Annotated in this window: 100 protein-coding genes (2 of these 100 cut by a window edge); 39 read left to right on the plus strand and 61 right to left on the minus strand. The window is 66.8% G+C overall.

The features are described from left to right. From IB255_RS26580 to IB255_RS26595, 4 genes are all read right to left on the minus strand, one after another. Positions 1-296 carry the 5' portion of a group II truncated hemoglobin gene (locus IB255_RS26580; protein ID WP_081516890.1) on the minus strand. It extends 124 nt beyond the left edge of the window, so the window shows 296 of its 420 coding nt (coding positions 1-296); it begins with the start codon at positions 294-296; the stop codon falls past the left edge of the window. A 214-nt stretch (positions 297-510) separates the two neighbouring features. Further along, positions 511-1,338, minus strand: coding sequence for an SDR family NAD(P)-dependent oxidoreductase (locus IB255_RS26585; RefSeq protein WP_192211091.1), 828 nt, complete (start codon positions 1,336-1,338; stop codon positions 511-513). Continuing rightward, the gene (locus IB255_RS26590) at positions 1,325-2,251 is read right to left on the minus strand and encodes an alpha/beta fold hydrolase (protein WP_192211092.1); all 927 of its coding nucleotides are present in this window, start codon (positions 2,249-2,251) and stop codon (positions 1,325-1,327) included. Before IB255_RS26590 ends, IB255_RS26585 begins: the two co-directional genes overlap by 14 nt. Then, positions 2,248-3,741, minus strand: a complete 1,494-nt coding sequence (locus tag IB255_RS26595) for a flavin-containing monooxygenase (protein WP_192211093.1) — start codon at positions 3,739-3,741, stop codon at positions 2,248-2,250. The genes IB255_RS26590 and IB255_RS26595 overlap by 4 nt, the downstream gene beginning before the upstream one ends. 118 nt (positions 3,742-3,859) lie before the next feature. Here IB255_RS26595 and IB255_RS26600 point away from each other — a divergent pair, with 118 nt between their 5' ends. The 3 genes from IB255_RS26600 to IB255_RS26610 all read left to right on the plus strand — a co-directional run bounded on the left by IB255_RS26600 (position 3,860) and on the right by IB255_RS26610 (position 6,423). Then, positions 3,860-4,522: a TetR/AcrR family transcriptional regulator gene (locus tag IB255_RS26600; protein WP_081516894.1), complete on the plus strand. Its 663-nt coding sequence runs from the start codon at positions 3,860-3,862 to the stop codon at positions 4,520-4,522. A gap of 198 nt (positions 4,523-4,720) precedes the next feature. Continuing rightward, entirely contained in the window at positions 4,721-5,338 is a 618-nt protein-coding gene (locus tag IB255_RS26605) for a LysE family transporter (protein ID WP_081516895.1), read from the plus strand. Between the two features lie 140 nt (positions 5,339-5,478). Further along, entirely contained in the window at positions 5,479-6,423 is a 945-nt protein-coding gene (locus IB255_RS26610) for a Dyp-type peroxidase (protein ID WP_081516896.1), read from the plus strand. 4 nt (positions 6,424-6,427) lie between these two features. On the opposite strand, the gene IB255_RS26615 is transcribed toward IB255_RS26610, so the two are convergent. After that, a complete protein-coding gene (locus IB255_RS26615; RefSeq protein ID WP_081516897.1) occupies positions 6,428-7,333 on the minus strand; it encodes a LysR family transcriptional regulator in 906 nt (301 codons plus the stop codon). 174 nt (positions 7,334-7,507) lie between these two features. Between IB255_RS26615 and IB255_RS26620 the strand changes: the two genes are divergently transcribed. From IB255_RS26620 to IB255_RS26635, 4 genes are all read left to right on the plus strand, one after another. Further along, on the plus strand, positions 7,508-8,257 hold the full coding sequence (locus IB255_RS26620; RefSeq protein ID WP_081516898.1) for an SDR family NAD(P)-dependent oxidoreductase: 750 nt from the start codon (positions 7,508-7,510) through the stop codon (positions 8,255-8,257). A 120-nt stretch (positions 8,258-8,377) separates the two neighbouring features. Further along, entirely contained in the window at positions 8,378-8,869 is a 492-nt protein-coding gene (locus IB255_RS26625) for a MarR family winged helix-turn-helix transcriptional regulator (RefSeq protein WP_081516899.1), read from the plus strand. Beyond that, positions 8,862-9,620 (plus strand): class I SAM-dependent methyltransferase, encoded by a 759-nt coding sequence (locus IB255_RS26630; RefSeq protein ID WP_081516900.1) that lies wholly within the window; start codon positions 8,862-8,864, stop codon positions 9,618-9,620. Before IB255_RS26625 ends, IB255_RS26630 begins: the two co-directional genes overlap by 8 nt. Then, positions 9,617-10,045, plus strand: coding sequence for a thioesterase family protein (locus IB255_RS26635; RefSeq protein WP_081516901.1), 429 nt, complete (start codon positions 9,617-9,619; stop codon positions 10,043-10,045). Before IB255_RS26630 ends, IB255_RS26635 begins: the two co-directional genes overlap by 4 nt. Before the next feature lie 12 nt (positions 10,046-10,057). Here the strand turns inward: IB255_RS26635 and IB255_RS26640 are convergent, their stop codons facing one another. Continuing rightward, the gene (locus IB255_RS26640) at positions 10,058-10,738 is read right to left on the minus strand and encodes a phytanoyl-CoA dioxygenase family protein (protein WP_081516902.1); all 681 of its coding nucleotides are present in this window, start codon (positions 10,736-10,738) and stop codon (positions 10,058-10,060) included. Positions 10,739-10,913: 175 nt separating this feature from the next. Between IB255_RS26640 and IB255_RS26645 the strand changes: the two genes are divergently transcribed. The 5 genes from IB255_RS26645 to IB255_RS26665 are packed head-to-tail and all read left to right on the plus strand — an operon-like array spanning position 10,914 to position 16,904. Then, positions 10,914-11,693, plus strand: a complete 780-nt coding sequence (locus IB255_RS26645) for an efflux RND transporter periplasmic adaptor subunit (protein ID WP_192211094.1) — start codon at positions 10,914-10,916, stop codon at positions 11,691-11,693. Beyond that, positions 11,690-13,009 (plus strand): efflux RND transporter periplasmic adaptor subunit, encoded by a 1,320-nt coding sequence (locus IB255_RS26650; protein WP_081516904.1) that lies wholly within the window; start codon positions 11,690-11,692, stop codon positions 13,007-13,009. Before IB255_RS26645 ends, IB255_RS26650 begins: the two co-directional genes overlap by 4 nt. After that, a complete protein-coding gene (locus tag IB255_RS26655) occupies positions 13,006-15,102 on the plus strand; it encodes a biotin/lipoyl-binding protein (protein ID WP_177429476.1) in 2,097 nt (698 codons plus the stop codon). The genes IB255_RS26650 and IB255_RS26655 overlap by 4 nt, the downstream gene beginning before the upstream one ends. Before the next feature lie 33 nt (positions 15,103-15,135). Then, on the plus strand, positions 15,136-15,936 hold the full coding sequence (locus tag IB255_RS26660) for an aspartyl/asparaginyl beta-hydroxylase domain-containing protein (RefSeq protein ID WP_081516906.1): 801 nt from the start codon (positions 15,136-15,138) through the stop codon (positions 15,934-15,936). After that, on the plus strand, positions 15,924-16,904 hold the full coding sequence (locus IB255_RS26665; protein WP_151186806.1) for a sulfotransferase: 981 nt from the start codon (positions 15,924-15,926) through the stop codon (positions 16,902-16,904). Before IB255_RS26660 ends, IB255_RS26665 begins: the two co-directional genes overlap by 13 nt. Here IB255_RS26665 and IB255_RS26670 read toward each other — a convergent pair. After that, the gene (locus IB255_RS26670) at positions 16,892-17,383 is read right to left on the minus strand and encodes a GNAT family N-acetyltransferase (protein ID WP_081516908.1); all 492 of its coding nucleotides are present in this window, start codon (positions 17,381-17,383) and stop codon (positions 16,892-16,894) included. The two genes, IB255_RS26665 and IB255_RS26670, sit on opposite strands and share 13 nt — an antisense overlap. A gap of 110 nt (positions 17,384-17,493) precedes the next feature. Between IB255_RS26670 and IB255_RS26675 the strand changes: the two genes are divergently transcribed. Next, the gene (locus IB255_RS26675; protein ID WP_081516909.1) at positions 17,494-17,796 is read left to right on the plus strand and encodes a DUF6916 family protein; all 303 of its coding nucleotides are present in this window, start codon (positions 17,494-17,496) and stop codon (positions 17,794-17,796) included. A gap of 23 nt (positions 17,797-17,819) precedes the next feature. Here IB255_RS26675 and IB255_RS26680 read toward each other — a convergent pair whose 3' ends face one another. Together IB255_RS26680 and IB255_RS26685 are read right to left on the minus strand one after the other, a co-directional pair. Beyond that, the gene (locus IB255_RS26680; RefSeq protein WP_081516910.1) at positions 17,820-18,392 is read right to left on the minus strand and encodes a phage tail protein; all 573 of its coding nucleotides are present in this window, start codon (positions 18,390-18,392) and stop codon (positions 17,820-17,822) included. An 18-nt stretch (positions 18,393-18,410) separates the two neighbouring features. After that, a complete protein-coding gene (locus tag IB255_RS26685; RefSeq protein ID WP_081516911.1) occupies positions 18,411-18,998 on the minus strand; it encodes a phage tail protein in 588 nt (195 codons plus the stop codon). Between the two features lie 344 nt (positions 18,999-19,342). On the opposite strand from IB255_RS26685, the gene IB255_RS26690 reads away from it, so the two are divergent. Beyond that, positions 19,343-26,449, plus strand: coding sequence for a DUF4347 domain-containing protein (locus IB255_RS26690; protein WP_225595051.1), 7,107 nt, complete (start codon positions 19,343-19,345; stop codon positions 26,447-26,449). Positions 26,450-26,511: 62 nt separating this feature from the next. Next, positions 26,512-27,999, plus strand: coding sequence for a TolC family protein (locus IB255_RS26695; RefSeq protein WP_192211096.1), 1,488 nt, complete (start codon positions 26,512-26,514; stop codon positions 27,997-27,999). A gap of 90 nt (positions 28,000-28,089) precedes the next feature. Here the strand turns inward: IB255_RS26695 and IB255_RS26700 are convergent, their stop codons facing one another. After that, complete coding sequence (locus IB255_RS26700) at positions 28,090-29,061, minus strand: DMT family transporter (protein WP_192211097.1); 972 nt, start codon at positions 29,059-29,061, stop codon at positions 28,090-28,092. Between the two features lie 105 nt (positions 29,062-29,166). Here IB255_RS26700 and IB255_RS26705 point away from each other — a divergent pair, with 105 nt between their 5' ends. Then, positions 29,167-30,066 carry a LysR family transcriptional regulator gene (locus tag IB255_RS26705; protein WP_192211098.1) on the plus strand — a complete coding sequence of 300 codons (900 nt, stop codon included), beginning with the start codon at positions 29,167-29,169 and terminating at the stop codon, positions 30,064-30,066. A gap of 63 nt (positions 30,067-30,129) precedes the next feature. On the opposite strand, the gene IB255_RS26710 is transcribed toward IB255_RS26705, so the two are convergent. From IB255_RS26710 to IB255_RS26745, 8 genes are all read right to left on the minus strand, one after another. Continuing rightward, positions 30,130-30,609, minus strand: a complete 480-nt coding sequence (locus tag IB255_RS26710; RefSeq protein ID WP_081516916.1) for a hypothetical protein — start codon at positions 30,607-30,609, stop codon at positions 30,130-30,132. Positions 30,610-30,720: 111 nt separating this feature from the next. Then, positions 30,721-31,239, minus strand: coding sequence for a hypothetical protein (locus IB255_RS26715; protein ID WP_081516917.1), 519 nt, complete (start codon positions 31,237-31,239; stop codon positions 30,721-30,723). A 67-nt stretch (positions 31,240-31,306) separates the two neighbouring features. Next, on the minus strand, positions 31,307-31,627 hold the full coding sequence (locus IB255_RS26720) for a hypothetical protein (RefSeq protein WP_081516918.1): 321 nt from the start codon (positions 31,625-31,627) through the stop codon (positions 31,307-31,309). 31 nt (positions 31,628-31,658) lie between these two features. Beyond that, positions 31,659-32,054, minus strand: a complete 396-nt coding sequence (locus IB255_RS26725) for a hypothetical protein (protein WP_045214467.1) — start codon at positions 32,052-32,054, stop codon at positions 31,659-31,661. Beyond that, complete coding sequence (locus tag IB255_RS26730; protein ID WP_081516919.1) at positions 32,051-32,638, minus strand: hypothetical protein; 588 nt, start codon at positions 32,636-32,638, stop codon at positions 32,051-32,053. Before IB255_RS26730 ends, IB255_RS26725 begins: the two co-directional genes overlap by 4 nt. Positions 32,639-32,850: 212 nt before the next feature. After that, entirely contained in the window at positions 32,851-33,759 is a 909-nt protein-coding gene (locus IB255_RS26735; protein ID WP_081516920.1) for an alpha/beta fold hydrolase, read from the minus strand. A gap of 186 nt (positions 33,760-33,945) precedes the next feature. Further along, on the minus strand, positions 33,946-34,782 hold the full coding sequence (locus IB255_RS26740; protein WP_081516921.1) for a PhzF family phenazine biosynthesis protein: 837 nt from the start codon (positions 34,780-34,782) through the stop codon (positions 33,946-33,948). 186 nt (positions 34,783-34,968) lie between these two features. Then, positions 34,969-35,160 (minus strand): hypothetical protein, encoded by a 192-nt coding sequence (locus IB255_RS26745; RefSeq protein WP_081516922.1) that lies wholly within the window; start codon positions 35,158-35,160, stop codon positions 34,969-34,971. Positions 35,161-35,533: 373 nt separating this feature from the next. Here IB255_RS26745 and IB255_RS26750 point away from each other — a divergent pair, with 373 nt between their 5' ends. The 6 genes from IB255_RS26750 to IB255_RS30965 all read left to right on the plus strand — a co-directional run bounded on the left by IB255_RS26750 (position 35,534) and on the right by IB255_RS30965 (position 40,523). Continuing rightward, the gene (locus IB255_RS26750; RefSeq protein ID WP_081516923.1) at positions 35,534-35,974 is read left to right on the plus strand and encodes a hypothetical protein; all 441 of its coding nucleotides are present in this window, start codon (positions 35,534-35,536) and stop codon (positions 35,972-35,974) included. A 105-nt stretch (positions 35,975-36,079) separates the two neighbouring features. Next, the gene (locus tag IB255_RS26755) at positions 36,080-36,820 is read left to right on the plus strand and encodes an SDR family oxidoreductase (RefSeq protein WP_192211099.1); all 741 of its coding nucleotides are present in this window, start codon (positions 36,080-36,082) and stop codon (positions 36,818-36,820) included. 24 nt (positions 36,821-36,844) lie between these two features. Next, the gene (locus IB255_RS26760; protein ID WP_318652772.1) at positions 36,845-38,071 is read left to right on the plus strand and encodes an MFS transporter; all 1,227 of its coding nucleotides are present in this window, start codon (positions 36,845-36,847) and stop codon (positions 38,069-38,071) included. 170 nt (positions 38,072-38,241) lie between these two features. Beyond that, a complete protein-coding gene (locus IB255_RS26765; protein WP_230986109.1) occupies positions 38,242-39,264 on the plus strand; it encodes a GlxA family transcriptional regulator in 1,023 nt (340 codons plus the stop codon). Between the two features lie 109 nt (positions 39,265-39,373). Beyond that, the gene (locus IB255_RS26770; protein WP_081516926.1) at positions 39,374-40,297 is read left to right on the plus strand and encodes a 2-hydroxyacid dehydrogenase; all 924 of its coding nucleotides are present in this window, start codon (positions 39,374-39,376) and stop codon (positions 40,295-40,297) included. A gap of 100 nt (positions 40,298-40,397) precedes the next feature. Further along, the gene (locus IB255_RS30965) at positions 40,398-40,523 is read left to right on the plus strand and encodes a hypothetical protein (RefSeq protein WP_263866074.1); all 126 of its coding nucleotides are present in this window, start codon (positions 40,398-40,400) and stop codon (positions 40,521-40,523) included. Between the two features lie 3 nt (positions 40,524-40,526). On the opposite strand, the gene IB255_RS26775 is transcribed toward IB255_RS30965, so the two are convergent. Continuing rightward, positions 40,527-41,369 (minus strand): LysR family transcriptional regulator, encoded by an 843-nt coding sequence (locus IB255_RS26775; RefSeq protein WP_081516927.1) that lies wholly within the window; start codon positions 41,367-41,369, stop codon positions 40,527-40,529. Positions 41,370-41,485: 116 nt separating this feature from the next. On the opposite strand from IB255_RS26775, the gene IB255_RS26780 reads away from it, so the two are divergent. Then, positions 41,486-41,977 carry a DinB family protein gene (locus tag IB255_RS26780; RefSeq protein ID WP_081516928.1) on the plus strand — a complete coding sequence of 164 codons (492 nt, stop codon included), beginning with the start codon at positions 41,486-41,488 and terminating at the stop codon, positions 41,975-41,977. 4 nt (positions 41,978-41,981) lie between these two features. Here the strand turns inward: IB255_RS26780 and IB255_RS26785 are convergent, their stop codons facing one another. From IB255_RS26785 to IB255_RS26795, 3 genes are read right to left on the minus strand one after another with little or no spacing between them, the layout of a single operon-like run. Continuing rightward, a complete protein-coding gene (locus IB255_RS26785) occupies positions 41,982-42,761 on the minus strand; it encodes an ABC transporter ATP-binding protein (protein ID WP_192211100.1) in 780 nt (259 codons plus the stop codon). Further along, complete coding sequence (locus tag IB255_RS26790) at positions 42,758-43,822, minus strand: FecCD family ABC transporter permease (protein WP_081516930.1); 1,065 nt, start codon at positions 43,820-43,822, stop codon at positions 42,758-42,760. The genes IB255_RS26785 and IB255_RS26790 overlap by 4 nt, the downstream gene beginning before the upstream one ends. Continuing rightward, the gene (locus IB255_RS26795; RefSeq protein WP_081516931.1) at positions 43,819-44,964 is read right to left on the minus strand and encodes an ABC transporter substrate-binding protein; all 1,146 of its coding nucleotides are present in this window, start codon (positions 44,962-44,964) and stop codon (positions 43,819-43,821) included. The genes IB255_RS26790 and IB255_RS26795 overlap by 4 nt, the downstream gene beginning before the upstream one ends. Positions 44,965-45,152: 188 nt before the next feature. Here IB255_RS26795 and IB255_RS26800 point away from each other — a divergent pair, with 188 nt between their 5' ends. Continuing rightward, a complete protein-coding gene (locus IB255_RS26800) occupies positions 45,153-45,875 on the plus strand; it encodes a response regulator (protein ID WP_081516932.1) in 723 nt (240 codons plus the stop codon). After that, positions 45,875-47,251: an ATP-binding protein gene (locus IB255_RS26805; RefSeq protein ID WP_081516933.1), complete on the plus strand. Its 1,377-nt coding sequence runs from the start codon at positions 45,875-45,877 to the stop codon at positions 47,249-47,251. Before IB255_RS26800 ends, IB255_RS26805 begins: the two co-directional genes overlap by 1 nt. A 314-nt stretch (positions 47,252-47,565) precedes the next feature. Here the strand turns inward: IB255_RS26805 and IB255_RS26810 are convergent, their stop codons facing one another. Together IB255_RS26810 and IB255_RS26815 are read right to left on the minus strand one after the other, a co-directional pair. Further along, positions 47,566-49,836, minus strand: a complete 2,271-nt coding sequence (locus tag IB255_RS26810) for a TonB-dependent receptor (RefSeq protein ID WP_081516934.1) — start codon at positions 49,834-49,836, stop codon at positions 47,566-47,568. A 192-nt stretch (positions 49,837-50,028) separates the two neighbouring features. Continuing rightward, on the minus strand, positions 50,029-51,243 hold the full coding sequence (locus IB255_RS26815) for an MFS transporter (RefSeq protein ID WP_081516935.1): 1,215 nt from the start codon (positions 51,241-51,243) through the stop codon (positions 50,029-50,031). A gap of 214 nt (positions 51,244-51,457) precedes the next feature. Between IB255_RS26815 and IB255_RS26820 the strand changes: the two genes are divergently transcribed. Together IB255_RS26820 and IB255_RS26825 are read left to right on the plus strand one after the other, a co-directional pair. Then, the gene (locus IB255_RS26820; protein ID WP_081516936.1) at positions 51,458-51,850 is read left to right on the plus strand and encodes a GFA family protein; all 393 of its coding nucleotides are present in this window, start codon (positions 51,458-51,460) and stop codon (positions 51,848-51,850) included. 141 nt (positions 51,851-51,991) lie between these two features. Beyond that, complete coding sequence (locus IB255_RS26825) at positions 51,992-53,929, plus strand: tyrosine-protein phosphatase (protein ID WP_230986110.1); 1,938 nt, start codon at positions 51,992-51,994, stop codon at positions 53,927-53,929. Positions 53,930-54,215: 286 nt separating this feature from the next. Here IB255_RS26825 and IB255_RS26830 read toward each other — a convergent pair whose 3' ends face one another. Continuing rightward, on the minus strand, positions 54,216-55,217 hold the full coding sequence (locus tag IB255_RS26830; protein WP_081516937.1) for an AraC family transcriptional regulator: 1,002 nt from the start codon (positions 55,215-55,217) through the stop codon (positions 54,216-54,218). Between the two features lie 235 nt (positions 55,218-55,452). Then, the gene (locus tag IB255_RS26835) at positions 55,453-56,961 is read right to left on the minus strand and encodes a winged helix-turn-helix domain-containing tetratricopeptide repeat protein (protein ID WP_192211101.1); all 1,509 of its coding nucleotides are present in this window, start codon (positions 56,959-56,961) and stop codon (positions 55,453-55,455) included. 107 nt (positions 56,962-57,068) lie between these two features. Between IB255_RS26835 and IB255_RS26840 the strand changes: the two genes are divergently transcribed. Further along, on the plus strand, positions 57,069-57,284 hold the full coding sequence (locus tag IB255_RS26840) for a hypothetical protein (RefSeq protein ID WP_081516939.1): 216 nt from the start codon (positions 57,069-57,071) through the stop codon (positions 57,282-57,284). A gap of 3 nt (positions 57,285-57,287) precedes the next feature. On the opposite strand, the gene IB255_RS26845 is transcribed toward IB255_RS26840, so the two are convergent. Continuing rightward, entirely contained in the window at positions 57,288-57,773 is a 486-nt protein-coding gene (locus IB255_RS26845) for a GFA family protein (RefSeq protein ID WP_081516940.1), read from the minus strand. 143 nt (positions 57,774-57,916) lie between these two features. On the opposite strand from IB255_RS26845, the gene IB255_RS26850 reads away from it, so the two are divergent. Then, positions 57,917-58,819, plus strand: a complete 903-nt coding sequence (locus IB255_RS26850) for a LysR family transcriptional regulator (RefSeq protein WP_081516941.1) — start codon at positions 57,917-57,919, stop codon at positions 58,817-58,819. A gap of 3 nt (positions 58,820-58,822) precedes the next feature. Here IB255_RS26850 and IB255_RS26855 read toward each other — a convergent pair whose 3' ends face one another. From IB255_RS26855 to IB255_RS26880, 6 genes are all read right to left on the minus strand, one after another. Beyond that, entirely contained in the window at positions 58,823-60,004 is a 1,182-nt protein-coding gene (locus tag IB255_RS26855; protein ID WP_081516942.1) for an iron-containing alcohol dehydrogenase, read from the minus strand. Between the two features lie 116 nt (positions 60,005-60,120). Beyond that, positions 60,121-61,620 (minus strand): APC family permease, encoded by a 1,500-nt coding sequence (locus IB255_RS26860; protein ID WP_081516943.1) that lies wholly within the window; start codon positions 61,618-61,620, stop codon positions 60,121-60,123. Positions 61,621-61,993: 373 nt separating this feature from the next. Next, positions 61,994-62,209, minus strand: coding sequence for a hypothetical protein (locus tag IB255_RS26865; protein WP_081516944.1), 216 nt, complete (start codon positions 62,207-62,209; stop codon positions 61,994-61,996). A gap of 285 nt (positions 62,210-62,494) precedes the next feature. Then, positions 62,495-62,836, minus strand: a complete 342-nt coding sequence (locus IB255_RS26870; RefSeq protein ID WP_081516945.1) for a gamma-glutamylcyclotransferase family protein — start codon at positions 62,834-62,836, stop codon at positions 62,495-62,497. A gap of 15 nt (positions 62,837-62,851) precedes the next feature. Continuing rightward, complete coding sequence (locus IB255_RS26875) at positions 62,852-63,517, minus strand: M24 family metallopeptidase (RefSeq protein WP_081516946.1); 666 nt, start codon at positions 63,515-63,517, stop codon at positions 62,852-62,854. Positions 63,518-63,591: 74 nt separating this feature from the next. Beyond that, a complete protein-coding gene (locus IB255_RS26880; RefSeq protein ID WP_081516947.1) occupies positions 63,592-63,927 on the minus strand; it encodes a hypothetical protein in 336 nt (111 codons plus the stop codon). 159 nt (positions 63,928-64,086) lie between these two features. Here IB255_RS26880 and IB255_RS26885 point away from each other — a divergent pair, with 159 nt between their 5' ends. Next, positions 64,087-64,689 (plus strand): TetR/AcrR family transcriptional regulator, encoded by a 603-nt coding sequence (locus IB255_RS26885; RefSeq protein ID WP_225595053.1) that lies wholly within the window; start codon positions 64,087-64,089, stop codon positions 64,687-64,689. Between the two features lie 13 nt (positions 64,690-64,702). Here IB255_RS26885 and IB255_RS26890 read toward each other — a convergent pair whose 3' ends face one another. From IB255_RS26890 to IB255_RS26905, 4 genes are all read right to left on the minus strand, one after another. After that, on the minus strand, positions 64,703-65,017 hold the full coding sequence (locus tag IB255_RS26890) for an AzlD domain-containing protein (RefSeq protein WP_045214509.1): 315 nt from the start codon (positions 65,015-65,017) through the stop codon (positions 64,703-64,705). After that, positions 65,014-65,712, minus strand: a complete 699-nt coding sequence (locus IB255_RS26895; protein ID WP_081516949.1) for an AzlC family ABC transporter permease — start codon at positions 65,710-65,712, stop codon at positions 65,014-65,016. The genes IB255_RS26890 and IB255_RS26895 overlap by 4 nt, the downstream gene beginning before the upstream one ends. A gap of 109 nt (positions 65,713-65,821) precedes the next feature. Beyond that, complete coding sequence (locus IB255_RS26900; RefSeq protein ID WP_081516950.1) at positions 65,822-66,844, minus strand: DNA topoisomerase IB; 1,023 nt, start codon at positions 66,842-66,844, stop codon at positions 65,822-65,824. 77 nt (positions 66,845-66,921) lie between these two features. Further along, positions 66,922-68,154: an oxygenase MpaB family protein gene (locus IB255_RS26905; protein ID WP_168190478.1), complete on the minus strand. Its 1,233-nt coding sequence runs from the start codon at positions 68,152-68,154 to the stop codon at positions 66,922-66,924. A 103-nt stretch (positions 68,155-68,257) separates the two neighbouring features. On the opposite strand from IB255_RS26905, the gene IB255_RS26910 reads away from it, so the two are divergent. Then, positions 68,258-68,866, plus strand: a complete 609-nt coding sequence (locus IB255_RS26910) for a TetR/AcrR family transcriptional regulator (protein ID WP_167523177.1) — start codon at positions 68,258-68,260, stop codon at positions 68,864-68,866. Positions 68,867-69,032: 166 nt separating this feature from the next. Here the strand turns inward: IB255_RS26910 and IB255_RS26915 are convergent, their stop codons facing one another. After that, positions 69,033-70,235: an NAD(P)/FAD-dependent oxidoreductase gene (locus tag IB255_RS26915; protein WP_081516952.1), complete on the minus strand. Its 1,203-nt coding sequence runs from the start codon at positions 70,233-70,235 to the stop codon at positions 69,033-69,035. 323 nt (positions 70,236-70,558) lie between these two features. Between IB255_RS26915 and IB255_RS26920 the strand changes: the two genes are divergently transcribed. After that, on the plus strand, positions 70,559-71,080 hold the full coding sequence (locus IB255_RS26920) for an RrF2 family transcriptional regulator (protein ID WP_081516953.1): 522 nt from the start codon (positions 70,559-70,561) through the stop codon (positions 71,078-71,080). An 11-nt stretch (positions 71,081-71,091) separates the two neighbouring features. Here IB255_RS26920 and IB255_RS26925 read toward each other — a convergent pair whose 3' ends face one another. After that, on the minus strand, positions 71,092-71,712 hold the full coding sequence (locus IB255_RS26925; RefSeq protein ID WP_081516954.1) for a cell wall hydrolase: 621 nt from the start codon (positions 71,710-71,712) through the stop codon (positions 71,092-71,094). A 202-nt stretch (positions 71,713-71,914) separates the two neighbouring features. After that, positions 71,915-72,709, minus strand: a complete 795-nt coding sequence (locus IB255_RS26930) for an alpha/beta fold hydrolase (RefSeq protein ID WP_081516955.1) — start codon at positions 72,707-72,709, stop codon at positions 71,915-71,917. Between the two features lie 119 nt (positions 72,710-72,828). Here IB255_RS26930 and IB255_RS26935 point away from each other — a divergent pair, with 119 nt between their 5' ends. After that, positions 72,829-73,773 carry a GlxA family transcriptional regulator gene (locus IB255_RS26935; protein WP_230986117.1) on the plus strand — a complete coding sequence of 315 codons (945 nt, stop codon included), beginning with the start codon at positions 72,829-72,831 and terminating at the stop codon, positions 73,771-73,773. A gap of 356 nt (positions 73,774-74,129) precedes the next feature. Then, entirely contained in the window at positions 74,130-74,834 is a 705-nt protein-coding gene (locus IB255_RS26940) for an MgtC/SapB family protein (RefSeq protein ID WP_081516957.1), read from the plus strand. Positions 74,835-74,957: 123 nt separating this feature from the next. Here the strand turns inward: IB255_RS26940 and IB255_RS26945 are convergent, their stop codons facing one another. After that, positions 74,958-76,043: an MBL fold metallo-hydrolase gene (locus IB255_RS26945; protein WP_081516958.1), complete on the minus strand. Its 1,086-nt coding sequence runs from the start codon at positions 76,041-76,043 to the stop codon at positions 74,958-74,960. Between the two features lie 295 nt (positions 76,044-76,338). After that, a complete protein-coding gene (ampC, locus tag IB255_RS26950; RefSeq protein WP_081516959.1) occupies positions 76,339-77,481 on the minus strand; it encodes a class C beta-lactamase in 1,143 nt (380 codons plus the stop codon). A gap of 112 nt (positions 77,482-77,593) precedes the next feature. Here ampC and IB255_RS26955 point away from each other — a divergent pair, with 112 nt between their 5' ends. Then, positions 77,594-78,640, plus strand: coding sequence for an RNA methyltransferase (locus IB255_RS26955; protein ID WP_081516960.1), 1,047 nt, complete (start codon positions 77,594-77,596; stop codon positions 78,638-78,640). Positions 78,641-78,810: 170 nt separating this feature from the next. Next, the gene (locus tag IB255_RS26960) at positions 78,811-79,614 is read left to right on the plus strand and encodes a helix-turn-helix domain-containing protein (RefSeq protein ID WP_225595054.1); all 804 of its coding nucleotides are present in this window, start codon (positions 78,811-78,813) and stop codon (positions 79,612-79,614) included. A 189-nt stretch (positions 79,615-79,803) separates the two neighbouring features. On the opposite strand, the gene IB255_RS26965 is transcribed toward IB255_RS26960, so the two are convergent. From IB255_RS26965 to IB255_RS26980, 4 genes are all read right to left on the minus strand, one after another. After that, positions 79,804-81,099, minus strand: coding sequence for an NAD(P)/FAD-dependent oxidoreductase (locus IB255_RS26965; protein ID WP_081516962.1), 1,296 nt, complete (start codon positions 81,097-81,099; stop codon positions 79,804-79,806). 14 nt (positions 81,100-81,113) lie between these two features. Beyond that, on the minus strand, positions 81,114-82,199 hold the full coding sequence (locus IB255_RS26970) for a polyamine ABC transporter substrate-binding protein (RefSeq protein ID WP_081516963.1): 1,086 nt from the start codon (positions 82,197-82,199) through the stop codon (positions 81,114-81,116). Positions 82,200-82,240: 41 nt separating this feature from the next. Continuing rightward, positions 82,241-83,599, minus strand: a complete 1,359-nt coding sequence (locus IB255_RS26975; protein WP_081516964.1) for a glutamine synthetase family protein — start codon at positions 83,597-83,599, stop codon at positions 82,241-82,243. 226 nt (positions 83,600-83,825) lie between these two features. Then, on the minus strand, positions 83,826-84,920 hold the full coding sequence (locus IB255_RS26980; protein WP_081516965.1) for a polyamine ABC transporter substrate-binding protein: 1,095 nt from the start codon (positions 84,918-84,920) through the stop codon (positions 83,826-83,828). 222 nt (positions 84,921-85,142) lie between these two features. On the opposite strand from IB255_RS26980, the gene IB255_RS26985 reads away from it, so the two are divergent. Next, positions 85,143-85,916, plus strand: a complete 774-nt coding sequence (locus tag IB255_RS26985) for an AraC family transcriptional regulator (protein WP_192211102.1) — start codon at positions 85,143-85,145, stop codon at positions 85,914-85,916. 22 nt (positions 85,917-85,938) lie between these two features. Here the strand turns inward: IB255_RS26985 and IB255_RS26990 are convergent, their stop codons facing one another. The 4 genes from IB255_RS26990 to IB255_RS27005 all read right to left on the minus strand — a co-directional run bounded on the left by IB255_RS26990 (position 85,939) and on the right by IB255_RS27005 (position 89,488). Further along, positions 85,939-87,225, minus strand: a complete 1,287-nt coding sequence (locus IB255_RS26990; RefSeq protein WP_081516967.1) for an NAD(P)/FAD-dependent oxidoreductase — start codon at positions 87,223-87,225, stop codon at positions 85,939-85,941. Beyond that, positions 87,222-87,965 carry an amino acid ABC transporter ATP-binding protein gene (locus tag IB255_RS26995; protein WP_081516968.1) on the minus strand — a complete coding sequence of 248 codons (744 nt, stop codon included), beginning with the start codon at positions 87,963-87,965 and terminating at the stop codon, positions 87,222-87,224. Before IB255_RS26995 ends, IB255_RS26990 begins: the two co-directional genes overlap by 4 nt. Then, positions 87,962-88,618, minus strand: a complete 657-nt coding sequence (locus tag IB255_RS27000) for an amino acid ABC transporter permease (RefSeq protein WP_081516969.1) — start codon at positions 88,616-88,618, stop codon at positions 87,962-87,964. Before IB255_RS27000 ends, IB255_RS26995 begins: the two co-directional genes overlap by 4 nt. Positions 88,619-88,729: 111 nt before the next feature. Further along, the gene (locus IB255_RS27005; RefSeq protein ID WP_081516970.1) at positions 88,730-89,488 is read right to left on the minus strand and encodes an ABC transporter substrate-binding protein; all 759 of its coding nucleotides are present in this window, start codon (positions 89,486-89,488) and stop codon (positions 88,730-88,732) included. 177 nt (positions 89,489-89,665) lie between these two features. On the opposite strand from IB255_RS27005, the gene IB255_RS27010 reads away from it, so the two are divergent. Next, the gene (locus IB255_RS27010) at positions 89,666-90,442 is read left to right on the plus strand and encodes an IclR family transcriptional regulator (protein WP_081516971.1); all 777 of its coding nucleotides are present in this window, start codon (positions 89,666-89,668) and stop codon (positions 90,440-90,442) included. A 10-nt stretch (positions 90,443-90,452) separates the two neighbouring features. Here the strand turns inward: IB255_RS27010 and IB255_RS27015 are convergent, their stop codons facing one another. From IB255_RS27015 to IB255_RS27040, 6 genes are all read right to left on the minus strand, one after another. Further along, a complete protein-coding gene (locus IB255_RS27015) occupies positions 90,453-94,424 on the minus strand; it encodes a response regulator (RefSeq protein WP_081516972.1) in 3,972 nt (1,323 codons plus the stop codon). Between the two features lie 39 nt (positions 94,425-94,463). Further along, positions 94,464-95,600: a two-component system response regulator gene (locus IB255_RS27020; RefSeq protein WP_192211103.1), complete on the minus strand. Its 1,137-nt coding sequence runs from the start codon at positions 95,598-95,600 to the stop codon at positions 94,464-94,466. 118 nt (positions 95,601-95,718) lie between these two features. Then, positions 95,719-96,285 (minus strand): cysteine dioxygenase family protein, encoded by a 567-nt coding sequence (locus tag IB255_RS27025; protein ID WP_081516974.1) that lies wholly within the window; start codon positions 96,283-96,285, stop codon positions 95,719-95,721. Between the two features lie 88 nt (positions 96,286-96,373). Continuing rightward, positions 96,374-97,138 carry a precorrin-6A synthase (deacetylating) gene (gene cobF, locus IB255_RS27030; protein ID WP_081516975.1) on the minus strand — a complete coding sequence of 255 codons (765 nt, stop codon included), beginning with the start codon at positions 97,136-97,138 and terminating at the stop codon, positions 96,374-96,376. Between the two features lie 295 nt (positions 97,139-97,433). After that, entirely contained in the window at positions 97,434-99,731 is a 2,298-nt protein-coding gene (gene metE, locus IB255_RS27035; RefSeq protein WP_081516976.1) for a 5-methyltetrahydropteroyltriglutamate--homocysteine S-methyltransferase, read from the minus strand. Between the two features lie 428 nt (positions 99,732-100,159). After that, positions 100,160-100,954 carry an AraC family transcriptional regulator gene (locus tag IB255_RS27040; RefSeq protein WP_168190479.1) on the minus strand — a complete coding sequence of 265 codons (795 nt, stop codon included), beginning with the start codon at positions 100,952-100,954 and terminating at the stop codon, positions 100,160-100,162. A gap of 85 nt (positions 100,955-101,039) precedes the next feature. On the opposite strand from IB255_RS27040, the gene panB reads away from it, so the two are divergent. Then, entirely contained in the window at positions 101,040-101,864 is an 825-nt protein-coding gene (gene panB / locus IB255_RS27045) for a 3-methyl-2-oxobutanoate hydroxymethyltransferase (protein ID WP_081516977.1), read from the plus strand. 97 nt (positions 101,865-101,961) lie between these two features. Here panB and IB255_RS27050 read toward each other — a convergent pair whose 3' ends face one another. The 5 genes in view from IB255_RS27050 to IB255_RS27070 are tightly spaced (at most 38 nt apart) and all read right to left on the minus strand, a layout consistent with a single transcriptional unit that may run on beyond the window. Beyond that, complete coding sequence (locus tag IB255_RS27050) at positions 101,962-104,061, minus strand: HlyD family efflux transporter periplasmic adaptor subunit (protein WP_192211104.1); 2,100 nt, start codon at positions 104,059-104,061, stop codon at positions 101,962-101,964. 6 nt (positions 104,062-104,067) lie between these two features. After that, entirely contained in the window at positions 104,068-105,408 is a 1,341-nt protein-coding gene (locus IB255_RS27055; protein ID WP_081516979.1) for an efflux RND transporter periplasmic adaptor subunit, read from the minus strand. Next, positions 105,401-106,177 (minus strand): efflux RND transporter periplasmic adaptor subunit, encoded by a 777-nt coding sequence (locus IB255_RS27060; protein ID WP_081516980.1) that lies wholly within the window; start codon positions 106,175-106,177, stop codon positions 105,401-105,403. Before IB255_RS27060 ends, IB255_RS27055 begins: the two co-directional genes overlap by 8 nt. Next, the gene (locus tag IB255_RS27065; RefSeq protein ID WP_081516981.1) at positions 106,164-107,753 is read right to left on the minus strand and encodes a TolC family protein; all 1,590 of its coding nucleotides are present in this window, start codon (positions 107,751-107,753) and stop codon (positions 106,164-106,166) included. The genes IB255_RS27060 and IB255_RS27065 overlap by 14 nt, the downstream gene beginning before the upstream one ends. Positions 107,754-107,791: 38 nt before the next feature. Further along, a protein-coding gene (locus IB255_RS27070) for a VCBS domain-containing protein (protein WP_081516982.1) crosses the window boundary here: on the minus strand, positions 107,792-113,237 show its 3' portion. 5,123 nt of this gene lie beyond the right edge of the window; only the last 5,446 of its 10,569 coding nucleotides appear in the window; its start codon lies beyond the right edge, outside the window; the stop codon is at positions 107,792-107,794.

A 113,237-nucleotide genomic window follows, 5' to 3' on the forward strand; every position in this document is an offset into this window, starting at 1 on the left:
AGCCAGGCGGCGCTGAGAGCTTCGTCGACGGGCCACTGGGCGTGGAAGGACGGGATGGAGATCGAACCATATTTTTCACTGAACAGCCTTGGGCCGCCCAGCCAGCCACTGAGGAAGCAGGCCAGTTTGTCGCGGGACTGCTCCAGGCTTTGCGGGTGCATGCGGCGCAGGTTGGCCGCTTCCGGGAGTTCATCCATCAACCGGTAGAAGTCATCGACCAGGCGGCGCAGGCCGTCGATGCCGCCAGCGGCCTGGTAGGAGGCATCGCCTGTGCCGAAGGGAAGGGTGCTGCTCACGTTCGGGGGCTCGCTGAAGTTTGGGGAAACCCGATCATACCCGGCGCGCCGGCGGATCGCCGCAGGCTGGTGCCGGTTCAGGCTCGATGCTCCTGCTCTATTCGCCTCCCGGCTCCTCCCTGACCGGCGCAGCGAACGCCGCACGCGTCGGATTCGGTGCGGAGCAAAGAGGCCAGCAGGGCTGGCCTCGGGTTCTGCCTGCAGGGGATGGGTTCTACTTCGTCCTGCTGCGCTGGTTCATCAGCCGCTCGATGATGCCCCAGTAGTTCACCGGCACCAGCCGCTCGATGAGCGAGAGGATCAGCGCATCCATGCCGACGATGACCCGCGCGCGGTCCTTCTCGATGCCGTTGAGGATGATGCCGGCGGCCTTGGGCGGTGGCATGCGCAGCAGGCGGTTCATCTCCTTGCGCTGGCGCTCGACCTCGGCCGGGTCGATGTCCTTCGGCGCCTTGGCATTGGTGGCGATGGAGGTGGCGATGCCGCCCGGATGGACGACCATCATGTCCACGTTGCTGCCGCGCAGTTCGTGACGCAGGGAATTGCTGAAACCGCGCACGGCGAACTTGCTCGCACTGTAGGCGGCCTGGCCGGGCGGGGAGACCAGACCATAGAGGCTGGAGACATTGACGAACTTGCCGGGCGCGCCGTTGCGCTGAAGTACCGGGAGGAAGCCGCGGGTGATGTCGACGACGGCGTGGAAGTTGATCGCCATGAGCCAGTCGAAGTCTTCCTCGCTCACCCGGTCGAAGCTGCCGCCGACGGCTACACCGGCGTTGTTGATTACCAGGTGGACCGTCGGGTGTTCCTGCAGCACCTGCTCCGGGAGCTGTCGAACAGCATCCCGTTGCGCCAGGTCGAGCACATGCAGGCTGACGTGGCGGCCGGTGCGCGGGAGGCGGGCGAGGGTCTCGCGCAGGCCGGCTTCGTCGCGGTCGACCAGGGCCAGGTGGCAGCCTTTCGCGGCGAGTTGCTCGGCGAGTGCGCGACCGATGCCGCTGGCTGCCCCGGTGAGTACGGCAACCTGATTATCGAGCTTCATGAGAGTTGTCCTGAGTGCGCTGGATGTGGTCGGCGATCAGGCGCGAGAGCTGATGCGCCTGGAACGAGTCGATCTGGTGGCGCATGCCGCGGATTACCTGGTGAGTCGCGCGGGGAATCGCCCGGGCGGTGGCTTCGCCGCCGCTGGGGTGGACCATCCGGTCGAGGTCGCCGTGCAGCACCAAGCTGGGCGCGCTGATGGTTTTCAGCTGGGCCGTGCGGTCGCCGGAGCGCAGGATCGCGCCGATCTGCCGGAACAGCGCCCTGGCGTCGGCGCGTTCGCCGTTGCGCACCCAGGCCAGCGCGGAGTAGTCCTGCCACTGGGCCAGGGCATCCGGCGCGTTGGCATCGCCGATGTGGCTCATCATGGCGCTGTAGCTGGCTATGGCTTCGTCCCGCGACTTCGGCGCCTTGGCCCGCGACAGGCGCCAGAGCGTCGAGTACGCAGGCTGCCCGACGCGGCGGTTGCCCGTGGTCGAGAAGATCGACACCAGCGACTTCACCCGGCCGGGATGGCGGTAGGCGAGGGTCTGGGCAATCATCCCGCCCATGGACATGCCGACCAGGTGGGCGGCGCCGATATTCAGGTGCTCGAGCAACTGGGCGGTGTCGTCGGCCATCTGTTCCAGGCCGTAGCAGGCGTCCGGCGCCTTGCCGCGCAACTGCTGGAGCTGGCTCGGATGAGGCGTCGAGCTGCGGCCGGAGCGCCCGGCGTCACGGTTGTCGAAGCAGATCACCCGCAGCCCGCTCTCCACCAGTCGGTCGATCAGCGCGGCGGGCCAGTAGACCATCTGCAGGCCGAGCCCGGCGATCAGCACCAGCGCCGGCGCGGCTTCGCTGCCGTGTTCCGAGTAGCACAGGCGCAGGCCGTTGGGCAGTGTGGCGAAGCGTTCTTCGTGCAGGGCCAGGCTCATGCGCGGGCTCCTCCTGCCTTGGCGGAGACGAACTCCAGGGCCGGGTCGTCGATGCGGCCCTTGCGGAATACCTTCACGTCGGCGGCGTAGTTCCAGGACATGGACCAGGGCTGCGTGCTGCCCTGCCGGGGCAGCTTGTCGAGGGAGCGCTGGACGTAGCCGGCACCGAAGTTCAGCAGCGGCTCGGTCTTCATCGACGGGTCGGCCCTAGGGGTGCAGACCTCATACCCGCGCTTGTGCATGTAGCCGAGCAGCCGGGTGAAGTGCTCGCACAGCAGGCCGATCTTCAGTGTCCAGGACGAGGAGGTGTAGCCGATTGCGATGGCGAAGTTGGGGATGCCGCTGAGCAGCATGCCCTTGTAGGTGACGCACTGCGACAGCGGCACCGGCTGACCGTCGATCTTCGGCTGGATGCCGCCCAACGGCTGCAGGTTGAGGCCGGTGGCGGTGACGATCAGGTCAGCTTCGAGATGCTCACCGGAGCGAAGCTGGATGCCCGTCGCGGTGAAGCGCTCGATGTGGTCGGTGACGATGGACGCCTTGCCCGAGGAAATCACCCGGAACAGGTCGCCGCCGGGCACTGCGCACATGCGCTGATCCCAGGGGTTGTAGGGTGGGTTGAAGTGAACGTCCACCGGGTAGCCTTCGGGGAGCATCCGCGTGTTCAGCTTGTGGATGATCTCGCGCGCCTTGTTCGGGAAGCGCTGGCAGAAGGCGTAGACCCAGCGCTGCTTGGCGATGTTGAAACGGCGCGTCAGGGTGAACGCCAGGTCGACGCCCAGCCACGGGCGCAGCCGGCGTGCGATCGGGTCCTGTGCGGGCACCGGCAGCACGTAGGTCGGTGTGCGCTGCAGCATGGTGATGTGCGCGGCCTCGTCTGCCATCGAGGGAATCAGGGTCACCGCGGTGGCGCCGCTGCCGATGACGACCACGCGCTTGCCGCGGTAGTCGAGATTCTCCGGCCAGTGCTGGGGGTGCACAATCTGCCCCCGGAATTCGTCCTGGCCCTGGAAGTCGGGAGCGAAGCCCTGGTCGTAGCGGTAGTAGCCGGCGGCAGTGAAGATCCAGCGCGCCTCGATGACCTGTGTTTCCTGGGTGTCTTCGCGGCGGATCGTGACCTGCCAGCGCTGGCGTTCGCTCGACCAGTCGGTGTCGGTCACCCGGTGCTGGAAGCGGATGTTCCTGTCGATGCCGTTCTCCCTGGCGGTTTCGGCGATGTAGGCCTTGATCGAGGCACCGTCGGCGATAGCCTTGTTCTCCTTCCACGGTTTGAAGCCATAGCCGAAGGTGAAGAGGTCGGAGTCGGAGCGGATGCCCGGATAGCGGAACAGGTCCCAGGTACCGCCCAGGTCGGCGCGCGCCTCGACGATGGTGTAGGAGAGGGTCGGGCAGTCCTTCTGCAGGTGGTAGGCGGCGCCGATGCCGGAGATGCCGGCACCGATGATCAGAACGTCAACGGAAGCAAGACAGTGGTTTTTTGTTGTAGTCATCGAGTTGCACCCTGGTTGTGACAACGAATGGCCGTGACAACGAACGGTTGTGACAACGATTGTTGTCAATTAACTCTGGAGTGTGACAACGCTTGTTGTCAAGGAGTAAGATTTCGCCATGAGTGAATTACCTTCCCCCGCCGATGCGTCGGCGGAGCGCACCTATTCCGGTGTGGCAGTGGCCGAGCGAGCCGCCCAGCGGCGGCAGCGCTTCATCGAGGCCGGTATCGAGCTGTTCGGTACCGTGGGCTACCACGCCACCACCATGCGCACCCTCACGGCGGCGACGGGCCTGACCAACCGCTACTTCTATGAGTCCTTCGCGACCATGGAGGACCTGCTGGTGGCCTGCTACGAGCAGCTCATGGGCGATTACCGGGAGCGCCTGAGCCAGGTGCTGGACGCGGCGGAGGGCGGTGTCGAGCCACGCCTGCGTGCGGGCCTGACCTGCTTCTTCGAAGCCATGACCAATCCCCAGTTCGCCCAGGTGACCCACCGCGAAGTGCTGGGTGTCAGCCCGCGGGTCGACGAGCTGTACAGCCGTCACATGGGCGAGTTCGCCGAGCTGATGATGGAGTACCTCGAGCGCGCGGGCGTGCCGATCACTTCCCATGATCCGCGTGAGATGGCCCTGGTCGGGGCGGCCCTGGCCGGCTCCGCCATCCATGCCGCCGCGGCCTGGGTGCGCAGCCGCTACTCGGCGCCGATCGGTGTGGTGGTGGAGGCGACCCTGAAGATCTTCCTCGGTGCCGTAGGGCAATTGCAGGCGCCGAAAGGCTGAGCGGCCGGCCCCTGGCGTGCACGGAGCGCCGAAGCCTTTGCCTTGAGTGCGCTGTTGCGTCGACCTGCTGGGTCCGCAGCCGAAAGCTGCCATCGCCCTGCAGCAGCCGGGCGATGGTGCGAAGGGCGCCCCATGCAACCCTGGGTGATAGACTTGCACGCTTAAAGTCTCGCCTTGTCCTGCCCTGGAGCTTCCCCCATGTTCGGAGTGACCGATTACGGCGCCTTCCTGATTGCCTTCGTGGTGCTCCTGGCAATTCCCGGTCCGGGCAATTTCGCGTTGATCACCGCGACCGGCAAGGGCGGTGTGAAGGCAGGCCTCGCGGCGACCTGCGGGGTGATCCTCGGCGACCAGGTGTTGCTGTGGATGGCGGTGGCGGGCGTGGCGACGCTGCTCGCGACTTACCCGGCGGCCTTCCACGCGGTGCAATGGCTCGGCGCGGGGTACCTGGCCTGGCTGGGCCTGCGCATGCTGATGAGCAAGCCAAGTGATGCGCCGCGGCAGAGCCGCATGGACAACGGTCACTACCTGCGCCAGACGATGCTGATCACCTTGCTCAACCCCAAGGCCATCGTGTTCTACATGGCCTTCCTGCCACTGTTCGTCGATCCGGTGAAGCACCAGGGGCTGGTGACCTTCGCCTTCATGGCGGCGACCGTGGCGGTGGTGACCTTCCTCTATGGGCTGGTGGCTGTGCTGCTGACCCACAAGCTGGCCGAGCGCATGCGCGCCAACCCGCGGGTAGCCAATCTGCTGGAGCGCCTGGCCGGCGCCTGCCTGCTTGGTTTTGGCATCAAGCTGGCGGCGATGCGCTAGGGAGCGACGCTGCATCCGTTTGAACGAAGGGCCGGCCCGAAAGACCGGCCCTTTGTTTTTGCAACCCGCATTGTCAACGCTGCGAGCGGGCTGCTTTGATAATCTCATCCCCCTGATTCCACTGGCGGCGAATGGAAACCATGCTCAACGAATCCCCCGAACCCCAATCCGTCGATAGCCCGATCACCCGCAGCGCGATCTTCCTCGTCGCCACCCTGACGCCGGGCAAGGACTGGAGCCCGGTGCGCGCACTCTGCGAAGACGTTTCCGCGCTGGTGCGCTCGGTCGGCAAGCGTGTACCGACGGGCAACCTGTCCTGCGTGGTGGGCTTCGGTTCGGCGGCCTGGGATGCGCTGTTCGGCGCTCCACGCCCGGCGTCCCTGCATGCCTTCCGCGAGATCGGCAGCGGCGAGCGGGTCGCGGTGTCCACGCCGGGCGACCTGCTGCTGCACATCCGCGCCGAGCAGATGGACCTGTGCTTCGAGCTGGCGGCGCAACTCGTGGGGCGCCTGGGCGATGCGGTCACGGTGGTCGACGAGGTGCAGGGCTTCCGCTACTTCGACATGCGCAGCATCATCGGTTTCGTCGATGGCACCGAGAATCCGGAAGGCCGCGAGGTCGCGCATTTCACCCTGATCGGCGACGAGGACGCGGGCTTCGCCGGCGGCAGTTATGTGCTGGTGCAGAAGTACCTGCATGACATGACCGGCTGGAACCAGCTCTCCACCGAAGCCCAGGAACGCATCATCGGGCGCACCAAGCTGGCCGACATCGAGCTGGGCGACGATGTGAAGCCCAGCTGCTCGCACAGCTCGCTGACCACCCTGGAGAAGGACGGCCAGGAGGTGAAGATCCTGCGCGACAACATGCCGTTCGGCCGGCCCGGAGCCGGGGAGTTCGGTACCTACTTCATCGGTTACGCGCGCTCGCCGGCGCCGGTGGAGGAGATGCTGGAAAACATGTTCGTCGGCCGCCCGGCCGGCAACTACGACCGCCTGCTGGACTACAGCAAGGCGGTGACCGGCAGCCTGTTCTTCGTGCCTTCGGCCGAGCTGCTTGAGGCGCTAGCGGACAAGCAGCCCTGAGGACTCAGCCGGCGACCTTCGTCGGGAAGCACCCGACCAGCCAGTCGATGAACACCCGCAGGCGGTGCGTGACGTAGCGGTTGTGCGGGTAGACGACGTGGAAGGGGTAGGGCGCCGGGCGCCAGTCCGCAAGAATCTCCACCAGCGAGCCATCACGCAGGGCGGCGCCGGCGGCGTAGGAGAAGGTCTGGACGATACCCAGGCCGGCCACGCAGGCGGCCAGGTGCGCGTTGCTTTCGTTGACGCCTATGCGGTGTTCGAGCTTCAGCTCGCTGCGTTCGCCGTCGCGCTCGAAGCGGAAGGGCACCGCCCGGCCGTTCTGCGGCGACAGGTAGCTGACCAGCCGATGGCCGTTGCGCAGTTCCTCGGGGTAGGCGGGGATGCCGTTGTGGCGCAGGTATTCGGGTGAGGCGCAGGTGACCATGGTTGCCTGGCCGATACCGCGCGCCACCAGTGACGAGGCGTCCAGCGCGCCGCCGCGGATCACGCAATCGACGTTGTCGCCGATCAGGTCCACCGAGCGGTCGGACACGCCCAGGTCGATGCGGATGTCCGGATAGCGCGCGAGAAAGTCCGGCAGCAGCGGCACCAGCACGTCCCGCGCGGTGGAGCCGCCAACGTCGATGCGCAGGTGGCCGCGTGGCTTGCTGCGGGCGATGTTGAAGGTCGAGTCGATGTCTTCCAGGTCGCGCAGCACGCGGGTGGCCTTGGCGTAATAGTCCTGGCCTTCCGGCGTTACCGTGACGCGCCGCGTGGTTCGCTGCAGCAGGCGCACGCCCAGGTGCGCTTCCAGCTCCTGCACCAGCTTGCTCAGGGTGGCGTTGGGCATGTCCAGCGAGTCGGCGGCGCGGGTGAAGTTGCCGGCCTCCACGACGCGGGCGAAGGCGCGGATGGCCTGGAGCTGATCCATGGAAATTCCTCTGAAGGGATCATCTGATTATCCATGGATATGGATAGTCATTCCATTGTATGCGCTTTTTCCATCAATCGACGGGCCCTAGAGTAGCGCCATGCCTCACCGCAAAACCGCGACAGACGCAGGCTGCGAGGCAGAACCCTCAACCGCGAATCTCAGGAGCTCATCATGAACAAGTCCCTCACTGGAAAAGTTGCACTGGTCACCGGCGGCAGCACTGGCATCGGCCTCGGGGCCGCCCAGGAGCTTGCCGCGCAAGGCGCCCGGGTGTTCATCACCGGCCGCCGCCAGGCCGAACTGGACGCCGCCGTGGAAGCCATCGGCCCGGCCGCCACGGCCATCCGTGCCGACGCCTCGGTGCTCGCCGATCTCGATGCGGTGTATGCGCAGATCGCCAAGTCCGCCGGTCGCCTGGACATCCTCTTCGCCAACGCCGGCGGCGGCGACATGCTGCCGCTGGGGGCGATCACCGAGGAGCACTTCGACCGCATCTTCGGCACCAACGTGCGCGGCGTGCTGTTCACCGTGCAGAAGGCGCTGCCGCTGCTGACCGACGGTGCGTCGGTAATCCTTACCTCATCCACCACCTCGATCCAGGGCACCGCCAACTTCAGCGTCTACAGCGCCAGCAAGGCCGCCGTGCGCAACTTCGCCCGCTCCTGGGCACTTGACCTCAAGGACCGTGGCATCCGCGTCAACGTCGTCAGCCCCGGCCCGGTGCGCACTCCCGGCCTGGGCGACCTGGTGCCCGAGGAGGCACGCCAGGGCCTGTTCGACGCGCTGGCCAGCCAGGTGCCGCTGGGCCGCCTGGGCGAGCCGCGGGAGATCGGCAAGGCGGTGGCCTTCCTGGCTTCGGAGTCCGCCAGCTTCATCAACGGCATCGAACTGTTCGTCGACGGCGGCATGGCTCAGGTCTGACCGCGCAATGGACCGGGCAGGGCGCAAGCTCTGGCCGGTCCTGCCGCTTTCATCTGCGTACCGGCTTGCCATTTGCATTAGCGCTAATGTAATTTGAAGCCCTCGATGGAGAGGGCTGCGATGAACAGAAAGAACGAACCCGGCCTGGGTGAACTGCTGCGCTACGTCTCGGAACTGGTAGAGCTGGGCGCCGAGGAGCATTACCAGCAGATGGGTATGAACTACCGGGCCCGCTACACGCCGGTGCTGCGCGCCATCCGTTCCGGGGCGCAGACGGTCACCGAGATCACCGCGCGTACCCACCTGACCCAGGGCGCCATCAGCCAGACCGTCGGCCAGATGGAAACCGACGGTGTGATCACCCGCCAGCGCGCCGAAGACGGCCGCAAGAGCGTGCTGCAACTGACGCCGGTAGGGAAGAAGCTGGTGAGCAAGCTCAACACCCACTGGGCGGCGACCTTCGAAGCCATCGAGCAGCTGGAAACCGAGATCGGCCATCCGCTGCGTCGCGTGCTGGAAGACGCCGCACGCGCCCTGGAAGCACAGGGCTTCTCCGAGCGTCTGAGCCACGCCAAGCAAGCCCTGAAGACAGGAGCCACCAGCCATGAGTAACCCGTCGAGCGACCTGCGTAACTGGTTCGACCAGGGTGGGCAGGCCTACGCGCGCTTCCGTCCCGAATATCCCGTCGAGCTGGCCGCCCATCTGGCAGCGATGGCACCCGACCGGGTGCTCGCGGTCGATGTCGGTTGCGGCAGCGGCCAACTGACCCGGCAACTGGCCGAGCACTTCAATGCAGTGGTCGGCTTCGATCCCAGTGCGGACCAGATCGCCCATACCGCGCCGCAGGAGAACGTCAACTACGCCTGTGCCCCGGCCGAGGACCTGCCGCTGCTCAGCCGCAGCGCCAGCCTGATCACCGCCGCGCAGGCCGCGCACTGGTTCGATCTGCCGAGGTTCTACGCCGAAGTGCGGCGGGTCGCCGAGCCCAGCGCGATCCTGGCGCTGATCAGCTATGGCGTGCTCCGGCTGGAGGGGGCGCTGGGCGAGCGCTTCGAGCAGTTCTACTGGAAGGAGATCGGCCCCTACTGGCCGGCTGAACGCAAGCTGGTGGACAGCGGCTACGCCACCCTCGACTTCCCCTTCGCCGAGTTTCCCGGCCCGGAGATCGCCATTCGCCTGGAGTGGAACCTAGGGGAGTTCCTCGGTTACGTCTCCACCTGGTCGGCGGTGCGCAGCGCCCGCGAGGCCGGGCGCGAAGACCTGCTGCATGACTTCGCAGCCGACATGGCCGAGCGCTGGGGCGATCCCACTGCGCGGCACCGGGTCAGTTGGCCCATCAACATGAGGATCGGACGCGTATGAACCCGCCAGTGCTTGCCGTTGGACTGACTCACAATGAAACCCTGATCGTGGCGCAGCGGCACACGGTGCCCCAGGTGGCGACCGACTGGCCTGGCTTTGCCGACATGCCGCCGGTGTTCGCCACCGCCATGATGATCGGCTTCATCGAGCAGACCTGCATCGAAGGGCTGCGGCCCTTCCTCACACCTGAGCAGCGCACGGTGGGCACCCAGGTGGATGTCAGCCACATCGCTGCCACGCCGGTGGGGCTGAAGGTGACGGCGGCGGTGGAGCTCATTGCCATCGATGGAAAGTCGCTGGTGTTCCGGGTCGAGTGCCGCGACGAGGCGGGCGTCATCGGCGCCGGCACCCATCGTCGCGCGATCATCGATCTGCAGCGGTTCGTCCAGCGGCTGGGGGAGAAGTCCGCTGCGGTTGCCGGCTAGTCGGCGTAGCGCTCAGCACGACTGCGGCGGATCGAAACGCTCGGCGGTGTCCATTCGCACATTGCGCAGGCCCAAAGTCTCCAGGTGCGCTGCATAGAGAGGCTCGGCCCGGTAGCTGATCAGGAGCGTGCGGCGCCGCGCGCCGCTGCTGTTCAGACTGCCGGCGTGCACGAGGTCGACGTCGAACACCAGGATGTCGCCGGCCCGGCCGCTCAACTGCAGGGAGTGGGACTCGTCAAGGAAGTCGAAGGGTGGCTGGCCAGGGGCGTGCCGATGGCTGCCGGGGGCGAGGCGGGTGGCTCCGTTTTCTGGCGAGAAGTCATCGAGGAAGGCGAGGGCGCTGACCATGTCCCCCGGACGCCGGGCAGACAGATCGCGGTGCAGTTGCTGATGGCCGCCTCCGGGCAGGGGTTCACGTCCCTCTGCCTGGGCGAGGAAGAATCGCTCGCCGATCAACGCGCCGGCTGCTTCCAGCAGCGGCGGCAGTCGACAAGCCGCTTGGGCGCAGGGCTCCAGGTCGATCTGCGCGTGGCGCCAGTCCACGCCACGGGGCACGGGCCAGCGATCCGAGGGCAGGACGTTGGCATCGAAAGCCGCGCGCAGCTCCTCCAGCAGGGCGCGCGGGATCGCCTGGCGCAGCAGGGCGTAACCTTCGCTGTGGAGTCGCTGGTAATCGAGCTTGGCTGCATCCATTTGCCTGTCGTCCTTGAGGTCTGTCCGATGGGCCCGGCCTAGAGCGGTTGCCGCGTTGAGCCGGGTTTTCGCCGGCGCCGACCGGCAGCCAAGCCTACGGAGGAATTCTGCTGCGGCCAATATCCGCCGCTTGCGGAGTACCGTAGACTCCGCCGATCTGCAGGGAGAGCTGACAATGCATAAAGGGATCTGGCTGGGTTTTGGGGTGTCGCTGTGCGTGGCGGGAGCGGCCTATGCCGCGGACCCCGCTCAGGACGACCCCTTGCTGTCGAGCCCGCCGTCCTCCGCTGGTTCGGGCGATGTCCGCGGCATCCTGCGGGCGCGGGACCAGGCGATGCTGTCGAGCGAGCTGTCCGGGCGCATCCTGGAAATGCCGTTCGCCGATGGGCAGTCCTTCCGCAAGGGCGATGTGCTGGTGCGCTTCGACTGCTCGGCCTATCAGGCCCAGCTCAACGCCGCCCAGGCTGGCGCCAAGGCGGCCAGCGAACAGCTGGGTCACAACCGCCAGCTGGCGGCGCTCAACTCCGTGGGGCGCTTCGAGGTCGCACTGGCCGAAGCCAAGCTCTCCGAAGCCCAGGCGCAGGCTCAGGTCTACAAGGTCCAGGTCGGCCGCTGTGCGGTGGTTGCGCCCTTCGACGGCCAGGTCGTGCAGCGCAAGGCGCAGCCCTTCGAGAGCGTTTCCGGCGGCGCGCCGCTGCTGGAAATCGTCGACAACCGCAGCCTGGAAATCCGCCTGCTGGTGCCTTCGCGCTGGGTGTCCCGGTTGAAAGTGGGACAGTCCTTCACCTTCGTGCCCGATGAGACCGGCCAGCCGCTGCAGGTAGAAGTCAAACGCCTGGGCGCGCGGATCGACGAGGGCAGCCAGATGCTTCCGCTGATCGCTTCGCTGCCGGGGGACGCCAAGGGCTTGCTGGCTGGCATGAGTGGCACCGCGCGCTTCGCGGAGACGCCATGAACGCCCCGCAGGTCGGTCTGGCCGAGCGGGTCTTCGCGCAGTTTCTCGCTCTGGAGCGGCAGGCGCGGGCTTGCTCGACGGTGGAGCAGCTGGCGTATCACATGGTCAACGACGCCCAGGCGCTGTTCGGTTACCGCCATGCGGCGCTGCTGATCGCGGGCAAGGTCCGGGCACTCACCGGCATCAGCGTGGTGGAGCCCAACGCTCCCTTCGTGGCTTTCGTCGAGCAGGCTTGCGGCCAGTTGCACCAGCACGATGCGCTGGGCAAGGCGCAGCGCGTGGACTTCCAGCAGCTGGGCGCACAGCAGCAGATCGATTGGCAGGAACTCTCCGCCGGCGAGGTCTTCTGGTTGCCGCTGGCTGATCGTCAGGGCGCAGTCTTCGGTGGCCTCTGGCTGGCCCGCGAGCAGTCGTGGAGCGAGGCAGAGCAGGCGTTGCTGGTGCAGTTGGGCGATGCGTACGCGCATGCCTGGACGGCCCTGCAGCCGCGCAAGCCCTGGCGGCTGCGCTGGCCAAAGAAGAAGCTGCTGGCGATTGCCGCAGTGCTCTGCCTGCTGCTGCTTGTGCCCGTGCGCCAGTCAGTGCTGGCGCCGGCCGAAGTGGTGCCGCTGGATGGCCAGGTGATCGCTGCGCCGCTGGATGGCGTGATCCAGCAGGTGCTGGTCAAACCCAACCAGGCGGTGAAGTCCGGCGACCTGCTGGTGCGCTTCGACGCCACCACGTTGCAAGCCCAGGCCGATGTTGCCGAACGCTCCCTCGGCGTGGCCGAAGCCGAGCTGAAGGCCAACTCCCAACGTGCTTTCTCCGATGCCGAGTCCGGCGCCAAGGTCGATCTGCTGGCCGCACGGGTGGAGCAGAAACGCGCCGAGCGTGACTATGCCCGCGACCTGTTGGCCCGTGCCGAAGTGCGGGCGCCGCGTGACGGCATTGCGGTGTTTGCCGACGCTGAACGCTGGACCGGCAAGCCGGTGCAGACCGGCGAGCGCCTGATGGATCTGGCGGACCCGCACCAGGCGGAGCTGCGCATCGACCTGGCGGTGGGGGACGCCATCGTCCTCGAGCCAGGTTCGGAAGTCGTGCTGCTGCTCGATAGCGATCCGCTGCGCCGCCATGACGCTCGCCTGCAGCGCGCGGCCTACGAGGCCCAGACCACTGCCGCCGGGCAGCTGGCGTATCGACTCGACGCGGCGTTCGACGAGACGCCCCCGCGCATCGGCCTGCGTGGCACCGCCAAGCTGTATGGCGATCGCGCCCCGCTGGCTTATTACCTGTTGCGCCGGCCGCTGGCGGCTGCGCGTCAGAGCCTGGGCCTGTGATGCTGCCGGCGCTGCGACCGGACCTGCAGCTGTCGCCGGCCGCACCTGCGCTGGACGGGGCACCGCAATGGACGCTGGCCGATCCGTTGCGCGGGCGCTACTTCAAACTCGGTGGCGCTGCGGTGCGGCTGTTGCGCCACTGGGCGCTGGGCGACCCGCAGCGGGTGTTGGGGGCGGCCAATGGAGAAACCGGCGAGACCCTGGGGGCGCAGGAGCTGGAGGAGTTCCTGCGCTTCCTGCGCGGGCATGACCTGATCGCCGCCGTGGACGCCGAACAACGCGCCAGCTACGGGCAGAAGGCGCAGCTGCAAAAGCGCAGCCTGTGGCAGAAGGTGCTGCACCAGTACCTGTTCTTCCGGATTCCGCTGTGGCGCCCGGATGCCTTTCTCAATCGCGCCTGGCCGGTCCTGCAGCGCAACGGCGGGTGGATACTGCGCTGGGGCTTGCCGCTGGTGTTCGCCCTCGGGCTGTTCCTGGTGGCGCGGGACTGGCAGCGCTTCCTGGCGACCTTCCCGCATCTGTTCAGCCTGGGCGGGGCGCTGGCCTTCGGTGTTTCGCTGACCTTCGCCAAGCTCTGCCACGAGTTCGGCCATGCCTTCATGGCCAAGCGGGCCGGTTGCCGGGTGCAGAGCATGGGTGTGGCGTTCATGGTGATGCTGCCGATGTTCTACACCGACGTCAGCGACGCCTGGCGCGTCAGCGACCGACGCTCACGACTGTTGATCGGCGCCGGTGGCGTGCTGGCCGAACTGGTGCTGGCAGTGCTTGCGCTGCTGGCCTGGTCGCTGCTGCCGGACGGGCCGCTGCGTACTTCGGCCTTCATGCTGGCCAGCGCCACCTGGATCACCACGGTGCTGGTGAACCTCAATCCGTTCATGCGTTTTGACGGCTACTTCCTGCTCACCGATCTGCTCGGCGTGGAGAACCTCCAGGCGCGGGCTTTCGCCCTGTGTCGCTGGCGGTTGCGCGAGGCGCTGTTCGGCTACGGCGAACCCATGCCTGAACCCTGGCCCTTACCGTTGCGCCGGCGTCTGCTGATCTGGGGGTACGGCTCGTGGATCTGGCGCGCGGTGCTGTTCTTCGGTATCGCCCTGGCGGTCTACCACCTGTTCTTCAAGCTGCTGGGCATCTTCCTGATGCTGGTGGAGCTGGTCTGGTTCATCGGCCTGCCGATCTGGCGGGAGCTGCAGGAATGGTGGCAGCGCCGCGAGCAGGCTGCACCGCGCAAGGTCGTCGGGCTTGGCCTGGCGCTGCTGGCTCTGCTGGCGCTGCTGATCGTGCCCTGGCGCAGTGCCGTGGAAGTGCCGGCGCAGCTGGAGGCGACGCGTGCCGTGGCGCTGCATGCACCGGCGGCTGCCCGGGTCGGGCGACTGCTGGTGCGCGATGGCCAGACGGTGGAGCAGGGCGAGTTGCTGCTGGAACTGACTTCACCGGACCTCGATGCCAGACAGCTCATCGTGCGCCGCGAGATCGATCTGCTGCAGTTGCAGTTGCGCCGCCAGGCGGGCCGTAGCGAGACGGCTGCCGATGTCGGCATTCTCGAACAACGGCTGGCGGAGTCGGTGGCCCAGTACCGGGGCCTCGCTGCCCAACGCGAGCGCCTGCTACTGCGCGCACCGCAGGCCGGGGTCATCCGCGACCTGCTGCCCGACCTGAGCCCGGGCCGATGGTTGAAGCCTGCCGATGTGCTGGTGCGTGTGGTGGAGCCAGGCCTGCGCCTGCGCGGTTATCTGGCGGAGGCCGACCTGTGGCGTGTGCAGAGCGGTGCGCAGGGGCGTTTCATCGCCGACGACCCGGCCCGCCCGGCCGTGCCGGTGCAGCTCGATGAAGTGGACGCCAACGGCGCGGTCTTCGTCGAACTGGAGGCGTTGAGCTCCGATCATCATGGCCCGATTGCCGTGCGCCGCGATGCCCAGCAGCGCGCCGAACCGGTCCAGGCGCAGTACGGTGTGCGCCTGAGCCTGCGCGATGCCCCGTGGGCCCTGGCGCAGCCGCAGCGCGGCATGGTCGTACTGGACGGCAGTGGGCAGTCGATCCTGGGGCTCGCCTGGCGGCGGCTGGCGGCATTGGGTGTGAGGGAAAGCGGATTCTGAGGCGGCGGCTTTTCTCGGAGCAGGGAGAGTTCCATGAGCGCGACATCGTTACCCCGCTGCGCCCGGCTTGGGCTGGACATCCCGTTGCAGCCGTTGCTCGACGCATTGGCTGCCGTGGACCAGGCGGCGTGGCAAGGGCATTTCAACCGTGGCTTCTACGAAGGAGACTGGAGCGGCGTTGCGCTGATCACCCCCGACGACGCCCTGATGCCGCTGGCGCCGGGGCAGGGCGCACCGCTGGCCAGCGACCTGTTGCGGCGCAGCGCGGCCTGGCAGGCCGCACTGGGCGCCTTCCGCACGACTATCCGTAGCGCGCGCCTGCTGCGCCTGGGCTGCGGCTCGAGGATTCACGAGCACTGCGATCCTGATCTGGGGCTGCCCGACAGTGACCTGCGCCTGCACCTGCCGTTGCTGAGCCCTGAGGGCGTCGAGTTCCTGGTGGACGGGCTGCAGGTGCCGATGCGTCCGGGCGAGTGCTGGTTCATCGACCTCGCCCGCCCGCACCGGGTCGACAATCCGGGGCCCGGGGAGCGCATCCATCTGGTCCTCGACTGCCAGCGCAACGACTGGCTGCTGGCGTTGATCGAGCAGGGGCTGGCGGATACGCCGAGCCTGCGTCCTGGTCGAGCGGCCCTGGCATTCGAGCAGTTCCGCGTGCAGGTCGCGCAGGAGCCTGAGCTCGCCCAGGCGCTGCGCTCGATGACCGACAGCGCAGACTTCGTCGCGCGGGTGGTCGCTCTGGGGGCCGCCCGCGACCTGCACTTTTCCGCCGCTGAAGTTCGCGCCACGATGCGCCTGGCCCGCAGAGCCTGGAGTGACCAATGGAGAGCCTGAGCCCCGTGCTGGACCTCAGTGGCTGGCGGCCCATTCGTGCCTGGTGTGACGCACGGGACTGGCGCCTGGACTGGTGCTGGTTCGGCGAGCAGCGCCTGACCCGACCATTCTTCCATGACGACGTGGAGCAGGCCCTGCGCCTGCCTTTCAACCTGGCGTTCCGTCGCGAGACCGGCCTGACGGAGCTGCTCGATTGGCAGCGCGCGAGCCCCGGCTTGGCTCCGAGCCTGCTGGTCTTCCACGCCTCGCGCTGCGGCTCGACGCTGTTGGCACAGATGCTCGCCGGGCTCGACAGTCACCTGGTGCTGTCCGAGCCCGGTCCGCTGGATAGCCTGTTGCGCAGTCACTACCTCCACGAGTGGGAGGCAGGCCAGCAGGAGCGGGCCGTCATCGCGATGCTGTCAGCGCTGGCGCAGAACGCGGGGCCGCCGGCGCAGCATCTGGTGGTGAAGCTCGATGCGTGGAATCTATTCGAGTTGCCGCTGATTCGCCGTTGCTTCCCCGAAACGCCGTGGATATTTCTCTACCGCGACCCGCTGGAGATCGCTGCATCGCACCTGAAGATGCCGGGCATGCAGATGATCCCGGGCCAACTGAGTCCGTCGCCGTTGAACCTGGTCGATGAGCCGGTGGCACCCCGCGAGGAATACATCGCTCGTCGCCTGGGGCGGTTGCTGGCGCTGGCGGTGGAAGCGTGCCGCGGACAGGGCGGCCTGGCAGTGGCTTACGAGGAGTTGCCGCAGGTATTGGGCGGACGCCTGCGCGAGCGCCTGCGGCTGACGACTGGGCAGGTCGAGCAGGCCATGGCGGTGAGCCGGCAGAATGCCAAGCGTCCGGGCGAGGCTTTCGTGGCGGATTCCCGCGACAAGCGCGACTCCGCTTCGGCGCTACTGCGTGACAGTGTGGCTCGTTGGGCCGATGCGCCTTACCGGGAGCTGGAGGCGTTGCGCAGGGATCAGGCGGGTTGAACGGGCTCGCGGCGCATCTGCCATTGCGCCTCGTCCGGCGCTCCTCCCAGGCTCGCGAAGCCCAGGCGCTGGTACAGGCGCACCGCAGGATTGTGGCGCATCACCGCGAGCTCAAGCGCCTTGCCCTGATGGTCGGCGTGGGCGACGACCTCGCGCAGCAGCTGCTCACCCAAACCGCGTCCGCGCTGATGCTGTTCGAGACCGATTTCGAGGATGCGCAGGCTGTCCGGGCGGTCGTCCAGGGTCAGCACGCCGATTGCTTCGCCGTCGAGCAGGATCAGTTCGGTAAGGGCGCCTGGATAGTCACTGGCGAAGATGCGCTGCTGCAGTTGCCACTGCTGGTCGAGCAGGGCGGGGCAGGCTGCGATCAGCGCCGCGTCCAGGCCGCGCAGTTGCGCGAACAGGCGCTTCAGCCAGGGTTCGTCGGCGCTGTCGGCGGGGCGGCGAAGCAGGCTGGGGCGGGTCTTTATCTCGCTCATGGGCTGTTGTAGTTTTCCAGGCCTTGGTTTTCAGGGGCAGATTTTCAGGCTCAGGTTTTCCAGGCTTCGCGACGGCGGAGCCTGCCATTCAACGATCAGGGAGTGACCTCATGCTCATCGACCTCCAGGGCCTGACGGCCCAGGCATTCAGTTCTGAACTCGGCCAGGTGTTCACTGCGCACACCGTTCCCGATCCGGTCCAGCTGACTTTGCACAACGTGATCGAAGGGCGCGAGGTCGGCGGTGGTTTCCGCACGCCTTTCTCGCTGATCTTCACCACGCCGATGAATGTACTGCTGCTCGAGGCCCAGTATCGCCTGAGCAGCCCGAGCGGGCGCGATTACGAACTTTACCTGGCGCCGCTGGCGGCAACGCCCGGCGACCAGCGCCACTACCAGGCCCTGTTCAGCTAGGGCCTGGCAGCGGGCCGGGTCGATCAGTTGCGGCTGGGGAAGACCCCGAGGGCGCAGATGCACTGGGTCAGCGCCAGATAGGGCTGCAGGATCGAGACAGGCTGGCTGCCGCCGGCCGCCGCCAGTGTCACGTTCAGTTGCCCCTGTGCCGGCAGTTGCACCGAGCCCGGCGCGGGACCGTAGATCTGCACCGTGACGGCATCACGCCCGGCGGCCCCCAGCGACTGCGCCAGCGTATCGCTGGTCGTCGCCTGGCTGGCGCTGGCGGCGCTGCTGGACTCCGACAGCAGCACGGTGGCCTCCGCGGTGGCGCCGTGGGTATGGGTCGGCAGGTTGCTGGTGAGCAGGGTGGTGTGTTCCGTACCGGCCACGGCACCCAGCGGGTAGCTGGCGTTCTGGCCGAGGCCGGCGCGTCCGCCAAGATTGGGCAGGCAGAAAGTGTTGACGCCGTCGCCACCGTAGGTGGTGCCCAGCAGCGCGTAGAGCGTCTGGTTCTGCGAGATGCTCATTTGCTGGCCATTGCAGGTCATCCAGTTTCTCGGCGCGAAGCTGCCGGCAAAGGGCGCGACGACGCCGATATAGCTTTCGACATCCATGTGGTGCTCCTTGAGTCGTCAGTTGCGCGAGGGATACAGCCCGGAAACGCAGATGATGTAGTTGATGGCCTGGAACGGCTGCAGGATGGAGAACGGCTGGGAGCCGCCGGTCATCTGGACGTTGACCGTCGCCGAACTGGACAGCGGCAGGTTCACCGAGCCCGGTGCCGGCGCGTAGATCTTCACGTCGACGGCATCGCGGCCGTAGGCGCCATTGGCGGCTGCCAGCACCGAGGTGGCGCTGGGCGTGGCCGAGGTGGCGGCTGCCGTGCTGGTCGGCAACGAGGCGCTGAGGGTGCCGGTGGCGGCGTGGGTGTGCATCGGCATCTGCGCGGTGGTCAGGGTGGTGCTTTCCGTGCCCCCCACCTGGCCGAGCGCGTACATGGATGTACCCGGCGACTGGCCCACGCCGACGGGGACGCGGCCCTGCAGGTTGGGCAGGCCGAAGGTGGTCTGGCCGTTGCCGCCGAAGTTGGTGCCCAGCAGCGAGAACAGCGCGGAGTTCTGCTGGACGGCGAGGATCTGCCCGGCGCAGATCATCCAGCCGCGCGGTGCGAAGTTCGGGGCCCAGCCGCTGATCGAGCCGAGATAGGACTGTTCACTCATGATCATTTCCCTACTTTGAGTTGTTATCGCTTCATCACGGGACTGGCCCGCCGACCATTCCGCTGGCGATCGGGCCGAGAGGAAACATAGACGATATCCATGAGAGCGTCGGGCTCGCGGTTATTGAGCGAATTGCCGGCAAATGCCGGCAAATGCCGGCTATCGGGCCATTGACGTCAGCTTTCCATCAGGCATTATGGTGAGATCAATCCAATAACAATTTGCCAGCTTGCAGTCGTCGTACCGGAGCCGGTGCGGCTTTGCGTGTGTGCTCTCAGGGAGGAGGCCATATGTTCAGGCATTGGTTCGCGTCATCGGCCGTTCGCAAGCATCAGTCCGGCGCCATGCGCTCCCCACTGGCCCTGAGCCTCGAAGCCAGGATGATGTTCGACGGCGCGGTCGCCGCCACCGTCGCGGATACCGCCGCCAGCCAGGGCGCCGATCATCCCGCCGCCCAGGACAAGACACCTTCCGACTCGTCCTCCCACGACACCCTCGCCGCAGCCCCCACTGCTTCCTCCGACCAGCGCCATGAAGTGGTGTTCGTCGACAGCAAGGTCGCCAACTACCAGCAGCTGGTCGCCAGCCTGAAGCCGGGTACCGAAGTGGTGGTGCTCGACGGCAACAAGGACGGCCTGCAGCAGATCGCCCAGTACCTCAACGGCCGCACCGGCATCGACGCCATCCATATCCTCAGCCACGGCGAAGAGGGTGAGGTGCATCTGGGCAACACCGTGCTCAGCGCCGACAACCTGGCCAGCAAGGCCTCGCAACTGTCCGCCATCGGCGACAGCCTGGACGCCGACGGCGACATCCTTCTATACGGCTGCGACGTGGCAAAGGGCTCCGGCGAAGTGCTGCTTCAGCAGCTATCGGCGCTGACCCGCGCCGACGTGGCTGCCTCCACCGATCGCACCGGCGCCGCGGCCCTGGGCGGCAACTGGACGCTGGAAGCCCACACCGGCAGCATCGAGACGCAGCGCCCCTGGGCTTCCGACAGCGGCCCCGATTATGCCGACCTGCTGGCGCTACCCTCGGCAAACCAGTCGCTAGGCGACACCTACTGGACCAACAACACCGGTGGCAACACGGTGGATGGCTTCACCCTCAGTGAATCCACGGGGGCGGTGCGGATGAGCTCGCCGGACTCGATCTATTTCAGCACAAGCTCCGTGGCCGACGGGGACGGCAACCACTACTACCAGCTGACCTGGACCGCGGATAACGTCGATCTTGGCAAGTTCGACCTGGACGGCCTGGTGATCCAGTCCTTCGGCGGCAACTACCGGCTGGACGTCAGCGCGATTTCCGGGGGCGCGACGGTTACCCAGTCGTTCACCTTCTCGGGTGCACAGGGGCCGCTGACCGTCAACATCGACAGTTCACTGTTCAACGACATCAGCGGTTTCACCCTGCGCGTCACCAATCTCAACGGCTCCACATCGGTCGCCAACATGGACCTGCAGCAGGTCCTGCTCACCGACCTGAAGGGACCCAACGCCGACCCGGTGCTCGGCGGGCTCAATGGCAGGACCGCGAGCTTCACCGAGGACAGCGGGCCGACGCTGATCGATGCGGCGGGTCTGGCCACGGTGAGCGACAGCGACTCGGCGAACTTCGATGGCGGTCAGTTGCGCGTGGCGATCACCTCCGGCCAGCAGTCGCTGGAGGACGTTCTGGGCATTCGCAACCAGGGGACCGGCGCTGGCCAGATCAGCGTTTCGGGCGCCAATATCTCCTACGGCGGAGTGCTCATCGGCACTTACACGGGGGGCAGCGGCGGCAGCAACCTGGTGGTGACGTTCAACTCCGTGGCCACCGCGGCGGCAGCCCAGGCGCTGGTGCGCAACCTGACCTACGTGAACAGCAACGGGCTTGACCCCAACACCTCGGCACGCACCATCAGTGTGACCGTCTCCGATGGCGACGGCGGCACCAGTGCAGCATCGAACGTTACCCTCAGTGTGATCGCCACCAACGACGCCCCGATGCTCGCGCCGGCCAACAACGTCATCGGCTATACCGAGAACGCAGCCGCAGTGGCGCTGAGCCCCACGCTGACCCTGGTGGACGATGGCAGCAGCTTCCAGAAGGCGACAGTCACCATCAGCGATCTGCGCGTCGGCGATTCCCTCACCGTCGGCAGCCCGGGCGCTTTCGCCACCAGCTACAACAGCGCCACCGGCGTCCTGACGATCACCGGGGCCGGCAACGCCGCGGCGCTGCAGGCCGTCCTGCGCTCGGTGAGTTTCTCCTCCAGCTCGGATGATCCGACCTTCGGCGGTTCCGATACCACCCGGCAGATCAATTTCGTGGTCACCGACAGCGCTGGCGACGACTCCAACACCGCCGTCGTCCAGGTGGCGATCACCGCCATCAACGACGCGCCGACCCTGTCCGGCGGCCCTTACACCTGGGTGGGTACCAGCGAAGACACCAGCTCCCAGGCCGTCACGGTCAGCAGCCTGCTGGCCGGCGTTACCTACGCCGACGTCGATGGCCCCGCCAGCGGAATCGCCCTGACAGCCAGCACCGGCAGCAGCGTCTGGCAGTACTCGACCGATGGCGTGACCTGGACCGATGTCGGCGCGGTGTCCAATGGCAGCGCGCTGCTGCTGTCGGGCAGTACCCTGCTTCGCTATGTGCCCGATGGCAAAAACGGTGGGACGGCCACACTGACTTTCCGCGCCTGGGACCAGACCTTCGGCATCGCCTCCCTCAACGGCATTCGCTCCACCTCCGATACCAGCTCCAACGGCGGCAGCACGGCGTTCTCGACAGGCATCGCGCAGGCAACGATCAGCGTCAGCAGCGTCAACGATGCGCCCGTGTTGAGCCCCTCCAGCCCGGTGCTCAACACGCTGACCGACGGTGACGTGAATAACGTCGGACAGGCGGTTTCCAGCCTCATCACCGGTCATGTCAGCGACGTGGACACGGGCGCGGTGCAGGGCATTGCCATCACCGGCCTGAACTCCGGCGTCGGTGGCACCTGGCAGTTCAGCCTGGACAGCGGCGCCAGCTGGCAGGACGTCGGTACGGTTTCCACGGCTTCGGCGCTGCTGCTGCGCAGCAGCGATCGGGTGCGCTTCGTGCCCGACGGCGTCCATGGCACCACTGCCAGCTTCACCTTCAAGGCCTGGGACCAGAGCGGCATCACCGCCGGCCAGCAAGGGTTCAAGCTCGATGCTTCCAGCAGCGGCGGCACCACGCCGTTCTCCTTGGTCAGCGATACCGCCAGCGTTACAGTCGTCGCAGTCAATGATGCGCCGACGGTCACTAGCAGTGGCGGCAGCGCGGCGTTCGTCGAAGGGGCGGACGTGGCGTCCACGCCGGTGGTGGTCGACAGCGGCCTCACCGTGTCGGACAACGATTCGCCGCTGCTCTACAGCGCCTTGGTGAAGATCACTGGCAATTTGCGGCCCTCCGAGGATGTGCTTGGATTCACCAACGATCCTGCCACCATGGGTGACATCAGCGGCAGCTACAACGCCGCCACTGGCACAATGACCTTCACTTCCGCCAGTGGCGCCAGCGCGGCCCAGTGGCAGGCAGCGTTGCGCTCGGTGACCTACAGCAACAGCTCGGACACCCCGGACACCACCACGCGCAGCGTCAGTTTCAGCGTGAGCGACGGCCAGCTCGACAGCGCCGACGTCACGCGCAGCGTGACCGTGACGGCCGCCAACGATTCTCCTCAGCTCAGCCTGCCCGGCGTGATCAGTCTCAGCGAAGACGCTACCGGGATCATTACCGGCATCGTTGTCTCCGACGTCGACGCGGGTACCGGCAACGTTCAGGTCACCTTCACGTTGCCGCCCAACAGCGGCATCCTGTTCGCGACCGTCAGCGGAAACATCGCGGTTGACACGGGGCTCAACACCATCTCCCTCACCGGCAAGGTCGCGGACATCAACGCCTACATCGCCGGGATGAACCTCTTCTACTCGCCGAACGCGAACTTCAACGGCAACGTCACCCTCGGTGTCAGTATCACTGACCTGGGCAACAGCGGTGGCCCGGCGAAGACCGACAGCGGCAGCCTGATCCTGCAGGTCGACGCGGTGAACGATGCGCCGAGCACCCCCGTGGTGCCGTTGTTGCCGGTGAGCGGCAGCGAGGACGTCCCCCTGGTGTTGAACGGCATCAGCTTCAGCGACATCGATGCCGGATCGGGTGTGGTCCAGGCGACCTTCAGCGTCGCCCCGGGCAGCGGCACCTTCAGTGCCCTGGCGGGCGCCGGCGTAACGCTGACAGGCTCGGGCACCAACCAGCTGGTGCTCAGCGGCAGCCTCAGCGATATCAACGCCTTCATCGCCGGCAGCCAGGTGAGCTACCTGTCGGCGGCCAACGCTTCGGGCATCGTCATCGTGACGGTCAGCCTCGATGACCGCGGCAATACCGGCACGGGCGGCGCCAAGGTTTCATCGGCCACCTTCAACCTGGACATCAGCCCGGTGAACGACGCTCCGGTGAACAGCGTGCCGGGTGCCCAGACGGTGCTCTCGAACGAAACGCTGGTCTTCAGCGCCGGCAATGGCAACGCGATCTCCATCTCGGACGTGGATGTCGCGGGTGGGAACCTGCGCGTGACGCTCGTCGGCATCAACGGGCTGATCACCCTGGGCAGCATCTCGGGCCTGTCGTTCCTGGCCGGTGATGGCACAGTCGATGCCATCATGACTTTCGATGGCTCCCTCGCCGACATCAACAATGCGCTGGCAGGGCTGAGCTTCACCCCAATGGCCGGCTACCACGGCGCGGCTTCGCTGCAGATCATCACCAATGACCAGGGGCAGTCCGGCGCCGGTGGCCAGCAGACCGATACCGATATCATCTCGATCAACGTCGAGCAGCCCAACCCGCGTATCGTCGGCGTCAGTGCCGGCATCCCGGACGGCACCTACAAGGTCGGTGATCAGATTCTGGTCCTCGTCGAGTTCGACCAGAGCGTCAGCGTCGACACCACCTCCGGCAGGCCGAGCCTGCTGCTGGAAACCGGCACCATCGACCGCACCGCCCAGTACCTGGGCGGCAGCGGCAGCAACGTCCTGTCGTTCCTCTATACCGTGCAGGCCGGCGACCAGAGTGCGGACCTCAACATTGCCGGCGTCGGCGCGCTGTCGCTCAACGGCGCGAGGATCTTCAACGCGCGCCTGGACGATGCCTTCAGCGACCTGCCGGACCCGGCCAGCATCGACAGCCTGGCCAGTCGCGCCAACCTGGTGATCGACGGCGTGGCGCCTGTCGTCAACAGTGTCACGGTGCCAGCCAACGGCACCTACGTGGCGGGGCAGAACCTCGATTTCGTCGTCAACTTCAGCGAGAACGTGATTGTTGACACCAGTGGGGGCACGCCGAACATCCTCGTGACGCTGGATGGCGGAGGCACCGTACTGGCCCAGTACCTCAGCGGCAGCGGCAGCACGGCCCTGCTGTTCCGCCTGGTGGTATCCAGTGGTCAGTTCGACAGCAACGGCATCAGCCTTGGCTCGACCATCCAGACCGGCGGCGGCACCCTGCGTGACAGCGCCGGCAACGACATCGTTGCCAGCCTCAACAGTGTGGCGAGCACCACAGGCGTGCTGGTCGATGCCGTGGCGCCCACGGTCAGCAGTGTCAGTGTGCCGGCAGGCGTTCCCTACAACGCCGGCGATACCCTGACCTTCGTGGTCAACACCAGTGAAGCCGTGCTGGTCAACGGCAGCCCGCGGTTGGCCCTGGACATCGGCGGCAGGACGGTATTCGCCGACCTCGTCGCTGGTTCCGGCACCTCGACCCTGGTGTTCCAGTACACCGTCCAGGCCGGTGACAACGACGCCGACGGTATCAGCGTGAACGGTCTCTCCGCCAACGGCGCCACCCTGCGCGATGCCGTCGGCAACAACATGAACCTGACGCTCAATAATGTGGGTGCCACCTCCGGCGTGATCGTCGACACCGTGGCACCGACACCCAGCGCCATCGTCACCCTCGACCCGTCGCCGACCAATGCCGGCAGCGTGCGCTACACCGTGACCTTCAGCGAAGGCGTCAGTGGCGTCGACCTGAGTGACTTCGCGCTGGTCGGCACTGGCACCGCCGCGGGCAGCCTGAGCGGCCTGCAGCAGATCGACGCGCGCACCTACCAGATCACTGTCAGCGGCGTTTCCGGTACCGGCACCCTGGGCCTGAACCTCAACGGCAGCGGCACCGGTATCCTCGACGCGGCTGGCAACCCGCTCAGCGGCGGGCTGACCGGCGCGGTGTACAGCGTCGACCGCGATGCCCCGACCGTTACCGCGGTCAGCGTGCCTGCGGGGAGTCTCAACAACGCGGGCGACACCCTCGAATTCGTGGTGCAGACCAGCGAAGCCGTGGTGGTGGACGGCTCGCCGAAACTGGCCATCGACATGGGCGGGCGCACCGTCTACGCCGACTACGTCAGCGGCTCGGGCAGCAACAGCCTGGTGTTCCGCTACACCATCCAGGCTGGCGACAACGACGCCGACGGCATCCAGGTCAGTGGGCTTTCCGCCAACGGCGGCTCCCTGCGCGACGCCACCGGCAACGCACTGAATCCTTCGCTGAACGGCATCGGTGACAGCCATGGCGTGCTGGTCGATACCCGCGCGCCCACCGCCACCGGAGTCGTGCGGCTGGACCCGTCGCCCACCGGCGCAAGCACGGTGAACTTCCTGGTGACTTTCGACGAGGACGTCAGCGGCGTCGATGCCGGCGATTTCTCCCTGGTGACCAGCAACTCCGCCAGCGGCAGCATACTCTCCGTCGTGCAACTGGATGCCCGCATCTACCGCGTAACCGTCGGCAGCGTGAGCGGGCAGGGCAGCCTGGGCCTGGCGGTCAACGCCGGCGGCATCAGCGATGCGGCCGGCAACGCGCTGGCGAACTCGCTGCGGGGCGACAGCTATGTGATCGGCTCGCTGTCCGATGGCGATCCGGAGTTCCGTGTCACCACGCCGGGCGTTCCGGCCTTGCCGTCGCCCACGCCATTGCAACCCGATGTGCCGGTGGTTGTCACGCCGCAAGGCACCTCGCCGGTGCTGCCGCCGTCGCTGTTCCCCAGCGAAGGAACCGGTGGCCTGCCACCGCAGGGCAATATCTTCGTGAACAACGGCGCACCGTCGCAAAGCTTCATTGCCCAGGCCTTTGGCAGCTCGTCGTTCGGCGACGGCAGTGGCAAGGGCTTCCTGGGCTTCGGCGGCGGTGACGCAGGCGTCTTCGGCAGCAGCACGCTGGCCGGCATCTTCGATAGCGACGGTTTCGACGACAGCTCGCCGCTGAAGGCCTTCGACCGTCGCAGCGGCGATATCGACCAGGGCATCCGCGGCATCTTCGGCGCGCCGAGCCTGACGCAGCAACTGCAGCAGATCCACGAATCCGAACAACAACCATTGCGCGAGCTGGCCTGGGCGCTGGGGCAAGTAGCCCAGGACCGCGACGCATCCTGATCACCACATCGCCAAGTAGAAAAAGCACAAGAACGAAGCCGTAACGAGGGGGACGGCCAGGGATGAAAAAACACACGACCTTGCTAGGGATCAGCTTGTTGGCGCTTGCCGTGTCCGGCTGCGCCGTCACCACGCAACCCATCGACCGTAGCGTCAGCGAGCAACGCGCCCGCGACGACCTGCAGGCGATGTTCAAGGATCAGGAGCCGCTCAGCGGCCCGCTGACCCTGCACGAGGCCATGGCCCGTGCGGTGAAGTACAACCTCGAGTCGCGTCTGAAGGTAATGGAGGAGGCGCTGTCGCGCCGGCAACTCGATCTCGCCACCTTTGACATGCTGCCGCGCATGGCGCTCGAGGCCGGTTACGCCGGGCGCAACAACCAGAGCGCTTCCAGCAGCCAGAGCGTGCTGACCAACACCCAGTCGCTGGAACCCTCCACCTCGCAGGACCGCGACCGCGACGTCGCCGACCTGACCATGGTGTGGAACGTGCTGGACTTCGGCGTCAGCTATGTCAGCGCCAAGCAGCAGGCCGACCAGCGCCTGATCGTCCAGGAGCGCCGACGCAAGGTGGTGCAGACCATCATCCAGGACGTGCGCTCGGCATACTGGCGCGCGGTCGCCGCACAACGCCTGCTCGACCGTATCGACGCGCTGATGGCACGGGTCGACGGCGCGCGCAAGGACAGCCAGCAGATGAGCCAGCAGCGCATTGGCGACCCGGTCCAGGCGCTGGGCTACCAGCGCGCCCTGATCGAGGCCAGCCGCCAGCTGGAAGAACAGCGCCGCGCACTGTCGCTGGCGAAGACCGAACTCGCCACCCTGATCAACCTGCCGCTGGGCACCGAGCTGACCCTCGCCGCGCCGGAAGGCTACGACGTGCCGGAGCTGAAGGTGGGCCTTGGGCAACTGGAGCAGCAGGCCCTGGCCAGCCGCCCGGAACTGCGCGAGCAGGACTACCAGGCACGGATCAGCGCTGCGGAAACCCGCAAGGCCATGCTGCGTCTGCTGCCGGGCCTGGAGTTCTCCGCTGGCGGGCACTACGACTCCAACAGCTTCCTGGTCAACAACCGCTGGGCCGACTACGGCGTGAAGGTCACCTGGAACCTGTTCAACGTCCTGTCCGCCCCGGCCGCCATCGACGTTGCCAAGGCCGGTGAAGACGTCAACGTGGCGCGCCGGCAGGCCATGTCGATGGCCGTGCTGGCGCAGCTCTACGTGGCCAACGCCAACTACAACGAGGCGCGCCGCCAGTTCGTCACCACCCAGGAACTGGCCAGTCTGGATACCCAGATCGTCGGCCAGCTGCGCAACCGCCATCAAGCGCAGGGCATCGGTGAGCTGGACCTGATCCAGGGCGAACTCAATGCGCTGCAGGCGGACCTGCGCCGCGACCTGGCCTACGCCGAACTGCGCAACAGCTATGGCCAGGTATTCGCCTCGGCCGGCGTCGATCCGCTGCCCAGCAACGCCCCCGATACCAAGCTGACCACCCTGGCCAATGGCCTGGCCGAGAAAGAGCGCCAGCTCGACAGCGGCAACGTGCAGTAATCGCCCCAGGCGTGCCAGTGCCGCAGTGCTACTGGTACGCCGAGGGCTATGCGCCTGCTGCGAGCTTGCGGGTCATCCGAGCGGACGCGCTCAACCTGTTGCCTTGCAATCCTCGGCCTGCTGCTTTGGTGCAGGCTGAGGAGCTGCCTTGGCCCCGGACAACCGCGACACGCCGAACAACACCAGTGCCAGCCCGGCAATCTGGTAGACGGTGATCGCCTCACCGAGCAGCGCCCAGGAGGCGAATACGGTCAGCACCGGGCCGAGGTTGCCGAACGCGGCCGCATGGGTGGCGCCCATGCGCTGGATCGCCAGCGCCATCCAGTAGATCGGCAACACGGTGGAGATCAGTGCCATCAGCGAACCGTGGATCCACACTGCGCCGGGCAAGGTCGCCAGTTGCTGCACGTCGCCACTCGCCGCGTAGTGGATCAGCACCATCACCGATGAGGCGCCGCCGGCCAGCCCGGCCAGGCGCATCGAGCCCACACGCCGCACCACGGCGGCCGTGCCCATGTAGTAGAGGGCATAGGTGACGGCGCTGGCAAACACCCAGAGCGCGCCAAGCAGTATCTGTCCGTCACCGCCTTCCACACGGATGTCATGCACCAGCGCGATGCCCAGGCCCAGGTAGCACAAGCCCATGGCGACCAGGGTCCGGGAGTCGGGGCGTTCGCGGTTGACGGCCATCTGCAGGAGCAGCACCAGGGTCGGGTAGGTGAACAGGATCAGCCGTTCCAGCCCGGCGCTGATGTACTGCAGGCCGTAGAAGTCGAACAGGCTGGACAGGTAATAACCGAACAACCCGAGCAGCAGGATGCGCAGGCCGTCGGCCAGCGTCAGGCGGGGCTGTTGCGGGCTGCGGCTCAGCCAGATCAGCCAGAGGAACAGCGGCAGCGCCAGGCCCATTCGGATGGCCAGCACCGTTACTGCATCCACCGGCGCGGCGGCGTAGGAGAGCTTCACGAATACCGCCTTGAGGCTGAAGCCGGTGGCGGACAGCACGGCGAAGAACACACCGTTGCGCAGGCTGCGCTGGTAGAGGGAGGTCAGGCTATTCATGGCGGCACGGATGCAAGGCAGGGGAAAGGCTTTATTCTAGAGAGAAGGCCATTCCACTAGAATCGCAACTTGGCGAACGTGGCTTTCGTTTTTGGAGAATACCCCATGCATTTCGATCTTGCCGACCTGCGCCTGATCGCTGCTATCGCCAGCACCGGCAGCCTGAGCAAGGCGGCGGCTTCGGTGCCGGTGGCGGTCTCGGCGGCGAGCAACCGTCTGCGCCTGTTCGAAGAGCGCTGCGGGCTCTCCCTGTTCGCCCGGCACAGCGACGGCATGACCCTCACGCCAACCGGCCGCCTGGTGCTGGAGGCCGGCCAGCGGGTGCTGAAGGAAGCGCGGCAGCTCAGGGACACCCTGCAGGAGCTGAGTGGAGAGCGGCGCATCACCTTGCGCCTGGCCGCTTCCACGGTGGCCAACAGCACCTTCCTGCCCACCGCGCTGGGGCCGTTCCTGGCGGACTACCCGGAAGTGGATCTGCAACTGACCGAGCAGAACAGCAAGGACGTGCTGCGCTCCGTGCAGGAAGGGCAGATCGACATTGGTGTCTACGACGGCAACCTGACCACCGCCGGCCTGCTGTCGCTGCCGTTCCGCAACGACAAGCTGGTGCTGCTGGTGCCGCAGGATCATCCGCTGGCCAGCCAGCACCTGCCGAGCCTGCGCGATGCACTGAGTTTCCCCTTCGTCTGCCTGCCGGCCGAACGCGCCATGCAGCGTTTCGTCGAGGCGATGGCAGTACGCAATGCAATGCCGCTCAAGGTGCGCGTGCGCGCGCCGAGCTTCGATGCCATTGCCCAGTTGGTCGCCCAGCGGGTGGGCGTGGCCATGCTCCCTGAGGCGGCTGCTACACGCATGGCTCAGGAGCTGCCGGCGGTAGTGGTGCCGCTCGCCGACGCCTGGGCCACCCGTGAACTGCGCATCTGCGTGGCTGACTGGGATGCGTTGTCATCCCATGCGCGGCAGTTGGTGACCTACCTGATGAATGAAGGAGCCGCCGCTCGCTGAAACGTGGCGAAGGGGAGTGAGCAGCGGCAAGCCCTGGCAGCGTCGAAAGCTGGCCGCGCGACTTCACGCGGTGGTATTCACCGAGGTGCCGCTGGTGCTGCTGCCGGACTCGGTCAGGGCTTCTGAGTAGGCCGCGGTGGCCGCCGCTACCGCCGCCGAGGCGGACGAGACGCGTGCCTGGGCAGCCTGCGCGGCGATCTGCTGGGCCTGCTTCTCTTCCTCGGTCTGGCCACCGCCCTGGCTGGCCTTGGCCAGTTCCTGCTCGGCCTCTTCCAGCTCCTTCTGCGCCTGCTCCATGGCCTGCTTGAGTTTCTCCAGGGTGGTGTCGGAACTGCTGTCGGAGCTGCCGCTCGCTCCGCCGGCGGCACCGCCGCCAGCTGCTCCACCCGCCGCCTGTGCCGAAGAGCTGGCCGTCGTCTGGGAAGTGCTGGTGGCATCGCTGGTGGCGCTGTCCTCGCTGCTCGTGGCAGAGGTCGAGGCGGCCGAAGTCGAGGCGGTGGTGTAGCGAACGTTGGTGGCGCTGACGGCGCTGATGGTAGTCATGGATGGGCTTCCGCTGAGGATGGGTATCCGCAATGGCGGCCGCCAGGAAGAGAAATTTAGAGCGGTTTGTTATCGACTTGGTATCGGGCCTGGTACTTCAGGCGCACCCCCTCATTTCTGCTCCACCAGCCGGGGTGTCTGCGACCCTTCCAGGGCCAGGTGGATCACGCCGGCGCGGCTGGGGAAGTTCGGCGCATCGTCGTCGCTGTTCTCCATCACCGGGATGTCGATCAGGGTACGCTTGCCCGCCGGGTCGGCAACCAGCCGGGCGTCCAGCTTCTCGACCGAACGCCAGCCACCGCCGCCGATCTGCATGGCATCGAGCAGGCTGTAGTGCTCCTGGCCTTCTTCATTGGGTGTGGAGGAAAAGACGGCGAGGTACTGGCTGTAGTTGTTGCCCATGTCGAAGCCTTCGATGGTGAACACCGCCAGGATGATCTCGCTGTCCTGGCCGGTCTTCAGGGTCTGCACATGGGTGGCTTCGGGGTAGCCGGTGGCGAAGCTGTCCTTGTACAGCTCCACCAGGCGGCTCACCTGTTCTTCCAGGGGCTTGGGCACGGGCGGCTGCTCGGCGGCGTGGGCGAGGGTGCAGGCCAGCAGCAGGCTGGCGGGCAGCAGGCGAATCTTCATCGGGGGAACATCCGTGTCGGGGGTAGGGGTGGCATGGCCGGCATCTTGGATGCCGGCCTTCGCCGGATTACTGCTTGAGGCCGGGAATGGCGTTCTTCGACACCCAGTCACCGACCGCCGAGCAGGAGTAGGTGTTGGAGTAGTCGTAGAACTGCTGGGCGAGTGAGCTGGCCTCGTAGGTGCCGCACTGGTAGACCGACGTGCCCTTCTGCAGGATCAGGAAGTGGATCTGGGTGACCCGCCCCGGCGCCACGTAGGCGGCCTTCACTTCGTAGCCGCTGCGCAGCAGTTCCGTCACCTTGACCTCTTCGGCAGAAGCCTGCGAGCCGATGGCCAGGAGGCCGAGCAGCGCAAAGACGGCTTTCGCCGGATAGTTCAGGTTAGCCATGGTTGTGTCTCGTCCTTGAGGGGGCCTGGGCTCAGGCTTCCGGCTTCAGCGCGATGCCGCCGCAATTGCCGCGGGTCAGCAGGTAGTCCACCTGGCGGGCGCGGTTGATGGCGACGCGGATTTCGCAGCTGGCCGAATGGACCACGTCGCCCCAGTACTCGGTATGCACCAGCTGGCCGTTCTGCGGGCCGGTGTAGGTGCCGAGCGCCTCGCGGGAGACGTAGGAGGTGTCGCGGCGATAGATCAGCACGACCCAGTCATTCTCCGGCGCCAGGCCGATATCGCTGGGCGCGCCGAAGTGGTCGATGGCGTCGCCGGCCGGGCGGCCCTTCCAGTAACTGCGGGCCTGCGCTTCGGGCAGGGTGGGAATGGCGGAGCAGCCGCCGAGCAGGATGGCGATCATCCCCAGTGCGAGTAGTCCTTTCATTGCACGCCCTCCTTGGCCGGTGCGTTCTTCACGGGCATCTGCTCGAAGCCCTTGTCGACCATTTCCAGAATCAGGTTCTTGGCGTGCTCGCGGTTGCGCAGCTGGAACAGGCCAGGAGCGGCGGAGACCAGTTGCAGCATGGGCATCTTGCCCAGCGGGTACATCTTCTGCTCGACGTGGGCGTCCGGCTTGCAGAGGAAGTCGCGGCTCTGGGCGATCCACGCCTCGGGCTTCTTCTGCCATTCCTTGGAAACCTTCTTCGGACGGATGTCGTTGTAGAACTTGTCGTAGTTCTGCGCGCCGTTGAGGCGCACGCGGTTCTTCGCGCAGTCGACCTCGACGTCATAGGCGGTAAAGGTCGGCTTGGCGCCTTCCTCGTAGAATTCGTAGACACCCAGCGAGCGCACGCCGTTCTTGCGGTCATAGATGTTGGCGGGGTCGCCATCGATGACGAAGATTTCGTTCTTGTAGAGGCTGCCCTGCTGGTGAATCAGCCAGAAATCGCCAGAGGGGCCTTCCGCTTGCGCGGCGAGCGGGCTGCAAAGCAGCAGGGCAGGCAGCCAGGGCCTGAGGGGCTTGAACATATCGGACATTCCTTTGCCGTCGTGATCGCCCGAGCGCAGCGCACCCCGGCGAAAGAAGGGTAGGAAACTAGAGGCGCAGGTATTGATGGTCAACCTGCTTGTAGGATTTTTGTGACAAGCGGCAGTGAAGTTGCTGTGGCAATGGGGAACGGAAGAGCACCTGTTGGCGCTCTTCGAGGGCATGGCTCGCTCCTACAGGCGAGTCCTGCCCGTCAGGGCGAAATGAACTGGCGAACCGCCTGGATCGTCTGGGTCGGCGCCTCTTCCATCAGCCAGTGCCCGGCGCCCGGCACCACCACTTCGGTGACGTTGTCGGCGGCATTGCGCATGACGATGGCTTCACTGGCGCCGAAGGATTTCTCACCGCCGACGGCCAGCACCGGCATCGTCAGCTTGGTCTTGTTCGACGCCTCGTTGTCTACTGCATCCTGGCGAATGCTGCGGAACTGGGAGAAGGCCGCATGCATCGCACCGGGGCGGGCATAGAGCTTGGCGTAGTGCTGCCGGGTGGCTTCGTCGACCTTGTGCGGGTTTCCGGCGAATTCGTTCCAGAAGCGGTCCAGGTAGATGCGCTCGCGCCCGGCCACCAGGCGCTCCATGTCCGCGCCGCCAAAGTCGAAATGCCAGAGCATCGGTGAGCGAACGATGTCGTTCCACGGCGCGATGCCGGGGACGGGAGCGTCCATCACCACCAGGCGTTCAGTCTGCTGCGGATATCGGGCGGCGTAGGCGTAGGCCACCATGGTGCCGATGTCATGGCCGACCACCACCGAGTGCTCGATGCCCAGCGACGCCAGCACTGCGCGAACGTCGCCGGCCTGGGTCTTCTTGTCGTAACCGTCGGCGGGGATGGACGACAGACCCATGCCGCGCAGGTCCGGCACCACCACGGTGTGATCCTTGACCAGGTCCATGGCCAGTGGCGCCCACATGTCGCCGGTATCGCCGAACCCGTGCAGCAGCACTACAGCCGGACCCTTGCCGCCGACGCGGACGTGGATGGTCGCGCCGTCTACGGCGATGTCCTGGGTACGAAAGGAGGAGGGGAAAGCCACTACGCCGGCATGTGCCGGAATGCTCAGGATCACCAGCAGGGATGCGGTCAGCAGGGAGCGGATCATGGTGAGCTCTCCAGAGGTCGACTGGAGGAGCGTAGTCCGCTTTGCGAGTCTCACACGAGCCGCTGTTCTCGCCGCCTGCGTTACCATCACTGCGCGAGGGATTGCTACCCGCTAACGCACTGGTTCGATCCTGGGAAGGCCATTCAGTGGACGGGGAATTGATCTGTCAGTGGTGCTCATTGTCCATCAGAAGACGGCCCTGCCGGAAACGCAGTGCTGCACGTCTCCTCCTACCCAGATTGTCCCGTCGATGCTTTCGATCTGTACTCTGCCGCGGCGCCCGATCACCGTACCCTGGCTGGCCGTGTAGCGGTCGCTCAGGGTGCCCGAGCCGATCAGCCATTGAGCCAGGCCGGCATTCAGGCTGCCCGTGACGGGGTCCTCGTTGCATTCCTCGCCCATGAAAGCTCTGACCTCCACATCGGCTTCAGCGTCCGGGCCCGTCCACGGAGCAATGACGCCGACATTCAGCCCTTGCAGTGCGGCGTAGTCGGGCCTGATGGCCAGCACTTCAGCTCGATTTGCCAGCAGCACGCCGGCCCAGCCCGGGCCGTTGTCGACCCACTGGCTGGCGCGGACCTGCCCGGTGGCGAGGCCGAGCCCCTGTTCAATCAGTTTCAGCGTCGCCGCATCCAGCGGTCCGCTGCGCTTGAGCGGCGGAGCGGAGAACGCCAGTTGCCGGCCTTGCCTGCGTATGCGGATCAGGCCCGCCGGGCACTCCTGGACAACCTCGGCAAGCTCGAGACTGTCCTGCTGATGCAGCCATACCTTGCAGCTGCCCAGCGTCGGGTGCCCGGCAAAGGGCAGTTCGCGCAGCGGGGTAAAGATGCGCACGCGGTAATGCGCTTCCGGCGTTCGGGGCTGCAACAGAAAGGTGGTCTCGCTGAGTTGCGTCCACCGTGCAAACGCCTGCATCTGTTCGGTGGTGAGCTCGTCGGCATCCACCACCACTGCCAGCGCGTTACCTTCGTAGGGGTGTTCGGCAAAGACATCGACCTGTTCGAACTGCAGGTAAAGCGGCATCAGATTTCCTTGATAGGCAACGGCGGATCAGCCCGGACCGGGGCGAGGCTAATCGCTACGCGAAGATTTTAAAAGGATGCCGGGAGTCCGATGCGGTCCGCGACCGGCCGCTGTCGACAGATTCCGTTCAAGCATGGGTTTCTACCGCAACAACAACCGTCGTCACGGCAGTTGCGAACGTCATTTCTACTGGTTTCGGGCGTTCTCCAGGGCCTGTTTTTCTGCCGCGGCGGTGATGGCGGTCTGGCGATTCTGCTCCGCCATGTAACAGGCATCGCGGCTGACTCCCTGTGCCAGGCAGGTGGACATCCGCTGCGCCGGGCTTGAGCAGCCGGCCAGGAGGAGGACGGTAACGGTGACTGCGAGTAGTGCGCGCATGGCACATCCTTCTTGGGTCGTTCAACGGGAGGGGAGGAAAGCTCGAAGGGAAGTGACTTCCCCTGGCGCTATTGTTTGCCGGCGCGCGTGGGGCGACAGCGCGAAATCCAGTCACGACTTGTAGGAAAGTGATTACACGCCCGGCGCTCGCTCTTCGAGGGCTCCCTCGCAGCCCTTTTGTATCCCACTGTATCCGGCGACCGATCTGACATTCGCGGAGATGGCGGCGGCTGTTTTCGACACGCTGCAGATACCCCAGGGGCTCTTAATCAGCACCAACAGCTCATCGGCACGGCAAGCACTCCAGGGTTCTCCAGTGCGTGGTGTCCCGCTCCGATGAGCTGTCCCCCCTTACCCCTTGAGGATCGATGCCATGAAAAACCTGAAAACCTTCATGACCGCTATTGCCTTCTCGCTGGCTGGCGTCGCAGTGCACGCGAATGCCGCTACCGAAGCCAGCTGCTCCCAGGGCGCTGCGTGCTTCCAACTGACACCCCTGGCCAAACAGGGCACGGCGCCGCAACTGGCTGAAGAGGGCTTCAGCCGGACGCCCCTGGGCATGCGGGTGAACTCGGCAGCGCCGGCAGAGCAGACCATCGCTTCCGACGGTTTCAGCAGAACTCCGCTGGGAATGCGCGTGAGCCCCGATGCGCCGGCACAGCAGACCATTGCCGAAGATGGTTTCAGCCGTACTCCCCTGGGCATGCGCGTGAACTCCGAAGAGCCGGCGCAACAGACCCTTGCCGCCGATGGCTTCGGCAGGACTCCGCTGGGCAAGCGCGTGGCTTCCCCGCAGGATTCGGGTATCGCCTGATGCCCGTTTGCGGAGGGCGCCTCGCTTGTGGCGCCCGAGGATTGTTAGGATTTGCAGGCCTTCTGGCGGCAAGCGCCGCGCTGATGAGTCAATACAGGTGAGGCGATGAAGAGCAACGAAGCAGGGCGCAACAAAGTCGCCATGGTTTTTGGCGGTTCCCGAGGTATCGGTGCCGCAGCGGCAAGGCAACTGGCAGCCGACGGATTCGCCGTGGCGCTGACCTATGTGTCACGGCCGGATAGCACCCAGGCGCTGGTCGCCGAGATCGAATCCGGCGGCGGCCGGGCCATTGCCATCCAGGCTGACAGCGCGGACGCCGGCGCCATCCGCGACGCGGTGTCGGCGGCGGTCGAACACTTCGGTGAGCTCGATGTGGCGGTGGTGAATGCCGGCGTGCTCCGGCTGGCGCGTATCGACACGCTCAGCGTCGAGGATCTCGACCTGATGCTCGATGTGAACATTCGTGGCGTCATCCTCTCGATCCAGGCCGCCGTGGCTCGCATGCGGGACGGTGGACGGGTGATCACCATCGGCAGCAATACGGCATCCGGCCGTACTTCGGTGGAGGGCGCCGTGTACTCGATGACCAAGGCCGCCGTGGCGCGGCTGGTACAAGGGCTGGCACTGGACCTGGCGCCGCGCAGGATCACCGTCAACAATATCCAGCCCGGCCCGACCGCGACGGACATGACGCAGGCGCATCTGGAGGCGCTGGCTGAACTCGTCCCGCTCGGACGAGTCGCCCAGCCTGTGGAGATTGCCGGCCTGGTCTCGTATCTCGCCAGCCCGGCTGCGGCCCACATGAGCGGCTCGAGCCTGACGCTGGATGGCGGCTATGCCCTGTAATACCCGAAGCCCCAGGAACGCTCTGTGCCCCAGGACCTGACCCATAGCGAAGCAGACGTGCCCACGCGGTGGAGCGTCGTTGTCCTGTGCATGCTCTTCAACGTCATCGACGGGCTGGACGCCATGGCGATGGCCTTTACCGGCAGCCGCGTGTCCGCGGAATGGGGGCTGGGCGCGGGCCAGCTTGGCGTGTTGCTCAGCGCCAGCCTGCTGGGCATGGCCGGCGGTTCGCTGCTCGGCTCCCGGGCTGACCTGCACGGCCGCCGGCCACTGCTGCTGGCGGCGCTGTCGTTGAGCGGCCTGAGCATGCTGCTGTCGTTTTGCAGCCAGGGCTACTACCAACTGCTGCTTCTTCGGGTACTCACCGGCCTGGGCATCGGCGCGGTGCTGGTGGGCGCCAATGTGCTGGCCTACGAGTCCGCCAGCCGACGCCGGAGGAACCTGGCGATTGCCTTGCAATCGGTCGCCTTTGCCCTGGGCGCGGGTCTGGGCGGGCTGCTGGCGCACCAGTTCAATGAATGGATCGGCTGGCGCTACGTGTTCCTGGCCGGTGGCGGAGTCACGCTGGCTGGCGCGGTGGCGGGCGCATTCTGGCTGCGCGAGTCGCCGCAGTTCATCAGGCTCGCAGCCACCACGCCGCGAGTGCCGCGCAGCGAGGTCTACGGGCAGTTGTTCGCTGCCCGGCAGTGGCGACTGACCGCATCGCTGGCGCTGGCGCTGTTCCTGGCGATGGCGGGCTTCTACTTCGTGATGAGCTGGACGCCGACACTGATGGTCCGCAACGGATTCAGCGAGCAGCAAGGGGCCGTCGATGGGCTGCTGCTGTCCTGCGGTGGCATGCTCGGCGCGTTGCTGGTGGGACTCTCGGCGAACCGTAGCGGGGGACGGGCGCTACTGCTTGGCCTGCTGCTGATCAACGCGCTGGTGATGGTGCTGATGGCCTTGCTGGTCGCCGAATCGGCGCTGCCGGTTGCCGTTGGCGTGTTAGCGGGGATGGCCCTCAACGGGGCCATCGCGGCGCTGTTCGTCCTCGCGCCGCAGTCCTTCCCGGCGGCGATTCGCGCCAGTGGCGTGGGGCTGGTGCTGGCGACCGGGCGGCTGGGGGCGATCATCTCACCCGCCATCGCCGGGAGCCTGCTCGTCGCGCAGTGGAGCACGGGGGCGGTGTTCCTGCTCTTTGCTGGCGGCCAGATAGTGGCGGCACTGATGGTCTGGCTCGGCTATCGGCGGATTGTGCAGGCATCCACCTGACATGCCGAGCTGGCGGCGTGCCGGCCTCCGCGCGCAGCGCTATGGCCCAGAGCGGGGCGTTTGTATAATCCTTTCCACAAGCGGCAGAACCGGCTTTGTGCCGGGCGGGCGCCAAGGTGAACACCTGAGCTGAAGTACCTGCCAACAAGAATTCACAATGGTGTGCAGTGGTGGAAAGACGACAGTTCAGCGAGTCCATGCAGGGGCAGAACCTGCGCTTCGTCGGCGATCGCAAGGCCGAGCCGCAGCGCCCGCGCAAGGTCGGTTTCGTCCTGCTGGAGAACTTCTCCCTCCCGGCCTTCACCCAGGCGCTGGACACCCTGGTCACTGCCAATCTGATCCGTGAAGGCGCCTTCGCCACGCGCACCTACAGCCTCGATGGCGAGTCGGTCACCAGCGACCTGGGCCTGGTTATCTGCCCGGCCTCCGCGCTGGAAAGCAAGTACCTGGACATGGACCTGCTGGTGGTGTGTGGTGGCCTGCGCACACCGCTCAAGGACATGCCCAACCTGAGTCGCCTGCTGCACCTTGCCGACGAGCGCGGCATCGTCCTGGCTGGCCTGTGGAACGGCGCCTGGTTCCTCGGCAAGGCAGGCCTGCTGGACGGCCACAAGTGCGCGGTGCACCCCGAGAACCGCGCCTCGCTGGCGGAGGTTGCGCGCAACAGCGTGGTGACCGCCGAGAGCTACATCCTCGACCGCAACCGCCTCACCGCCGGCAGCCCGAACGGTGCCTTCAACCTGGTGCTGGAGTGGATTCACAATTTGCACGGCCGCGAGCTGGTGGAGGGCATCGTCGATATCCTCGCCTTCGAGGAATCGCGCTACCGGCGCACCCGCCCGGCACTGCACGAGAAGATGACCCAGCCGCTGCGCGACGTGCTCAACCTCATGAGTGCGAACATCGAGGAGCCGCTGAGCACCGACCAGTTGTCCGAGTGCGTGGGCCGCTCCAAGCGCCAGCTGGAGCGGCTGTTCCAGGAGCAGCTGGGGACCTCGCCGGTGCGCTATTACCTGGAGCTGCGCATCACCGAAAGCCGGCGTCTGCTGCAGCATTCCGATCTGTCGCTGGTGGAGGTGGCGCTGGCTTGCGGCTTCGTTTCGCCCAGCCATTTCAGCAAGTGCTACACCTCGTTCTTCGGCCATTCGCCGTCGAAGGAGACCCGCTTCGGCTGCGTGCGCTCGGCCAAGTGAGCAGGGCGGGCCGGTCTGCGGGCCCGCAGTACTGCTCCAGTGGTGTTCCTCGCGCGGGGCGGCTGGTTAACTGCCAGAACGTGCGAACAACAAGAGCGAGGAACAGGACGTGATCTTTCTTTACAACGCCGAACCCGAACACGCCGAGAAATGGCGGGCCCTGCTGACCGCCCAGGTGCCGGACCTGGAATTCGTCGAGGGCTTCGATGCGGTTGACCCGGCGCGTGTCACCTACCTGCTGACCTGGAAGGCGGTCGCCGACATCGAGCGCTACACCGGCCTGCGCGTCCTGTTCGCGGCGGGAGCCGGGGTGGACCAGTTCGACCTGTCGAAGATCCCCGAGTCGGTGGCGCTGGTGCGCATGGTCGATGACTCCCTGGCGGACATCATGGCCGAGTTCGTGGTGATGTCGGCGCTTGCCCTGCACCGCGAGATGCCGGCCTACCGCTGGCAGCAGGCCAGTCAGGTCTGGGAGCCGCTGAGCATCCTGCCGGCGGCGACCAGCCGTGTCGGCGTGATGGGCCTCGGCCAACTGGGCCAGGCGTGCCTCGCGCAACTGCGCCACCTGAAGTTCCAGCTGCTGGGCTGGAACCGCTCCGCGCGGCAGATCGACGGGGTGCAGACCTACACCGGCCCCGAGGAACTGGCGAGCTTCCTGTCGCAGTGCGACATCCTGGTCAACCTGCTGCCGCTGACCGACAGCACCCGCGGCATTCTCAACCGCGAGACGCTGGCGCAACTGCCCAAGGGGGCGGGGCTGATCAACGTTGGCCGGGGCGAGCACGTGGTGGAAGCCGATCTGGTCGCAGCGCTGGATGCGGGGCAGGTCCGCGCGGCGATCCTCGATGTATTCCGCGAGGAACCGTTGCCGCAAGACCATCCGCTGTGGTCGCACCCGCAAGTCTGGGTCACTCCGCATATCGCCAGCACCATGCAGGTGGAAGGCGGTGCGGCGGTGGTGGCGAAGAACATCCTGCGCGACCTGGATGGCACCGAGCTGCTGCACACGGTGAATCGCCAGACCGGTTACTGACGCGTTTCGCTTATCACTGAAATAGCCGGCGCGCGCTGTTTGTCCCGCACGGCACTTTCGATACTGGCGGCTCCCAACCGCCGTTCAGGAAGTGCCGTTCATGGACCACGAACCGATTGATGCCCGCGACTTCGCCTTCACCCACTTTGCTGCCGTTGCCCTGTGCGGCTCGCTGATCCTCGCGCTGGCGTTATTCCTGGCGCGTGTGGGTGTATTGCTGCACTGAGGATCAGGCGGCGATGGCCTGGCTCAGCGTGCTGATCAGCGCGCGGGTCTGGGCGTCGCGATGGGCGCTGTAGAGCACCACGTCGCGGGGCGGCAGCTCCGGCAGGCCGAAGCGTTCGCGCACATCCGTGCAACCTGATGGCGCCATGCGTTCGACCATGGCACCGATGCCGATACCGGCCGACACTGCCGCGCCAATGGCGAGAATCCCCGAGCCGACGAAGGCTTCGGTCCAGCTACGGCTCTGCGTCTGCAGCGCGTTTTCGACCATGCTGCGCATGCCGCAGGGCGCCGGCTGGATCGCCAGCGGCAGCGGCGAGCCATCCTCCAGTTCGAAGGACTCGGCGGCCATCCAGCCGAAGCGTTCGCTGCCGATCACCTCGCCATCCTGGCGGCGGTTGTCGTGGCGCAGGATCAGCGCGATATCCAGCGCGCCTTCCTCGTAGCTCTCCAGCATCTGCCGCGAGGTGCCGAGGCTGAAGGCGACTATCACCTCCGGATCGGCCTGTGCCAGACGCTTGAGCCAATGGCTCAGGTCGGCGCCGAGGATGTGGTGGCTGACGCCGATGCGCAGGGTACGGCGCGGCGTGTCGAAGCAACGCAGGGTTTCGTCGTAGCTGGCCAGCAGGCGGCGGGCGCTGGCGAGGAACACCGAGCCGTGGGCCGACAGCGTGACGCGGCGCGGCGTGCGCTCCAGCAGCGGGCGGCCGAGGGATTCCTCCAGGCGCTTGATCTTCAGGCTGATGGCCGCCTGGGTGGCACCGGTGGCTTCGGCGGCGCGGGTGAAACTCTTCAGCTCGGCGACCAGCAGGAAGGCGCGGATGGCTTCTATATCAGGGGTTTTCATGGCGGCGAATCGTCCTTGGGGCTGGCTGCAGTCTGGCAGTTGGGCCGGCACAACCCAAGCGCTGGATGCGCTACAGTGCCGCCTCCCTCTTCATTGGCCGCTGACAAGGAATCGCGATGCTGACCCAGGCCTTCGCCTACAAATGCTGGTCGGACCGCCGGGCACTGGACGCCATCGCCCGGATCGATGCCGAGCGCTTCCCCGAGGAACGTGCCTTCGCGCTCCAGCAGCTCAACCACGTGGCCATAGTCGAGGACTTGTTCCGCGCGCGGTTGCAGGGCGAAGCGGACCCGCACCCGGCCACCAATACCCAGTCGGTGCCCGGCTATGACGAGCTGCGCGGGCGCCTGCTGACTTCCGCTCAGTGGTACGTCGAGCAACTCGCCGCCCTGACCCCGGAGCGTGCGCGGGAGGTCATCCGCTTCCGCTTCACCGATGGCCGCAGCGGCAGCCTGACCCGCGAGGAGATGTTCTTCCACATCCTCAACCACGCCACGTACCACCGCGGCTCCATCGCCCGCGCGCTGGACCAGGCTGGCGTGGCGCATCCGGCGGACACCTACACGGTGTTCGTGCACACCACCCAGCCCGAGCGCCGCGAAGGCTGAGCGCTCAGCAGGCCACTTCGTCGATGATGATCTGCAGCGTCTGCCGCGAGCAGCGCTCCACCCGCGCCTGCACGCCGTACACCTCGCCGAACAGTTGCGGTGTAAGGATGGATTCGGCGCCCCCGGCAGCCACCAGCCGGCCCTGGTGCAGCACCGCCAGCTGATCGGCGTAACGCGCGGCGAGGCCGATGTCGTGGAGAACGGCGATGGCGATCAGGCCGTGGCGGCGCACTTCCTCCTGCACGCACTGCATGACCCGTAGCTGGTAGTTCAGATCCAGCGCGCTGGTGGGCTCGTCCAGCAGCAACACCTGCGGACGCTGCGCCAGCAACTGGGCCAGGCTGACCATCTGCCGTTGGCCGCCAGAGAGGCGGTCCAGGCGCTGGTCGCGCAGGTGCAGGATGCCGACCCGACGCAGCGCTTCGAGGGCGGCGGCCAGCGGGTCGGCGCGACGCAGTTCGGTGTCGAATGGGTTGACCCGCAGGCTGGCGAGCAGCGCGTCGAGCACACTCAGGGCGATGCCGCCGGGCAGGTTCTGCGGCATGTAGGCGATGCGCCGGCTGCGTTCGCCAACCGACAGCGAGGCGAGTGACTGACCGTCCAGGCTCAGGTCGCCGCGCACCTGCTCAAGGCCCGCGAGGCCGCGCAGCAGGGTGGACTTGCCCGCGCCGTTGGGGCCGATCAGGGCGGTGAGGGTGCCGCGTCTGAGCTCCGGCAGCGTCACGTCGTGGACCACCGCGTGACGGCGGTAGGCAACCGTCAGGTTCTGTGCGAGCAAGCTCATGCGCTGCGTCCTCCCCGGCAGATCAGCGTGATGAAAATCGGCACACCCACCAGCGCTGTGACGATGCCCACCGGCACGATCAACCCCGGCATCAGCAGCTTGCTGGCCACCGACGACAGCGATAGCAGCAGCGCGCCGACCAGCGCACTGGCCGGCAGGTAGAAGCGCTGGTCCTCGCCGATCAGCATGCGCGCGATGTGCGGGCCGACCAGGCCGATGAAGCCGATGGTGCCGACGAAGGCCACCGCGCACGCCGACAGCAGGCAGATACGCAACAGGGCGAAGCGGCGCAGGCGGCGCACGTCCACGCCAAGGCTGCGGGCGCGGTCTTCGCCCATGCGCAGCACGGTGAGTTTCGACGCGGCGGCCTGGGAGAAGGGCAGGCAGAGCGCGAGCACCAGGGCCAGCGCGCCAGCCTTGTGCCAGTCGGCACGGGCGAGGCTGCCGAGGGTCCAGAACACCAGCTGTTGCAGCACGTCCTCGCTGGCCATCATCTGCAGCAGCGCCACCGCCGCATTGCAGCTGAACACCAGGGCGATGCCGAACAGCACCAGGCTTTCCACTCCGCCCCCGCGCAGGCGCGAGAGCAGCTGCAGCAGCACCAGCGACAGGCAAGCGAAGACGAAGGCCGCTAGCGACACCGCGGCGTTGGCCGACAGCCAGGCATTGCCGAGGTGGAAGAAGATCGCCAGCGAGGCGCCCAGTGCGGCGGACGAGGACACGCCAAGGGTGAAGGGGCTGGCCAGCGGGTTGTCGAGGATGGTCTGCATTTCCGCGCCGGCCAGGGCCAGCGCGCCGCCTACCAGCAGCGCCATCACCGCGTAGGGCAGGCGCACGTTCCAGATGATCACCCGCTGGCTCGGCTCCAGTTCGCCCGGATGCAGCAGGCCATGGAACAGCGCGGCGGGCGTCAGCCCGGACGGCCCGCTGAGCAGGTCCCAGGCCATTGAGCCCAGCAGCAAGACGAGCAGCGCGACCAGCACCGCCCCACGGCGGCGCAGTTGCAGCCGGCGCTCTTGGCGTGCCTGCTGCAGGTCGATCTTGTCCAGGGCGGCGTTCATTCAGACTGGCCGGCGTCGATCCAGTAGGTGCCGTCCAGGCCGATGCGCAGGAAGTCCTGGTTGATCTGCGCCTGCGTCTTTGCCGGGTCGAGATCGGCGAAGCGTTCCGGGTGGACCCAGCGTGCCATGGCCTCGATGGCGAGGATGTTGAAGGGCGAGTTGTAGAAGTCGTGCCAGAGGCCGTGGGCGTTGCCGGTGCGAATCGCGCCGAGGGTGGCGAACTCGGGGCGTTGCAGGACTTTGCCCAGGCTCTCGCGGGCCTGCTGCTGGCTGACGCCTGCGCCGAGGATCAGCCCCGGATTGCGGTTGCCGGTGGCGATGTAGATATCCGGTTTCGCCGACAGGGCGTACTCCACGCTGATGTCGCCCAGCGCGCCGGGTACCACGCCGGCGGCGATGTTGCGCCCCCCCACTGCGTCGATCACGCTGCCCAGGCCGCTCTTGCCGGTGGTGTGGCCCGGCGCCTGCCAGACGCCGGCCAGCAGTTCGAGGAACACGCTCGGCTTGTGCGCGTCATCCAGCCCGGCCACGCCGTCGCGGATGCGCTGCAGGTGGGTGTCGTAGAACTTCAGGTACTGGTCCGCCTCGGCCTGGCGACCGAGCGCTGCGCCCAGCGCGGTGAGACTGGTACGCACGCCCTCGATGGGGTGCACGCGGAAGTCGACGAACACCACCGGCACGCCGGCGGCGGCGAGGATGTCGGCGATCGGGCTGTGCTGGGTCGGGCCTTCGCCGGCGATGCTGAACACCGCGAGGTCCGGCTTCAGCGCGAGTATCTGCTCGGCGCTGACGCTCTGCTCCGAGGCCTGGCCAATCAGCGGAATCTGCTTCACCTGGGGGAAGCGCTGGGCGTAGACGTCGAAGGTGTGCGGGTCGAGCAGGCGCACGTCGTTCTGCCAGCCGACCACGCGCTGGAAGGGATTGTCGCGGTCGAGCAGGGCGAGGGCGAAGAACAGTCGGCCTTCACCCAGCACTACGCGCTGGGCGTTGCCGTTCACTTCGACCTTGCGTCCGAGCACGTCGGTGACGGTGAGCGCCTGGGCGGGCAGGGCGAGGCCGAACCAGCCGAGGCAGAGCAGGGCGAGGGTGGCGAAGGCGTGAGTCAGACGGGAGCGGGAAGCGCGGGACGACAGGAAGGGCATGCGGAACGACCTGGGCATGAAGTAGAATTAATCGCATTTGCAATCCACTCTACCGCTGCCGTCGCGGGCGAGCCGGGCGGCTTTGTATTGGAGGGGCGCGAAATCCCGCGCCACAACATTCCATTACATTTGCGCCGTGCAGCCCCTGCCAACAGCCGGAACGATAGCGACCCGCCGCGAGTTTCCCGATGTCCAGGCCAGACCACATCCTCGTCGTCGACGACGACCCCGAGATCCGCCAGCTGCTGGCCGACTACCTCAAGGGCATGGGCTACCAGGTGTCCGCCGCCGCCGATGGCCGCGAAATGCAGCGCCAGCTGGAAGTGCAGCCGGTGGACCTGGTTGTGCTCGACCTGATGCTGCCCGGCGAGGACGGCCTGACCCTGTGCCGCGACCTGCGAGCGCGCAGCGACGTACCGGTGATCATGCTCACCGCGCGCGGCACGCTGATCGACCGCATCATCGGCCTGGAGATGGGCGCCGATGACTACCTGCCCAAACCCTTCGACCCGCGCGAGCTGCTGGCGCGGATCAAGGTGGTGCTGCGTCGGGTGCAGAGCTTCCCGCAGCGCGCCCAGGTGGACGAGGCGGCGACCCTGCGCTTTGCCGGCTGGGAGCTGGACACCCGTGCCCGCCACCTGCGCTCGCCGGCCGGCCTGAGCATCGCCCTGGCCGGCTCGGATTTCCGCCTGCTGCGCCTGCTGCTGCAGCATCCCAATCGCCCGCTGGGCCGTGACTTCCTGTTGCGCCAGGTGTTCGACAAGGAGCGCCTGCCGTTCGATCGCGCCATCGATGTCTGCGTCAGCCGCCTGCGCCAGCACCTGGAGGACGACCCGAAGTCGCCGAAGCTGATCCGCACCGTGCGCAACCAGGGCTACATGCTCACCGCCGAAGACGTGGTCAGCGCCTGATGCGCTTGTGGCCGCGCACGCTGTTCGGGCGGCTGGTGGTGATCCTGGTGGGCGGGATGATCGCCGCCCAGGTGCTCACCGGCAGCATCTGGTACGACGTGCGCCACACCCAGGCGCTGGAGATTCCCCTGCGCCTGGCGGCCGCGCGGCTGACTGATCTGCAGCACCTGCACCAGCGTCAGCCGGAGAGCTTTACGCAGGCGCTGAGCGCGCTCGATCGGCCGGGGTTCGAGGCGCGCCTGGTGGATTCGGCGGACGAGCCGGATGGCTCCTTCGATCCAGCGGCCGAGCGCCTGCTTCGTCGCGCGGTTCACGATCAGGGCGGCGACTCGCAGGGGCTGCGCCTGTTGCGCGTGGAACTGCATGACGGTGCTGGCGAGCGCAGCGGGCTGACCGGGCTTTTCACCGGCAATGGCACCAAAGCGCACCTGTTGCTGGAGGCGCCGCTGGACGATGGCCGCTGGCTGCGCATCGCGATGATCGAAGGGCAGGGCTGGAGCAGCCAGTCGACCCTCGACGTGGCGCTGGATTACCTGCTGCGCCTGTACCTGCTGCGCATCCTCGTGGTGGTGCTGCTGGCTCTGCTGGCGGTGCGCCTGGCCATCGGCCCGCTGGACAAGCTGGCGCGCGCCGCCGAAGGCCTGGGCCAGGACATCCAGCGGCCGCCGCTGGCCGAGGAAGGGCCGCTGGAAGTACGTCGTGCCGCCCGCGCCTTCAACGCCATGCAGCAACGGCTGATCCACAACCTTGGCGAGCGCATGCGTTTTCTTGCGGCCGTGTCCCACGATCTGCGCTCGCCCATCACCCGTCTGCGCCTGCGCACCGAGATGCTTGACGACGAGACCGCGCGACAGAAGATGCGCAAGGACCTCGACGACATGGAAGGCATGGTCACCGCGACCCTGGATTTCATCAGCGGCAGCGACCTCGATGAGGCACGGCAGAACCTCGATGTGAACGCGCTGCTGCAGAGCCTGCAGGCGGATTTCGAGGAGCAGGGCGAGCGGGTTTCGTTGTCCGGGCGCGCGCTGCAACCGCTGGCCGGTTACCCGCTGAGCCTGCAGCGGGCGCTGCTCAATCTGCTGGAGAACGCCATCCGTTATGCCGGTGGTGCCGAGGTGGAAGTCGAGGACAGCGCGCAGGCGCTGTGCATCCGCGTGCTGGATCGCGGGCCGGGCATTGCGCCGGAGCAGCTTGAGCGGGTGACCGAGCCGTTCTACCGGCTGGAGCCGTCGCGCAATCGCGCCACGGGTGGCTACGGATTGGGGCTGAGCATCGCCCAGACCATTGCCGCTGCGCACCACGGGCGGTTGGAGCTGCGCAATCGCGAAGGCGGCGGGCTGGAAGCGACGCTGCTGTTCGATCGCGGCGCCTGAAGGGCAGCCCCCCTGTAGGAGCGAGCTTGCTCGCGAATAGCCTGACACCGTGAATTGCAGGTTCGCGAGCAAGGGCTAGGCGCCCCCCTCGCTCCTACAAAAGAAGATCGGTGCGGGGATTGGGTCGCGAACCTGCCCGCCGGGTTTCCGGGGAGGGAGTCCTGTTGGCGGACAGGTTCGCGGTTGAAGAGATGGACGGGCCAGCAGCGTTTCCGTAACCGGCCCCGAGCGGCCTCGATACCCGACTGCAGCATGGGTATCGCTTCGCTCCACGCCATCCTACGAAAAGCAGGTTCGGCGCAGGCTGTCCTCACTCAGAACGAATAATCCGCACTCAGCACCGCGCCGCGGCTCGCGCCCGGAACGCCGTAGCCGCGGCCGTTGTACTGGCTCCAGTAGTGCTTGTCGAACAGGTTGTTGACGTTCAGGCGCAGCTGCACGTCCTGGGTCGCCTGCCAACTGAGCATGGCGTCGTGTACCACGTAGCCGGGCACGGTGGTCTGGCCGGCGCGGGTCATGGTCGAGCCCAGGCCGGGGTAGATCTTCACGTCGTCCACGTACTGCACGCCGTAGCTCAGAGCAAAGTCGTCCGGCAGTTGCCAGGTGCTCCACAGGCTCAGGGCATTCTGCGGGGTGTTGGCCAGTTGCACGCCCTTGTCCGAGCCGTTGTAGGGCTTCACCAGCTTGCTGTTCTGGTGCACGTAGGCTGCGTACAACGACCAGTTTCGGGTGATGTTGCCGCTGGCGGACAGCTCAATGCCGCGTACCCGCTCCTCGCCGCCGGTGTAGGCGGAAAGTTCTTCGTCGTCGATGTAGGTCAACTGGCGCTTGGTCTCGAACACATCACCGTTCAGCGCCAGCTGGCCGTCGAGGAACTCCCACTTGCTGCCCACTTCGTAGGTCTTGCCACGGTCGCCCTTGGTCGAAGCGATGCTGCCGGTCTGCGCCACGGCGAGCACGCCGGAAGGCTGCCTGGCGTTGGCGTAGCTGATGTAGAGGCTGCCGTTCTCCACCGGCTTGTAAGTCAGCGCGGTGTGCACGCTGGTGAGCTTCTCGTTCTGCGAGGAACTGCCCTTGTCGACCCAGGCGGCGCTCTGGCTGGCGCGGGTCTGGCTGTCCAGCACGCGGGTGTCGAAGTGATCCTGGCGGGCAGCCAGGTGCAGCTGCCAGTGCTCGTCGAATTTCAGCGTGTCGAGCACGTAGAAGGCCTTGTCCAGCTGCTCCACCGACTGCTTGGCGGAGGTGTAGGTGTCCAGCGCGTAGGGGTACTTCGACCAGTCGTTGCTGGCCACCGGCAGGTTGCCCATGGCGCTGCGGCTGGCGGCGGTCAGCGCACCGGTCTTCGAGTCGAGCGTCTGCTTGCTCAGGTCGAAGCCACCGACCAGGGTGTGACCGATGCCGAAGGTGTCGACACGCCAGGTCAGGTTGGTCTGGTTGCTGTAGGTGTCGTTGGTCTGCTCGCGCAGCGGCGTGTTGATGTTGCGCCGGTAGATGCCCTTGCCGGCCTGGATGCCGGGCGCACCGGCGTTCGGGTCGCCGCCGGGGGTGGTGACGAAGAAGTCGTGGTCCAGGTGGAACCAGGTGAAACGGCTGTCCAGGCTCAGGGCGTCGTTGAAGTCGTGGGCGAACTTCAGGTTCACCCGGTGCGATTCGTTGTTCTCGTAGTCGAGGTTGCGCCAGCCCCAGTAGCTGCTCCAGCTGGCGCCGCCGGCACGGTGCGGCGAGCCGCCGTTGCTGCCGTTGACGGTGGGGATGCCGTAGTCGGGCGTGGCGTTGTCGTGCAGGTACTCATAGGCCAGGGTGACGCGGGTGTCGGTGCCCAGGCCCAGCGCCAGGGATGGGGCGAAGCCGTAGCGCTCGTCGCCGACCCAGTCGCGGCCGTCGGTGCCGGTGTTGGCGCCCATCACGTTGACGCGGAAGGCCGCACCTTCGCCGAGGCCGTCGATGCGGTGGTTCACGTCCAGCGTGCCGCGCTTGAAGTTGGCGGTGCCGACGCCGCCGCTGAGCAGGTTGAAGTCGTCCAGCTGCGGGGTCTTGGTCACCAGGTTGACCGCGCCCCCGACGGCGCCGACGCCCCAGGCGGCGGTGCTGGAGCCCTTGAAGACCTCCACGCCTTCGGTGTTGAAGAAGTCATCGCGGGAGTACTTGGCCGGGTCGCGCACGCCGTCGCGGTAGATGTTGCCGTCGGCGTTGAAGCCGCGGATGGTCAGGCTGTCGCCGACGCCACCACCGCCCTCGCCGGAGTTGAAGGTGATGCCCGGCACGTTGCGCAGGGCGTCCTTCAGGCTCTGGGCGTTCTGCTCCTTGAGCAGCGTCTCGGAGAGCACGGTGACGCTCTGCGGGGTGTCGCGCAGCGGCTCGCTGTACTTCGCCGAGCTGGCGCGGTCGACCTTGTAGGGCGACTCCCGGGTGGCCTGCACGGTGCTGTCGGGCAGGGCCAGGGCGTCCTGGTCATCGGCAGTTGGCGGCTGATCTGCCCAGGCACTCAGTGGGATCGCCATGAAGGTGGCGAGGCCGACGACGGGTGCGAGGGTGAGAGGTGCTTCGGAACGGGTAACGGGAGTGAGGTTCAGGCGGGACGACATGGACGGAAAGCTCTCCGGCAAATGCGAGTTATTTGCATTGCGGGAAGGCTAACAGTGATGGCCCGTGGCCCAGGCGGCGCAAATGTATCGCCGGCGAGGCTCGGGGCGCTTTACAACAATCCATTACATTTGCCCGCGCACGAACGGCCGGGCGAAGGGTCTGCCGCCGGCTCGGGGCCGGCGGCAGAAGGCTTACGCTTTCTTCTTGGTGGACGGCAGCAGGATGGTCAGGCAGCCCAGCAACGGCAGGTAGGAGCACAGCTTGTAGACGTACTCGATGCCGCGGATGTCGGCCAGGTGGCCGAGGAAGGCCGCGCCGATGCCGCCGAAGCCGAACATCAGGCCGAAGAATACCCCGGCGATCATGCCGACGTTACCTGGCACCAGTTCCTGGGCGTAGACCACGATGGCCGAGAACGCCGAGGCGAGGATGAAGCCGATTACCAGGCTGAGGATGCTGGTCCAGAACAGGTCGACGTAGGGCAGCGCCAGGGTGAAGGGCGTGACGCCGAGGATGGAGAACCAGATCACCGCCTTGCGGCCGATGCGGTCGCCCACCGGGCCACCGAAGAAGGTGCCGGCTGCCACCGCGCCGAGGAAGCCGAACAGGTACAGCTGCGAACTGGCCACCGAGAGGTCGAACTTCTCGATCAGGTAGAAGGTGTAGTAGCTGGTGAAGCTCGCCATGTAGAAGTACTTGGAGAACACCAGCAGCGCCAGCACCACCAGGGACGCGGTCACCCGGCCCTTGGACAGCCCGTGGGTGGCCACGCCGCCGGCCTTGAGCTTGAACAGGTTGAGGTGGTGGCTGTACCAGCGGCTCAGGCCCCAGAGCACGCCGACGAGGAACACCGCGAACAGGCCGAAGTAGGCCACGTTGCCCTGGCCGTACGGAATGATGATGGCCGCCGCCAGTAGCGGGCCGAAGGCGCTGCCGGCATTGCCGCCGACCTGGAAGGTGGACTGCGCGAGGCCGTAGCGCCCGCCGGAGGCCAGCCGCGCGATGCGCGAGGTTTCCGGGTGGAAGGTCGAGGAGCCGATGCCCACCAGCGCCGAGGCCAGCAGGATGGCGTGGAAGCTGCCGACGAAGGCCAGCATGAGGATGCCGATCAGCGTGCAGACGCTGCCCAGCGGCGCCAGCCAGGGTTTGGGATGGCGGTCGGTGTGGTAGCCGACCCAGGGCTGCAGCAGCGAGGCGGTGAGCTGGAAGGTCAGGGTAATCAGGCCTACCTGGGTGAAGCTCAGGCCGTAGTTGGCCTTGAGTACCGGGTAGATAGACGGCAGCACGGCCTGGATCAGGTCGTTGGTCAGGTGGGCGAGGGCGCACGCGCCGATCACGCGCATGACCAGCGGGCTGGCCTGGCTGGCCACGGACGGCGTGGCCAGGGAAGAAGCGGTGGTAGACATGGGACTCCGGGGCAGCAAGGTGTGGCGCGCGGGCAGGGCGCGCCGGGTTCTTCGTATTGGGAGGCCTATGCTAGGCGTGCGAACCCTGGCTGTCTCACGCGATCCGGACGACGAATATCGCGAAACGGCCAAATACCCCACGCGTCGGACTGGCGGAGCGGGCGCCGCCAGAGCCGGTCAACCTATCTTCTTCGGGCACGAGAGGAGCTAAAACATGGACAAGACCACCGGCAGCTGCCTGTGCGGCAGCGTGCGTATCGAGGCGACGGGCCTGCCTTACCGGGTCGGTATCTGCCATTGCCTGGACTGCCGCAAGCACCATGGCGCGCTGTTCCACTCCTCGGCAATCTTTCCCGAGAGCGCCGTGCGTATCGAAGGCGACACGCAGGAATATCAGGGGCGATGCTTCTGCCCGCGCTGCGGTTCCTCGGTGTTCGGCCGTAGCGGCGACGAAGTGGAAGTGAGCCTTGGCGCGCTGGACGAGTCGGACCGCTTCCAGCCCACCTACGAACTCTGGACCTGCCGCCGCGAAGCCTGGCTGCCGGCGTTCCCGCTGAGCCATCGTTACGAGCGCGACCGCGAGTCGACCGAGCGGCGCGAAGACTAGGGAAAGCGCCGATCACGGACAGAAAACGCAAGCCACGGACAGATCGCGCCGGCATTTCCCTTTGCTGCAGGATTGTCACATTCGCGCTCGAAAACCCTGCCGATAGTAGCCCCCGCCAACAAAGCTCAAAGAGGCTACATCGTGTTCCATCGTGCTCTGCTTTCCGCATCCACCCTCGGCCTGTCCCTGCTCAGTCTGTCCATCGCCTGCGCCAACGCGGCCGAGACCTATACCCTGGACACGCCGCATCTGGCCGGCATCGACAACTTCCGTGACATCGCCGGCACCACCACCGCCTACACCACGTCCAACGACGGTGTGATGCGCTCCGGGGTGTTCTACCGCTCCAACGCGCTGACGCCCAAGGGCACGGACCTGGCGGTATTGAACAGCCTGGGTATCAGCGATGTGTTCGACCTGCGTACCCCGAGTGAAATCGCCGGCACGCCGGATACCCTGCCGGCGGGTGCGACCTACCAGAACATCGACATCATCGGCAGCACCACCTCCGGCGCCAATGTCACCAATATCTCCTTCACCAGCGCCGCCCAGGCCATCGAGATGATGGAGGAGACCAACCGCGCCTTCGTCAGCGACGCTGGCATGCGCAGCCAGTTCACCACGCTGTTCAACGAGCTGGCCGCCGCCGACGGCGCCTCGGTGTTCCACTGCACCGCCGGCAAGGACCGCACCGGCTGGACCGCCGCCGTGCTGCTGAGCATCGCCGGGGTGGACAGCCAGACCATCATGGAAAACTACCTGGCGACCAACGACTACACCGCCGCGCGAGTCAAGGCGACCCTGGCGATGCTGCCGGCGAGCATGGCGGCCATCTACGAGCCGCTGCTGGGTGTGCAGGCCAGCTACCTGCAGGCCGGCCTGGACGAAGTGACCGCCGAATACGGCAGCATGGACAACTACCTGAAGGAAGGCCTCGGCCTGTCCCAGGAAACCATCTACGTGCTGCGCGGCAAGATGGTCTATTACAGCACCCTGCCGGGCGTCGCAGGTCTCTCCGGCAACGCCGCCGCTGGTGCGCAGTTGCTGACCCAGTTGCAGAACAGCAGCCTGTCCGGCGACTACACCGCCTACAACTACTACCTGCAGTCGGCCATCGACGCCGGCACCCTCGGTGGCGTCGAGTCCACCGTCGGCGGCCAGGTGCATGCCGACGCGGCCAGCTACCTGCTGCGCCAGGATGCGCTGATCGACCGCGCCGCCGCGCCCTATGCCAGCGGCGTCGACCTGAAGGCCGGGCAGACCCGCCTGTGGACCACCGCGCTGGCCGGCTACCAGGGCAACTCCGCCACCTCCAGCGCCGAGAGCAGCAACGAACACACCCAGGGCATGATGATCGGCGTGACCCAGCGCTTCTCCGAGCAGCTCAGCGGCAATGCCGGCTTCGGCTACAGCAAGGGCAGCGTCGGCGGTGCCGGGGGTGACGTGGATACCGACCTGACCTTCATCCGTGGCGGCGCGCGCTTCGCCCTCGACAGCCTGGAGCAGGGCCTGTTCGTCGACGCCGACCTCAGCTACGGCTGGCTCGACTACGACAGCAAACGCGACATCGGCGGCGGCCTGGGCAAGGCCAAGGGCGACACCAACGGCAACCTCAGCGGCGGCAGCATCGCGCTGGGCTATCGCACGGCGGTGTCCACCGTCACCCTGGAGCCGAGCATCGGCCTGCGCTACAGCCATCTGGACCTGGACGGCTTCCAGGAGAAGGGCAGCGAGCTGGCGCTGGACGTCGACGACATGAGCGAGAACCGCCGCAGCGCCTATGCCAACCTCAAGGCTTCCTTCGCTCCCGTGGCGCTGGGTAGCGGCTGGCAGATGGTGCCGGGCCTGGAAGTGGGCTACGACCACGCGCTGGGTGACTACAAGGTCGACAGCGAAGGCCACCTGCTGGGCCTGGACGTTTCCCAGCGTGCCGCCTTCGACAATCGCGACCAGTTCAGCGGCGCGTTCAGCCTGACCGCCAGCCAGGGCGACTTCAGCGTCGGCGCCGAAGCTGGCGTACTGGGCGGTAGCGGCAGTCATGGTGCCAGCGGCACTCTGAAGGCCAGCTATCAGTTCTGATCGGTACCGCGCTGTAAGAGCGGCCTGCTGGGAACATCCGGCGGGCCGTTTGCATTTGGCGAGCGAGTAGGGCGGATAACGCCAGCGGCGTTATCCGCCATGATGGCCGGCGGATAACCCGTTCCGGGTTATGCGCCCTACGTATCGGCTCTGCATGGTCATGTGGGCGGGCCTGCTCGCGAACCGGAACCGGTTGAATCATCACCGGCGAGCGAGTAGGGCGCATAACGCCAACAGCGTTATCCGCCATGATGGCTGGCGGTTGACCCGTTCCGGGTCATGCGCCCTACACGGGCAGCGCCAGGTTCCTGCGCAGGTCCGCAGGGCTCATGCCGTAGGCGCTCTGGAAGTACTGGCAGAAGCGCCCGACGTTGCTGAAGCCCAGGGCCAGGGATAGCTCGCTGACCGACTGCGCGCTGTCCTGCTGCAGCGCGTCATAGGCGCGCTGCAGGCGCACCTCGCGCTGGTAGGCGACGATGGAGCTGCCGACGAAGCGGCGGAAGCCGTCCTGCAGGGCACGCAGGCTGACGTTGGTCAGCTCGGCCAGTTCGCTGCCGCTGACCATGGTGTCCGGCTGCTCCTGGATGGCGTGCTGGATGTAGTCCATGGCCAGCTTCACGTGGCGCGGAGCGATCTGCGGTGCGGGGCGCCTGAGTGCATCGCTGTAGTTGTGCGGCCAGATTTCCAGCACCGAGTCCACCAGCATTTCCTGCAGGCGCGCCGGCATCAGCGCGCTGGAATTGATCAGCAGGTCGAACTCGTTGCCGGTGGCCATGGCGACGATGGCCTTGATGCCCTGGAAGGCGTCGTTGCTCAGGTCCACCCGTGGCTGGAAACGCACTTTGTGGCTGATCGGCCGGCCGAGCAGGGTCGCCAGGCGACGGGCGAACAGCGAGCGGCGCACGGATAGACCATGGTGCGCGTGGCCGTCGATGAAACCGACCGACCGTACCGAGGCCTTCTCCATGGCCAGGCCGACGCTGGGCAGGCCGACGCTGTCGCTGCACTGGTTGAAGACGACGCGGCCGGCGCTGGGGAAGATGAAGGTGATCTCGTCGTCCAGGTCCGGCATCTCGGCCAGCAGGTCGCCGCGAAAGCTCAGGCGGCGGAAGCTCACGCCTTCGTAGCGGCCGTAGACCCCGCCGATGGCGATGGGCTTTTCGGGGCGCGGCATCCCCGAATAGAGGTTGCCGAACATCCGCGTGTAGAGCTCGCCGAAATCATCGGCGGTCATGTTCTCGGAACGGATCAGGAACTGCTTGCGCGAGGTGCTCGTGTCTACCGTCATGGTCCGTCTTCTGGCAGCGCCGGGAGGAAAGATGGGCGAGCACGTTAGTCGGCGAGGGTTACAACTGCGTGTCGGTGGCCGCGTGAAGCGCAAATGGCGGGTCAGGCCGGACACCGGTACTTCCCTGTAGGAGCGGGCCATGCCCGCGATCGCGCGCACGGCGCGCTCCTGCAAGCGTGCCGCTATGGCGGATAACCCGTTCCGGGTTATGCGTCCTACGAGGTGACGCAACCCGTCAATCCGGCAGTCCCGCCTTGCGGAAGCCTTCGACGAAGTGCTCGCGCACCGCTCCGTCGCGCAGGGGCTCGGTTTCCACCCAGTGACGGATGCTGAAGTCCGGGTTGGTGACCAGGAAGAACTCGGTTTCCGCACGGGCTTCGTCCAGCCGGCCCAACTGGGCGAGGCTGGCAGCGAGGAAACGCCGCGAGCTGCTGCGGTAGGTCTCGTCGCGGCGCAGGGTCTGGATCGCGCCTGGATAATCGCGCGCCGCGTACTGCGCCTGGCCCAGCGTCAGGTAGTACCAGCCGGCGGGGAAGGGGTTGAGGCGAAAGGCCCGGCGGATGTACTCCAGGCCCTCGTCGATGCGCCCGGCCAGCACCGTGACATCGGACAGCGCGGTCCAGGCGTCGGCATCGTTGGGGTCCAGTTCGAGTGCTCGCTGGAACTGCGCGTCGGCTTCGGCGTACTGGCGCTCGTAGCTCAGCAGGTAGGCCAGGCTCCAGCGGCAGCCGGCATCGTTGGGGTCGATGGCCACCGCCTCGCGCGCCTGCGCCAGGGCGGTTTCGCGCTCAAGCGTCGTCGGGCCGCCGCTGTGTATCCAGCCCATCCAGTGGTTCATCGCCAGCCAGCGCCGCGCCTCGGCATACTGCGGGTCGAGGGCGATGGCGCGGCTGAGCATCAGGTGCGCTTCCCGTGCGGCCAGTGGTGAATCATCCATCAGTTGGCGGGCGCGCACGCAGAGTTCGTAGGCTTCCAGGTTCTTCGGCCGGTTGCGCGGCAGCGGCCTGCGCAGGTGGCCGAGCAGGGCCTGGATGATCTGCCCGGTCAGCTGGTCCTGCAGGTCGAAGAGGTCTTCCGCGCGGCTCTCGAAGCGCTCGGCCCAGACATGCTCGCCGGTGCTGGCGTCCACCAGCTGGGCGTTGATCCGCACGCGCGCATCGGCACGCCGCGCGCTGCCTTCGAGCAGGTAGCGCACGCCCAGCTCGCGGGCGATCTCGCGCACGTCCATGGCCTTGCCCTTGTAGGCGAAGGCCGAGGTGCGGGCGATGACGAACAGCCCGCCGACCCGCGAAAGCTCGGTGGTCAGGTCTTCGGTCAGGCCGTCGGCGAAGAGGGTCTGCTGCGGGTCGTCGCCGAGGTTGGCGAAGGGCAGCACGGCGATGGACGGCTCCTCCGGCAAGGCCGGCGGCGTGCGCGGTGCGTCCGCCAGGCGCTGCACCGCAGCGCTGAAGCGGTAGCCGACACGGGGCACCGTGGTGATCCAGGGGCTGCCGTCCGGCGCTTCGCCGAGCACCTTTCGCAGTTGCGCGATCTGCACGGTGAGGTTGCCTTCCTCGACTACAAGGCCTGGCCAGGTGGCGTCCATCAGCTCGGCCTTGGTACGAATCTCACCCGGCCGCTCGAGCAGGGTCTGCAACAGGTTCAGTGCGCGAAAACCGATGGCGACGGGCTGCTCGTCGCGCTTGAGCACGCCGGTTGGGCCATCGAGGACGAAGGGGCCGAAAGCCAGACGCGATTGCTGCATTACGCCCCCTTTGCAAGTTTTTGGAAGTGTTTGGCGCGGCTTGAGGACGGCGCCCCGGGCGACCGCCATGCTCGGCCCCATGAGGCACGAGTCGAATGGAGGTTGCCATGAACCATACTCCCCGCCTGCTGCTGCCGGAAGCCTCGCGCCGGTCGTTCAGCCTGTCGTCCCTGCTGCAACTGCTTGCGCTCTGGCAGACGCGTGCGCGGGTCCGCCGCCAGCTCGCCTGCATGGCCAGGGCCAATCCGCACCTGATCGAGGACATCGGCCTGACGCGCCGCCGGGTGGCACAGGAGATCGCCAAGCCGTTCTGGCGCGCATGACTGTCACTGTTCCAGTCCGAGGCGCTGGTGCCACTGGGCGATGGACTCCTGCGGGTAATCGTCGAACTGCAGGTCATGTGGCCCGGCCTCCACCTCGACCCAGCCGGCCTTCGATCGCAGCAGCAGGTGGGTGTGCTCGGGAGGAACCGGCAAGGGCGTGTCGATGGCCGAGGCGAAGGGGTGGATCAGTTCCGGCCAGCGTGAATCGTAGAGCCACAACCCGCTGCCGCACTGGCTGCAGAAATGCCGCTCGGCGCCGCTGGTGTGGGTGCGCTGGCCCTCCTCACGGATCTTCGCGTGGTAGATGCTGATGTGCTTGCGCCCGCGCACCCTGAGGCTGGCAGCCTCGCCGCCGAGGTTGATCGCATAGCCACCGCCGCCCTGGATCTTGCGGCAGATCGAGCAGTAGCAGCGCTGGTAAGGGTAGGGATTGGCGCTGTGCAGGCTGAAGTGCACGGCGCCGCAGTGGCAGGAACCTTCGAGCAGCATGGCGTCTCTCCTTGCTGTTTGGCCTTGAGGGATACCTGGGCAGGGACTCGCGGGCGCGCCGGGGATTCCATCGGATCGCACCAGCGGGACTGGCTCCGCCCCGTGCAGTAGACTAGCCGCCCGCCCGGCGCCGGACTCTGCCCATGCTCAGGAATTTCACCGACCTCGATCTGCGCCTGCTGCGCATCTTCGCCTCCGTGGTGAAGTGCGGCGGCTTCACCGCGGCGCAGGCCGAGCTGAACATGAGCCAGTCGAACATCAGCATGCACATCGGCAGCCTGGAAAAGCGCCTGGGCTACCGCTTGTGCGAGCGCGGCAAGGGCGGCTTCCGCCTGACGGCGAAAGGGCAGCGGATTCTCGAGGCGTCGCAGGCGATGTTCGACGCCATCGGGCTGTTCCGCGACCAGGCGCAGGCGCTGTCCGGGCAGCTGGTCGGTGAGCTGTACCTGGGGCTGGCGGACAACGTCACGACCCTGCCGCAGGCGCGCTTCGACGAGACCCTGGCGGCCTTCCACGGCCGCGAGCAGGATGTGCAGCTGAACCTCTACGTGAACTCGCCCACCGAGCTGGAGCTGGCGGTGATCGACGGGCAGCTGGACCTGGCGATTTCCTACTTCAGCCGCACCCGGCCGACGCTGGATTACCTGCCGCTGTACACCGAGGAGATCGGCGTGTTCTGCGGCGAGCGCCATCCGCTGTTCAGCGCGCGCAAGCCGACGCTGAAGCAGATCGCCGAGTACAACTGGGTGCGCCATGGCTTCCTGCCGGCGGACCAGGAACTGCCGTTCCGCCCCGAACGCAGCAGCGCCACCGCGCATCACATGGAGGCGGTGGCGCATTCGGTGCTGGCCGGTACGCACCTGGGCTACCTGCCGACCCACTACGCGAACATCTGGGTCGAGCGCGGGCGGATGAAGCCGCTGCTGCCAGAGAAACTCTGCTATGAGGTGACGCACAGCATGATCACCTATGCCGGGCGCCCCCGCAGCGAGGCCGCCCGCGCCTTCATCGAAGACCTGCTGAGCGTGCACGGCCTCGGCGGTTAACCCTCAGGCGAGTACGCCGTTGACTGCGTTGAGGTAGATGCGCGAGTAGTCCCCGGCTTGCAGTGGCAGGGCATTGGTCTCGGAGGAGGAGATGTCCGCCACGGCCTGCTCGCCGACCCATTGCGCGTCTTCGCCGTCCAGGCCCACTTCCTTGAGCGTATGGGGAATGCCCACGGACGAGCGCAGCTCCAGTACCCAGCCGAGCAGGCCGTCGAAGCTGGCTTCCGGCAGTTCCAGATAACGCGCCAGGCGCGTGGCGTCCGCCTCGATGGCCGGGCGGTTGGCGACCAGCACGTAGGGCAACAGCACGGCATTGAGCAGGCCGTGATGCTTGTGGTGTCTGGCGCCCAGCGGATGGGCCAGCGCATGCACGCCGCCCAGTCCCTTCTGGAAGGCCACGGCGGCGCTGGCCGAAGCCACCAGCATGCCTTCGCGGGCGGCCAGGTCGGTTCCGTTGTGGACGGCGCGCTGCAGGTGCTCCTTGACCAGGCGCACGCCTTCGATGGCGACGCCGGCGGACATGGGGTGGTAGAGCGGCGAGAACAGCGACTCCAGGTGATGGGTCAGGGCGTCCATGCCGGTGGCGGCGGTGAGCGACTTCGGCAGGCCGACGGTCAGCTCCGGGTCGAGGATCACCGAGCGGGCCAGCAGTTCGCGGTGGCCGACGACGATCTTGATGCCGCGCGAGGTGTCGGTCAGCACGGCTTCGCGGCCCAGTTCGGAACCGGTGCCGGCGGTGGTCGGAATGGCGATCAGCGGCGGCAGGTCGAGGGCCGGATGATCGCCCAGGGTCGGGTACTGCGCGATCAGCTGCGACCATTCGAAATGGCGCAGGCCATCGGCATCACGGCTGAGCAGGGCGATGCCCTTTGCCGCATCCAGCGCGCTGCCGCCACCCAGGGCGATCAGCGAGTCGTGGCCGCCTTCGGCCAGGGCCAGGGCGCCGGCAGTGACTTCCTCCAGCGCGGGGTTGCTGGAGAAACCGTGGAACAGCGCGTAATCGATGCCGGCGGCTTCCAGGCGGCGGCGCACTTCGTGCAGCGGCGGCAGTTCGAGCATGCCGGGGTCGGTGACCAGCAGCGGCTTGCGCATTCCGGCGAGGCGGCAGCGCTCGGCCAACTGGTCGAGGGCGCCGACGCCGCAGAGGATTTCCGTGGGGTAGTTCCAGTAGTTCAGGGTGGACATGGGAAGCTCCGGATTGCAGGCATGACCTGCCCGTGCCGGGGCGCAGGGCAGTCCGGCAGGGCAGAAGGAAGGGAGAGGCGCCGGTGCGTGCCGGCGCGGATGATTCAGTCGATGGCTCAGCCGACCGCGCGGCCAGCGAAGCTCAGGCTGGTGGCGATGCGGCGGTGCGGCTTGGCGATGAACAGGTAGGCCAGGCCGAACAGGGCGAGCACGGAGAACACCACGACCACCGCCCAGACCTGGAACCAGGGCGCGCCGGGCGGGGCGAGCATTTCCCGCGGCCAGGCCACGTTGATCGCCTCGAACACCAGCCAGACCACGGCGATGACGTTGACCAGCAGGCCCTTGCGGCCCAGCTTCAGTGCGCCCTTGTCCGGGTCCCAGCGACCGCTCAGGCGGGCATACAGGGCGCTGGCGGCAACGATCAGGAAGACGAAGAAGAAGCCGCCGCTGCCGAAGGCGATCAGCGTACCCACCGCGGTGGCGTTCAGCCCCAGCGCCAGGCCCAGGCTGGCCAGCAGGGTGCTGCAGACCATCGCGGCCATCGGCACCTTGCGTTTGTCCACGCGACGCAGCAGGGCGGAGCCGGGAAGGATTTCATCGCGGGCCATGCCGAAGATGGCGCGGCCGATGTACGTCTGCACCGACACCACGCAGGCAACGAAGGCCACCAGCACGATGGCCACGAACGGCCGCTCGGCCCAGGCGCCGAAGGCGTCCACCACGGCGGGGGTCACCGGGTCGATGATCTGCCCGCTGACCACGGCGGCCGGGTCCTTGTACGACAGGGTCACGGCGAAGGCGGTGAGCATCACGGTCAGCCCGACCACCAGCATCGAACGCAGGATGGCGCGCGGTGTGGAGACGCGGGCGTCGGTGGTTTCCTCGGAAATCTGCGAGCAGGCGTCGAAGCCGAGGAAGGCCCAGCCGCCCACCGCCAGCGCGGTGAGGAAGCCCGACCAGTAAGTGCCGCCGGAGACTTCCAGGGCATTCAGGCTGCTGAACAGCATCTCGAAGGAGTGGTTGCGGAAGAACAGCAGCAACAGCACGCCGATGCCGATGGAGGCGATGGCCTCGGCGAAGATGCCGGCGTTGACGAAGTACTTCAGCGGGTTGATGCCCAGCAGGTTCACGCCGAGCCCCAGGGCCAGCAGCGCCGCACCGCAGAGTACCTGGGCGTTGGCCGATGGCGGCTCGCCGGTCACCAGCAGGCCGAGCCAGAAGCCGCCCAGGTAGGCAACCGTGGTCAGCGAGGCGAGGGCAGAGGCCAGGTAGAGGAAGCCGGTGAACCAGGCCGCGCGGTCGCCGATCAGTCGGCGCACCCACTGGTAGCAGCCGCCGGCCAGGGGGAACTGCGAGGACAGTTCGGCGTACACCAGCGCCACGCTCAGTTGCAGCAGCAGGCACAGCGGCACGATCCACACCCACGACGGCCCGACGCTCATGGCGCCCAGGGACATCACCGAGTAGATGCCGACGACCGGGGAAATGGTGGCGAAGCCGACGGAAAACGAGGACCACAGGTTCAGCCCGCGGTCCAGCTCCTGGCGGTAGCCGTGGCTGGCGAGCAGGCTTTCGTCGCCACTGGCGACGGTGGAGCTGCGAAGGTCAGACATGCCGGCCTCCGGTGTTCAGGGAAAAGGGGGATTCACGGCCAGGCATGAGTGGGCGAAGGCGCATGGGAGATCCTCGGGGCAGTTGGAGTTGTTATCGAGAACCCGCGTCTCTAGAGGACGGCTGAGTAGCTGGCGCTGTCAGTGCAGCGCAGAGCCAGAGTAGGGCGCTGCCGCATCAGGAAAAATTCATATTTGATTGGGCTGACATCAATTGAGGCTGATGTTTGTGGGGTAGTTGCCGGAATGATGCCAGGGCAGGCAGGGGATTGCCCGTGTAGGAGCGCGTGCCAACGATCAGGCTGGGCGGAGGGCAGGTAACGGGCGGAAAAGGCGGGAACCGGGAACGACAGCGCGCTCCCGGCGTACAGCAGTATCAGCAGTGCTTGTCCTGTCCGGCCTTCTTCTCGGCATCGGGCTGGGCGTTCTGTGCGGTCTGCTGCTCGGCATCGGCCTTGGCGCGAGTGGCCTGCATGGCCTGGTAGTTGGACTCGGTCAGGCGGTTGGTCATCAGGGCGGATTCTTCGGCCATGGAAGCCTGGCTGGCGAGCAGGGCGGCGAGGGACAGGACACTGGCAGTGAGCAGTTTCATGAAGGAATTCTCGGGTAGTGGACTTCTGATGGGTGTTGCTCGCGAGTGGCCACAGTCTACTGACCGGTAGCCTGACGAACCCATGCGGAAATCTGTTGGGAATGATCGAATCGTGCAGGCCAGTTGATGCAGGCCAGCCCCCGTCGAGTTGGGAGCTGGCTCGCAGCCAGCGAAATTGCTGGCTTGGAGGAGAAAAGTGATCAACCTGTCGCTGATCGCGAAATAGCCAACCCTGAAGCCCTGCTAATGAATCCATGCAAGGCGCCTAACGAGTCGATCGTCTCGTCAGGCCTTTACATAGACCCATGCCTGCAGGCCCGACTGCAGCCGGACATTGATCCGCTGGTAGTCGGATACCTCGTAGGCGTCCGCTGCCAGCAGCTCCTGCGGGGTGATCTCGAAGACGGTGCCGGGCACGCGGTCGGCCTCCGCGCCGCTGTACTGGACGATGGGGTGGTGGGTCTTGCCGCTGGTGGCGAGCACGGCCGGGTCGGTGATCTCCACCCAGTCGGTGCGGAAGGCCACCAGCGCGTCGGCGCGGCCTTGCAGCTCGCGGCCGAAGCTGGCCAGTTGCACGGACTTGTCCTGCAGGGTGCCGTAGGAGAACAGCAGTACGTTTTCAGTCATCGCAGGGGCTCCGGGTCAGGCCAGCAGGTCTTCGTAGAAGGCGCCGTAGGCCTTGCTCGGGTGGGCGATCTGGATTTCCAGGATCCACAGGCCGCCGTGGGGATGCTCGGCGTAGTCGCCCAGGTCGCCGGCGCGGTAGATGGCGTGGGGGAAGTCGCTGACGCGGTGACCCTTGATGTCCAGGTTGAGCTTCCAGCCCATGGCCTCGGCCTGCTGGTGGGCGAAGTCGTAGAGCTCGACGCCGCTGCAGCCGGTCTCGCGCCAGCGCGCCTCGACGCGCTGGAACAGCGTCTTCGCCGCCGCTGCGCAGGCTGTCATCTGCGGATCGTCGCCGGTGACGAAGGTGGCGCCGGCGTCGCCTTCATGGCCGCGCCAGACCACGCCCATGTCGATGAAGAAGATGTCGTTCTCACCCAGCACCGGGTTGCCCTCGGAGCGCTGCTTGAAGGTCTTCAGGGTATTGGCGCCGAAGCGGATCAGCAGCGGGTGCCAGATGCGCTCCATGCCCAGGTCGGCGAGCACCTGCTTGCCGATGGCGACGGCCTCCAGTTCGGTCATGCCGGGGACGATCGCGGCGGCGATGGCGTCCACGGCTTCCCAGGTGCGAGCCTGGGCGTATTGCATCGATTCCAGCGCGTAATTCGCGCCGACGGCTTCCTTGGCGTACACGGCGGTATTCATTCTTCTTCTCTCTGAGCGACAACCTTATCGCCGTATATATTTCTACATACCGGTAGGGAAATTCAATCGCGGGCTCAACAGCAGGACATTGCACAGGCGATGAAGGCGGTCGTCAGGGTAGTGATGCTCAAGCCGACCAGGAACAGGGTGTCGGCGAGGCGCTCCAGCCGATGGTTGCGCTGCAGCTTGCGGGTACGCAGGCCGAAATAGGCAGCGAGGGTGGTGGCCAGGTAGATCACCGTGTTCACCGCGAGCATGTCCTGGCCGATCAGGTCGACGCGGTGCTGGCCGACGATGATGCGCAGGATGCCGACCACGGTCAGGCACACGCCGACCATGGCGCCGGACGCGGCGAAGATGTGCACGCAGATGTCGTCGTCCAGTTGCGCGGTGTGGCTCTTGTGGCTCATGACGGGACCTCCCGGGCCGGCCGCTGCGGTTCATCCGCTCGCCTTGCCGGCTTCGTTGTGGCTGCCATGATAGGAAGGACGCGGCGCTTGCTGTACTCGCTTTCCCGGTGGCCCCAGGTGATACGAAAAACAGCGGAAAATCAGCCAGATAGCCGTCGCTTGCCGAGGCAGGCGCGGGCGCTGGAGAAGGTCGAGCTCATATTGGAGGCTTCGCGGCGCATCCTGGAACGTCATGGCCTGGAGGGGTTCACCACCAACCACGTGGCGGAACTGGCCGGGGTCAGCGTCGGTTCGCTCTACCAGTATTTCCCCAACAAGGAACGCATCCTCGACGAACTGGCCCGACGCGAACTGGCGGCGCTGGCCACCGGCATCATGGGTGCGCTGTCCGCTCGCCCGCCAGAGACGCCCGGCGAGCGCATCCGTGCGGTGATCCACGCGGCCGTCAGCGCCTACGGCGGGCGCACCGGCGCGCACAAGGCGCTGATGCACTACCTGATGACCCGCGGCGGTGGCAGCCCGCTGCCGGCGCTGCGCGGCAGCATCATGACCCACCTGGTGACCCATGGCCTGATCGGCCATGACCAGCAGCTGCGCAAGCTCGACGAGCCCGAGGTGTTCGTGCTCGCCCACGCTGTCGGTGGCGTGCTGCGCGCCCTGCTGGAGGACCCCGCTGCCCTGGCGCCGGGGCGGCGCGAGGGCATCGAGGAAGCGCTGGTGCGACTGGTGCTGGCGTACTACGGGCGGGGCGAGGCGGGCTGAAGCCCGGCGCCCGTCACAGCCACCAGCGCAGCAGGTAGAACGCCCCCATGCTGAGGAGCACGCTGAGCAGCACGTTGCGGGTCCACAGCACCAGGGCCACGGCGACGATGGCGCCGAGTAGGTAGGGGTTGTCCACGCGCAGGTTCAACTGGTGTTCGGGAAGGAACACGATCGGTCCGCAGATCGCCGTGAGCATCCCCGGCACGGCGAAGCCGAGGAACTGCCGCACGTTGCTGCTCAGGCGGATCGGCAGGCGCGGCTCAAGGAACACGTAGCGGTTGAAGAACACGATCAGCCCCATGCCGAAGATCACTGCCCAGGCCATCATGCGCGCACCCCCGAGAATTTCTGGCAGAGGAAGCCGGCGAACATCCCCGCCAGGCCGGAAAGCACCAGCGCCGAACCGACCTGCCAGTAGCTGAGCAGCACCGAGCAGAACAGCGAGACGGCGACGCAGACCACGGTCGGGATGTTCTTCACCACCGGCACGATCAGGGCAACGAAGGTGGCGGCAATGGAGAAGTCCAGCCCCAGGTGCTCGAGGCCGGGAATGCTGGTGCCCACCAGCACGCCGGCGAGGGTGAAGAGGTTCCAGGCGATGTAGAACGTCAGGCCCACGCCCAGGGCGTACCAGCGGTTGAAGGTTTCGCGGTCATGGCCGCTGGTGAGGGCGAACAGTTCGTCGGTGAGCAGGAAGCCCAGCGCGGCGCGCCAGCGCCCCGGCAGCGGGGCAATCACCGGGCGCATGGTCATCCCGTAGAGCAGATGCTGCGAGGTCAGCAGCAGGGTGGTGATCATGATCGAGAAGAACCCGGCACCGCCCTTGAGCATGCCGATGGCCACCAGTTGCGCGGCGCCGGCGAAGACGATGGCCGACAGGCCCTGGCCGTGCAGTGGCGAGAGCCCGGCGTCGATGGCCAGGGAGCCGGCGAGCAGACCCCAGGGCAGGACCGCGAGCGACAGCGGCATGATGTCGATCGCGCCCCTGAGGAAGGCGCGAGAGGGAAGCTGATCTTGGGACATGAACGTTTCTTGCAGGCAGGTAAGTGCTTTCAGCGTGGCAGAGATCGGCGCCGGCTGGCTTGAACAATCTTGCTCTCATTGCCCTCGAGTGCTTCCTTTTCGCGAATGCTCAGGACGGCGTGCGCGAGAGAAATGCCAGGAGGGTAGCCTCTTCGGCGCTCAGGTTCTGCCGCTTGCGCTGCTTGCGCAGGCCGGCCAGTTCGCCAGCGAGGAAGGCTTCGACTACCTGCGGATGCACGTAGCATTTGCGGCAGATCGCCGGCGTATTGCCCAACTCGTCGGCGACCTGCTGGATGATCTCCTTGAGCTGGCGGTTGGCGCTTTTCTCGTCCTCCCAGCGGGTCTTGCGGCAGTACTCCAGGGCCAGGGCAGTGCCCGCCCAGGTGCGGTAGTCCTTGGCGGTGAATTCTTCGCCAGCGTGCTCACGCAGGTAGGCGTTGATGTCGCGGGAGTCGATCATATGCCGCTGCCGCTCTTCGTCCAGGTACTGGAACAGTTGCTGGCCGGGCAGCTCCAGGCAGCGCCGGAGGATGCGCGCCAGGCGCGGGTGGTCGATGTCCACGTTGTGTTTGACGCCGCTCTTGCCGCGAAAGGCGAAGTGGATGCGGGTGCCCTGTACCTCGACATGACGGTTGTTCAGGGTCGTGAGGCCGAAGGAGCGGTTCTGCTTGCGGTAGCGCTGGTTGCCGATGCGGATCAGTGTGCGATCGAGCAGCGCGACCACGGTCGCCATGACCTTCTCCGCGCCCAGGCCCGGCTGCGCCAGGTCTTGCTCGATGCGCCGGCGCAGGGCTGGCAGGCATTCGCCGAAGCGCAGCAGGCGTTCGTACTTGGCGCTGTCGCGCACCTCGGTCCATCGCGGGTGGTAGCGGTATTGCTTGCGCCCGCGCACGTCGCGCCCGGTGGCCTGCAGGTGGCCGAGCGGGTCGATGCAGATCCATACATCGATATATGCCGGCGGAATGGCGAGCTGGTCGATGCGCTGGATTTCCGCCTCCACGCGGATGCGTTCGCCACCCGGGTCGAAATAGGCGAAGCGCCCGCGCAGCCGGCGCCGGCTGATGCCCGGCAGGCTGTCGTCGACGTAGTGCAGGTCGGGCGGTAGCTCAGGCAGTTCCGACGGTGTACCCATGGCGGCTCCTCGAAGGCTCTTGCGTGTATGGATCGCGGAAGGGCGCTTCGAGTGCCGTTTTTTTCACTTGGCCAGATTCAGGGGCGGACGTCCTCCACTGCCAGGTGCGTGGGCGAGATCAGCCGGGGATCCGCCCCGCCGAACAGGGTGCGCAGATAATCCTCCTGGCTTTGCAGGCCGCGGCGCACCAGCCAGGCGCGGCCGCCGGGCAGGGCGCGCAGCAGACAGTGGAAGAGCAAACGCGGCGGCGCGCTCAGCAGCGGGTACCACGGCAGGCTGCCGCCGGGCAGGCCGAGCGCGCGACGGCCATGGGCGTCGATGAAGGTGCCGGCGATGCTCAGGTGGATGGCCCGGTTCAGCCGCCCGCGCAGCCAGGCGAAGTTGGCGTAGTGGCGCTGCAGCGGTTCGTCCACCAGCGCCGAGCCGAGAATACGGCTGCTGTCGTCTGGCGGCGCCTGGGACAGCAGGTTGTGGTAGAGCGCGCGGATCGCGTCGTTCTCGCTGGCGCACAGCCAGCGCTCCTCGACGCCCATCAGCCAGGCGATGTAGCGCCAGAGGTGAATGATCGCTTCGCGCTCGCGCCGGCTCAGGGCCACCCCCAGCATGCGCTGGCCGATCAGGAAGATCGCCGAGAAGGCCAGGTAGGTCGCGTGCATGTCGCCCTGATTGACCGGCAGGCCGTAATGGGCGAAGTCCCAGGCTTCCAGCCGTGAAACCCGCCGCCGCACAAGGGCGTGCACCAGCCGCACGTGCAGCGTGCTGCGATAACCCGCTGCGCCCCGCGCCATGCCGCCGGGACGGGTGCAGTCGATCCACCATTTGGTGGTTTCGGCAATGCGCCGCTGCGGGCCTTTCTCCAGCGCGCCGGTGAGCACGAGGGTGCGGTTGATGCCGGAGGCCTGGTAGCCGGCCAGCAGGCCCAGGTCGCGGAGTACGCGCATGCCGGTGAGCCCCGACAGACCACAGGCACGGGCACCTTCATCGAGGCGTTGCAGGTCGACCCAGGCGGGCAGCGCATCGACCTGGGCAAAGAAGGTCTTCAGCGGCTCGGGTGCGTCGGGGATGGCGGCGATACCCTGGTTCAGCGCCTGCTCGTACAGCTGCATGCCACTGCCAAGGCCGATGTCGAACATCCACTCCACCAGCGTATCCATGGGCGCATCGCCCACCGTGAGGGACTCGCCGATGGCCTGCCAGGTCGCGGCGTCCGGCTCGCTCGGACCCTTGAGAAAGCGCCGTACCGGCGCGGCAGTGCGGCTGGCGCGCTGCAGGTCGGCGCCGTGGCGGGTGGGCAGGGCGGTTGCGCTCATCGATTCATACCTTGGTTGGGTGGCCGGGGGGATTCGTCGAATTACGCTATTGCGAGTATTTGCTCGCATTCAACTCGCATCCGGCTCGCACCAGGAGACAGGCATGAGGAAGCAACCCACGCAGCAGCGCGCCAGCGAGATGGTGGCGGTGCTGGTCGAGGCGGCGGCGCTGGAGATCGGCGAGCGCGGCCTCGATGGCCTGACCACCAACCATGTGGCACGTCGCGCCGGGGTAAGCGTCGGCTCGCTTTACCAGTACTTCGCCAACAAGGAGATGATCGTCGAGGCCCTGCTGATGCAGCGCGCCGGGACCTTGATGAAGGTGGTGCACGAGCGCGTCACGCCGTTATTGGGTGCAGACATCGGCAGCGTCACCCGCGCTGTGCTGGAGGGCATCTTCGAGCAGGTCGAGGGCGATGCGGCGCAGCGCGAGCTGCTGCGGCACTGGCACCGGCTCAATTCCGCGCCGGTGTTCCAGACCCTGGAGCAACAGATGATGGAGGTGTGCCGGCAATACCTGATGCGCCACTTCGACGACTACCGCATCGACAACCTGCCGGCCGTGCTGTTCGTGGTTATCAACTCCGTGCAGTACACCACCGCGCGCTACCTGAGCGAGGCACAGCCGCTGCTGGGGCGCGAGGAGGTGATCGATACGCTGGCACGGATGGTCGAGTCCCTCTGTGCGCCACGCACCCGGCCAAGCCAATAGGAGCGCCGGCAGCGGCGCAGCGTTCGTCGCAAGGCATCAGGAAGGCACAAGTAGGATGGCGTGGAGCGCAGAGTTACCGGCAGGTATGGTGCCAGCGGGTACCGCCAGAAAGTGCCAAAGAAAAAGCCCCGGAAGGCTCGCGCCGACCGGGGCTTCGTTCACTGCATCAGGCCACGACAGGAATCATCGGGTCAGCCGCTGCCAATGCGGTGGCGCGATCGGCGGCCGGCGGGTAGATCCACACGGTGTTGATCTCGGTCTTGATCTTCTTGCCTTCCTCGCGCTGGAAACGCACCTGGCGGTCCCAGCCTTCGGTGAACAGCGCGCCCCAGGCGCCCAGGTCCAGGCAGGTTACGTACTTGGGCTGGCTGTAGGGGATCGGCGCTACGCCCAGCAGGTCGGCGGCAGCGTTGTTGCCGGCGGAGCGACCCAGGGCGATGGCGTGCTGGCAGGTCATCAGCGCGTAGTTGCCGACGTCGTCGGTGGCGGCGTAGGCGGTATCGCCAGTGGCGAATACCGCGTCCTGGCCGATCACCTGAAGGTTGCGGTCCACATGCAGGCGGCCCTGGCGGTCACGCTCGCCGGAAACCTGCTCGGTCAGCGAGCTGGCGCGTACGCCGGCGGTCCAGATCACCGTCTTCGCCTCGATGCGCTCGCCGCTGGAGAGGGTCACGCCGTTCTCGTCGATGGATTCCACCGAAGCCTTCAGGCGCCATTCCACGCCCAGTTCGGCGGAAGCCTCGGCCACCACGGACTGCGAGGTGACGCCCAGCGCGCCGCCAATCTCGGCGCCGCGATCGACCACGATGACGCGCACTTTTGCGTCCGCGCCCAGCACTTCGCGCAGTCGCGCCGGCATTTCAGCGGCGGTCTCGATGCCGGTGAAGCCGCCACCAGCGACGACTACGGTGTTGCGTGCTTCGGACTCCGGCAGCTGATGCAGCGCGCGGATGTGCGTTTCAAGGTGCACGGCCTGGTCGATCTCGTCCACGTCGAAGGCATGCTCGATGCCCGGCAGGGCGGGGCGGGCGACCTTGCTGCCGCTGGCGAGGATCAGGCGGTCGAAGCCCAGGGTGGCGATCTCGCCATAGGCGTCGCGATAGTCCAGCTGGCGGCCGTCGACATCGATCTGCTCGGCGCTGCCCTGGATGAAGGTCACGCCCACGGCGCCGAACAGGTCGCCCAGCGGCGCGGCCATCTGGTGCACGTTCGGCTCGTAGAAGCGCGGACGGATGCGCAGTTCGGCCTGGGGCGCGAGGACCGCGACTTCGACGTCGCCGCGCTGGTGCAGGTCGAGCAGACGGGTGGCGCTCAGGGCGCTCCACATACCCGCGAAACCGGTGCCGACGATCAGGATGCGTTGCTTCATGGTGCTCTCCGACGAAAAGGATGAATCCAGGTTGTTGGGTTCCCGAGTGCCTGATATCGGAGCGGTTCGCTTCCCGGCTCGCCTCGGATAACTACGACTATATTGGTCGTAGTTAACTGGTGCAACCGATTTCTGCTGCAAACTCCGACCGTTCGTCACGGTTGGGGCGAAAAAACGCCGCTACTTCTGTTTATTGGCTAGACACGCCAAATCGCCGCGCGCCGCGCATTGCGGGTGACAGCTCGTCAGAATACGTGCTTAAGTGCTTGCCGGATGCCCGGTAGGGCTTGAAAATAGTACGACTGATTTGGTCGGAGTTAGAGATGGCTATGTACAGCGCAGGAGTGGAGTACGGCATTCACTGCCTGCTCTACCTCACCGACGAGAAGGGCGATAGCCGCGACTCCAGCGTGCGGGCACTGGCGGAACTGCAGGGTGTGCCCCAGGAGCTGCTCGCCAAGGTCTTCACCAAGCTGGCCAAGGCCGGGCTGGTGGCGGCCACCGAAGGCGTGCGCGGCGGCTTCCGCCTGGCGCGGCCGGCTGACGAAATCACCGTGCTGGATATCGTCAGGGCCATCGACGGCGACAAGCAGATCTTCGAGTGCCGCGACATCCGTGGCCGCTGCGCCGTGTTCGAAGGCTCGCCCCCGGAATGGGCGACCTGCGGCACCTGCTCGATCCACGCGGTCATGCTCACCGCGCAGAAACGCATGGAAGAAGCCCTGGCCCAGCACACCGTGCTCGACCTCGCGCGCCGCGTCGGGCGCAAGGCTCCACCGGAGTTCGGCGAGGCCCTGGTGCGCTGGATGGACGGCCAGCGCGACGGTTCCAGCGCGGTCAGCTGACCTGAAGCGCCCTAGCGCGCATCACCGCCGCGCGGCTTGTAGAAGACGAACTCGTCGGTCTCTGCCGTGCGGATGTATTCCTTCGCCCATCCAGGCGAGGCGTGGCGGTCGTGGAAGTACATGGCGCCACGGGTGCGGTCGCTGAGCTGCTGGTTCAGGGCCCGGCGGGCAATTTCCTTGGCGATGTCGTAGCGGTTCTTCTCTTCCACCTGGTCGGATCGGCCGTCGCACCACCAGGAGAACTGGCAGTGCTTCTGCGCCTGCCCCTGCTTGACCACGCCGCACACGGTGTCGGGGAAGCCCCCATGGCCCATGCGGTTGAGCACCACATTGGCCACTGCCTCCATGTCCGCCTTGCCGCCGCCCTTGGCTTCCCAGTAGATGGTCCGCGACAGGCAGGTGATGGCGTCGTCCAGCGGCGCCTTGCCGGCCGGGTCCAGCGCCTTGACCTCGGATTTGCTGATGGGCGCCGGGCTGGTTACTGACGTCGCCGGGTGGGCGACCTGCTGTTCCAGCACTTCGGCCTTGTTCACCGCGGCCTGGGCTTTCTCGTCGGTGGAGGTGCCGATGGAGGCGGCGAAGGATGAGGGCGCCCACAGGGTGAGCAGCAACAACGGAAGAAGGCGGCACATGTTCGAACCTACCTGCGCGGCGAAATCAGTCTGGTCGTTGTGCGAATCCTGCGAAGCAGTCGCGCAACGACACCCTTCAGGCCGCCTCCCTCCGTCTCGAAGTGGCGAGGCGACTGCGCCTGGTCGTTGTGACTGGGCTGCGCGGAATTAGATTCAACTTTCCAGCCAGACGGTAGCCGCCGTAGCCCACGAGTGACGGGACCTAGGGCACATAGCGCTGAAGGAATTCGTCTACCGCCTGCAGTACCGCCGGCTGTTGCTCGCGGTGCGGAACGTGGCCGCAATCGGGCAGCAGCCTGAGCATCGTCGGTACGCCGGGGACCGAGGTGAAACGCTCCGGGTGTGCGGCCGAGCCGTACTCGTCCTGCTCGCCGTGCAGGCTGAGGATCGGGCACTTCACCTGCGCCAGTTCCGCATCCAGGTTCCAGTCGCTGAAGTCGTCGGACAGCCAGGTATCGACCCAGGCGCGCAGCACCCAGAAGGCCTTGTCGCCGTGGTACTTCTGCAGGCGCTCCAGCTGCCCTTCGCGGGCGAACTCCACCTCGGCGGCGCGGATGCCGTCGCGGGTCTGGTGCTCGACGAAGGCCTGGGCCGACTCGGTGATCAGCGCCGCGCACGCCTGCGGATGCTGTGCCACACAGGCCACCGCCATGGCGCCACCGACGCTATGGCCGAACACCACGCAACGTTCGAAGCCGAAGCGCTGTTGCAGCAGGGGGAAGAAACTGCGCGCCTCGTCGTCGATGAAGTCCAGCGGCAGGCCGCCGGGATAGCGCTCGGAGCGGCCGAACCCGAGGCGGTCGTAGGCGATCACCTGGCGACCGATGCTGCGCGCGAGCTGCTCCGGGAAATCGCGCCACAACGTCACGCAGCCCAGCGAGTCGTGCAGCAGCAGGATCGGCTCGCCGACGGTTTCGGCGGGCGTCCAGTCCTGGGCGAACAGCTGGCCCTTCTCGCTGCTGATCCAGTGCTCCCGGGTGATGACGGGCAACGACATGACACTCTCCTGTACTGACTCGCTGTGGGTTCGGTCATAGTATTCCCGCCAGGTGCCCGAGGCGATGTTCAGACGGGCGTATGCATAGTCCGATCGGGCCAGGAGGGTGTTTGAAACAGGTGGCGATTCTGGCCTATGACGGCTGTTGGGCGATGGGGTTGTTTTCGGCGGCGGACTTTTTCCGCATTGCGGCTTTGCTGGAACAGCATCTGGGCGTGGAGCCCTCATTTGCGGTGCGCGTGGTCTCTGTCGATGGCGCGCCGGTGTGCGCAGCGGGCGGCCACGTCATTACGGCGGAGGCTGCGCTGGCGGATGTCGAGGTCGCCTCGCTGGTCGTCCTGCCGGCCATCGAGGGGCCGCGTCTGGCCGGCTTCGAGGCGGATGCGCGGGTGCTGGCGTGGCTGGGCCGGCATATCGGCGCTGGCGCGCGGGTGCTGGCTTTGACCACGGGCGCCGCCTGGCTGGCAGCCAGTGGGCGCCTCGATGGCGGCCTGCTAGCCACGCACTGGGCGTTCGTCCGGCAACTGGGCAAGCGCTATCCAGCGTGCCGCTTCGTGGCGCGGGAATCCTTCCTGCAGGAGGGCGGGCTTTACAGCACCGGATCGCTCAATGGTTGCTTCGATGCGTTGCTGGATATTCTCGCCCGCGATTGCGGTGACCGCTTCGCCCAGCTCTGCGCCACCCACCTGCTGGTCGCCGACCCACACCGCCTCGGACCGATCCTGCCGGGCCATCGCAACCATTGCGACGACGCTGTGCTGCGGGTGCAGGACTGGATCGAAAGCCACCACGCCGAACCGCTGACCATCGAGCGCATGGCGCGTCAGGCCGGGGTCAGCGAGCGCACCTTCAAGCGCCGTTTCAGCGAAGCGACGAAGCTGCCACCCAATCTCTATCTGCAGCAGGTGCGCATCGACAAGGCTAAGAAGCTGCTGCTGGCGACCCAGATGTCGGTGCGCGAAATCGCCGGCGAGGTCGGCTACGAGAACGTCAGTTTCTTCGTCCGTCTGTTCAAGGCGCGGGTCGGAACCACCCCGGCGCGCTGGCGTGAAGGTGCTTCCTGAAGGCTGCTAAGGAAACCTTAAGGCAGCTCGGCGATGATGACGACTCGCGGCCGGTAGTTGTCCCGGGCAGTGCTCACACCGGGTCCGGCCGCTTTTTTTGAATTGAAGAGGAGTCCTGCCTTGGACACTTGCCCTGGTCGATTGCGACAGGTCTGAACAGCGAGCCGTCCGGCAGAACCCTGCCACTGTCTCGCTGCGTTGCGGACAGTGGCGCGACGCATCCCGCCACGGGATGACGTCGCACCATTCCCCTGCGGGGCCGGTCCGGCCCTTCGCTCCCTAGCAATCCATCACCCGAATGCGCGCCGGCGTCGCCCGGCGCATGGAGCGGCCGCGCGTCGCGAACGAGGTGGAACATGGATTGGAAAATCTTCCTGCTGCGGGTCGCCGCGGCACTCATTCTGGGCGCCCTGATCGGCGCCGAACGCCAACTGCGCCAGCGCCTCACCGGCCTGCGCACCAACGCGCTGGTCAGCACCGGTGCCTGCCTGTTCGTGCTGATGACCCAGGCCATGCCGGGGCTATCCGCCGATGCGCCGCGTATCGCTGCGTACGTGGTGTCGGGGATCGGCTTCCTCGGTGGTGGCGTGATCATGCGCGATGGCCTGAACGTGCGTGGCCTGAACACTGCCGCCACGCTCTGGTGCACCGCTGCCATCGGCGTGCTGTGCAGCATGGGGCTGTTGCTGGAAGCTGCGCTGGGCAGCGTGGTGGTGCTCTGCGCCAACATCCTGCTGCGTGACATCGCCCAGCGCATCAATCACCAGGACGTGCTGCCGGCCAGCGAGGCGGAGCAGCGTTATGGCGTCGCCATCATCTGCCGCGCCGAAGACGAGATCCAGGTGCGCAGCCTGATGCTGCACAGCCTGGACAGCAGCGAACTGCGCCTGCAATCGCTGCACAGCGAGGACCAGGCCAACCCGGCGAAACTGGAAGTGCGCGCCGAACTGCTCGGCGGCCATGGCGCCACCGGCCAGCTGGAACGCATGGTCAGCCGCATCAGCCTGGAGAAGGGCGTCAGCTCGGTACGCTGGCAGCTGTTCGAGCTGGCCAGCGATTGATAGTCCACGCGCGCTCCTGGGCTCTTCGTAGGATGGGTGGAGCGCAGCGATACCCATGCTGCTGGTGTAATGCGTTGATGGGTATCGCTACGCTCCACGCCATCCTACAAGGGCTCGCAGCTCTCAGCTCTCGCGGGCGGTGCGGCAGCCGCAGCGCGGTGCCGGTGCGCGGGCTTCCTCGGCCACTACACCGCGCCACCAGCGCTCGCCCTGGTGCGGCGCTTCGATGTCGATGCGCTCGCCCATCATCGGGGTGGTCACGGCCAGCCCGCGCTCGCCGGCGATTTCAAGCACGCGCTCGAAGGGCTCGTACCAGGCGTGCATGGCCAGGTCGAAGGTGCCGTTGTGGATCGGCAGCAGCCAGCGGCCGTTGAGGTCCTGGTGCGCCTGCACGGTCTGCTGCGGGTGCATGTGCACGTAGGGCCAGTGTTCGTTGTAGGCGCCGGTTTCCATCAGCGTCAGGTCGAAGTGACCGAAGCGCCGGCCGATCTCGGCGAAGCCGTCGAAGTAACCGGTGTCGCCGCTGAAGAAGACGCGCAGGCTGTCGTCCTCGATCACCCAGGAGCACCACAGGGTGCGGTTGCCGTCGCGCACGCCACGGCCGGAGAAATGCTGCGCCGGGGTGGCGGTCATGCACAGGCCGTCCACCGTGGTGCTCTGCCACCAGTCCAGCTGGCGGATTTTCTCTGCCGGCACGCCCCAGTCGAGCAGGCGGTCGCCGACGCCGAGCGGGGTGAGGAAGACTTCCGCGCGCTCGGCCAGTACGGCGATGGTCGCGCGGTCGAGGTGATCGTAGTGGTCGTGGGAGAGGATCACCCCGCGGATCGGCGGCAGGTCCTGCAGGGCAATTGGCGGCGCGTGGAAGCGCTTGGGCCCGGCGAAGCTGAAGGGCGAGGCGCGTTCGGAGAACACCGGGTCGGTCAGCCACCAGCCACCGCGCAGCTTGAGCAGCAGGGTGGAGTGGCCGAGGCGGTAGAGGCTGCGGTCGGGCGCCTGCTCCAGCTCTTCACGGCTCAGCGCGCGCACCGGCACCGGGGCTCGCGGCACGGTGTTCTTCGGCTTGTTGAACAGCAGATCCCAGAGCACCTTCGCGCCCGGTTCGGGCATCTCGGCCGGGCGTGCCTTGAGGTTGCGGAATCTCCCGGCGATGTATTGCGGCGAGTGGCTGTAGTCGTCGATGGGCGCGCGTTGCAGTGGGAGGCGGGGCAAGGCACTGATCCTCAGTGGCGGAATGCGTCAGGGAAGCACGCTACAGGTTCCGCCGCCAGGGAGCATTACCGGCATTTTGATTCAGAACATCACCGTTATCGATGAAAGCGCGCCGGGGTTTCCCTGTAGGAGCTGGCCATGCCTGCGACATTTCTTGCGCCGGACCGTCACGGACGCCTGGAGCCGCGCCGTCAGTTGATCGGCCCTGCGAGCGGACATTCGCGGCGCCTGGTGGGCGCATACCTTGTCCGCGTATCGCGGGCGTGGTCCGCTCCTGCAGGGCACGCCGGGCGGCTCAGTTGAGCTTCGACAGGATGTCCCAGGCCAGCTTCACCCGCACCTCGTTGGGGTAGTTGCGGTTGGCGAGGATGACGATGCCGCGCTGCTTCGACGGGACGAAAGCCACGTAGGCGCCGAATCCACCGGTGGCGCCGGTCTTGTTCACCCAGACCTCCTGCTGCGGCGGCAACGGTTTGCGCAGCGCCGTTACCGGCTGGCTTTGCAGCACCATGCTGCTGCCGTTGTACTGCTGCAGTTCGGCGAGCTTGGGCGGGTAGGCGTACTGCTCCCAGATCAGGTCCTGGGTCATCGGGCCGACCTGGTAGTAGCCGGTACGAGTGGCATCCACCGCCGCCCGCAGCTTGTCGCCGAGCTTCACCTCGCCCAGCTGCACCTGGACGAAACGCAGCAGGTCGCGGCTGCTGGATTTCACCCCATAGGCCTCGTCGGCGATCTGGTCGGGGTTCACCCGCACCGGGGCGTCATCCTTGTCGTAGCCCTGGGCGTAGATGGCCTGGCGGGTCACCGGCACGTCAATGTGGGTATTGCTCAGGCCCAGCGGCGCGAAGACGTTGCGTTGCATCGCGGTCTTGAACGGCACGTCGAGCGCCCGCGCGGTGACGATGCCGAGCAGGGCGATGCTGGGGTTGGCGTAGCTGCGCTGGGTGCCGGCGGGGTACTGCGGCTGCCAGTTCCTGTAGTAGTCGGTGAGCTGCTGGGGCGTCTTCACCTCGTCGGGCAGTTGCAGCGGGAAGCCGCCGGCGGTGTGGGTGGCGAGCTGGATCAGCGTCACCTTGTCCAGCGCACTGCCGCGCAGTTCCTTCAGGTAGCGTGTCGGGCTGTCCTGCAGCTTGAGCTTGCCCACGGCCTGGGCGAAACCGGCGAGGGTGGCGGTGAAGGTCTTGCTCACCGAACCGATCTCGAACAGCGTGTCGCTGCTCACCGGTTGTTTGTTCTCCTTCGACGCCACGCCGAAGTTGTAGAAGCGCTGCTCGCCGTGATCGGTGACGCCGATGGCGAGGCCGGCGATGTTCTGCTCGCGCATGACCTGCTGGGCGAGCTTGTTCACCTTGGCATCGAAATCCGGCGGGGCGGCCTGGGCGAGACTGGCGACGAGCAGGGAGGTGAGGCTGAGTACGAGCGGGGCGGTCCGGTGCATGACGACTTCCTGGGCAGTGCAATGGGCTGACCCTAGCATCGCTGCGGCCAGGTCTCCAGCCAGACCGGTAGCGCTACGCCGGCGCCCACGGCAGTGGTAGGATTCGCGCCCCATGCGAATCCACGACCTCGACCAACGCCTCGCCGACCTTGGCGCGCTGCCCCTGCACCGCGCGCGGATGCTGCGCGCCTGGCTGCAGGGCCGGCCGCTGGACGCCGGCACCAAGCGGCAAGCGACCGAGGATTTCCTGCCGCTGGGCGTGCGCAACGGCGTGGCGCAGGTCGCCGCCGAACTGGACGCCCTGGCGACCCTCCACTCGCGTCATCCCGGCGGTGACAACTCCGAGCGCCTGCTGGTGCGCCTGGCCGACGGGCAGATGGTGGAGAGCGTGCTGTTGCCGCGCGGCGGCGTGTGCGTGTCCACCCAGGTCGGCTGCGCCGTGGGCTGTCGCTTCTGCATGACCGGCAAGAGCGGCTTGCTGCGTCAGCTTTCCACCACCGAGATCGTCGCCCAGCTGGTGCTGGCACGGCGCGTTCGGCCAGTGAACAAAGTGGTGTTCATGGGCATGGGCGAGCCGGCGCACAACCTCGACAACGTGCTCGAAGCCATTGACCGTCTCGGCACCGACGGCGGTATCGGCCACAAGAACCTGGTGTTCTCCACTGTCGGCGACCCGCGCGTCTTCGAGCGTCTGCCGCAGCAGCGGATCAAGCCGGCCCTGGCACTGTCGCTGCACACCAGCAATGCCGAGCTACGTGAGCATCTGCTGCCGCGTGCGCCGAAGCTGACGCCCGAGGAGCTGGTGGAGCAGGGCGAGGCCTATGCGCGCGCCACGAACTATCCGATCCAGTACCAGTGGACGCTGCTCAAGGGCGTCAACGACAGCCAGGAGGAGCTCGACGGCATCCTGCGGCTGCTCAAGGGCAAGTTCGGCGTGCTCAACCTGATCCCCTTCAACGCGCTGGAAGGCGACCAGTACCAGCGCCCGGATGGCGAGCGCATCGTCGAGATCGTCCGCTACCTGCACAGCCGTGGCGTGCTGACCAAGGTGCGCAACAGCGCCGGGCAGGATGTAGAGGGCGGCTGCGGCCAGTTGCGCGCGCGGGCGACCGGGCTGATCGCCACGTCCGGTCGGCGGATTTCTCGTCTGGGCGAGTAATTACCGCGCGCCTTTGCTGTTCGAGATCTTGCACGGGTATCGCGCCGGTTGTTAGCCTTCCCCATCTGAAAAAACCAGCAGGGCTGGGTATGGCGATCCGGGTTGTCGAAGCACAAGAAGTAGATCAGCAGCGCATAGCCATTCCTGGTTGGGAACAGCAGTACACGCAGATGTCCGCCGGGCGATTCGCCGGGCGCATCCTGCACGCCGAAGTCGAGGGGATCGAGCTCTTTGAAGAGCAGATGAACCTGCGCGTGGAGCAGGAGTTCCACGCCCCGCCCGGCGCCCTGGTGTTCAGCTTCGACATGTCCGACAACGCCCTCTACCTGCTCGACGGGGAAACCCGCAACGCCTGGGTCACCCCGGAGAACTACCGCGAGGTGGCGGTGGTGATCAAGGAGTCGGCGAACTGGGGCCAGCCGGCCGATGCTTTCGCCGACCTGGTACTGACACCGCTGCGCTCGGGCCACTGCCAGTCGGTGGCCACTTCGCTGAGCAACCTGCTGACCGGAGCCTCGGTCGGCGGCGACCCGATGGATGCGCCGGGTGTGGCGCAGAGCATCGTCTCCCACTGTTTCTCGCTGCTGTGCGAAGCGCCCCTGGATGGCGAACGTCGCGCGCGCTCCATCGTCCAGGCCAAGCGCGTGGTGCAGCGGGTCAAGGAAGTGGTGAGCGACTGCCCCGACGAGCAGTTCGGCATGGCCGACCTCGCCGCCAAGGCGGGCGTTTCGCCGCGCACCCTGCAGCAGTCGTTCCTGCATTACGCGGGCATCCCGCCCATCGTCTGGCTGCGCAACCGGCGCCTGAACGCGGCACGACGGGACCTGCTGGCAGCCGCCGAGTCCGGCATGACCGTGGCCGAGGTGGCGATGAAGTGGTCGTTCTGGCACCTGGGGCGGTTTTCCCAGTCGTATTTCGCGCTGTTCGGCGAGTATCCGAAGACCACGGCGAAGCAGGGCGGTCGGGCCTGGTAGCGGCTATCAGTCATGGGCGCGGACGTTGTCCGCGGGTCGCGGGCATAGCCCGCTCCTACACCGGGGTTTGCCGGTAGGAGCTGGCCATGCCTGCGACAGCCAGCGCGCCGGAGCATCACGGACGCAGTCCGCCACGGAAGAGAAAAGCCCCCGAATCGGGGGCTTTTTCGTTTACCGCAGAGCCAGTGATTAGCCCAGCAACTCGCGTACCCGATACCACGCCATGCCCAGCGCCAGCAGCGGCGAGCGCAGCAGCTTGCCACCGGGGAATGTCAGGTGCGGCACGGCGCTGAACAGGTCCAGCCCCTTGCTCTCACCCTGGTGGATGGCTTCGGCGAGCAGCTTGGCTGACCAGTGCGTGACGTTCAGTCCGTGGCCGGAATAGCCCTGGGCGAAATACACGTTCGGATGGCTCTTCAGCCGGCCGACCTGCGGGAAACGATTGGCGGTGATGCCGATCATGCCGCCCCACTGGTAGTCGAGCTTCACGTGCTCCAGCTGCGGGAACACCTTGAGCACCTTCGGCCGCATGTAGGCACCGATGTCCGCCGGGTCGCGCCCCGAGTAATGGCAGGCGCCGCCGAACAGCAGGCGACGGTCGGCCGTCAGGCGGTAGTAGTCCAGCCCCACCTTCTGGTCGCACAGCGCCATGTTCTGCGGGATCAGCTGCGCCGCCAGTTCCTCGGACAATGGTTCGGTGGTCACCACATAGCTGCCGGCGGGCAGTACCTTGCCGGTGAGCTTGGGTTCCAGCTCTTCCAGGTGCGCGTTGCAGCCGAGCACCAGGGTCTTGGCCAGCACGCGGCCCTGGGCGCAATGCACCACCGCCGTGGTGCCGTGCTCGATGCGCAGTACCGGGCTCTGCTCGAAGACCTGCGCGCCGAAGGCCTTGGCCGCACGGGCCTCGCCCTTCACCAGATCGAGCGGGTGCAGGTGGCCCGAGCCCATGTCGATGTGTCCACCCGCGTAGAGATCGCTGGCGACCACTTCGCGCATGCGCTCCGGCGGCACCAGCCGGGTCTCGTGCGGGTAGTCCGAAGCGCTCAGCGACTCCTGCTCGCGGACCATGGCGGCGTATTGCGCCGGGGTGTTGGCCAGCTCGCAGAAGCCCCAGCGCAGGTCGCACTCGATACCCAGTTCGGCGATACGCTCGGCGACCAGGGCCACCGAATCGACACCCGCCTGCTCCAGGTAGCGCACGCCGTCTTCGCCGACGTACTTGGCGAAGCCGCTGACGTCGTGACCGATGCCACGGATCAGCTGCCCGCCATTGCGCCCGCTGGCGCCCCAGCCGATGCGCCGGGCCTCCAGCAGCACCACGGAGTGGCCGCGCCGGGCCAGCTCCAGGGCTGCGTTCACGCCGGTGAAGCCGCCGCCGATCACGCAGACATCCGCACGCACCTCCCCCGCGAGGGAAGGGTACTGCTGACGGTCGCGGGCGGTCGCGGCGTAGTAGGACGCGGCGTGCTCCTCGGTGTGCTTCATGGCGCTTTCTCGTTTCATTGGTTGAACTTGATCTTGCTCCAGCTGCGGGTCATCAGGCGCATGATCTTGGGCGGCGGCGCCTTGGCGATGTACAGCTTGTCGAGCACGGCCTGGCTCGGGTAGACCTCGGGGTTGTTCTGCATTTCCTCGGGCAGCAGGGTCTTGGCGTCAGCGTTGGCGCTGGGGTAGCCGACGTACTCGCTGATGCCGGCGATCACCTTCGGATCGAGGACGTAGTTGATGAACGCCAGGGCCTGCTCCGGATGGCCGGCATCCGAGGGGATCGCCATCAGGTCGAACCACAGGTTCGCGCCTTCCTTGGGAATGCTGTAGGCGATCTCGATGCCGTTCTTGGCTTCCTTGGCGCGGGCGGCGGCCTGGAACACGTCGCCGGAGTAGCCGAAGGCCACGCAGATGTTGCCGTTGGCCAGGTCCGAGATGTACTTGGACGAGTGGAAGTAGGTGACGTACGGACGTACCGCCACCAGCTTCGCCTCGGCCTTGGGATAGTCCGCCGGGTTGGTGCTGTTGGGGTCCAGGCCCAGGTAGTTGAGCACCGAGGGGATCATCTCGTCGGGGGAGTCCATGAAGGCCACGCCGCACGCCTGGAGCTTCTTGATGTTCTCCGGCTCGAACAGCACCGACCAGGAATCGATCTTGTCGACGCCCAGCACCTGCTTGACCTTGGCGACGTTGTAGCCGATGCCGTTGGTGCCCCACAGGTAGGGCACGGAGTGCTTGTTGCCCGGGTCGTTCTGTTCCAGCAGCTTGAGCAGTACCGGGTCCAGGTGCTTCCAGTTCGGCAGCTGGCTGCGGTCGAGTTCGAGGAACACGCCGGCCTGCACCTGACGGGTCAGGAAGTGGTTGGATGGCACCACCACGTCGTAGCCCGAACGGCCCGCCAGCAGCTTGCCCTCCAGGGTCTCGTTGGAGTCGAAGACGTCATAGACCGGTTTGATCCCGGTGGTCTTCTGGAAGCCGGCGAGAGTGTCCGGAGCGATATAGTCGGTCCAGTTGTAGATGCTGACCGTCGGTGCAGCGTGTGCGGCCGAGGCAAGGGCTGCCAGGGCGAAGGGCGCAAGGGTGCGCAGCAGTCTCATGGGGACTCCCGAATTGTTGTTGTGAAGTCGGTGACGCGGAATCAGACGCTCAGCAGCAGGAACTCACGCTCCCAGGAGCTGATCACGCGCTTGAAGTTCTCGTGCTCGGTGCGCTTCACCGCGACGTAGCCCTGCACGAACTTCTCGCCGAGGAATTCCTTGAGCACGTCGCAGTCTTCCATCTGCTGCAGCGCGTCCTCGATGGTGATCGGCAGGCGCAGGTTGCGGCGCTCGTAGGCGCGGCCCTGGACGGCGGCGCTGGGGTTGACCTGCTCGATCATGCCCAGGTAGCCACAGAGCAGGCTGGCGGCCAGCGCCAGGTACGGGTTGGCGTCGGCGCCCGGCAGGCGGTTTTCCACGCGCATGGCGATCGGCGGCGCGGCGGGGACGCGCAGGCCCACGGTGCGGTTCTCTTCGCCCCATTCGACGTTCACCGGCGCGGAAGTGTCCGGCAGGAAGCGGCGGAAGGAGTTCACGTTGGGCGCGAACATCGGCAGCACTTTCGGGATGTACTTCTGCAGGCCGCCGATGTAGTGCAGGAACAGCTGGCTCATGCTGCCGTCTTCGGCGGCGAAGATGTTCTTGCCGGTGGCGATGTCCAGCACGCTCTGGTGGATGTGCATGGCGCTGCCGGGCTCGTCGGTGATCGGCTTGGCCATGAAGGTGGCGCTGACGTCGTGCTTGAGCGCGGCTTCGCGCATGGTGCGCTTGAACACGATGATCTGGTCGGCCAGGCTCAGCGCGTCGCCGTGACGGAAGTTGATTTCCATCTGCGCCGGGCCGTCCTCGTGGATCAGCGTGTCCAGGTCCAGGCCTTGCAGTTCGCACCAGTCGTAGACGTCTTCGAACAGCGGGTCGAATTCGTTGGCGGCATCGATGGAGAAGCTCTGGCGGCCGCTTTCCGGGCGGCCGGAACGGCCGACGGGGGCTTCCAGCGGGAAGTCCGGGTCGCTGCTGCGCTTGGTCAGGTAGAACTCCATCTCCGGCGCCACCACCGGGCTCCAGCCCTTGTCGGCATAGAGCTTGAGCACGCGCTTGAGCACGTTGCGCGGGGACAGCTCGATGGGGTTGCCGACCTTGTCGAAGGTGTCGTGGATGACCATCGCGGTCGGCTCCAGCGCCCAGGGCACCAGGAAGATGGCGTCCGGATCGGGCTTGCAGACCATATCGATGTCCGCTTCGTCCAGCAGGTCGTAGTAGACGTCGTCATCGACGAAATCGCCGGTGACCGTCTGCAACAGAACACTTTCGGGGAGTCGCATGCCCCCCTCGCCGAGGAACTTGTTGGTGGGGGAAATCTTGCCGCGGGCGATGCCGGTGAGGTCGCTCACCACGCATTCGACTTCGGTGATTTTCTGTTGCTTCAGCCGTTGCTCCAGTTGCTCGGCGGGGGTGGTCATACAAGCCTCGGGTGTTTTTTTTGATTTTCTAAAGGGGGTTTTGTAATGGGTGCACGTGCAGCGCCTTGCTGCCAGCGTGGCTAGTGTCGGTCGGAGGCAGGCGTGCGTTCTATCCACTTTCCGCAAGGCTTGGGCATCGTCGTGAAAAAGGCGCCCCTTCGAATGCAAACAGCCCCGGGCGCTATGGCGACCGGGGCTGCGGATGAGACGGGAAGGGCGTCGGGAGTCAGACCCCGGACTTGATCCGGCTCCAGTCGCGGGTGATCAGGCGCAGGATCGACGGGCTCGGCGGCAGGCTGACGTACATGCCCTTGACCAGCTCGGCGTTGGGGTAGACCGCCGGGTTCTCGCGGACCTTCTGGTCCATCAGCGCCTTGGCCGGCACGTTGGCGTTGGCGTAGTGCAGGTAGTCGCTGGTCCTGGCGATCACATCCGGGCGCATCAGGTAGTTGATGAACGCGTGGGCGCCTTCGGGGTTGCGGGCGTCCTTGGGGATGGCCAGGTTGTCGAACCAGATGTTGGTGCCTTCCTTCGGCACGCTGTACTGCACGTCCACCGCGCCGCCGGCTTCCTGCGCGCTTTTCTGCGCCTGCAGCACGTCGCCGGAGAAGCCGATGGCCACGCAGACGTTGCCGTTGGCGAGGTCGGCGATGTACTTGGTCGAGCTGAAGTAGGTCACCGAGGGCTTGAGGCTTTCCAGCAGTTTGGTGCCGGCCTCGTAGTCCGCCGGGTTGTTGCTGTTCGGGTCCTTGCCCAGGTAGTGCAGGGCCAGCGGCAGGATCTTCGCCGGCGAGTCGAGGAAGGCCACGCCGCAGCCCTTGAGCTTGGCGAGGTTCTCCGGCTTGAACACCAGGTCCCAGGAGTCCAGCGGCGCGTCGGCGCCCAGCGCGGCCTTGACTTTCGCCGGGTTGTAGCCGATGCCGACGGTGCCCCAGAGGTAGGGCACGGCGAAGCGGTTGCCCGGGTCCGACTGGGCCACGCGCGCCAGCAGGTCGGGGTCGAGGTTCTTGCGGTTGGGCAGCAGCGCGTCATCCAGCGGGCGGTAGACGCCGGCCTTGAGCTGGCGGGCGAGGAAGTCCGCCGAGGGCACCACCACGTCGAAGCCCGAATGCCCGGTGAGCAGCTTGGCCTCCAGCACTTCGTCGGACTCGAAGGCGTCGAGCACCACCCTGATCCCGGTTTCCTTCTGGAAGTCCTGCAGCACGGTCGGCCCGATGTAGTCGGCCCAGTTGGCGAAATGCACCTCTTGCGGCGCCGCCAGCACCGGCAACGCGGCACCGGCCAGCAGGCCGGCCAGACAACCCAAAGCACGCTTGTTCATCTTCACTCCTGGAGGACGCCGGCTTGCGCGGCGCCAATACGATCGGCAGGTGGGAAACGGGCCTTGTTCTGTTGTTCTCGGCCCTGGCCGAAAACTAGGCGCGGCGCGGCTTTGCGTCGTTCTTCCGTGCACGGGCGGAATCGGCGATGCTGCTGCGGACCCGCGGCACTGTGCAGCGCGCTGCCCGCGCCCTACGCTGCGGCCCCAGGCGGAGGGAAAACCATGAATGACGAAACCGAGCGCACCCGCGAAGTGGTCACGCGCTACCACCAATGCTGGATGAACCGCGACGTCGAAGGCGTGCTGGCGATGTTCCATCCGCAGGTGCAGTACTGCGACTTCTACAACGACCTGGAAATCCCCGCCAGCGAGCTGCCCGGCTATATCCGCACGGCCATGCCGCGCAGCCCGCAGCACCATATCGAACACATCGACCAGATTCGTGCCGATGGCGACACGGCGTTCATCCAGTACCGCTCGCGCCTGACGTTGCGGCGCAGCAGCCGGCTGGCCTCGTTCCGTGCCAGCGAGGCGATCACCGTGCGCGACGGGCTGATCTGGCGCGTCCACGAGTACGCCACGCCGGTGCGCGAGCAGCGCGAGGGGGGCGTCAAGGACCAGCGTCGCCTGGGCCTGAACTCGGCCCAGGTGGGGAGGATGCTGCTGGATATCGAGTCCTACTTCGGCAGCGCCCATCCCTATCTCGATCCGGAGATGGACCTGGAGCGCCTGGCACGGGCCACCGGCTATACGCGCAACCAGATTTCCTACCTGCTCAACCAGGTGCTCGGGCAGAGCTTCTACCGCTACCTGAACCAGGCGCGCATCGGCCATCTGCTGGAGCGCCTGCGCGAGGAGCCGGCGGCGCGCATCGACGAGCTGGCGTTCGCGGTGGGCTTCAACTCGCTGTCGGTGTTCTACCGCTGCTTCCGCGAGCACACCGGGCAGCCGCCGCGTGCTTACCTGGCGGCGTTGCAGGAAGGCGGTCCGGCCTGACAAGGCGTCAGGCCGGGAGCCCTCAGAGAACGGCGTCGAGCAGCCGGTACCAGGCGATGCCCACGCCCAGGTACAGGCGCTGCAACCCATGGAAGGGAATCGGCCGCACCGGGGTGACGGGGAAGGGGAAGTCCTTCTCGCGGTCCAGCAGGCGCTCCGCCAGGTGACGGCCCAGGGTCGAGGCCATGGCGATGCCGCGACCGTTGTAGCCCAGCAGGATGCTCAGGTTCGGCGCCGGCTCATGCAGCCGTGGCATGAAGTCCGGGGTGAGCGCCACGCGGCCGCTCCACTGGTATTCGAACTCCACCTCGGCCAACTGCGGGAACAGGCCCTGCAGCGAGCGCTTCAGGTGCAGCCAGTCGCCGGGCGAGCGCGGCTCGGCGAACGGACCGCGACCTCCCAGCAACAGCCGGCCGCGAGCGTCCTGCTTGAAGTACAGCAGCAGCCGGCGCGCATCCGAGCAGACTTCGCCATTGGGCAGCACGCTGCGCCGCAGGTTTTCCGGCAAGGGCCTGGTCGCGACGATGAAGCTGTTGGCGGCGATCACCGTCTGCCGCAGTTTCGGCCAGAGGTCGTCGGTGTAGCCGTTGGTGGCGAGGATCACCCGTTCGGCGGTCACGCTGTGCCCGCTATCGGTGCTGAGCTGCCAGCCGCTGCCGTGGCGACGCAGGTTGCTCACGCGGGTGTGGCCGTGGATCGCGGCACCTTCACTCAACGCAGCGCGGGCCAGGCCACGCACGTAGCTCAGCGGCTGGACGCTGCCGGCGCGCGGGTCGACCCAGGCGCCGAGGTAGTCGTTGCTGCCGATGCGCTGGGCGACGCTGCTCTTGTCGAGCATCTCCACCGCTACGCCGCGCTGGCGCCACTGCCCGGCGCGCTTCTCGATGGCGCGCAGAGCGGCGGGCGAGGCGGCGGGCTGGATCCAGCCCTGGCGGGTGGCTTCGCAGTCGATGTCGTAGCGGCGGATCAGCTCGAAGACTTCATCGGCAGCGCCGCCGGCGACTTCGATCAAGCGCTCGGCCTTCTCGCCGCCGAACATGCGCCGCAGGTCGTCCGGGTCATGCTTGAGGCCGGGGATCACCTGCCCGCCGTTGCGCCCGGAAGCGCCCCAGCCCGGCTCGCCGGCATCCAGCACGCAGACGCGCACGCCGTTGCGGGCCAGGTGCAGGGCGGTGACCAGTCCGGTATAGCCGGCGCCGACGATGGCGACGTCGACCTGCTTGTCTTCAGCCAGCGCCGGTGTGGCCGGGCCGGCGTTCGCGGTGGCTGCCCAGAGCGAGGGCGGCAGTGCCAGGGGCTGGGCGTTCATGCCTGGCCCCCGTCGGTGTTGAGCAGGCGGCGGAGGAATTCCTGGGTACGCGGCTGGCTCGGCGCGCCGAGCACATCCTTGGCCGCGCCTTCCTCGACGATGCGCCCGCCATAGAGGAAGCACACCTTGTCCGCCACTTCGCGGGCGAAGCCCATCTCGTGGGTCACCACCACCATGGTCATGCCTTCGTCGGCGAGCTTGCGCATCACCGCCAGCACTTCGCCCACCAGCTCCGGGTCCAGCGCCGAGGTCGGCTCGTCGAAGAGGATCGCCTTGGGCCGCATGGCCAGGGCGCGGGCAATGGCGACGCGTTGCTGCTGGCCGCCGGAGAGTTCGTCCGGGTAGGCGTCCATGCGGTGGCTCAGGCCGACTTTTTCCAGCAGGGCGCGGGCGTGCTCGCGGGCGGCGTCCGGGCGCTCCTTCTTCACGTACACGGGGCCTTCCATGACGTTCTGCAGCGCGGTGCGGTGAGGGAACAGGTTGAAGCGCTGGAACACCATCGCCACCTGGGTGCGGATTTCGTGGATGGAGTGGGCGTGGCGGTCGACACGTTCCTGGCCGACCAGGATGTCGCCACCCTCGTAGGTTTCCAGGCCGTTGATGCAGCGCAGCAGAGTGGATTTGCCCGAGCCGGACGGACCGATCAGGCACACCACCTGGCCGCTTTCCACCGACAGGTCGATGCCTTCGAGAACGCGGGTGCTGCCGTAGCTTTTGTGCAGCGACTGGATGCGGATCATGCTTTCTTCCTCGTGGCGATGCGCGCTTCGAGGCGGCGCAGGGCGTACGACAGCGGCAGGCTCAGGGCCAGATAGAGCAGGGCGACCAGGGTGTAGACGGTCATGTTCTCGAAGGTGGAGGAGGCGATCAGCTGGCCGGCGCGGGTCATCTCGGCCACCGTGATGGTGGACACCAGCGAGGAGTCCTTGAGCATCATCACCAGGGTGTTGCCGTAGGGCGGCAGGGCGATGCGGAAGGCCTGCGGCAGCACCACCCGGCGCATGATCATCGGGCCGCGCATACCGAGGGACTCGGCGGCTTCGATCTGCCCCTGCTGGATGGCCTGGATGCCGGCGCGGAAGTTCTCCGCCTGGTACGCCGAGTAGGCGATGCCCAGGCCGATGATGCCGGCCTGCATGGCGGAAAGCTGCACGCCGAAATCCGGCAGCACGAAGTAGATGTAGAACAGCTGCACGATGATCGGCAGGCCGCGGATCACGTTGACCACGGAGATGCCGAACAGCGCCACGGCGCGGACTTTCGACACCATCATCAGGGCGAAGGCCAGGCCGATGAGCGAGCTGAGCAGGAACGACGCAATCGTGACCTGCACGGTGACCACCGCGCCACTCAATAGAATGGGCAGGAAGTCCAGAGCATTCTGGAGAAACATGGGAGGTGTCCGTGAGCGTGAATCTGAGGGCGGCCGTCACCCTTCACCGGGCGCGGGGCTCCGGCGAAAGGTGCGGGTCAGTCTTGGGTGTGGCGTGAAGAAAAGCGGACGTCAGTCCAGGTGCCACTTGCCGATGATGGCGGCGAGAGTGCCGTCGGCCTTGATGCTGGCGATGCCCTGGTTGACCTGGGCGAGCAGCTGCGGGTCGCCCTGGCGCAGGATCAGGCAGACTTCGCCCTTGATCTGCGGCTGGTAGCTGTCCACCAGGCGGACCTTCTTCAGGCTGCCCTTGGCCATCTGGTAGGCGAGGATCGGGTGGTCGCCGAAGCCGGCCTTGATCCGGCCCAGTGCCAGGTCGCGGGTGAGGTCGGCGAGGGAGTCATAGCCGCGCACTTCCTTGAAGATGCCGCGCTGGTTGAGCTTGTCGATGAAGATGGTGCCGACCTGGGCGCCGACCACTTCGCCCTTGAAGTCATCCATGCTGGTGTAGGCCTTGTCGTCGTCAGCGCGCACCACCAGGCCTTCGCCGTACTCGAACACCGGATCGGAGTACTGCACCACTTTCTCCCGCTCGGGCGTGCGCAGCATGGCGGCGGAGATCAGGTCGATCTTCTTCGCGGTGAGCGAGGGGATCAGCGCGGCGAAGGTGGTCTGGGCGATTTCCACGTCGAAGCCGCCGGCCTTGGCCACGGCCTGGGCCGAGTCGACCATCATGCCCTGGATGCTGTTGGTCTTGACGTCGAGGAAGGTGAAAGGCACGCCGGTGGCAGTAGCCCCGACTTTCAGAGGTTCGGCCTGGGCGGCGAAGGATGCAGCGCAGCTGGCGACGAGCGCGAGGGCGCAGGAAAACACGCGGAGGCGAGGATGCATTGGTGAACTCCCATTTGACGCGGTTTGTTGTCTTTATGCGTTATGGATGGCCTCGAGTATCGGCAGGAGGCGTTGGCTGCAATATAAATGATTTACAAGAATCGTAAAGAGATTTATAAATATCGCATATCGATATTAATAGCCTGAAAAAGGCGTGATCCTTCCCAAGGAAGAGACATGAGCGACAACGAAAACAGCCTGTTCAACCAGTCGCTGGAAAAGGGCCTGGCCGTGCTGCGCGGCTTCAACGCGCGCAACCGCACCATGAACCTGGCCGAGGTAGCCGAGGCCGCCGACATCACCAAGAGCTCGGCGCAGCGGATGATCCACACGCTCGAAGCGCTGGGATACGTCAGCAAGCACCCGCAGACCAAGCGCTTCCAGCTGACGCCGCAGGTGATGGAGATCGGCTACAACTACCTCGCCGCCGACACCCTGGTGGACGTTGCCAATCCCTTCCTCGCGGAGCTGGCGCAGACCACCGGCGAGACCACCAACCTCACCGAGCCGGTGCGCACCGACATGCTCTACGTGGCGCGCTTCGTGGGGCCGAAGTTCATCCCCATCCACCTGCCCATCGGCAGCCGCATCCCCATGTACTGCACCGCCTCGGGCCGCGCTTTCCTCAGCGCGCTGAGCGATGACGAGGTGCTGGAACTGCTGCAGGGCAGCGACCTGTCCAGCCATACCCAGTACACGCGCACCTCGCTGGAGGAAATCCTCGCGGAAATCGCCGAGATCCGCCGCAAGGGCTATGCGATCAACAGCGAGGAGCTGTTCCTCGGCGACATGGCGGTGGCCGCGCCGGTGCGCAACAGCCAGGGCCGCCCGGTGGCGTCGGTGCACGTGGTGGCGCCCACCAGCCGCTGGACCCGTGAGGACGCCGAACGCCGCCTGGCGCCGGCGGCCATCGAGTGCGCACGGGCGATCAGCACCTCGATCAGGACGCTCTGAGGCCGCACGCTCAGGCTTGTGGCTGCAGGGGCTCGGGTGTCGCGTCCAGCAGCCGTTGCAGCTGCGCCAGGGCGCGTTCGTAGTCGAAGCCCTCGACGGCTTCGGTCATCTCCCGCAGCAGCCCGGCCCGTAGCGGGTCAGCAAAAGCGCTGCCCAGCCGGCCGACCAGCTCGCCGGCGCCGGTGTCGCTGTCTTCGAGCAGGGTGCGCAGTTGCTGGAGCAGGGCGCTGATCTGCGCTGGGGAAAGCCCCGGCGCCGCCGGCTGTTCGAGCTGCGGGGTGGTGCGCGTCGCCAAGCCGGCCAGCACTCTTTCCAGCTGTGCTTGCAGTTCGAACAGCAGGCGCGAGATCGCTTCCTCGGATGCGCTGGCCTGGCAGGCCTCCTCCAGCGCCGTGGCGGCCCTGGCCAGTTCCAGGGCGCCGATGTTGGCTGCCGCGCCGCGCAAGGTATGGGCGGTCCGGCGGCGGGCGGTAGGATCGGCTGCCGAGTCGAGGGCGCGAAACTCGCCAATGAAATCCCGGTAGCTGCTGCCAAAACGCTGCAGCAGCCGTTCGTAGAGCGCGATCTTGCCGGCGCAGGTCGCCAGTCCTGCATGGGTATCGATGCCCGGCAGGTCGAGGTCGCCAACCTGCCTCTCCACCGGTGCAGGCGCCGGAGCGCCGCTGGCTTGCCGCTGCCGGGGAGCGATCCAGCGCGACAGGGTGAGGAACATCGCGGGCGGGTCGATGGGTTTGGCAATGTGGTCATTCATTCCCGCGGCCAGCGCCAGTTCACGATCACCGGCCATGTTGTTGGCGGTCATGGCAATGATTGGCAGCTGCGCCAGTTCCGGGCGCTGGCGTAGCGCTTGGGTGGCCGCGTATCCATCAAGCACCGGCATCTGGCAGTCCATCAGCACGCAGTCGAAGTGCGTGTCGGCGGCCAGCCGATCCAGCGCTTCCTGGCCGTTGCAGGCGAGCACGATCTCGATGCCGGCGTCGCCCAGCAACTCCATCGCCAGCTCCTGGTTCAGCTCATTGTCTTCCACCAGCAATACCCGGCTGCCGGCGACACGGGCCAACGCCTCGTCCGTGGCGCTCTGGCGCTCACGGCTGCGTGGCTCGACGACGCTCTCCTTGCCCAGGGCGATGTTGATCGACTCCAGCAGGGTGGAGGGCGTCACCGGCTTGGTCAGCACCGTGCCCAGCTCTACGCCGCGCTCCTGTGCGGCATCCAGCGCTTCTTCGCGGCCGAAGGCGGTGACCATGATCACCGCCGGGACGTTCTCGCAGTGGCCATCGTGCAGGCGCGCTACCACCTCGATGCCATCCATCCCCGGCATCTGCCAGTCCACCAGCACCAGTTGATACGGCAACTGCCGCTGTTCGGCCTCGCTGATCCATTCCAGTGCTTCGCTGCCGTTGCGCGCGACGTCCACTTCCAGTCCGTAGCTGAGAGCCATGCCCGAGAGAATCTCCCGCGCCGAGGCGTTGTCGTCGACCACCAGGGCGCGCACCCCGAGCAGTTCGTCCGCCCGCAGCATGCGCCGCGGCGCGGCGGTCTCGGGGATGCCGAAGTGCGCGTGGAAGTGGAACACCGAGCCCTTGCCCGGCTCGCTCTCCACCCAGATGCGCCCACCCATCAGTTCCACCAGACTCTTGGAGATCGACAGCCCCAGCCCGGTGCCGCCATAGCGGCGGGAGGTGGAGGTGTCGGCCTGGATGAACGACTGGAACATGCGCGCACACTGCTCCGCGGTCATGCCGATGCCGGTGTCGCGCAGCCAGAAGTGCAGCTCGGTGACATCGCTGCCGATCACTGCCGGCTCGATGCCCAGGACGATCTCCCCGAGCTCGGTGAACTTCACCGCGTTGTTGCCCAGGTTCAGCAGGATCTGCCCCAGACGCAGTGGGTCGCCCACCAGCGAGGTGGGCAGCCGCTGGTCGAGCTGGAACAGCAGTTCGAGGGATTTTTCCTCGGCCTTGAAGCCGACCAGCGCGGAGAACTGCTCCAGCACGTCCTCCAGACGGAATTCGACGTGCTCCACGCTCATCATGCCGGCTTCGATCTTCGAGAAGTCGAGGATGTCGTTGATGATGCCGAGCAGGCCCTCGGCGGAGCGGTGGACCTTCTGCACGTAGTTGTACTGGCGAGTGTCGAGCCCGCTTTTCAGGGCGAGGCTGCTCATGCCGATGATCACATTCATCGGCGTGCGGATTTCGTGGCTCATGTTGGCGAGGAACTCGCTCTTGGCCCGCGTCGCTTCCTCGGCCAGCTCCTTGGCGCGATGTGTCTGCTGCTCGACCAGCTTGCGTGCGGTGATGTCGTACAGCCAGGCGAGCACGGCAGGCTCGCCATGGTGGAGGACCGGCAGGTAGGTTGCGAGGATGTCGCGCTCGCCACCCTGGCTGTCGTACATGCGGACTTCGCGCTCGATCATCTGTTCGCCGGCCAGCATGTCGTTCCAGACCGACTCGCGCTCCGCCATCTCGACATACAGGCCAGCCGCCGCGTCGCCGACCTTCAGGCCGAAGTTCTCGCTGAATGCCGGGTTCACCAGGTGCAGGCGGTCGCGGGTGGCGATGGCCACGCTGACCGGGCTGCAGTCGAGGATGTACTGCAGGCGCTTCTCGCTTTCCTGCAGGGCAGCGGCCTGCTGCTCCATCAGTTCCGCCTGGCTCAGGGTCTCCTTGAGCAATTGCTCGGTGCGCGAGTTGCGCTCGAGGATTTCCAGGTTCATCGCCAGCAACGGCGCGAACTCGTCCAGCAGCGACCTCTGGCTCGCCTCCCGCACCTGCAGGCTTTCCAGTGCCAATACGCCGACCAGGCGCTCGCCGTGGATCAGCGGCAGTATGTCGAGGAACAGCGGCGGCGCGTACTCGCCCTCCTGCTGACGGTCGGGCTGGTGCAAGTGGATCGGCGCGCGCTGCTTGGCGCACTGGCCGATCAGGCCCTGGCCCAGGGGCAGGCGCCGGGGCAGGTCCGGCGGCGCTGCGTAGCTGCCCAGCAGGACCAGCTCCTCGCTGTCCTGCGCGTGGACGTGCAGCGAGGCGCGGCGCAGCGCCAGCAGCGGCGCGAGGGCGGCCAGGGTGCGATCGCCCAGCTCGCTGGAGCCGGCGACCGACTGCATCTGCCCGCTGAGCGTCGCCACCTGGGTCTTCACCCAGCGCTGATCGGCCATCTGTTGCGCCTCGGACTGCAGGGCAGTGATCGCCCGCGCCATTTCGCCGACTTCGTTGGGGTAATCCTGGAACGGCACCTGCACATCCAGTTCGCCCTTGCTCAGGGCATCCACCGAGAACCGCAGCTGGTCGGCCGGCCGGCGAATCGACTGGCTGATCAGGATGCCGAACAGCACGCCGCCGCCCAGGCCCAGCACCAGAAGCCAGATGGTCAGCTGGACACTGCGGTAAAAACGCTCCGTGGCCAGGTTCACTTCCAGATCGGCGCCCTGGCGCTTGACCTGGGCCACCTCGGCCAGCGCCTGGTTGGCCACCTCGCCTGGCCGTTGCAGCGCAGTGGAGGAGAGCAGGGCGATGGCGCCCAGGTCGGTGGCTTGTCCGTGGCGGATAGGCTGGTCGTTGAGCTCCAGGACATGCTTGATCTGGTCCTGGTACTCCTCGTAGGCGGCCTCGAATCGCACCAGCCCCTGCTGGGCGGAGGTCCGGTAAATGAGCGGCCGCGCCAGTTCGATTTCCTCGCGCAGGTTGCTGCGAACCTCGTTGAACTGCTTGACCGCCTGCGCACGGCCGTTCTCGTCGGCGGCCAGGACGAACTGGCGGATGCTGCGCCCCATGCCCGCCAGGGCGACGCGGGCCGCCTCGATGTGCGAGAGACCGAGCATCTCTTTCTCGTAGATCACGTTGATCTGTTCGATCTGCTGGCGCTGCACGTGCAGGCCGTAGAGACCGAGGAACAGGGCAAGCAGCAGGATGCCGCCGAACCCGAGCGCCAGCCGGGTGCGCAGCCTCAGGCGCTGAAGAAAGCCGAGCGGAGTCAACATGGGGCCGCCTCCAGGCAGGTTTGCCGTATGCGCTGCGAATCAGGCCCTGGCCGGCGCCGGGATGGGGGCAGCCTGCGCGCCGTCGTTGAAGCGCTCGGCGATGCCGCGGAAGCTGTCCTGCAGGGCGAGGAAGGCATCGGTCACGTCCGGATCGAAGTGCTGGCCGCGCTGGCTGCGGATGAAGTCCACGGCGCTGGCGTGGGTCATCGGCGATTTGTAGATGCGCTTGCTGATCAGCGCGTCGTAGACGTCGGCCAGCGCCATCAGCCGCGCCGACAGGGGGATCGCATCGCCGGCCAGGCCCTGCGGGTAGCCGCTACCGTCCCACTTTTCGTGGTGGCCGTAGGCGATCTGCTTGGCCAGGCGCAGGAAGGGTACGTCCATCCCCAGGCGCTCCTCGGCCTTCTCCAGGGCTTCGAGCCCCAGGGTGGTGTGGGTCTTCATCAGCTCGAACTCCTCGGCAGTGAGCTTGCCGGGTTTGAGCAGGATATGGTCGGGGATGCCGACCTTGCCGATATCGTGCAGCGGCGCCGATTTGAACAGCAGCTGGCGGGTTTCCTCATTCAGCTCGGCGGCGAAGCGTGGGTGCTGCTGCAGGTGTTCGGCCAGCGCGCTGACGTAGTGCTGGGTACGACGGATGTGGTTGCCGGTCTCGTTGTCGCGGGTCTCCGCCAGGGATGCCATGGCGATGATGGTGACGTCCTGGATGGCCGCCAGCTCGCGGGTGCGTCGCTGCACTTCCTGTTCGAGGAATTCGTTCTGGTCACGCAGGAAGTCAGCGGCGGCCTTGATGCGCAACTGGTTGTCCACGCGCATCAGCACGGTAGGCGGATTGATCGGCTTGGTCAGGTAGTCCACCGCGCCCAGCTCCAGGCCGCGGATTTCCTCGTCGGCGGCGACCTGGGCGGTGATGAAGATCACCGGGATGCGCTGCGTGCGGGGGTCTTCGCGCAGGCGCCGGCAGACTTCGAAACCGTTCATGCCCGGCATCATCACGTCCAGCAGGATGAGGTCCGGCGGATCGTCGGACTTTGCGATCTGCAGTGCCTTCTCGCCGGTTCGCGCTGCCTTGACTCGATACAGCAGCTTGAGCAGTTCCGAGAGGAGCGTGAGATTCTCGGGAGCATCGTCGACGATCAGGATCGTCGGACGAACAACGGGACCAGGTGCATTCATTGACCATCCTCCGCCACAGGGCATGCGCCGCGGGACTTCCTGCCCGCGCGCCGGTGTGAGTATAGATCGCGCCGGGCAAGCCTCCGGGGTGATCCGGCAGGCGTGTTCGGCGGGTATTTCAGCCGTTGTGCTCGACCTCGACGAAGTGCCGCGTGCCGGCCTCGACGTCATAAATGTGGTAGTTGTTCATCATTCGCCCGTAAAGGTGCAGGCTGACCGCGCGCGGGCGGTCGGCGGGAACGCCGGTGACGTGGATGTGGTCGGGGTTGGGGACGAAGCTGGTGACCGCGCCGGGCGGCAGCAGGATCATGCCGCCCTTGACCAGTTCGATGCCCTCGTCGCGGTTGCGGTCGGCGGACAGGCAGACGTAGCTGCGCTCCTCCAGCACGCCCTCGACTATGCCCACCACGCCCCAGCTGCCGTGGTCGTGCACCGGCGTCCACTGGCCCGGTGACCAGACCAGGGCGTAGAGCGAGAGGTTGTCGTCCGGCGCCTGGTAGACCAGGTTGCGCGCGTAGTGGAACGGGTCGCTCTGGTAGTGGTGCGCTTCGAGGAAGTCGCCGGCATGGGCCAGCAGCTCCATCATGAAGGGCGCCAGCGAGGCGACGCACTGGCAGGGTTCGGATTCCTGCCGGCTGAGCTGGGTGGCGTGTTCGATGAAGCGGGCGAGGCTGACGTTGGGCATGAGCGGTGCGCTCCGGCGGGCGTTGTCGACACAACGAAATCACTCTAGCCGCTTTTGTCGAGCCTGCTCAGAACTGCAGGGTGTGGGCTCAGGCGTCCTTCGGCGCGCGCCGCAGCAGGTAGGTGTCCATGATCCAGCCGTTGGCCTCGCGGGCCGCCTGGCGGGTGCGCTGGATATCGTCGCCGACCTCGACGAGCCGCCCGCTACGGAGAATCTCGTCTGGCGTGCCGACGTAGGCGCCCCAGTAGATTTCCAGTTCCGGGTCGTCCAGCTGGCGGTAGGTGTCTTCTGCGTCGAGCATCACCACGACGCTCTCGGCGTTGGCCGGAAAGCCCTCGGCCAGACGGCGACCGGTGGTGATCTGTACCGACTGGCCGATGGCGTTCAGCGGCACCCGGTGGCGCGCGGCCAGCGCCTGCACGCTGGTGATGCCGGGGATCACCTGGTAGTCGAAGCTCACCCGGCCCTCGCGCAGGATCGCATCGAGGATGCGCAGCGTGCTGTCGTAGAGCGACGGGTCGCCCCAGACGAGGAAGGCGCCGCACTGGCCGTCCTGCAGTTCGTCTTCGATCAGCCGCTCGAACACTTGCTGCCTGGCCTGGTTGAGGTCGCGTACCTGCCCGGTGTAGTCGCCTTCGCGCACGCGTTCGGGGCTGTCGGCTGCGACGATGCGGTAATCGCTGCGGGAAACGTAGCGCTGGAGAATGTCGCGGCGCAGCTGGATCAGCTTGTCCTTGGCCGCGCCCTTGTCCATGAGGAAGAACACGTCCGCGCGGTTCATCGCGTTGATCGCCTGCACCGTGAGGTATTCAGGGTCGCCCGCGCCGATGCCGATGATGAGCAGCTGCTTCATGTCTGGTCCTGCGTGCCTTCGTTCGGAGGGGCTCCAGATTACGCCTGTCCGGCGCCACGCTCATCTGCCGGATCGACGCGGTATCTGGACCGTTCCCGGCCCGGCCCGGAGCAAACCTGTAGGAGCGCGCCATGCGCGCGATCGCGGGCATGGCCCGCTCCTACACGGGGCTACGCGGACGCCTGCGAGCTGAACACCCCCGTAGGATGGGTGGAGCGCAGCGATACCCATGCTGTCGGCGCACCGATTCGATGGGTATCGCTGCGCTCCACGCCATCCTGCGTATAGCGCCCTCTCAGCCCAGCAGCGCCACGTCCTTGCGCAGTTCGCGGGCGGCCGCGACCATGTTCACCAGCGCCGCTTCCGTTTCCGGCCAGGCACGGGTCTTCAGGCCACAGTCGGGGTTGACCCACAGGCGCTCGGCGGGAATGCGCTGCGCGGCCTTGCGCAGCAGCTTGACCATCTCGTCCTTGCCCGGCACACGCGGCGAATGGATGTCGTAGACGCCCGGACCGATCTCGTTGGGGTACTCGAACTTCTCGAAGGCTTCCAGCAGCTCCATGTCCGAGCGCGAGGTCTCGATGGTGATCACGTCGGCGTCCATGGCGGCGATGGATTCGATCACGTCGTTGAACTCGCTGTAGCACATGTGGGTGTGGATCTGCGTTTCGTCGCGCACGCCGGAGGCACACAGGCGGAAGGCTTCGGTGGCCCAGTCCAGGTAGCGGCCCCAGTCGTTGCGGCGCAGCGGCAGGCCCTCGCGGAAGGCGGCTTCGTCGATCTGCACGATCCTGATACCGGCGCGCTCCAGGTCGACGACCTCGTCGCGGATCGCCAGGGCCAGCTGGCGCGCCTGGGTTTCGCGGGAGACGTCCTCGCGCGGGAAGGACCACATCAGCATGGTCACCGGGCCGGTCAGCATGCCCTTCATCACCTTGCTGGTGAGGCTCTGCGCGTAGCGGATCCACTCCACGGTCATTGCCTTCGGCCGGTTCAGGTCGCCGAAGATCACCGCCGGCTTCACGCAGCGCGAACCGTAGCTCTGCACCCAGCCGAAGCGGGTGAAGAGGTAGCCATCGAGCTGCTCGGCGAAGTACTCGACCATGTCGTTGCGCTCGGCCTCGCCGTGCACCAGTACGTCCAGCCCGAGGTTTTCCTGGATCTCGACGGCATGGCGGATTTCGCTGTGCATGGCCTCGGTGTAGTCGGCGACGCTGAGCCTTCCTTGCTTGAAGGCCTGGCGCGCCAGGCGGATGGCCGAGGTCTGCGGGAAGGAACCGATGGTGGTGGTGGGGAAGTCCGGCAGGTTGAGGCCGGCGCGCTGCTTGACGATGCGCTGGGCAAAGGGCGACTGGCGCTGGCTGTCGGCGGCTTTCACCGCTGCGAGGCGGGCCTTCACCTCCGGTTTGTGGATGCGCGGCGAGGCGGCGCGACTGGTCTGCACGGTGCGGCTCTGCGCTAGCGCGGCGATGACTTGCGGAGCCTCGGGTTGATTGATGGCGCGGGCGAGCAGGGCGACTTCGGCGCACTTCTGCACGGCGAAGGCCAGCCAGCTCTTCAGTTCGGCATCCAGCTGGTCTTCGCGCTCCAGGTCCACCGGGCTGTGCAGCAGCGAGCAGGACGGTGCGACCCACAGACGCTCGCCCACCCGCTCATGGGCGTGGCGCAGCACTTCCAGGCTTTTCTCCAGGTCGCAGCGCCAGACGTTGCGGCCGTTGACCACGCCGAGGGAAAGAATCTTGTAGGCCGGCAGGCGGTCGAGGATGGTCGGGAACTGTTCCGGCGCGCGCACCAGGTCGAGGTGCAGGCCGTCCACCGGCAGGCCGGCGGCCAGTCCCAGGTTGTCGTCCAGGCCGCCGAAGTAGGTGGCCACCAGCTTCTTCAGCGGCTCGCTCTGCAGCAGGTTGTAGGTGCGCTCGAAGGCGTTCTTCCAGTCCTGCGGCAGGTCGAGGGCGAGGATCGGTTCGTCGATCTGCACCCACTCCACGCCTTGCGCGGCCAGGCGGCGGAAAATCTGGCCGTAGAGCGGCAGCAGGCGCTCCACGAGGTCGAGCTTGTCGAAGTCGGCCCCTTTGGTCTTGCCCAGCCAGAGATAGGTCAGTGGGCCGATTACCACCGGTTTCACCTGATGGCCGAGGGCGTGGGCTTCCTCCACTTCCTCGAACAGCTGCTCCCAGCTCAGTTCGAACTGCTGGTCAGCGCTGAATTCGGGGACGAGGTAGTGGTAGTTGGTGTCGAACCACTTGGTCATCTCTTGGGCATGCGCGCCGCAGCACCCCATACTGACGCCTCGCGCCATGGCGAACAGGGTCTGCAGGGTCGGCTTGGCTTCGCCATGGCCACGGAAGCGCTCGGGGATCACGCCGAAGGTCAGCGAGTGGGTCAGCACCTGGTCGTACCAGGCGAAGTCGCCCACCGGCAGCAATTCGATGCCGGCGTTCTTCTGCACCTGCCAGTGGGCGGCACGCAGTTCGCGGCCGATGGCGCGCAGGCCGGTTTCGTCCAGCTCGCCCTTCCAGAAGGCTTCCTGGGCTTTCTTCAGCTCGCGGTCGCGGCCGATGCGGGGAAAGCCGAGGTTGTGTGCCAGCGCCATGTGAATCTCTCCATTGAATCAACGATGGGGAAATTCTCCCGGCGCAGCCTTCATGAGACAAACTCAATGTTCTTGTGATGAACATAAGTAATCCTCATGTTGATGTGGCTCCCTGTAGGAGCGGGCCATGCCCGCGACCGCGGACAAAGTCCGCGGCAGTCGCCGCCTCGATCCCTCCGGCCGAGACATGGCAGCCCCGCGTCAGCGGGCTTCGTCCGCGATATTTCGGCACCCGCTCAGAGCGTAGGGCGCATAACGCGCCAGCGTTATCCGCCGCAAGGCCATCGGCGGATAACCCGTTCCGGGTTATGCGCCCTACGTTCCTGGCAGTCCCGTGTCAGCGGACCTTGTCCGTGATACATCGGCGCACGCTCTGTCGCAGGCATGGCCAGCTCCTACAGGTGGGGGCCGGCGTTGCCCTGGTGTGGCTACCCGCCAGCCCGCATCTGCCGCGCCAAAGCTCCAGGCGAGGTGTGGAGCTGGCGCTGGAACAGCTCGATGAACGCCGAGGTGGATTCATAGCCCAACTCGCCGGCAATGAGTGTCACCGACTCGCCGCGTTCCAGCCTCGGCAGGGCCGCCAGCAGGCGTACCCGCTCGCGCCATTCGCGGAACGACAGCCCGGTCTCGTCGCGGAACAGCCGCGCCAGCGTGCGCCTTGAAGCGCCGACGCGCTGCGCCCAGTCCTCGATGCCCAGGCGCTCGCCGGGGTGCTCCTGCAAGTGATCGGTGACGCGCCGCAGGCGGGCATCACGCGGCAGCGGCAGGGCCAGGCCGGAGTCCGGCGCGTTGTGCAGTTCGTCCACCAGCACCTGCATGAGTCGCGCTTCCGGGCCCTCGTCGGGGTAGTCGCGGGAGAATTCGCTGGCGCGCTGGATGAGGTTGTCCAGCAGTGGTGAGATTTCCAGCACGCGGCACGGGCCCAGGCCGACGGCCAGTTCCGGGGCCAGGTAGAAGCTGCGGTGGACCACCAGCGTGCGCGCCCGCGCGCTGTGGCGAACGCCCGCCGGCAGCCACATCGCCCGGCGCGGTGGAATCACGCAGGCGTACTGCTCGGTCGTCGCCTCGAGCACGCCGCTGGCGGCGTACATCAGTTGCCCCCAGGGGTGGGAGTGGGGCTCCACCTCGTGGCCGGCGGGCATGTCGAAGGCGCGCAGCCACACGGGGCGGGGCAGCGACGTGAAGCCGGGGAGTGCCAAAGCATCCTGTCCCGCTGGCGGCATAGCTTGTCTCACTGTCGGAAGTGGGTCATGGAGGGCCGATGGTAGCGTCTTCCCCGGCCAATATCAGCCATCCGTGGAGAGCACCATGAGCAGCCATCGCCTGCAACAACGCCTGTCGATCCTGGACATCCGCCAACGCCGCGAGCCCGGCAGTCTGGTCGTGCTGACCGCCTACTCGGCGCCCATGGCGCGGCTGCTCGACCCGCACGTCGATGTGCTGCTGGTAGGGGACTCGCTGGGCATGGTGCTCTACGGTATGCCGCACACCCTGGCCGTCAGCCTCGACATGATGATTGCCCACGGCGCCGCCGTGGTCCGGGGCTCGCAACGGGCCTGCGTGGTGGTGGACATGCCCTTCGCCAGCTACCAGGCCTCGCCGCAGCAGGCGTTCCTCGCCGCCGCGCGGGTGCTCGCCGAGAGTGGCGCGCAGGCGGTGAAGCTGGAAGGGGGCGCGGAGATGGCCGAGACCATCGCCTTCCTGGTCGAGCGGGGCATTCCGGTGATGGCGCATATCGGCCTGATGCCGCAGAAGGTCAACGCCCTCGGCGGCTTCAAGGTGCAGGGCAAGGAGGAAGTCGGTGTTGCGCAGGTACTGCGCGACGCGGATGCCATCGCAGCCGCCGGGGCGTTCAGCGTGGTGCTCGAGGGAGTGCTGGAGCCAGTGGCGCGGCAGGTCTGCGAGCGGCTGGAGATCCCCGTGATCGGCATCGGCGCTTCACCTGCCTGTGCCGGGCAGGTGCTGGTGACCGAGGACATGCTGGGGCTGTCCGGCGAGCAGATTCCGCGCTTCGCGCAGCAGTACGTGCGGGTGGACGAACTGATCGGCGCGGCGGCCGAACGTTTTGCCAGCGAGGTGCGCGAGCGCCAGTTCCCGCAGGCTCGGCATTGTTTCGGCATGGCGAAGGAGTGAGCCCGGCGCGGGGCCGCAAGCAGGGGCATCAAGCTGCAGGAGCGGGCCATGCCCGCGATTGCGCGCGTGGCGCGCTCCTATCAGGGAAACTCCGGCGCTAGAACCCACTCTCGCGCAATGCCACCGCCAGCAGGCGGGTGAAACCCTCGCCCAGCCAACTGCGCCGGGCGCCCTCGATCTGCAGATGGCCACGGGTTTCGTGAAGGCCCGGGGGCGGCTCGTCGAGCTTTACCAGCACATGGAACAGCGCCGGGTTGGGCACCAGTGCCTCGCCCTGCGGATTGACGTTCAGCGGGCCGCCGTAGCGCGAGGCGAGCATCGGATGTTCCAGCTGGCTGATGCGCGTGGTGCCGATCAGCACCACCTGGCCTTCGATGGGACGTGGCACGCCTTCGGGGTAGAAGCGCACATGGCCGCCGTCGGTGAGGCGCTGCACTTCGTCCTGTTTGACGTAGGCGTCCACCAGCCAGTGCTGCGGGTCCACCAGTACGCCGATGGGCTCGCGGGTGTTGATCCACTGGCCGGGCTTCCAGTCCGGGTTGACGTCCATCCAGCGTCCGCTGAAGGGAGCCTGCAGGTTGAGACGGGCCATCTCGTTGCGGGCGGCGCGGGCCTGCTGGTACTCCACGCCCAGGCGCTGGCGGGTGACGGCTTCCTCGGAGAGACCGGACGGGTCGGCCAGCATGCCCGCCAACCGCCCCTGAAAGCCGCGGATGCTCGCCTCGCTGCCGGCCACCTTGGCGGCGATGTCGGGCTCTTCCATCACCGCCAGGGTTTCACCCTTGCCGACTTCGCCGCCGGGGCGCAGGTCGCGCAGCAGCGCGGGGAATGGCGCGTAGACGTGCAACTGCTGCGCCGCACGCGCTACGCCCATGGCGTGGACCTGGGTGCGCCAGGGGATGGCGAGCAGCAGAGCGATGGCGCCGATCAGCGCGAGGAACACCAGCTTGCGCCGCGGCTTCACTTCCGCACGGCGCTGCCACCAGACCTTGAGTTCGCGCCACACGGGCTGAACGATGAACCAGCTGATTTCCACGGCGAACAGGAAGATCCCCAGCAGTTTGAAGAAGAAGTAGTAGACCGCCACGGCGATGCCGAGGAACAGCAGCAGGCGGTAGACCCAGGTACCGAAGGCAAAGGCCACCAGCAGGCGGCGCTTGCCGGTGGGGAAGTGCTCCGGCCAGGGCTCGTCCAGCCCCAGCAGGTTGCGCCGCAGCGTGGTGCGCGCCAGGGCGCCGGCGCGTTCGTGCAGGTTGGGAAAGTCCAGCAGGTCGGAGAAGATGAAGTAGCCATCGAAACGCATGAAGGGGCTGGCGTTCAGGGCCAGCGACAGCGCCCAGCTGGTGGTCGCCAGGTACAGCAACCCGTTGCGGAAAGGACCAGGGTCGGCCAGTGCCCAGCCCAGCGTCGACAGCCCGGCCAGGCCCAGTTCGGTGATGATCCCGGCGCTGGCAATCGCCAGGCGCTGGCGGTTGCTGCGCAGCTTCCAGCTCTCGCCGGTGTCGGTGTAGAGCATCGGCCACATCACCACGAAGGCGATGCCCATGTGCGCGACCTTCAGCCCCAGCCGCGTGGCCACCAGCGCATGCCCCAGCTCGTGCAGCGTCTTCGCCACCACCAGCGCAGCGGCGAAGCTGAGCAGGCCCTCGAAGGAGAAGGACTCCACCACGTCGTGGGTGAAGGTGTCCCACTGGTGCGCCACCAGCACGATGCCGGCGAGGCTGAGCATTAGCACCAGCATCGCTACGTAGCGGTTGAACAGCCAGTCGAGGCTGCCGGCGATGGCGCGCAGGAAGCGCTGCGGGCGCAGCAGCGGGATACGGAAGAACAGGTAGTGGTGCAGCCACCAGTTCCAGGTGGTCCATTGCTTGCCTTCGCTGCGCGCGGCCAGCCGCGCCAGCGCCTCGGGGCCGGGGCGCAGCAGCTGGTGGTGTTCGAGGAACTGGCGGAAGCCCAGCACCTGCTCGGCGTCGGGCTTGAGCGCGGTCTGCTCGGCGATCTGCTCGCTGATCTGCCGGGGCGTCTGTTCCCAGCGCAGCAGGCATTCGAACTCCAGCCAGCCGATGCGGTAGAAGCGGTTGAGCACGCTGTCCTGGATTACCCACACCGGCTCGCCGTCCGGGCCGGGCGCGGCTTCGTCCAGGCGCAGGTCGTCGCGTAGCGGCGGGGTGGGCAGGTCCTCGGCGGCGATGTCCATCGCGCGTTACCAGCCGGTCCAGGCGCGCAGGGAGGCCAGCGGCCGGCGCAGCAGGTAGTAACCGAGCACCACGCGCTCGCCGTAGAGCTTGGCGGTGCCGTGCAGGCCCAGGCGCGCGTGGGGCGGGGCGTCCTGCACGCTGGCCAGCAGGCGGTAGGAGGCCACGCCCTCATCGCTGGGCTTGGCCTGGTAGCTGGTGTCGAGGATTTCCCCGTGCAGCGGCTCGAGCGGGTAGGCGGTGAGGAACAGCGCCACGGGTGCCCCCGGCTCCAGCGCGATGGCATCCGCCACCGGCAGCTGGATGCGCATGCCCGGTGCCTTCGGATCGGCGATCTGCAGGATGCGTTCGCCGGTCACCACCGGCTTGCCCAGCCAGTCGTTGGGGTCGCTGTACACGGCCACGCCGGCGCGCGGCGCGAGTACGCGGGTGCGCGCCAGTTGCGCCTGCACGGCGGCCAGTTCGGCGCGGCGCTGGCGGGAGCGGCCGTCGAGCACCGAGAGTTCGCTCTTGCTCTGCGGGTTGTCGAAGGCGCGCTGGCTGGCGGCCATGAGTTCGGCGTCGGCCACGGCAACTTCCTTGGCCAGCACGTCGGCGCGGCTGCGCAGGGTGGTTTCGTCCAGCTCGAAGAGCGGCGTGCCGACCTCGACGCTCTGGTTCGGCCGCACCAGCATCCGGACTATCACGCCGTCGATGGGCGAGCTGATCACCTGGGCGTTGCGCGAGACGACCTCCGCCGGCGCCAGGGCGGTCTGCCGCACCGGGATCAGCAGCAGAGCGGCCAGGGCGATCACCCCGACCAGCACCTGACGCTTGCTCGGCCGCCAGAAGCGCAGGCGGGTACGCGGGCCGAACGCGGCCCAGGCGTGCGCCCAGGTCTGCCAGATGCCTTGCAGCAGCGGCTGCAGGTTGCGCGCTGGCGGCTCGTCGAGCAGGAACAGCACCAGCCCCAGGCGCTTGCCGGCGCGGTCGTGCAGCGGCACGCACCAGAGCCCGGCCGGCCACCATTCGCTCCAGCCTTCGGCGATGTCGGCGGGCGGTTCGAGGGCGTCGCGGGCCAGCCAGGTGGGGGTGGCGTCAGGTGTTTGCGCGGCGACCCAGCGGCTGGCGCGCTCCAGCCAGACCAGATAGGGCGAGTCTTCCGTGGGCTTGGCCAGGCCGGACACCGCCAGCAGCTCGTTGCGCGACTCATGGCAGGCGAACACCAGCGCCTGGTGGAAGCGCAGCAGCGGGAACAGGTCGTTGGCGATGCTGAAGGCCAGGGCGCCGAGGGAGTCTGCCGTCAGCGCCTTGTCGCGTACATTGGCCAGGCTCAGCAGCAGCTGGGGTGGCGGCAGCAGCTCACTCATGGCTTTCGGGGAAGCGCGCGACCCCGCTCATGCCGGCGATCAGTTCCGGGTAGCTGGCGTCCAGCTTCGCTTCCAGCTCCACGGTCTGCGCCACGGCGTCGACCCGCGCGTTGATCACGCTGACCTTGGCCGGGTAGTGCTTGCCGGTTTCGTGGATGTCCACTTCCAGCGGCATGTCCGGGCGCAGGCTGGGCAGCATGGATGAGGGCACGTTGAGGCGGACCTTCAGCGCGCCGTCGCTGACCAGGTCGAACAGCGGCGTGCCGGCGGTCACCGTCTGGTAGGGCTTGACGTAGACCTTGGCGATGCGCCCGGAGAAGGGCGCATCGACCAGGCAGTAACCGGCCTGGGCGCGGGCCAGGGTGAGGGCGCCGTCGGCCTTCTGTACCTCGGTGTTGGCCATGGCGACTTCGAGGTCGCCCACCGCGTCGAGCTTGCGCAGGTTCTGCTTGGCGGCGAGGTTGGAGCGCGCCATGTTCAGTTCGGCGGCCGCGACCTTGGCGCGGGCGTTGACTTCCACGCAGTTGAGCTGGGCCAGTTCGGTGTCCTTGGCGACCTTGTCGCCCAGGCTGGCCTTGAGCGCGCCGAGGGTGCCGTTCATCTGCGCGGAGAGGGTGGTTTCCAGGTTGGATACCAGCAGCACGCGGATGGCGCCGGGGTCCTGGTTGTCGGGCAATGGGGGCAGGCCGCTGGTGGCATCATCGGCCAGCGCCGGCTGGAGCAACATCAGGCACAACGGGAGGAGCAGGTACGGCTTACTGCGCGGCATTGGCGATTTCCTTCTGCCCTGCGGATGCTTGCCCAGCGGTCGGTTGAACGGTTGATTTCATGGTCGTGGCGTCGCTGCTGGCGAGCAGGTTGGTGCTGGTCTGCTGCTCCAGCGTGCGCTGGATTTCCCGCGCCAGGGTCTTCACGTCGTGGTTCTCGATTTCCCTGGGCATCACCTCGAAGCCCACCGAGTTGTACAGCCGGCCCCACGCGGCCTGGGCGTCGGAGTAGGCGGCTTCGCGCTGGTAGCGCGAGAGCAGGAAGCGCCCCTCGGCGCGGATCAGCTCCAGCTCGCTGCCCAGGGCGGCGCCACGGGCGGACTGGGCGTAGCTGAGCAGGCTCTGGTCGACGCGCAGGCTCTCGTCGGCGAATTCCACTTCCTGCTTCGCCAGCTGGTAGCGCAGCAGGCCGACGCGGACCTGGGTGAGGATGGCCATCGACAGCGCAGTACGGCGCATGTCGTCGGTCTTTTCCTGGCTGGCCTCGGCGGCCTTGATGTCCGGGTACTGCGCCAGGCGCAGCAGGTTCATCGAGACGTTGATGCCGGTCTGGTTCCAGTCGTTGTTGTACAGGTACTTGTTGGAGTCGTACTCGTAGCCGTAGTTGAAGCTCACGTTGGGCCACAGCTGGGCCTTGGCGATCTTCAGGTCGTTCATGTCGACGCGCTTGCGGTACCACTCCTCCATGATTTCCGGGCGGCGCTCCAGTGACAGGCGTTCGAGTTGCTCGACGTTGTTGGTCACCAGTGGCAGCGGCTGTTCGCCGACGTCGGCCAGGACCATTTTGGTGTTCGGCGGCAGCGACATCAGTGCGGCCAGTTCGGCGCGGGCGAACTCCAGGTCCTGGCGGCGCACGGTGAGCATGTACACCGAGTCGAGCAGGGCGCGCTGGTAGGCGAGGATGTCCTGGCGCGGCAGCAGGCCCTTGCCCTCGGCCTCGCGGGCGGAGGTCAGCGCGCGGTGGGTGCGCATCAGCAGGCCGTCCACTTCCGGCAGCAGGCGCTGGGCGCCCAGCGCGCGCCAGTAGGCGTTGCGCACGTCCTGCAGGACGTTCTGCGCGACCTTCTCGCGGCGCTCTTCGGCCATCAGCATCTGGTCGTTCTTCTGCTGGGTGCGGTAGTAGGCGACGCCGAAGTCCAGAAGGCTCCAGGACAGGCCCAGGCTGTAGAGCTGGCGGTAACGCTCTTCCGAGGTGGACGGACGCAGGCTGACCTGGCGGTCCTCGATGCCGATGGAGGTGCCGCCCGAATCGTTGTTGCGCCCGGCGTAGCCGGCGGAGGCGACCACCCGCGGCAGCATCTCGTGGCTGGTGACATCGCGCAGGTCGGAGGCCAGCGCGCTTTCCAGCAGTTTCAGGCGGTAGTCGAGGTTGTATTTCAGGGCGCGCGCCGAGGCTTCGTAGAAGGTGATCGGCCCGCTGACCGGCTCCTGCTCCTTGTACATCCGCGCCTGGTCGTCGATCACCCGCTGGCGCATTTCCTCCTCGGTGTAGGGCTTGGGCTCGAACGCCGAGCAGGCGCTGAGGAAGAGGCTGACGGTGATGGTGGCGCTCAGGCATTTCAGTGCGTAGGCAGGCATAGTCTGTCCTTGATCGATCCTAAAAAGTCGCGAGTTCCTCATTGGCCGCTCCGGCGCTGGGCGGCCTCGCGCAGCTGGGCGCGGAAGCCCTGGGTGTTCTGCGCCTTGTCAGCCTTGCCGACCATGTCGGCGGGGAAGGGTGCCCACAGCGACGGGTCGGGCAGCAGCCCGTCGGCGCTGAGGCTGATCACGCCGTGGCGGCCGTCCACCCAGTTCTTGTCCAGCGTTGCCGCGCGGCGGCTTTCGGCCACGGCGCGGGCGACGAACTGGCCCTTGACCTGGCCCAGCTGCGCGCCCAGCGACGGGCTCTCGATTTCCGGCGTGGCGAAGATGTCGATGTTGCTGCCGTCGGCGCCCCAGTTGGAGAGCGACAGGCGATCGTCGATGCGCTCGACCACCGGCTGCACGAAGATCGCCGGGTCCACGTCCGGGAGGCGGTCACGCGGGTAGCCGTCGTCGCCGAATCGGTCGAAATGCGGGCCCGGCGGGATGTACGGCGTGGCGATGTCCAGGGTAATGGTCAGCACGGCATCGTCGGTGGCGCCGGCCAGGTCGCTGATGGTGTAGGTGAAGTAGTCCTTGAGCACCTGCCCGAGCCCTGCCGCCGCCAGCACTTCGCGGTTGGTCAGGTCGATGGTGTAGGTGTAGCTGCCGTCCGCGTTGAGGACGAGCGTGCCGTAGCGCCCGGCAATCGGCTGGCCGATCACACCAGCAGTACCGCTGCCGGTTTCCTGGCCGGTACGGATACCGGTGACGGTCAGCGAGTCGCCGCCATCCACGTCGCTGTCGTTGGGCAGCACGTTGCCGGTGGCCTGCGGTGCCGGCGTCTGGTCGGTGGCGCTGTTGCTGTCGTCGCGCGCCACCGGATTGTCGTTGGCACCCTGGATGACCACGGTCAGGCGCGCGTCGGAGGTAGCGCCGGCGGTGTCGCGCATGCGGTAGGTGAAGACTTCCTGCAGCTTCTCGTTGGCGCTGCGCATGGCCTGCACAGTGGGGTTGTCGTTGTCGACGCGGTACTCGTAGCTGCCGTCGGCGTTGATCGTCAGTTTGCCGTAGAGACCTTGCAGCACGTTGCCGGCATTGGTCGTGGTGCCGTTCTGGTTGGTGAAGTTCACCACCGCCTTGGTTTCGCCGTACTGCACGCCATCGACGTCGGTGTCGTTGTCGAGCACGTTGCCGCGTGGGTCGACACCGGGGGTGCCGTTGTTGACGCCGCCGGCTTCCACGGCCAGGGCGTTGTCGTCGCTGGCAATCGGCGTGTCGTTGCGTCCGTCGATGGTGATGGTCAGCAGGCCTGGGGTGGCGCCGCCCCAGATGTCCGCGCCCAGGTAGGTGAACTTGTCCTGCAGGGTCTGGCCGCTGGCGCGCAAGGCTTCGACCTCCGGCAGGGAGTTGTCCAGCTCGTAGCTCCAGCTGCCGTCGTCGTTGAGCGTCAGGGTGCCGTACTGGCCGCGCAGGCTCTGGCCGGGAACGCTGGCATCGGGCGGAAGGGGACCGTCGCCGGCCCAGTACGAGACGACGTGCATCACATCCTGCGGGATGGTGGTGATGGTGTCCGGGTCGGTGTCGTTGTCCAGCACGTTGCCCGATGGGTTGCTACCCGGCACGTTGTTGTGCAGGCCGCCGTCTTCGACCGCCGTGCCGAAGTCCGGCACGGTGTCCGGTGGCTGGTTCTGCCCACGGACCAGGATGATCAGCGTGGCCTGGTCGTTGAGGCCGCCATCGTCGGTGACCTGGTAGGTGAAGGATTCCAGGGCGAACGCCAGCGGGCCGAGGGCGATGATGTCCGCGTTGGTGTTGTCGACGAAGTACTGGTAACTGCCGTCGGCATTGATCACCAGGGTGCCGAACGCGCCGACGATGGTCTGCGGGCTGCCGGGTGTCACCACCACGGTGCCCACCTGCGCACCCTCCGGGCCGACCGCGATGGTGGTGACGCGCATGTGATCGCCGGCATCGACATCGGTGTCGGCACCGATGCCGGCGAAGATCCCGGTCAGGCCGGTGATCACGTTGCCGGTGGGGTTGCGCCCGCCGCTGCCGTCGAGGTTGGCCACGGCGTAGTTGATGTCGTCGTTGGCCACCGGGGCGTCGTAGCGGCCTTCGATGGTGATGGTCAGCTGGGCAATGGAAGTGGCGCCAGCGGTGTCGTGCATGCGGTAGGTGAAGGCTTCGGTCAGCGAGTCGCCATTCTTCAGCGCCTGCACGGCGGCCAGGCTGTCGTTGACGGTGTAGGTATAGGTGCCGTTGGCGTTGAGGGTCAGGGTGCCGTAGGTCCCTGCGATCACGCCGCCGCTGGCGGTCAGGTCGATCAGCGTGCCGCCGGCGCCTTTGGTGCCAGTGCGCACAGCGTCGACCACATGGGTTTCTCCGTAAGCCGCGCCGTCCACATCCAGATCGTTGGGCAGCACATTGCCGGTGGCGGGCGCGCCGGGCGTGGTGTTCAGCGTGCCGCCGGCCTCGATGGCGGCCCCCGTGTCGTCTGCAGCGATGGGGGTATCGTTCTGCCCGTGAATGATGACAGTGAAGGTGCGGGTGACAGTCTTGCCGTTCCCGTCGCTGACGCTGTAGGTGAAGACTTCGCTGAGTGTGTCGTTGTAGGTACGCAGCGACTGCACCGCCGGGTCGAGGTTGTTGACCACGAAACGGTAGCTGCCGTCGGCGTTGAGCAGCAGCACGCCGTAGTTGCCCGCCAGGTCCGCCCCCACGTTGCCGCTGACGCCGTTGGGGTTGACCACGGCGGTGATGGTCAGGACATCGCCGTCGGGATCGACATAGGAGCCCCGGATACTGCCGGTCGGGTCCAGGCCCACGACGTTGTTGAGCAGACCGCCGGCCTCGGTGGCGTGGATCACCACGGGTTGCACGACGGGCGGGTCGTTGACCCCGGTCACGGTGATGACCAGCTGCGCCTGGTCGGTCAGTCCGCCGGTATCGTGGATGCGATAGGTGAAGATCACATCCAGGCTCTGGTTGGCGGTGAGCGCGAGAATGGCAGGGTCGGCACTATTGACCACGAAGGTGTAGGTGCCATCGTCGCTCAGGCTGAGCTGGCCGAAGTTGCCGCTGATGAGGGTGCCGTTGGCCAGCCGGGCGACCGTGCCGGTGATGTTGGTGGTGACGCCGCTGGCGACGCCGGTCAGAGTCCCGCCGGCGGTCTCAAGGCCGGAGCGAACGCCATCGACCTTGAGCTTGTCGGCGTTGGGCTGGTCGACAGTGTCGACGTCGGTGTCGGTGCCCACCCCGGCGTTACCGGTGATCACGTTGCCGCTGGCGTTGACCGGTGGCGGGGTGCCGTCGCTGGCGCCAGCGGTGGCGGTGCCATGGTCGTCCACCGCCACCGGGGCGTCGTTGGCGCCCTGGATGGTGATGGTGAGGGTGGCGATGGCGCTCAGGCCGCCCTTGTCGGTGACCTGGTAGGTGAACTGCTCGGAGAGCAGGGGATCGTTGGGAGTCAGGGCCTGGACCACGGGATTGCTGTTGTCCACCACGTAGCGATAAGTGCCATCGGCGTTGATCGTCAGGGTGCCGTAGAGGCCTGCAACAGTGGTCGGCGAGCCGGGGGCGACCGGCAGGATAGCGCCGCCGCCGGTGCCGTCGAAGCGCACCAGGCTGACGGCCTTGGTCTCGCCATAGACCGTGGCGTCCACATCGCTGTCGTTGGTCAGCACGTTGCCGGTGGCATCGCTGCCGGCGGTGCCGTTATTGGTGCCGCCGGCCTCGATGGCGGCGCCGGTGTCGTTCAGCGCCACGGGGGTATCGTTGGCGCCGTGGATGTCGATGGTCAGGGAGGTGGAGCTGGAAAGGCCGCCGGTGTCGGTGATGAAGTAGCCGAACGACTCGCGCAGCACGTCGCCCGCGGTGCGCAGCGCCTGGACTTCGGCATTGCTGTTGTCGACCACGTACTGGAAGCCACCGGTCGCGGTGATGTAGAGCGTGCCGTAGCGGCCGGCGAGGCTGACGACACCGGCAGCGGGCACCACCACGAAGCCGCCGGTGGAGTTCTCCAGGCGGGTGACCTTGAGGATGTCGCCGTTGGTGGCGATGTCCACGTCGGTGTCGTTGTCCAGCACGTTGCCCGTGGGGTCGACGCCGACCGTGGCGTTGTTCGAACCGCCGGCTTCGATGGCGATCGCAATGTCGGGACGGGCGATGGGCGCGTCGTTCACCGGGTCGATAATGATGTTCAGGGTGTCGGTGTCTTTCAGGGCGTCGTCGGGGTTTTCGCCGGGGATGCCGTCGCCGTCCGCGTCACCGAAGTTACCCTGGTCGTTGGTGACCATGGTGAGGGTTTCGGCATTGCGGGCGGTGTTGAAGTCCTGATCGCCCTTGTAATAAATCTGGCTGAGCAACACGTTGATCTGCTGCAGGGTGCCGGTGAGCACCAGGGTGCGGCCGGCGCCGGTCGGGGGGGCATCGTTGGCGCCGGGCGTCGTTGCGCTCTGCCAGAGCACGCCGTGCACCACGCTGAGGGTGACGGTCATGACGCCGGCGGTATTGCCGGCGTTGACGTCCACGTCGCTGGTGGCGAGGCCGACGATGTGCAGCACGGTATCTTCCTGGCCATGCTGGTCGGCGACGGTGTTGATCGGCGCTTCGTTGATATGCACGTAGCCGGCATCGGCGATGCCGATGGCGCCTTCGGCCAGGTTCAGGTTGATGTTGCCCAGGCCGACGGTGGAGGTCCCGCTGTCGGAGTCGACGCGCACGTGGAAGCGGTTGTTGCTCGCCTGGGCGAAGTTCTGCGCCACCGCCACCAGGTAATTGCCCGAGGGCAGGATGGCGAACTGGTAGGTGCCATCGGCGGCGGTCACCGTGCTGAAGGTGCGGTCGTCGGCGTTGCCGAACACGCCGTCGTCGCCGGCCCAGGTCAGGGTCACGTCGATGCCGCCCAGGCCAGGGCCGTCGGGCGTCGTGCTGGTGGTGGCGGACTTGGTGTCATCCCACAGGGTGCCTTTCACCACGCCCATGCCGGCGCCGTCGCTGAGGATGTAGTTGTTCAGCCCGCCCGCGCCGTCCTGGCCAGTGCGCTCGCCATCGGCGCCGCCGGCGGTCAGTGGCAGCGAGCCGCCCCAGCCGGCGTTCTCGAAACTGGTGGGCAGGCTGGTCCAGGTCAGCACCGCGGAGCTGGTGACGTCGTCGGGAACGATGGTGTTGGGCAGGGTGACGCTGTAGATCACCTGCACCTTGTCGTTGACGTTCAACTGGTCGAAGTTGAGCACCACTTGGCCGCCCACCACGCTGGCGGTGACGCCCGCTGGCAGGTTGCCGGTGGTGTAGCTGGTGCCGTTGATGACGATGCTCTGGATCGCGTAGTCGCTGCCGTTGGGGAACTGGTCGCGCAGCACGACGTTGTAGGCCGGTACTTCGCCGTTCTGGGTGAAACTGACCGAGACTGTCGCGTTGGTGGTGCCGGCGACGCTGCCGGCGGCGATGTCGATCACCGACTTGTCCATGCCGGTGAAGCTGGGTTCCACCACGTGC

Source organism: Pseudomonas sp. PDM22, assembly GCF_014851965.1.
In the GTDB taxonomy this organism is placed as follows: Bacteria; Pseudomonadota; Gammaproteobacteria; order Pseudomonadales; family Pseudomonadaceae; genus Pseudomonas.

Coding starts and splice junctions, on each gene's coding strand:
- IB255_RS26810 (WP_081516934.1), bottom strand. CDS start 49,836: ATGTCGTCCCGCCTGAACCTCACTCCCGTTACCCGTTCCGAAGCACCT.
- IB255_RS26630 (WP_081516900.1), top strand. CDS start 8,862: ATGAGTAACCCGTCGAGCGACCTGCGTAACTGGTTCGACCAGGGTGGG.
- IB255_RS26610 (WP_081516896.1), top strand. CDS start 5,479: ATGCTCAACGAATCCCCCGAACCCCAATCCGTCGATAGCCCGATCACC.
- IB255_RS26625 (WP_081516899.1), top strand. CDS start 8,378: ATGAACAGAAAGAACGAACCCGGCCTGGGTGAACTGCTGCGCTACGTC.
- IB255_RS26755 (WP_192211099.1), top strand. CDS start 36,080: ATGAAGAGCAACGAAGCAGGGCGCAACAAAGTCGCCATGGTTTTTGGC.
- IB255_RS27020 (WP_192211103.1), bottom strand. CDS start 95,600: ATGAATGCACCTGGTCCCGTTGTTCGTCCGACGATCCTGATCGTCGAC.
- IB255_RS26830 (WP_081516937.1), bottom strand. CDS start 55,217: ATGACGGTAGACACGAGCACCTCGCGCAAGCAGTTCCTGATCCGTTCC.
- IB255_RS26845 (WP_081516940.1), bottom strand. CDS start 57,773: ATGCTGCTCGAAGGTTCCTGCCACTGCGGCGCCGTGCACTTCAGCCTG.
- IB255_RS27015 (WP_081516972.1), bottom strand. CDS start 94,424: ATGTTGACTCCGCTCGGCTTTCTTCAGCGCCTGAGGCTGCGCACCCGG.
- IB255_RS26980 (WP_081516965.1), bottom strand. CDS start 84,920: ATGAACAAGCGTGCTTTGGGTTGTCTGGCCGGCCTGCTGGCCGGTGCC.
- IB255_RS26900 (WP_081516950.1), bottom strand. CDS start 66,844: ATGGGTACACCGTCGGAACTGCCTGAGCTACCGCCCGACCTGCACTAC.
- IB255_RS26660 (WP_081516906.1), top strand. CDS start 15,136: ATGAGCGCGACATCGTTACCCCGCTGCGCCCGGCTTGGGCTGGACATC.
- IB255_RS26880 (WP_081516947.1), bottom strand. CDS start 63,927: ATGAGCCACAAGAGCCACACCGCGCAACTGGACGACGACATCTGCGTG.
- IB255_RS26930 (WP_081516955.1), bottom strand. CDS start 72,709: ATGTCGTTGCCCGTCATCACCCGGGAGCACTGGATCAGCAGCGAGAAG.
- IB255_RS26780 (WP_081516928.1), top strand. CDS start 41,486: ATGCTGACCCAGGCCTTCGCCTACAAATGCTGGTCGGACCGCCGGGCA.
- IB255_RS26705 (WP_192211098.1), top strand. CDS start 29,167: ATGCATTTCGATCTTGCCGACCTGCGCCTGATCGCTGCTATCGCCAGC.
- IB255_RS26815 (WP_081516935.1), bottom strand. CDS start 51,243: ATGTCTACCACCGCTTCTTCCCTGGCCACGCCGTCCGTGGCCAGCCAG.
- IB255_RS26800 (WP_081516932.1), top strand. CDS start 45,153: ATGTCCAGGCCAGACCACATCCTCGTCGTCGACGACGACCCCGAGATC.
- IB255_RS26965 (WP_081516962.1), bottom strand. CDS start 81,099: ATGAAGCACACCGAGGAGCACGCCGCGTCCTACTACGCCGCGACCGCC.
- IB255_RS27055 (WP_081516979.1), bottom strand. CDS start 105,408: ATGAGTGAGCTGCTGCCGCCACCCCAGCTGCTGCTGAGCCTGGCCAAT.
- IB255_RS26740 (WP_081516921.1), bottom strand. CDS start 34,782: ATGCCGCTTTACCTGCAGTTCGAACAGGTCGATGTCTTTGCCGAACAC.
- IB255_RS27010 (WP_081516971.1), top strand. CDS start 89,666: ATGAGCGACAACGAAAACAGCCTGTTCAACCAGTCGCTGGAAAAGGGC.
- IB255_RS27005 (WP_081516970.1), bottom strand. CDS start 89,488: ATGCATCCTCGCCTCCGCGTGTTTTCCTGCGCCCTCGCGCTCGTCGCC.
- IB255_RS26915 (WP_081516952.1), bottom strand. CDS start 70,235: ATGAAGCAACGCATCCTGATCGTCGGCACCGGTTTCGCGGGTATGTGG.
- IB255_RS26995 (WP_081516968.1), bottom strand. CDS start 87,965: ATGATCCGCATCCAGTCGCTGCACAAAAGCTACGGCAGCACCCGCGTT.
- IB255_RS26970 (WP_081516963.1), bottom strand. CDS start 82,199: ATGAGACTGCTGCGCACCCTTGCGCCCTTCGCCCTGGCAGCCCTTGCC.
- IB255_RS26865 (WP_081516944.1), bottom strand. CDS start 62,209: ATGAAACTGCTCACTGCCAGTGTCCTGTCCCTCGCCGCCCTGCTCGCC.
- IB255_RS26720 (WP_081516918.1), bottom strand. CDS start 31,627: ATGGCTAACCTGAACTATCCGGCGAAAGCCGTCTTTGCGCTGCTCGGC.
- IB255_RS26665 (WP_151186806.1), top strand. CDS start 15,924: ATGGAGAGCCTGAGCCCCGTGCTGGACCTCAGTGGCTGGCGGCCCATT.
- IB255_RS26680 (WP_081516910.1), bottom strand. CDS start 18,392: ATGGATGTCGAAAGCTATATCGGCGTCGTCGCGCCCTTTGCCGGCAGC.
- IB255_RS27065 (WP_081516981.1), bottom strand. CDS start 107,753: ATGCCTGCCTACGCACTGAAATGCCTGAGCGCCACCATCACCGTCAGC.
- IB255_RS26870 (WP_081516945.1), bottom strand. CDS start 62,836: ATGACTGAAAACGTACTGCTGTTCTCCTACGGCACCCTGCAGGACAAG.
- IB255_RS26805 (WP_081516933.1), top strand. CDS start 45,875: ATGCGCTTGTGGCCGCGCACGCTGTTCGGGCGGCTGGTGGTGATCCTG.
- IB255_RS26700 (WP_192211097.1), bottom strand. CDS start 29,061: ATGAATAGCCTGACCTCCCTCTACCAGCGCAGCCTGCGCAACGGTGTG.
- IB255_RS26615 (WP_081516897.1), bottom strand. CDS start 7,333: ATGGATCAGCTCCAGGCCATCCGCGCCTTCGCCCGCGTCGTGGAGGCC.
- IB255_RS26725 (WP_045214467.1), bottom strand. CDS start 32,054: ATGAAAGGACTACTCGCACTGGGGATGATCGCCATCCTGCTCGGCGGC.
- IB255_RS26960 (WP_225595054.1), top strand. CDS start 78,811: ATGTCCGCCGGGCGATTCGCCGGGCGCATCCTGCACGCCGAAGTCGAG.
- IB255_RS26790 (WP_081516930.1), bottom strand. CDS start 43,822: ATGAACGCCGCCCTGGACAAGATCGACCTGCAGCAGGCACGCCAAGAG.
- IB255_RS26850 (WP_081516941.1), top strand. CDS start 57,917: ATGCTCAGGAATTTCACCGACCTCGATCTGCGCCTGCTGCGCATCTTC.
- IB255_RS26920 (WP_081516953.1), top strand. CDS start 70,559: ATGGCTATGTACAGCGCAGGAGTGGAGTACGGCATTCACTGCCTGCTC.
- IB255_RS26975 (WP_081516964.1), bottom strand. CDS start 83,599: ATGACCACCCCCGCCGAGCAACTGGAGCAACGGCTGAAGCAACAGAAA.
- IB255_RS26875 (WP_081516946.1), bottom strand. CDS start 63,517: ATGAATACCGCCGTGTACGCCAAGGAAGCCGTCGGCGCGAATTACGCG.
- IB255_RS26895 (WP_081516949.1), bottom strand. CDS start 65,712: ATGTCCCAAGATCAGCTTCCCTCTCGCGCCTTCCTCAGGGGCGCGATC.
- IB255_RS26605 (WP_081516895.1), top strand. CDS start 4,721: ATGTTCGGAGTGACCGATTACGGCGCCTTCCTGATTGCCTTCGTGGTG.
- IB255_RS26650 (WP_081516904.1), top strand. CDS start 11,690: ATGAACGCCCCGCAGGTCGGTCTGGCCGAGCGGGTCTTCGCGCAGTTT.
- IB255_RS26855 (WP_081516942.1), bottom strand. CDS start 60,004: ATGTCCACCCTGAACTACTGGAACTACCCCACGGAAATCCTCTGCGGC.
- IB255_RS26640 (WP_081516902.1), bottom strand. CDS start 10,738: ATGGATGCAGCCAAGCTCGATTACCAGCGACTCCACAGCGAAGGTTAC.
- IB255_RS27040 (WP_168190479.1), bottom strand. CDS start 100,954: ATGCCGCCAGCGGGACAGGATGCTTTGGCACTCCCCGGCTTCACGTCG.
- IB255_RS26840 (WP_081516939.1), top strand. CDS start 57,069: ATGAACCATACTCCCCGCCTGCTGCTGCCGGAAGCCTCGCGCCGGTCG.
- IB255_RS26940 (WP_081516957.1), top strand. CDS start 74,130: ATGGATTGGAAAATCTTCCTGCTGCGGGTCGCCGCGGCACTCATTCTG.
- IB255_RS26775 (WP_081516927.1), bottom strand. CDS start 41,369: ATGAAAACCCCTGATATAGAAGCCATCCGCGCCTTCCTGCTGGTCGCC.
- IB255_RS26890 (WP_045214509.1), bottom strand. CDS start 65,017: ATGATGGCCTGGGCAGTGATCTTCGGCATGGGGCTGATCGTGTTCTTC.
- IB255_RS27025 (WP_081516974.1), bottom strand. CDS start 96,285: ATGCCCAACGTCAGCCTCGCCCGCTTCATCGAACACGCCACCCAGCTC.
- IB255_RS26675 (WP_081516909.1), top strand. CDS start 17,494: ATGCTCATCGACCTCCAGGGCCTGACGGCCCAGGCATTCAGTTCTGAA.
- IB255_RS26690 (WP_225595051.1), top strand. CDS start 19,343: ATGCGCTCCCCACTGGCCCTGAGCCTCGAAGCCAGGATGATGTTCGAC.
- IB255_RS26910 (WP_167523177.1), top strand. CDS start 68,258: ATGAGGAAGCAACCCACGCAGCAGCGCGCCAGCGAGATGGTGGCGGTG.
- IB255_RS26735 (WP_081516920.1), bottom strand. CDS start 33,759: ATGATCCGCTCCCTGCTGACCGCATCCCTGCTGGTGATCCTGAGCATT.
- IB255_RS26590 (WP_192211092.1), bottom strand. CDS start 2,251: ATGAGCCTGGCCCTGCACGAAGAACGCTTCGCCACACTGCCCAACGGC.
- metE (WP_081516976.1), bottom strand. CDS start 99,731: ATGGCGCTGGCACACAACCTCGGCTTTCCCCGCATCGGCCGCGACCGC.
- IB255_RS27000 (WP_081516969.1), bottom strand. CDS start 88,618: ATGTTTCTCCAGAATGCTCTGGACTTCCTGCCCATTCTATTGAGTGGC.
- IB255_RS26745 (WP_081516922.1), bottom strand. CDS start 35,160: ATGCGCGCACTACTCGCAGTCACCGTTACCGTCCTCCTCCTGGCCGGC.
- IB255_RS26670 (WP_081516908.1), bottom strand. CDS start 17,383: ATGAGCGAGATAAAGACCCGCCCCAGCCTGCTTCGCCGCCCCGCCGAC.
- IB255_RS26715 (WP_081516917.1), bottom strand. CDS start 31,239: ATGAAGATTCGCCTGCTGCCCGCCAGCCTGCTGCTGGCCTGCACCCTC.
- IB255_RS26990 (WP_081516967.1), bottom strand. CDS start 87,225: ATGAACGCCCAGCCCCTGGCACTGCCGCCCTCGCTCTGGGCAGCCACC.
- cobF (WP_081516975.1), bottom strand. CDS start 97,138: ATGAAGCAGCTGCTCATCATCGGCATCGGCGCGGGCGACCCTGAATAC.
- IB255_RS26685 (WP_081516911.1), bottom strand. CDS start 18,998: ATGAGTGAACAGTCCTATCTCGGCTCGATCAGCGGCTGGGCCCCGAAC.
- IB255_RS26620 (WP_081516898.1), top strand. CDS start 7,508: ATGAACAAGTCCCTCACTGGAAAAGTTGCACTGGTCACCGGCGGCAGC.
- IB255_RS26645 (WP_192211094.1), top strand. CDS start 10,914: ATGCATAAAGGGATCTGGCTGGGTTTTGGGGTGTCGCTGTGCGTGGCG.
- IB255_RS26710 (WP_081516916.1), bottom strand. CDS start 30,609: ATGACTACCATCAGCGCCGTCAGCGCCACCAACGTTCGCTACACCACC.
- IB255_RS26635 (WP_081516901.1), top strand. CDS start 9,617: ATGAACCCGCCAGTGCTTGCCGTTGGACTGACTCACAATGAAACCCTG.
- IB255_RS27050 (WP_192211104.1), bottom strand. CDS start 104,061: ATGGACATCGCCGCCGAGGACCTGCCCACCCCGCCGCTACGCGACGAC.
- IB255_RS26925 (WP_081516954.1), bottom strand. CDS start 71,712: ATGTGCCGCCTTCTTCCGTTGTTGCTGCTCACCCTGTGGGCGCCCTCA.
- IB255_RS26985 (WP_192211102.1), top strand. CDS start 85,143: ATGAATGACGAAACCGAGCGCACCCGCGAAGTGGTCACGCGCTACCAC.
- IB255_RS26750 (WP_081516923.1), top strand. CDS start 35,534: ATGAAAAACCTGAAAACCTTCATGACCGCTATTGCCTTCTCGCTGGCT.
- IB255_RS26600 (WP_081516894.1), top strand. CDS start 3,860: ATGAGTGAATTACCTTCCCCCGCCGATGCGTCGGCGGAGCGCACCTAT.
- panB (WP_081516977.1), top strand. CDS start 101,040: ATGAGCAGCCATCGCCTGCAACAACGCCTGTCGATCCTGGACATCCGC.
- ampC (WP_081516959.1), bottom strand. CDS start 77,481: ATGCACCGGACCGCCCCGCTCGTACTCAGCCTCACCTCCCTGCTCGTC.
- IB255_RS26595 (WP_192211093.1), bottom strand. CDS start 3,741: ATGACTACAACAAAAAACCACTGTCTTGCTTCCGTTGACGTTCTGATC.
- IB255_RS27060 (WP_081516980.1), bottom strand. CDS start 106,177: ATGCCGCGCAGTAAGCCGTACCTGCTCCTCCCGTTGTGCCTGATGTTG.
- IB255_RS26905 (WP_168190478.1), bottom strand. CDS start 68,154: ATGAGCGCAACCGCCCTGCCCACCCGCCACGGCGCCGACCTGCAGCGC.
- IB255_RS26785 (WP_192211100.1), bottom strand. CDS start 42,761: ATGAGCTTGCTCGCACAGAACCTGACGGTTGCCTACCGCCGTCACGCG.
- IB255_RS26695 (WP_192211096.1), top strand. CDS start 26,512: ATGAAAAAACACACGACCTTGCTAGGGATCAGCTTGTTGGCGCTTGCC.
- IB255_RS30965 (WP_263866074.1), top strand. CDS start 40,398: ATGGACCACGAACCGATTGATGCCCGCGACTTCGCCTTCACCCACTTT.
- IB255_RS26585 (WP_192211091.1), bottom strand. CDS start 1,338: ATGAAGCTCGATAATCAGGTTGCCGTACTCACCGGGGCAGCCAGCGGC.
- IB255_RS26795 (WP_081516931.1), bottom strand. CDS start 44,964: ATGCCCTTCCTGTCGTCCCGCGCTTCCCGCTCCCGTCTGACTCACGCC.
- IB255_RS26860 (WP_081516943.1), bottom strand. CDS start 61,620: ATGTCTGACCTTCGCAGCTCCACCGTCGCCAGTGGCGACGAAAGCCTG.
- IB255_RS26955 (WP_081516960.1), top strand. CDS start 77,594: ATGCGAATCCACGACCTCGACCAACGCCTCGCCGACCTTGGCGCGCTG.
- IB255_RS26730 (WP_081516919.1), bottom strand. CDS start 32,638: ATGTTCAAGCCCCTCAGGCCCTGGCTGCCTGCCCTGCTGCTTTGCAGC.
- IB255_RS26820 (WP_081516936.1), top strand. CDS start 51,458: ATGGACAAGACCACCGGCAGCTGCCTGTGCGGCAGCGTGCGTATCGAG.
- IB255_RS26835 (WP_192211101.1), bottom strand. CDS start 56,961: ATGCAGCAATCGCGTCTGGCTTTCGGCCCCTTCGTCCTCGATGGCCCA.